At 66.5% G+C, this 111,951-nt stretch carries 104 protein-coding genes and 1 riboswitch (2 of these 105 running past the window's edge); of the genes, 44 read left to right on the top strand and 60 right to left on the bottom strand.

What is annotated here, in order from left to right; all coding sequences use genetic code 11:
- The 8 genes from AB1281_RS22930 to AB1281_RS22895 form a co-directional block, all read left to right on the top strand.
- Positions 1 to 389, top strand: the 3' portion of a protein-coding gene (locus tag AB1281_RS22930; protein ID WP_005415186.1) for an electron transfer flavoprotein subunit beta/FixA family protein. It extends 358 nt beyond the left edge of the window; 389 of the gene's 747 nt are visible here — the last part of the coding sequence; its start codon lies off the left edge, out of view; its stop codon occupies positions 387 to 389.
- Positions 389 to 1,327, top strand: a complete 939-nt coding sequence (locus AB1281_RS22925; RefSeq protein WP_430344769.1) for an electron transfer flavoprotein subunit alpha/FixB family protein — start codon at positions 389 to 391, stop codon at positions 1,325 to 1,327. Before AB1281_RS22930 ends, AB1281_RS22925 begins: the two co-directional genes overlap by 1 nt.
- Positions 1,328 to 1,521: 194 nt before the next feature.
- Positions 1,522 to 2,625 carry a DegT/DnrJ/EryC1/StrS family aminotransferase gene (locus AB1281_RS22920; RefSeq protein WP_430344768.1) on the top strand — a complete coding sequence of 368 codons (1,104 nt, stop codon included), beginning with the start codon at positions 1,522 to 1,524 and terminating at the stop codon, positions 2,623 to 2,625.
- Complete coding sequence (locus AB1281_RS22915; protein ID WP_430344767.1) at positions 2,610 to 3,566, top strand: glycosyltransferase family 2 protein; 957 nt, start codon at positions 2,610 to 2,612, stop codon at positions 3,564 to 3,566. Before AB1281_RS22920 ends, AB1281_RS22915 begins: the two co-directional genes overlap by 16 nt.
- Positions 3,566 to 4,498 carry a WxcM-like domain-containing protein gene (locus AB1281_RS22910; RefSeq protein ID WP_430344766.1) on the top strand — a complete coding sequence of 311 codons (933 nt, stop codon included), beginning with the start codon at positions 3,566 to 3,568 and terminating at the stop codon, positions 4,496 to 4,498. The genes AB1281_RS22915 and AB1281_RS22910 overlap by 1 nt, the downstream gene beginning before the upstream one ends.
- A 2-nt stretch (positions 4,499 to 4,500) precedes the next feature.
- Entirely contained in the window at positions 4,501 to 4,890 is a 390-nt protein-coding gene (locus AB1281_RS22905) for a GtrA family protein (protein ID WP_430344765.1), read from the top strand.
- Positions 4,891 to 4,985: 95 nt separating this feature from the next.
- Positions 4,986 to 5,513 (top strand): acyltransferase family protein, encoded by a 528-nt coding sequence (locus AB1281_RS22900; RefSeq protein WP_430344784.1) that lies wholly within the window; start codon positions 4,986 to 4,988, stop codon positions 5,511 to 5,513.
- A 30-nt stretch (positions 5,514 to 5,543) separates the two neighbouring features.
- The gene (locus AB1281_RS22895) at positions 5,544 to 5,885 is read left to right on the top strand and encodes a hypothetical protein (protein WP_430344764.1); all 342 of its coding nucleotides are present in this window, start codon (positions 5,544 to 5,546) and stop codon (positions 5,883 to 5,885) included.
- 6 nt (positions 5,886 to 5,891) lie between these two features.
- Here the strand turns inward: AB1281_RS22895 and AB1281_RS22890 are convergent, their stop codons facing one another.
- The 16 genes from AB1281_RS22890 to AB1281_RS22815 form a co-directional block, all read right to left on the bottom strand.
- Positions 5,892 to 7,415, bottom strand: a complete 1,524-nt coding sequence (locus AB1281_RS22890) for a glucosyltransferase domain-containing protein (RefSeq protein ID WP_430347141.1) — start codon at positions 7,413 to 7,415, stop codon at positions 5,892 to 5,894.
- Positions 7,416 to 7,513: 98 nt separating this feature from the next.
- Entirely contained in the window at positions 7,514 to 8,536 is a 1,023-nt protein-coding gene (gene galE, locus AB1281_RS22885; protein WP_430347140.1) for a UDP-glucose 4-epimerase GalE, read from the bottom strand.
- Positions 8,533 to 9,975 carry a glycosyltransferase gene (locus AB1281_RS22880; RefSeq protein ID WP_430347139.1) on the bottom strand — a complete coding sequence of 481 codons (1,443 nt, stop codon included), beginning with the start codon at positions 9,973 to 9,975 and terminating at the stop codon, positions 8,533 to 8,535. The genes galE and AB1281_RS22880 overlap by 4 nt, the downstream gene beginning before the upstream one ends.
- Positions 9,972 to 10,715, bottom strand: coding sequence for a glycosyltransferase (locus tag AB1281_RS22875; RefSeq protein WP_430347138.1), 744 nt, complete (start codon positions 10,713 to 10,715; stop codon positions 9,972 to 9,974). The genes AB1281_RS22880 and AB1281_RS22875 overlap by 4 nt, the downstream gene beginning before the upstream one ends.
- A 78-nt stretch (positions 10,716 to 10,793) precedes the next feature.
- Positions 10,794 to 11,483, bottom strand: a complete 690-nt coding sequence (locus AB1281_RS22870) for an NAD-dependent epimerase/dehydratase family protein (protein ID WP_430347137.1) — start codon at positions 11,481 to 11,483, stop codon at positions 10,794 to 10,796.
- Positions 11,480 to 12,889 carry a glycosyltransferase gene (locus tag AB1281_RS22865; RefSeq protein ID WP_430347136.1) on the bottom strand — a complete coding sequence of 470 codons (1,410 nt, stop codon included), beginning with the start codon at positions 12,887 to 12,889 and terminating at the stop codon, positions 11,480 to 11,482. Before AB1281_RS22865 ends, AB1281_RS22870 begins: the two co-directional genes overlap by 4 nt.
- Positions 12,886 to 13,617 (bottom strand): glycosyltransferase family 2 protein, encoded by a 732-nt coding sequence (locus AB1281_RS22860; RefSeq protein ID WP_430347135.1) that lies wholly within the window; start codon positions 13,615 to 13,617, stop codon positions 12,886 to 12,888. The genes AB1281_RS22865 and AB1281_RS22860 overlap by 4 nt, the downstream gene beginning before the upstream one ends.
- Positions 13,618 to 13,764: 147 nt before the next feature.
- Complete coding sequence (locus AB1281_RS22855) at positions 13,765 to 16,005, bottom strand: hypothetical protein (protein ID WP_430347134.1); 2,241 nt, start codon at positions 16,003 to 16,005, stop codon at positions 13,765 to 13,767.
- Between the two features lie 8 nt (positions 16,006 to 16,013).
- Entirely contained in the window at positions 16,014 to 17,816 is a 1,803-nt protein-coding gene (locus tag AB1281_RS22850; RefSeq protein WP_430347133.1) for a class I SAM-dependent methyltransferase, read from the bottom strand.
- A 17-nt stretch (positions 17,817 to 17,833) separates the two neighbouring features.
- Complete coding sequence (locus AB1281_RS22845) at positions 17,834 to 19,294, bottom strand: ABC transporter ATP-binding protein (RefSeq protein WP_430347132.1); 1,461 nt, start codon at positions 19,292 to 19,294, stop codon at positions 17,834 to 17,836.
- Complete coding sequence (locus AB1281_RS22840) at positions 19,242 to 20,021, bottom strand: ABC transporter permease (protein ID WP_430347131.1); 780 nt, start codon at positions 20,019 to 20,021, stop codon at positions 19,242 to 19,244. The genes AB1281_RS22845 and AB1281_RS22840 overlap by 53 nt, the downstream gene beginning before the upstream one ends.
- On the bottom strand, positions 20,021 to 21,205 hold the full coding sequence (locus AB1281_RS22835) for a cystathionine gamma-synthase (protein ID WP_430347130.1): 1,185 nt from the start codon (positions 21,203 to 21,205) through the stop codon (positions 20,021 to 20,023). Before AB1281_RS22835 ends, AB1281_RS22840 begins: the two co-directional genes overlap by 1 nt.
- Before the next feature lie 123 nt (positions 21,206 to 21,328).
- Entirely contained in the window at positions 21,329 to 22,699 is a 1,371-nt protein-coding gene (locus AB1281_RS22830) for a pyridoxal-phosphate dependent enzyme (RefSeq protein WP_014035882.1), read from the bottom strand.
- A 301-nt stretch (positions 22,700 to 23,000) separates the two neighbouring features.
- Positions 23,001 to 23,237, bottom strand: coding sequence for a YdcH family protein (locus AB1281_RS22825; RefSeq protein WP_005407964.1), 237 nt, complete (start codon positions 23,235 to 23,237; stop codon positions 23,001 to 23,003).
- A 324-nt stretch (positions 23,238 to 23,561) separates the two neighbouring features.
- Positions 23,562 to 24,446 carry an OmpA family protein gene (locus AB1281_RS22820; protein WP_080281838.1) on the bottom strand — a complete coding sequence of 295 codons (885 nt, stop codon included), beginning with the start codon at positions 24,444 to 24,446 and terminating at the stop codon, positions 23,562 to 23,564.
- Entirely contained in the window at positions 24,443 to 24,808 is a 366-nt protein-coding gene (locus AB1281_RS22815; protein ID WP_005415160.1) for a DUF4398 domain-containing protein, read from the bottom strand. Before AB1281_RS22815 ends, AB1281_RS22820 begins: the two co-directional genes overlap by 4 nt.
- 121 nt (positions 24,809 to 24,929) lie before the next feature.
- Here AB1281_RS22815 and AB1281_RS22810 point away from each other — a divergent pair, with 121 nt between their 5' ends.
- From AB1281_RS22810 to AB1281_RS22800, 3 genes are all read left to right on the top strand, one after another.
- Positions 24,930 to 26,057: a PilT/PilU family type 4a pilus ATPase gene (locus AB1281_RS22810; protein WP_014645840.1), complete on the top strand. Its 1,128-nt coding sequence runs from the start codon at positions 24,930 to 24,932 to the stop codon at positions 26,055 to 26,057.
- Between the two features lie 129 nt (positions 26,058 to 26,186).
- Positions 26,187 to 27,470, top strand: coding sequence for a putative DNA modification/repair radical SAM protein (locus AB1281_RS22805; protein WP_014035878.1), 1,284 nt, complete (start codon positions 26,187 to 26,189; stop codon positions 27,468 to 27,470).
- Complete coding sequence (locus AB1281_RS22800) at positions 27,451 to 28,911, top strand: UdgX family uracil-DNA binding protein (protein WP_430347129.1); 1,461 nt, start codon at positions 27,451 to 27,453, stop codon at positions 28,909 to 28,911. The genes AB1281_RS22805 and AB1281_RS22800 overlap by 20 nt, the downstream gene beginning before the upstream one ends.
- A 45-nt stretch (positions 28,912 to 28,956) precedes the next feature.
- Here the strand turns inward: AB1281_RS22800 and maiA are convergent, their stop codons facing one another.
- Both maiA and AB1281_RS22790 read right to left on the bottom strand, forming a co-directional pair.
- The gene (maiA, locus tag AB1281_RS22795) at positions 28,957 to 29,625 is read right to left on the bottom strand and encodes a maleylacetoacetate isomerase (RefSeq protein ID WP_430347128.1); all 669 of its coding nucleotides are present in this window, start codon (positions 29,623 to 29,625) and stop codon (positions 28,957 to 28,959) included.
- A gap of 14 nt (positions 29,626 to 29,639) precedes the next feature.
- Positions 29,640 to 30,629 (bottom strand): fumarylacetoacetate hydrolase family protein, encoded by a 990-nt coding sequence (locus AB1281_RS22790; protein ID WP_430347127.1) that lies wholly within the window; start codon positions 30,627 to 30,629, stop codon positions 29,640 to 29,642.
- A gap of 999 nt (positions 30,630 to 31,628) precedes the next feature.
- Here AB1281_RS22790 and AB1281_RS22785 point away from each other — a divergent pair.
- On the top strand, positions 31,629 to 33,044 hold the full coding sequence (locus AB1281_RS22785; RefSeq protein WP_046428694.1) for a DEAD/DEAH box helicase: 1,416 nt from the start codon (positions 31,629 to 31,631) through the stop codon (positions 33,042 to 33,044).
- 682 nt (positions 33,045 to 33,726) lie between these two features.
- Here AB1281_RS22785 and AB1281_RS22780 read toward each other — a convergent pair.
- Both AB1281_RS22780 and AB1281_RS22775 read right to left on the bottom strand, forming a co-directional pair.
- On the bottom strand, positions 33,727 to 36,321 hold the full coding sequence (locus AB1281_RS22780; RefSeq protein WP_430347126.1) for a M14 family zinc carboxypeptidase: 2,595 nt from the start codon (positions 36,319 to 36,321) through the stop codon (positions 33,727 to 33,729).
- Between the two features lie 74 nt (positions 36,322 to 36,395).
- Positions 36,396 to 39,035: a TonB-dependent receptor plug domain-containing protein gene (locus AB1281_RS22775; protein WP_430347125.1), complete on the bottom strand. Its 2,640-nt coding sequence runs from the start codon at positions 39,033 to 39,035 to the stop codon at positions 36,396 to 36,398.
- Between the two features lie 192 nt (positions 39,036 to 39,227).
- On the opposite strand from AB1281_RS22775, the gene queD reads away from it, so the two are divergent.
- Together queD and AB1281_RS22765 are read left to right on the top strand one after the other, a co-directional pair.
- Positions 39,228 to 39,590: a 6-carboxytetrahydropterin synthase QueD gene (gene queD / locus AB1281_RS22770; RefSeq protein ID WP_049444904.1), complete on the top strand. Its 363-nt coding sequence runs from the start codon at positions 39,228 to 39,230 to the stop codon at positions 39,588 to 39,590.
- Between the two features lie 116 nt (positions 39,591 to 39,706).
- Positions 39,707 to 40,054, top strand: coding sequence for a phasin family protein (locus tag AB1281_RS22765; protein ID WP_430347124.1), 348 nt, complete (start codon positions 39,707 to 39,709; stop codon positions 40,052 to 40,054).
- A 663-nt stretch (positions 40,055 to 40,717) separates the two neighbouring features.
- Here AB1281_RS22765 and asnB read toward each other — a convergent pair.
- Positions 40,718 to 42,619: an asparagine synthase (glutamine-hydrolyzing) gene (gene asnB / locus AB1281_RS22760; RefSeq protein WP_430347123.1), complete on the bottom strand. Its 1,902-nt coding sequence runs from the start codon at positions 42,617 to 42,619 to the stop codon at positions 40,718 to 40,720.
- A 349-nt stretch (positions 42,620 to 42,968) separates the two neighbouring features.
- Between asnB and AB1281_RS22755 the strand changes: the two genes are divergently transcribed.
- Both AB1281_RS22755 and AB1281_RS22750 read left to right on the top strand, forming a co-directional pair.
- Positions 42,969 to 43,658 carry a winged helix-turn-helix domain-containing protein gene (locus tag AB1281_RS22755; RefSeq protein ID WP_010484092.1) on the top strand — a complete coding sequence of 230 codons (690 nt, stop codon included), beginning with the start codon at positions 42,969 to 42,971 and terminating at the stop codon, positions 43,656 to 43,658.
- Positions 43,655 to 45,001 (top strand): ATP-binding protein, encoded by a 1,347-nt coding sequence (locus tag AB1281_RS22750; RefSeq protein WP_430347122.1) that lies wholly within the window; start codon positions 43,655 to 43,657, stop codon positions 44,999 to 45,001. The genes AB1281_RS22755 and AB1281_RS22750 overlap by 4 nt, the downstream gene beginning before the upstream one ends.
- Here the strand turns inward: AB1281_RS22750 and AB1281_RS22745 are convergent.
- Positions 44,998 to 46,467, bottom strand: coding sequence for a sensor histidine kinase (locus AB1281_RS22745; RefSeq protein ID WP_075675456.1), 1,470 nt, complete (start codon positions 46,465 to 46,467; stop codon positions 44,998 to 45,000). The genes AB1281_RS22750 and AB1281_RS22745 overlap by 4 nt on opposite strands.
- The gene (locus AB1281_RS22740; RefSeq protein ID WP_014645826.1) at positions 46,464 to 47,183 is read right to left on the bottom strand and encodes a response regulator transcription factor; all 720 of its coding nucleotides are present in this window, start codon (positions 47,181 to 47,183) and stop codon (positions 46,464 to 46,466) included. The genes AB1281_RS22745 and AB1281_RS22740 overlap by 4 nt, the downstream gene beginning before the upstream one ends.
- Positions 47,184 to 47,327: 144 nt before the next feature.
- Here AB1281_RS22740 and msrB (AB1281_RS22735) point away from each other — a divergent pair, with 144 nt between their 5' ends.
- The 6 genes from msrB (AB1281_RS22735) (at position 47,328) to AB1281_RS22710 (ending at position 52,559) form a co-directional block, all read left to right on the top strand.
- Positions 47,328 to 47,900 (top strand): peptide-methionine (R)-S-oxide reductase MsrB, encoded by a 573-nt coding sequence (msrB, locus tag AB1281_RS22735; RefSeq protein ID WP_014035865.1) that lies wholly within the window; start codon positions 47,328 to 47,330, stop codon positions 47,898 to 47,900.
- Between the two features lie 2 nt (positions 47,901 to 47,902).
- Entirely contained in the window at positions 47,903 to 49,672 is a 1,770-nt protein-coding gene (locus AB1281_RS22730; protein ID WP_430347121.1) for a cytochrome c biogenesis protein DipZ, read from the top strand.
- Positions 49,673 to 49,686: 14 nt separating this feature from the next.
- On the top strand, positions 49,687 to 50,424 hold the full coding sequence (gene msrA, locus AB1281_RS22725; protein WP_430347120.1) for a peptide-methionine (S)-S-oxide reductase MsrA: 738 nt from the start codon (positions 49,687 to 49,689) through the stop codon (positions 50,422 to 50,424).
- A 212-nt stretch (positions 50,425 to 50,636) separates the two neighbouring features.
- Positions 50,637 to 52,085, top strand: a complete 1,449-nt coding sequence (locus AB1281_RS22720) for a PLP-dependent aminotransferase family protein (protein ID WP_430347119.1) — start codon at positions 50,637 to 50,639, stop codon at positions 52,083 to 52,085.
- A gap of 39 nt (positions 52,086 to 52,124) precedes the next feature.
- Positions 52,125 to 52,322: a hypothetical protein gene (locus tag AB1281_RS22715; RefSeq protein WP_430347118.1), complete on the top strand. Its 198-nt coding sequence runs from the start codon at positions 52,125 to 52,127 to the stop codon at positions 52,320 to 52,322.
- 39 nt (positions 52,323 to 52,361) lie between these two features.
- Positions 52,362 to 52,559, top strand: a complete 198-nt coding sequence (locus tag AB1281_RS22710) for a hypothetical protein (RefSeq protein WP_430347237.1) — start codon at positions 52,362 to 52,364, stop codon at positions 52,557 to 52,559.
- Between the two features lie 75 nt (positions 52,560 to 52,634).
- Here AB1281_RS22710 and bioD read toward each other — a convergent pair whose 3' ends face one another.
- On the bottom strand, positions 52,635 to 53,318 hold the full coding sequence (gene bioD, locus AB1281_RS22705; RefSeq protein WP_430347117.1) for a dethiobiotin synthase: 684 nt from the start codon (positions 53,316 to 53,318) through the stop codon (positions 52,635 to 52,637).
- A gap of 68 nt (positions 53,319 to 53,386) precedes the next feature.
- Here bioD and AB1281_RS22700 point away from each other — a divergent pair, with 68 nt between their 5' ends.
- Together AB1281_RS22700 and AB1281_RS22695 are read left to right on the top strand one after the other, a co-directional pair.
- Positions 53,387 to 53,869, top strand: a complete 483-nt coding sequence (locus AB1281_RS22700; protein WP_430347116.1) for a GAF domain-containing protein — start codon at positions 53,387 to 53,389, stop codon at positions 53,867 to 53,869.
- Positions 53,866 to 54,228 carry a TfoX/Sxy family protein gene (locus AB1281_RS22695; RefSeq protein WP_014035860.1) on the top strand — a complete coding sequence of 121 codons (363 nt, stop codon included), beginning with the start codon at positions 53,866 to 53,868 and terminating at the stop codon, positions 54,226 to 54,228. The genes AB1281_RS22700 and AB1281_RS22695 overlap by 4 nt, the downstream gene beginning before the upstream one ends.
- A gap of 91 nt (positions 54,229 to 54,319) precedes the next feature.
- Here the strand turns inward: AB1281_RS22695 and AB1281_RS22690 are convergent, their stop codons facing one another.
- Positions 54,320 to 54,898: a histidine phosphatase family protein gene (locus AB1281_RS22690; RefSeq protein ID WP_032128728.1), complete on the bottom strand. Its 579-nt coding sequence runs from the start codon at positions 54,896 to 54,898 to the stop codon at positions 54,320 to 54,322.
- Between the two features lie 142 nt (positions 54,899 to 55,040).
- A riboswitch (cobalamin riboswitch) is annotated at positions 55,041 to 55,263 on the top strand.
- 115 nt (positions 55,264 to 55,378) lie between these two features.
- Between AB1281_RS22690 and btuB the strand changes: the two genes are divergently transcribed.
- Complete coding sequence (gene btuB, locus AB1281_RS22685) at positions 55,379 to 57,220, top strand: TonB-dependent vitamin B12 receptor (protein WP_430347115.1); 1,842 nt, start codon at positions 55,379 to 55,381, stop codon at positions 57,218 to 57,220.
- Positions 57,221 to 57,339: 119 nt separating this feature from the next.
- Here the strand turns inward: btuB and gph are convergent, their stop codons facing one another.
- The 3 genes from gph to AB1281_RS22670 form a co-directional block, all read right to left on the bottom strand.
- A complete protein-coding gene (gph, locus tag AB1281_RS22680) occupies positions 57,340 to 58,008 on the bottom strand; it encodes a phosphoglycolate phosphatase (RefSeq protein WP_430347114.1) in 669 nt (222 codons plus the stop codon).
- A gap of 76 nt (positions 58,009 to 58,084) precedes the next feature.
- Complete coding sequence (locus AB1281_RS22675) at positions 58,085 to 58,876, bottom strand: class I SAM-dependent methyltransferase (RefSeq protein WP_430347113.1); 792 nt, start codon at positions 58,874 to 58,876, stop codon at positions 58,085 to 58,087.
- Positions 58,873 to 59,802, bottom strand: coding sequence for a LysR family transcriptional regulator (locus AB1281_RS22670; protein WP_005415135.1), 930 nt, complete (start codon positions 59,800 to 59,802; stop codon positions 58,873 to 58,875). The genes AB1281_RS22675 and AB1281_RS22670 overlap by 4 nt, the downstream gene beginning before the upstream one ends.
- A gap of 108 nt (positions 59,803 to 59,910) precedes the next feature.
- On the opposite strand from AB1281_RS22670, the gene AB1281_RS22665 reads away from it, so the two are divergent.
- Together AB1281_RS22665 and AB1281_RS22660 are read left to right on the top strand one after the other, a co-directional pair.
- Positions 59,911 to 60,549 (top strand): NAD(P)-dependent oxidoreductase, encoded by a 639-nt coding sequence (locus AB1281_RS22665; protein WP_075675463.1) that lies wholly within the window; start codon positions 59,911 to 59,913, stop codon positions 60,547 to 60,549.
- Positions 60,550 to 60,640: 91 nt separating this feature from the next.
- Entirely contained in the window at positions 60,641 to 61,552 is a 912-nt protein-coding gene (locus tag AB1281_RS22660; protein ID WP_430347112.1) for an MBL fold metallo-hydrolase, read from the top strand.
- A gap of 285 nt (positions 61,553 to 61,837) precedes the next feature.
- On the opposite strand, the gene dinB is transcribed toward AB1281_RS22660, so the two are convergent.
- The gene (gene dinB, locus AB1281_RS22655; RefSeq protein ID WP_430347111.1) at positions 61,838 to 62,932 is read right to left on the bottom strand and encodes a DNA polymerase IV; all 1,095 of its coding nucleotides are present in this window, start codon (positions 62,930 to 62,932) and stop codon (positions 61,838 to 61,840) included.
- A gap of 190 nt (positions 62,933 to 63,122) precedes the next feature.
- On the opposite strand from dinB, the gene fabA reads away from it, so the two are divergent.
- Positions 63,123 to 63,638, top strand: coding sequence for a 3-hydroxyacyl-[acyl-carrier-protein] dehydratase FabA (gene fabA, locus AB1281_RS22650; protein ID WP_135966920.1), 516 nt, complete (start codon positions 63,123 to 63,125; stop codon positions 63,636 to 63,638).
- Positions 63,638 to 64,846 (top strand): beta-ketoacyl-ACP synthase I, encoded by a 1,209-nt coding sequence (gene fabB / locus AB1281_RS22645; protein ID WP_430347110.1) that lies wholly within the window; start codon positions 63,638 to 63,640, stop codon positions 64,844 to 64,846. The genes fabA and fabB overlap by 1 nt, the downstream gene beginning before the upstream one ends.
- Positions 64,847 to 64,882: 36 nt before the next feature.
- Here the strand turns inward: fabB and AB1281_RS22640 are convergent, their stop codons facing one another.
- The 3 genes from AB1281_RS22640 to AB1281_RS22630 are packed head-to-tail and all read right to left on the bottom strand — an operon-like array spanning position 64,883 to position 67,325.
- On the bottom strand, positions 64,883 to 65,566 hold the full coding sequence (locus AB1281_RS22640) for an HAD family hydrolase (protein WP_430347109.1): 684 nt from the start codon (positions 65,564 to 65,566) through the stop codon (positions 64,883 to 64,885).
- The gene (locus tag AB1281_RS22635) at positions 65,563 to 66,264 is read right to left on the bottom strand and encodes a pseudouridine synthase (RefSeq protein ID WP_075675469.1); all 702 of its coding nucleotides are present in this window, start codon (positions 66,262 to 66,264) and stop codon (positions 65,563 to 65,565) included. The genes AB1281_RS22640 and AB1281_RS22635 overlap by 4 nt, the downstream gene beginning before the upstream one ends.
- Positions 66,261 to 67,325: a class I SAM-dependent methyltransferase gene (locus tag AB1281_RS22630; protein ID WP_075675470.1), complete on the bottom strand. Its 1,065-nt coding sequence runs from the start codon at positions 67,323 to 67,325 to the stop codon at positions 66,261 to 66,263. The genes AB1281_RS22635 and AB1281_RS22630 overlap by 4 nt, the downstream gene beginning before the upstream one ends.
- A gap of 157 nt (positions 67,326 to 67,482) precedes the next feature.
- Here AB1281_RS22630 and AB1281_RS22625 point away from each other — a divergent pair, with 157 nt between their 5' ends.
- Positions 67,483 to 67,746 carry a hypothetical protein gene (locus tag AB1281_RS22625; RefSeq protein ID WP_005407925.1) on the top strand — a complete coding sequence of 88 codons (264 nt, stop codon included), beginning with the start codon at positions 67,483 to 67,485 and terminating at the stop codon, positions 67,744 to 67,746.
- 162 nt (positions 67,747 to 67,908) lie between these two features.
- Here the strand turns inward: AB1281_RS22625 and AB1281_RS22620 are convergent, their stop codons facing one another.
- Complete coding sequence (locus tag AB1281_RS22620) at positions 67,909 to 68,199, bottom strand: DUF3247 family protein (protein ID WP_430347108.1); 291 nt, start codon at positions 68,197 to 68,199, stop codon at positions 67,909 to 67,911.
- A 43-nt stretch (positions 68,200 to 68,242) separates the two neighbouring features.
- Positions 68,243 to 70,231 (bottom strand): PAS domain-containing hybrid sensor histidine kinase/response regulator, encoded by a 1,989-nt coding sequence (locus AB1281_RS22615; protein WP_430347107.1) that lies wholly within the window; start codon positions 70,229 to 70,231, stop codon positions 68,243 to 68,245.
- Positions 70,232 to 70,475: 244 nt separating this feature from the next.
- Here AB1281_RS22615 and AB1281_RS22610 point away from each other — a divergent pair, with 244 nt between their 5' ends.
- Entirely contained in the window at positions 70,476 to 71,042 is a 567-nt protein-coding gene (locus AB1281_RS22610) for a DUF3016 domain-containing protein (protein ID WP_075675473.1), read from the top strand.
- 102 nt (positions 71,043 to 71,144) lie between these two features.
- On the opposite strand, the gene alr is transcribed toward AB1281_RS22610, so the two are convergent.
- Together alr and AB1281_RS22600 are read right to left on the bottom strand one after the other, a co-directional pair.
- Positions 71,145 to 72,212: an alanine racemase gene (alr, locus tag AB1281_RS22605; RefSeq protein WP_430347106.1), complete on the bottom strand. Its 1,068-nt coding sequence runs from the start codon at positions 72,210 to 72,212 to the stop codon at positions 71,145 to 71,147.
- Positions 72,191 to 73,495 carry a D-amino acid dehydrogenase gene (locus AB1281_RS22600; RefSeq protein WP_014035841.1) on the bottom strand — a complete coding sequence of 435 codons (1,305 nt, stop codon included), beginning with the start codon at positions 73,493 to 73,495 and terminating at the stop codon, positions 72,191 to 72,193. Before AB1281_RS22600 ends, alr begins: the two co-directional genes overlap by 22 nt.
- Positions 73,496 to 73,644: 149 nt before the next feature.
- Between AB1281_RS22600 and AB1281_RS22595 the strand changes: the two genes are divergently transcribed.
- On the top strand, positions 73,645 to 74,124 hold the full coding sequence (locus tag AB1281_RS22595; RefSeq protein ID WP_004140558.1) for an Lrp/AsnC ligand binding domain-containing protein: 480 nt from the start codon (positions 73,645 to 73,647) through the stop codon (positions 74,122 to 74,124).
- Between the two features lie 103 nt (positions 74,125 to 74,227).
- Here the strand turns inward: AB1281_RS22595 and AB1281_RS22590 are convergent, their stop codons facing one another.
- Together AB1281_RS22590 and AB1281_RS22585 are read right to left on the bottom strand one after the other, a co-directional pair.
- A complete protein-coding gene (locus AB1281_RS22590) occupies positions 74,228 to 74,404 on the bottom strand; it encodes a hypothetical protein (RefSeq protein ID WP_049441350.1) in 177 nt (58 codons plus the stop codon).
- A gap of 144 nt (positions 74,405 to 74,548) precedes the next feature.
- Positions 74,549 to 74,923 carry a classical arabinogalactan protein 4 gene (locus tag AB1281_RS22585; protein ID WP_430347105.1) on the bottom strand — a complete coding sequence of 125 codons (375 nt, stop codon included), beginning with the start codon at positions 74,921 to 74,923 and terminating at the stop codon, positions 74,549 to 74,551.
- Between the two features lie 140 nt (positions 74,924 to 75,063).
- Here AB1281_RS22585 and msrB (AB1281_RS22580) point away from each other — a divergent pair, with 140 nt between their 5' ends.
- The 5 genes from msrB (AB1281_RS22580) to AB1281_RS22560 all read left to right on the top strand — a co-directional run bounded on the left by msrB (AB1281_RS22580) (position 75,064) and on the right by AB1281_RS22560 (position 78,294).
- Positions 75,064 to 75,531: a peptide-methionine (R)-S-oxide reductase MsrB gene (gene msrB / locus AB1281_RS22580; RefSeq protein ID WP_005415117.1), complete on the top strand. Its 468-nt coding sequence runs from the start codon at positions 75,064 to 75,066 to the stop codon at positions 75,529 to 75,531.
- Positions 75,532 to 75,622: 91 nt separating this feature from the next.
- Positions 75,623 to 76,477, top strand: a complete 855-nt coding sequence (motA, locus tag AB1281_RS22575; RefSeq protein WP_005407915.1) for a flagellar motor stator protein MotA — start codon at positions 75,623 to 75,625, stop codon at positions 76,475 to 76,477.
- 3 nt (positions 76,478 to 76,480) lie between these two features.
- Positions 76,481 to 77,419, top strand: coding sequence for a flagellar motor protein MotB (motB, locus tag AB1281_RS22570; protein WP_430347104.1), 939 nt, complete (start codon positions 76,481 to 76,483; stop codon positions 77,417 to 77,419).
- Between the two features lie 97 nt (positions 77,420 to 77,516).
- Entirely contained in the window at positions 77,517 to 78,005 is a 489-nt protein-coding gene (locus AB1281_RS22565) for a hypothetical protein (protein WP_430347103.1), read from the top strand.
- A gap of 13 nt (positions 78,006 to 78,018) precedes the next feature.
- Positions 78,019 to 78,294, top strand: a complete 276-nt coding sequence (locus AB1281_RS22560; protein ID WP_004153991.1) for a DUF4031 domain-containing protein — start codon at positions 78,019 to 78,021, stop codon at positions 78,292 to 78,294.
- 97 nt (positions 78,295 to 78,391) lie between these two features.
- On the opposite strand, the gene AB1281_RS22555 is transcribed toward AB1281_RS22560, so the two are convergent.
- Positions 78,392 to 78,934 (bottom strand): DUF6630 family protein, encoded by a 543-nt coding sequence (locus tag AB1281_RS22555; protein ID WP_014035834.1) that lies wholly within the window; start codon positions 78,932 to 78,934, stop codon positions 78,392 to 78,394.
- Positions 78,935 to 79,024: 90 nt separating this feature from the next.
- Between AB1281_RS22555 and AB1281_RS22550 the strand changes: the two genes are divergently transcribed.
- Positions 79,025 to 79,273 carry a DUF3297 family protein gene (locus tag AB1281_RS22550; RefSeq protein ID WP_012509930.1) on the top strand — a complete coding sequence of 83 codons (249 nt, stop codon included), beginning with the start codon at positions 79,025 to 79,027 and terminating at the stop codon, positions 79,271 to 79,273.
- A gap of 106 nt (positions 79,274 to 79,379) precedes the next feature.
- On the opposite strand, the gene AB1281_RS22545 is transcribed toward AB1281_RS22550, so the two are convergent.
- The 3 genes from AB1281_RS22545 to AB1281_RS22535 all read right to left on the bottom strand — a co-directional run bounded on the left by AB1281_RS22545 (position 79,380) and on the right by AB1281_RS22535 (position 82,377).
- On the bottom strand, positions 79,380 to 81,029 hold the full coding sequence (locus AB1281_RS22545; RefSeq protein ID WP_014035832.1) for a Na+/H+ antiporter: 1,650 nt from the start codon (positions 81,027 to 81,029) through the stop codon (positions 79,380 to 79,382).
- Positions 81,030 to 81,146: 117 nt separating this feature from the next.
- Positions 81,147 to 81,935, bottom strand: a complete 789-nt coding sequence (locus AB1281_RS22540; RefSeq protein ID WP_049424806.1) for a dioxygenase family protein — start codon at positions 81,933 to 81,935, stop codon at positions 81,147 to 81,149.
- A gap of 31 nt (positions 81,936 to 81,966) precedes the next feature.
- Positions 81,967 to 82,377 carry a DoxX family protein gene (locus AB1281_RS22535; protein WP_075675478.1) on the bottom strand — a complete coding sequence of 137 codons (411 nt, stop codon included), beginning with the start codon at positions 82,375 to 82,377 and terminating at the stop codon, positions 81,967 to 81,969.
- Between the two features lie 96 nt (positions 82,378 to 82,473).
- Here AB1281_RS22535 and AB1281_RS22530 point away from each other — a divergent pair, with 96 nt between their 5' ends.
- Positions 82,474 to 83,355, top strand: a complete 882-nt coding sequence (locus AB1281_RS22530) for a LysR family transcriptional regulator (RefSeq protein ID WP_014035829.1) — start codon at positions 82,474 to 82,476, stop codon at positions 83,353 to 83,355.
- 95 nt (positions 83,356 to 83,450) lie between these two features.
- On the opposite strand, the gene AB1281_RS22525 is transcribed toward AB1281_RS22530, so the two are convergent.
- The gene (locus AB1281_RS22525) at positions 83,451 to 86,513 is read right to left on the bottom strand and encodes a bifunctional diguanylate cyclase/phosphodiesterase (RefSeq protein WP_430347102.1); all 3,063 of its coding nucleotides are present in this window, start codon (positions 86,511 to 86,513) and stop codon (positions 83,451 to 83,453) included.
- Positions 86,514 to 86,689: 176 nt separating this feature from the next.
- Here AB1281_RS22525 and AB1281_RS22520 point away from each other — a divergent pair, with 176 nt between their 5' ends.
- Positions 86,690 to 88,801 (top strand): M13 family metallopeptidase, encoded by a 2,112-nt coding sequence (locus AB1281_RS22520; protein WP_430347101.1) that lies wholly within the window; start codon positions 86,690 to 86,692, stop codon positions 88,799 to 88,801.
- Positions 88,802 to 88,994: 193 nt separating this feature from the next.
- Here AB1281_RS22520 and AB1281_RS22515 read toward each other — a convergent pair whose 3' ends face one another.
- A complete protein-coding gene (locus AB1281_RS22515; protein ID WP_430347100.1) occupies positions 88,995 to 89,924 on the bottom strand; it encodes an oxygenase MpaB family protein in 930 nt (309 codons plus the stop codon).
- A 309-nt stretch (positions 89,925 to 90,233) separates the two neighbouring features.
- Here AB1281_RS22515 and AB1281_RS22510 point away from each other — a divergent pair, with 309 nt between their 5' ends.
- Positions 90,234 to 90,848, top strand: coding sequence for a hypothetical protein (locus AB1281_RS22510; RefSeq protein ID WP_014035825.1), 615 nt, complete (start codon positions 90,234 to 90,236; stop codon positions 90,846 to 90,848).
- Between the two features lie 39 nt (positions 90,849 to 90,887).
- On the opposite strand, the gene AB1281_RS22505 is transcribed toward AB1281_RS22510, so the two are convergent.
- From AB1281_RS22505 to AB1281_RS22445, 13 genes are all read right to left on the bottom strand, one after another.
- Positions 90,888 to 91,232, bottom strand: a complete 345-nt coding sequence (locus AB1281_RS22505; protein ID WP_014035824.1) for a hypothetical protein — start codon at positions 91,230 to 91,232, stop codon at positions 90,888 to 90,890.
- Between the two features lie 35 nt (positions 91,233 to 91,267).
- Positions 91,268 to 92,038, bottom strand: a complete 771-nt coding sequence (locus AB1281_RS22500; protein ID WP_430347099.1) for a LytR/AlgR family response regulator transcription factor — start codon at positions 92,036 to 92,038, stop codon at positions 91,268 to 91,270.
- Positions 92,028 to 93,287, bottom strand: coding sequence for a sensor histidine kinase (locus AB1281_RS22495; protein ID WP_164119093.1), 1,260 nt, complete (start codon positions 93,285 to 93,287; stop codon positions 92,028 to 92,030). The genes AB1281_RS22500 and AB1281_RS22495 overlap by 11 nt, the downstream gene beginning before the upstream one ends.
- A 188-nt stretch (positions 93,288 to 93,475) precedes the next feature.
- A complete protein-coding gene (locus AB1281_RS22490; protein ID WP_430347098.1) occupies positions 93,476 to 95,125 on the bottom strand; it encodes a M28 family metallopeptidase in 1,650 nt (549 codons plus the stop codon).
- 347 nt (positions 95,126 to 95,472) lie between these two features.
- Positions 95,473 to 97,125, bottom strand: coding sequence for a CsgG/HfaB family protein (locus AB1281_RS22485; RefSeq protein WP_430347097.1), 1,653 nt, complete (start codon positions 97,123 to 97,125; stop codon positions 95,473 to 95,475).
- Between the two features lie 16 nt (positions 97,126 to 97,141).
- Entirely contained in the window at positions 97,142 to 97,828 is a 687-nt protein-coding gene (locus tag AB1281_RS22480; RefSeq protein ID WP_014035819.1) for a hypothetical protein, read from the bottom strand.
- A gap of 98 nt (positions 97,829 to 97,926) precedes the next feature.
- The gene (locus AB1281_RS22475) at positions 97,927 to 99,027 is read right to left on the bottom strand and encodes a hypothetical protein (protein WP_014035818.1); all 1,101 of its coding nucleotides are present in this window, start codon (positions 99,025 to 99,027) and stop codon (positions 97,927 to 97,929) included.
- Entirely contained in the window at positions 99,018 to 100,214 is a 1,197-nt protein-coding gene (locus AB1281_RS22470; protein WP_075675486.1) for a hypothetical protein, read from the bottom strand. The genes AB1281_RS22475 and AB1281_RS22470 overlap by 10 nt, the downstream gene beginning before the upstream one ends.
- Positions 100,215 to 100,320: 106 nt before the next feature.
- Positions 100,321 to 101,583, bottom strand: a complete 1,263-nt coding sequence (locus AB1281_RS22465) for an RNA polymerase sigma factor (protein ID WP_430347096.1) — start codon at positions 101,581 to 101,583, stop codon at positions 100,321 to 100,323.
- A gap of 45 nt (positions 101,584 to 101,628) precedes the next feature.
- A complete protein-coding gene (locus AB1281_RS22460; protein WP_014645774.1) occupies positions 101,629 to 101,985 on the bottom strand; it encodes a DUF1428 domain-containing protein in 357 nt (118 codons plus the stop codon).
- A 23-nt stretch (positions 101,986 to 102,008) separates the two neighbouring features.
- Positions 102,009 to 102,419 carry a VOC family protein gene (locus AB1281_RS22455; RefSeq protein WP_049398323.1) on the bottom strand — a complete coding sequence of 137 codons (411 nt, stop codon included), beginning with the start codon at positions 102,417 to 102,419 and terminating at the stop codon, positions 102,009 to 102,011.
- Between the two features lie 34 nt (positions 102,420 to 102,453).
- On the bottom strand, positions 102,454 to 102,876 hold the full coding sequence (locus AB1281_RS22450) for a VOC family protein (RefSeq protein ID WP_014035813.1): 423 nt from the start codon (positions 102,874 to 102,876) through the stop codon (positions 102,454 to 102,456).
- A 67-nt stretch (positions 102,877 to 102,943) separates the two neighbouring features.
- Entirely contained in the window at positions 102,944 to 103,357 is a 414-nt protein-coding gene (locus tag AB1281_RS22445; protein ID WP_430347095.1) for a YciI family protein, read from the bottom strand.
- 707 nt (positions 103,358 to 104,064) lie between these two features.
- On the opposite strand from AB1281_RS22445, the gene AB1281_RS22440 reads away from it, so the two are divergent.
- Entirely contained in the window at positions 104,065 to 104,472 is a 408-nt protein-coding gene (locus AB1281_RS22440) for a YciI family protein (RefSeq protein WP_005412102.1), read from the top strand.
- Here AB1281_RS22440 and AB1281_RS22435 read toward each other — a convergent pair.
- Positions 104,450 to 106,531: an NHL repeat-containing protein gene (locus AB1281_RS22435; RefSeq protein WP_430347094.1), complete on the bottom strand. Its 2,082-nt coding sequence runs from the start codon at positions 106,529 to 106,531 to the stop codon at positions 104,450 to 104,452. The two genes, AB1281_RS22440 and AB1281_RS22435, sit on opposite strands and share 23 nt — an antisense overlap.
- A 160-nt stretch (positions 106,532 to 106,691) precedes the next feature.
- On the opposite strand from AB1281_RS22435, the gene AB1281_RS22430 reads away from it, so the two are divergent.
- Positions 106,692 to 108,212, top strand: coding sequence for a hypothetical protein (locus tag AB1281_RS22430; protein WP_430347093.1), 1,521 nt, complete (start codon positions 106,692 to 106,694; stop codon positions 108,210 to 108,212).
- 7 nt (positions 108,213 to 108,219) lie between these two features.
- Here the strand turns inward: AB1281_RS22430 and AB1281_RS22425 are convergent, their stop codons facing one another.
- Together AB1281_RS22425 and cycA are read right to left on the bottom strand one after the other, a co-directional pair.
- The gene (locus AB1281_RS22425) at positions 108,220 to 108,996 is read right to left on the bottom strand and encodes a lytic transglycosylase domain-containing protein (protein WP_101764844.1); all 777 of its coding nucleotides are present in this window, start codon (positions 108,994 to 108,996) and stop codon (positions 108,220 to 108,222) included.
- Between the two features lie 318 nt (positions 108,997 to 109,314).
- Positions 109,315 to 110,688: a D-serine/D-alanine/glycine transporter gene (gene cycA, locus AB1281_RS22420; protein WP_049444868.1), complete on the bottom strand. Its 1,374-nt coding sequence runs from the start codon at positions 110,686 to 110,688 to the stop codon at positions 109,315 to 109,317.
- Between the two features lie 230 nt (positions 110,689 to 110,918).
- Between cycA and AB1281_RS22415 the strand changes: the two genes are divergently transcribed.
- A protein-coding gene (locus AB1281_RS22415; protein WP_430347092.1) for an EAL domain-containing protein crosses the window boundary here: on the top strand, positions 110,919 to 111,951 show its 5' portion. Its footprint extends 584 nt past the window's final position; 1,033 of the gene's 1,617 nt are visible here — the first part of the coding sequence; its start codon is at positions 110,919 to 110,921; its stop codon lies beyond the right edge, outside the window.

Here is a 111,951-nt window from a genome sequence, read left to right as displayed (position 1 = left end):
TTGACGACGACGCCAACCAGACCGGCCAGATGCTGGCCACGCTGTGGGGCCGTCCGCAGGCGACCTTCGCCAGCAAGCTGGACATTGCCGACGGCAAGGCCACGGTGACCCGTGAAGTCGACGCCGGCCTGGAAACGCTGGAAGTCGATCTGCCGGCCGTGGTCACCACCGACCTGCGCCTGAACGAGCCGCGCTTCATCAAGCTGCCGGACATCATGAAGGCCAAGGCCAAGCCGCTGGAGACCCTGCAGCTGGCCGACCTCGGCGTTGAAGCCGCCGATACCTTCAAGACCACCCAATACGCCGCGCCGTCCAAGCGCAGCAAGGGTGTGATGGTCAAGGACGCGGCCGAACTGGTTGCCGCACTCAAGCAGAAGGGGTTGCTGTAATGAGCAGGATTCTCGTCATCGCCGAGCACCACGACGGCAAGCTCAACGCCGCCACCGCCAAGACCGTCAGCGCTGCTGCCGCCATCAGCGGTGCCAGCATCGACGTGCTGGTGCTGGCCGCCGATCCGGCCGCCGTGGCCGCCGAGGCCGCGAAGATTGCCGGCGTCGCCAAGGTCCTGACCGTGGCCAACGCCGCCAACGCGCAGGCCATCGCCCAGGTGCTGGCGCCGCAGATCGCACAGCTGGCCAAGGGTTACACCCACGTGTTCGGCCCGTCGACCACCTTCGGCAAGGACCTGATGCCGTGCGTGGCCGCCCTGCTCGGCGTCAACCAGGTCTCCGACCTGATGAGCGTTGAAGGCAGCCACACCTTCAAGCGCCCGATCTACGCCGGCAACGCGATCATCACCGTGGAAGCCCCGGCCGAGCAGATCGTGGTCGCCACCGTGCGTGCCGCCTCGTGGCCGGAAGCCGCCCAGGGCGGCAGCGCCGCCATCGAAGCAGCCAGCGTCGACGCTGCCCTGCCGACCCACACCCGCTTCGTCGGCCTCGCCGCCGGTGCCAGCGACCGCCCGGACCTGCAGAGCGCGAAGCGCGTGGTCTCCGGCGGCCGCGGCGTCGGTTCGGAAGAGAACTTCAAGGTCATCTTCCAGCTGGCCGACAAGCTCGGTGCCGCCGTCGGTGCCTCGCGCGCTGCGGTCGATGCCGGCTACGTGCCCAGCGACCTGCAGGTCGGCCAGACCGGCAAGATCATCGCGCCGGAACTGTATGTGGCCGTGGGTATCAGCGGTGCCATCCAGCACCTGACCGGCATCAAGGATGCCGGCACGATCGTCGCGATCAACAAGGACGGCGATGCGCCGATCTTCGAGATTGCCGATATCGGCCTAGTGGGGGATCTGTTTGCCATCCTGCCGGAGCTGGAAGCAGCTCTTTGATGTTGCACGGTTGCCATTCGCATTCGGATGGCAACCGACAAGAAATTGTCCCTTGCCTGCATTGGGGCCGCCGCGAAGAGTGAGTACAATTCCAGAGTCCTCGGCGATTGACCGGCTGGCAGAGGTCCGTTCAGTGCCCACCGCCTTCTGGATTCCCCAGACGATTCCTTCCATCCAACGCAGATCCAATCCCAATGCCGCCTGAAGCCATTCCAGTCAACTCCCTGTCACGTCATATCGAACCTTTGAAGGATGCACTCGCGGCGGCGGCGACCGAGGTGGTTGGCAGTGGCTATTTTGTCCTGGGCCCGAATGTCCGATCGTTCGAATCTGCCTTTGCCAGTTACTGCGGGGTGGATCACTGCATCAGCGTTGGCAACGGTACCGACGCGCTGGAACTGTCTCTGCGCGCCTTGGGCGTAACGGCACAGGACCAGGTTGCGGTAGTCGCCAATGCAGCGATGTACGGCACATCGGCAGTGCTGGCGTGTGGCGCGGAACCGGTCTTCATCGACATCGCTGAAGGCAGCGCGACCATGGATCCGGCGCTGCTGGAAGCTGCGCTGGTCGCTGGCGGCATCAAAGTCGTCATCGTCACCCACCTCTACGGCCAACTGGCAGATGTCGAAGCCATTTCGGCGCTGTGCAAAGCCCATGGCGTGGGCCTGCTGGAAGACTGCGCCCAAGCCCATGGCGCGCGCAACGCGAACGGTCTGGCAGGCTCGTTCGGCGATATCGCCAGCTTCAGCTTCTACCCGACCAAGAATCTCGGCGCACTGGGCGATGGCGGAGCCGTGGTTACCCACCGCGCCGACCTGGCCGAGCGCGTGCGCATGCTGCGTCAGTACGGCTGGACACAGAAGTACACCAACGGCTTGGCTGGCGGTCGCAACAGCCGGCTGGATGAAATGCAGGCGAGCATGCTGCTGCTGATGCTTCCGCATTTGGATCAGTGGAACGAGCGCCGCCGAGAGGTTGCGCAACGCTACAGTTCTGGCATCACCAATCCAAAGATTCGGGTCAACCAGAGCAGTGGCGCGTCCTATGTTGCGCACCTGTACGTCGTACGCAGTGAGGTACGGACTGCACTTCAGCAGCACCTTGCCAGCCTGGGCATCCAGACCGACATCCACTACCCGACTCCAGACCATCGTCAGCCCTGCCATGGCGGGCGCTACGCGGATCTGGAGCTACCTGTCACGGAGCGGGACTGCACTGAGGTGATTACGCTGCCCTGCTTCCCCGAACTGACCGACGTGGAAGTTGACCGCGTGATCGAAGCATGCAACAGCTTCTGAGTCCAACGCTGACGGTCGTTGTCCCGGTGTACGGCAACGAAGGATCCATCGCCAAGCTCATCGCTGCGCTGGCATCCATCAAAGCGAGCGCACAGGTACCATTCGAAGCGGTTTTCGTCGTCGACGGCAGCCCGGATCAAAGCTATGCGCGACTCCGTGAGCAACTGCCGACCGCCGGATTTGATTCGCAGCTGATTGCCTTGTCCAGAAATTTCGGTGCATTCTCGGCCATCCGAGTCGGGCTGGAGCATGCCAAGAGCTCCATCATTGCCGTGATGGCCGCCGATCTCCAAGAGCCTCCGGAACTGGTGCTTGATCTTTTCAAGGCGCTCGCGGTTGGTGACACGGATATCGCGATGGGGGTCAGAGAGTCGCGGGATGATCCCGGTCTCTCCAAGCTGGCATCGGAGGCATTCTGGGCACTGTATCGACGCTTTGTCATGCCCGACATTCCGAAGGGAGGCGTGGATATCTTCGCCGTCACCGATTCTATGCGTGACCGCCTGCTTCAGTTGAAGGAGAGCAACACGAGCCTGCTTGCCCAGCTGTTCTGGCTGGGGGGGCGACGCCAGTTCGTGCCCTACAGACGGCTTCGCCGTGAACACGGAAAGAGCGCCTGGACGCTCAAGAAGAAACTGCGCTACTTGTCCGATAGCGTCTTCTCGTTTACCGACCTTCCCATTCGATTGCTCATGGCTCTCGGTGTGCTGTCCCTGGGCGCAGGCGTTGGCCTTTCAATTCTTATTCTCGCTGCGAAGATCTCCGGCCTGGTTGCTGTGCCAGGCTACGCCGGGACGATGGTGGCCATCCTGTTCTTTGGTGCCTTGAACTCGTTGGGACTGGGCGTCGTGGGTGCTTATGCCTGGCGCACGTTCGAGAACACCAAGGCACGCCCTCTTTCCATTCTGCAATCTCTGGAAACCTTCACGGAGCTTGACTGATGAACTACTTCTGCCATCCCAATTCACTTTGTGAATCGGAGAGCATCGGCAAAGGCACCCGAATCTGGGCTTTTGCGCATGTCCTGCCCGGAGCCGTGATCGGTGAGGACTGCAATATCTGCGATGGCGTCTTCGTTGAAGGCAATGTCGTTGTCGGCGACCGCGTCACCGTTAAATGCGGCGTACAACTGTGGGACGGTGTAAGGCTGGCCAACGACGTATTCGTCGGCCCGAATGCGACCTTCACAAATGACCGGTTCCCCCGATCCCGCCAGCACCCCGAGGCATATCCGGAAACGTTCGTGGAGGCTGGCGCCTCCATCGGAGCAAATGCCACGATCCTGCCCGGCATTCGGATCGGCAGCGGCGCCATGGTCGGCGCTGGCGCAGTCATCACCCGCTCGGTACCTCCGAACGCGATCGTCGTGGGCAATCCTGCGCGAATCGTCGGGTATGTGACTGATAGCCGCGCACAGCATCCTGCACCGCAGGCAGCTACGGACGAAGCTAGAGTTAGTTCCGTCGCGGGCGTGAAGCTGCATAGGCTTCCTCGCTATCAGGACCTCCGAGGTGCACTTTCGGTCGGTGAGTTCTCGAAGGACCTGCCCTTCGAACCCAAGCGATACTTCCTTGTTTTCGATGTTCCCAGCCAGGAAACCCGTGGCGAACACGCGCATCGGATCTGCCATCAGTTCCTGATCTGCGTCAAGGGCAGCGTCCGGGTTCTCGCGGACGACGGCACGCGTCGTGATGAGTTCATCCTGGATTCGCCAAGCGTCGGCCTGCACCTTCCCCCCATGATCTGGGGTACGCAATACCAGTACTCCCCTGGCGCCGTTCTGCTGGTCTTTGCCTCCGAGAACTACGACGGCGATGAGTACATCAGGCAGTACGATGAATTCATCAAACTAACCGCTGTCGCAGCGAGCTGACATTGCACGCATTGCTTGCAACCATCGCCCGCTTCCTCGCGGGCGGTGCCCTCAACACCGGTAGCACGTTCGTGCTCTACTGGTTGTTGCTGCTTGTCATGGACTACCGCATTGCTTACGCGATCAGTTTCGCCTCCGGCATTCTGCTCAGCTATCTGATCAACACCCGGTTTGTCTTCCGTGCACAGCACAGCATGCGCAAGTTGCTGTTGTTTCCGCTGGTTTACCTTATCACCTACTTGGCGGGCGCGATCGTGCTGCACGCTGCGGTGTCTGGATTTGGCGTCAGCAAAACGATTGCGCCACTTCTCTCAATCTGCGCCACCCTGCCGCTGTCGTTCGTACTGACGAGACTTGTGCTTTCGACCAAGCGCGCTAAGCCTCGTGTCTAGCAGATGGATAGCCAACGTCTAAACAATCTGACTGCCGCCCGCTTTATTGCGGCACTGCTTGTTTACGTCCATCATTCGTCCGCCATGGCGTATGCATCCATGCCGAACGACTTCTTCCGGAACTTCGCGTCCAACCGGCCGCAGCTGTTTCGTTCTTCTTCGTTCTGAACGGCTTCGTGCTCGCCGCTTCGAATCTGGAAAAACACTCCGGGCTGGGCCTCGGTTCAACGGTTTCGTTCTATTGGAAGCGCAGCGCAAGAATTCTTCCACTCTGGCTGCTCGCGCCGGCTCCATTCATCGTCAAAGCCGCGCAGGAGGGTGATCCCCGACTGTGGTCTTACCTTGCGTTTACACAAGCCTGGAGTGGGAACGTCAACGTTTCGTTTGCGCTCTTGGCCGTGGCATGGACACTCTCGGTGGAACTCTTCTTCTACCTGTCCTTTCCATTCATTGCCGCTGTCGTGGCGCCATTTCGCAGCCGATGGCTGCGGCCAGTTCTTATCATTGGCGGGTTGCTCATACCAACTGTCGCGGCGCTGTACTACGAGCTCAAGCCAGAGTTGGCGGCACTTGCATCGTCGAACCCATGCAGTTCGCATCAGTGGCTTTACCGCTCATCATGAGGTTCCAAGAGAAGAGCCCTGATACGGGTCATGCCGTATGCGGCGATCTTCGTGATCGTTGTCGTGGCGCTCGCCCGTCTCGAGCAGTTCGGTGCAGGGATACGGTGGCACCTACCTATCCTCCTGGGCGAAGCTTCATTCGCCTTCTACCTGATACACCAGTACTACTTCAAACCTGTTCTTCAGCCGCCGCTGGTCGAAGCGTTTAGCCTTCAAGTAGCGCAGGTGACCGTACTGGTTGCCGCAGTCAGCGCAAGCATTGGCCTCCACCTGATGATCGAAGTGCCGGCTAGAACACTGATGCTACGCGCCCTGCGCATCGGGTCGACCGTGCCCAAGGCACGAACCGCCCAGGAATCTGCACGCACGTAAGCGGATTCAGAGACAGACGAGGGCGCTCCCATCCGCCTGAATTGACACGAACCCACGCTCAGGCCACACAGCTGCATTTGCACAAGCAGCAACGTCCTGCTCACCAGCCTGCCGGAAGTTCAGCTTGCGACCGGTGGAAAGGGTCATCCGCGCTGGGATCGCGCTGGATACGTAGAAAGCGGAGATGTTCATGTCCATCCATGTCGTGGCAAGGGATACACCATGCGTCCAACGCATCTTCGTATTCACCACCGCAACGGGTGTCTGCTCGCTGTACTCGTCAAGCGCCCTCAGGGACGCCATGATCTGCTCGGCCAGGAATGAATCAAAGGCATTCAACTGCCGCTGGTCATTGTGTACACGGTGACCTATCGCAATCGAAGAGATCAGCAAGAGCCCTGCCAGCAGGCTGACCGAGACACGGGTCGCGGTGTTCTTTGCATACAGGCAGAACCAGAAACACCCAGCGGCGAAGAGCGCCACGAGGCCACCCAGCACTCGAGGAACCGGCCACCAGGTCGCCCCCACCGCTACAACGCCCAAGCCAACCAGCGGCGCCATCAGCACCAGGACCAACGCCATTGGCGTTTCCCTGCGCCAGCTGCGCAAGAGCAGCCAGCACACAGCCACCCAGCCACCGATGGCCAACGCCCAGAACGCGGTACGGACGGAAGAAGCGGTCTGCACCAGAAGGGGATGGGTGAGCACCCACTTTGCAAGCTCCGCAATCTCATCGAGCCGGGTACCTAGCTGATCGAGAGGGATCATTTGACCACGCTGAACGACCTGCACACCAAGCATCGAGATGAAGAGCTTGTTGATGATTAGGTATAGAACGACGGCAAGTGCGATGATTGCAGTGGCTACTCCCGTAGGCAGATAGCGTCTCCAATGCGGGCCAGCGACACCTGGCCCTTCAACGCACGCCCTCACAAGCCCAACCAGCACCATGACCCCAACATAGTTAAGTACGAGCTGGTACATCGAAAGTGCAAGGATCAACAGCACACAACCCAACCACCACATACGCTGCGCGCGGACAGTGATGAACACTGCAGCAATCCCCAGCGCAATCGCCAACAGCGCAGAGAATGACGCCTCGGAGAACGTCAGTATTTCCGCCTGAAAGGGATGCAGCACCAACAGCAGCGCAGGAAGACAGACAGCAAAGGCTTTTGTCTCACGAGGCTTGTCGAACGCAGCGAAGAAGAGAGGAGCGGTGAAGGCGAAGCAAGCCAATCCGACACCTTGGAACAGGGTGGCGAACGTCTCGGGGTCTACACCCAGGCCCTGCATTGCCTGGAACAGCAGAAACTGTCCAAAGCGGCCTTGGCTTACAAACCTTTCCATCGGCGGCCAGCCGTCGAGGTTGGAGTAGGAGTCGATGGACAGGCCAGGCGCGATCAGGAAGGGCATACGCGCCAGAACGCAAGCCACGGTGACAGCAGCGCAGATCCACCATAGGCCGCGCAACAGTTCCGACAGCGGAACAGGATCCGTCTCGAACCGCGTGGCAAGAACATATCGCATTCACTACACCCCTGATCTATAACAACCAATGTGCAGGCATTGATCAGCAGCCTGCAAGCCTCGGGCAGCAGTATACAGATCTGGGTGGACTGTACTGGTCAGCCATCCAAAGCTCCGCTCGACAGGTTGCACTGCCAACGCCATGCATCCTCACAGATCTCTTTGAGCGAGCGGGTAGCCTGCCAATCAAGGAGCGTCTCGGCTCGCGATGGATCAGCCCAAGACTCAACGATATCTCCGGCACGTCGTTCAACGACTTCGTATGGGACGGGGTGACCGACAACATCACTGAACGCCTGGATCATCTCCAGTACCGAATAGGGTCGTCCTGTGCCCAGGTTAAGGGTCAGCGATCTTCCATCAGCGCCGTCCAGAACTTTCAACGCCGCCACGTGGGCGGTCGCCAGATCAACCACGTGAATGAAATCCCTCACTCCCGTACCGTCAGGGGTTGGGTAGTCCGCGCCAAACACCCGGACGTGCGACCTGAGGCCCGCCGCAGTCTGGGTGATATAGGGCGCAAGATTGTTGGGAAGTCCCGTTGGCAGCTCACCGATCAGGCCGCTCGGATGGGCGCCCACCGGATTGAAATACCGGAGCAGGACGGCCCTGAGCATACTGTCCGGAGCATCCACGCAATCACGAATGACCAATTCGGAAGCGAGTTTTGTGCGCCCATAAGGTGTTGGAGGCCGCAACGAAGCGGTCTCCGGGACAGGGCATTGTTCGGGCTCGCCATAGACGGTCGCCGAAGAGCTGAACACCAGTCTGCGGCAGCCAGCAGCGTCCATCGCTGACAGCAGCGAGATGGTCCCCTCAACGTTGACCCTGTAATACTCCAGTGGCATAGAGACGCTCTCGCCAACAGATTTCAGTGCTGCGAAATGGATCACAGCGTCTGGCCGGGTCTCGATCAGACAATTCGTCAGCGCCGAGCTTTCAAGGATGTCCAGTTCGGAGAATGGCACAGGCTTGCCGACCAGTCCCTCGATACGATCTATTACGCTGCGCTCACTGTTGCGGAAATTATCAACGACATGCACATCGTGGCCGCGCTCCAGCAGCTCAACAACCGTGTGTGAGCCGATATACCCAGCCCCGCCAGTAACCACAACCTTCACGTGACGCTCCCAACGCTATCGGATGACCCGACTGCGGCATGCTCAGCCCCCTGACACCCGGCCCGGAGATACGGACCCGCGGCCTGCAATCTGGAGGAGAACTCCCCCCACTGCCTGGTTCGGCGCAACATGTCCAACTGCCTTGAGACGCGAAGCTCTCTCTCCTGCGGCGACAAGCGCAATACTTCCAGCTGTGAAACGAATGCAGCGACGTCCTCGTAATCAGCGATGAGGGATTCCGGTTCAAGAAAATCCAGAATCCCCCCCACCGCAGGCGCACAGATGGGAAGCATGGAAGATGCAGCATCGAACAGGATCGTAGGCGTTCCCTCCCATGCACTGGTATGCAGGTAGGCGAAGTGATTTCCACCAACCACTGCTTCAAGTCGCTGGAACTCGCCGTGAAGCACAACATTCGGCAGCGCCTTGAGCCGCTCAATCGCCGCATTGCCCCCGGACATTACCTGTGTACCGAACACGTCGAACTCAACGTGCGGCATAGCTTCTGCAATCCCGGCCAACACATCCGGGCGTTTCTGGCGATCAAGGCGCCCCGCCCAGAGAACGCGCCGTGCACCATCTTCTGTCCTGGCTTTTGCACCGACAGGTGGTACCTTTCCGTCGTACGGGAATGGGAGGACTGTAAAGCTTCTCTGTGGAATTCCAAGATCTTCGTTCCAGATTCTCGGATACTGCGAGTTGTCACAGAAAATAGTATCGAAGACGGCATGACAATCGCGCAGGTAGTCGCGCGCATAGCCGACCGGCAACATTCTCTGGCTGTAGTCATCGCAGAACAACGAGGCGTAAAGGGCCGAATGCTGGCGCAACGCCACTCCATACTGGCGCACGACCTCCCACCCAACCCGCGAGTTGATAACATGGATAACGCGTGGTCGTTGCTGAACAAGCAATCGCACCAGTACTCGCGCCTGATCATCCAGGGACAGGCGCTCCACAATGTTTCCAAGCGAGACGTACACGGCCGACGCTGGCAAGCGCGATGCCCAAGGAGAATCCCCTGGCTCAGTGCCGAGGAGAAGCAGGCGATTTTCTTCCTTCGACTCCACTATCGCCTTTGCATGATAGAGAATTCCGCGATCGGCACCGCCCTGCTTGAGCCATGGAATCACCAGCACATGGGTGAAACACGCATCATTCAAAAGCGTGAGCAGCTCTGCATAGACCGCACCTGCGGCAGGCAACGATGGCACGGAGTAGAACTGATAGCGGTCCAGAACGTCCCCTGGAGGAACCAGATCCGGATCCAGGTACCCTATCTCGAAGATCTCGTCCTGCAACCATTTCGGCATAGTGGGAACGCTGGGGACGTCGATCGGGAGCACATCCCCCGCGCCCTCAGCAGAAGCACGCGGACTTGGCGTCACTGCATCAAGCACGCGCTTGACCTGTGCCCATGCGCGATGGATGGCACTCATGCCTTACCCTCCACGGCCCTTGGTTCAAAAAAAATTGTCTTTGGAACCACTGTTTTCATCGCATGGCTTGCCTGGTTCAAGGACCCCGAAACCTTCCGCCTGTAAAAATAGGCACTGTGCGGCGCAATTCCGTGCACAACGCCCCGCGCGATTGTCTCGCAGTTCCAATACCAATCCTCATATCCGAAGCCCGTGGTGCTGGGATAACACGCAACGTAGGGAATCTCTTCGAAAACCTTTCTGGTTGAAAAGGCCGCACTGATCCAAGGGTTGACCGAGAGCATTGACCTGGGATCGTAGTAAGGGCCTTCCTGGTCGGGCTGCCAATTGAATGCGTTGTACATCCCAAAGCTGAGCACTAGCTCTGGGTGCAAGATGAAGCGTCCTTCACGCCGGACTGCCTCCTGAAGATGGCGGGCAAAGTACTCCCGGGAAATCAGGTCGTCGCCATCGAGCGTACAGACATAGTCAGCGGTCGCATTGGCCACACCCACGTTGCGGGCAAGAGCCAGGTCGGCAACATTGGTCACGACAACACGTTCCGTTCCGTCCAGGCAAAAATGGTTCCTGACATAGCTGCTTGTTGTTACGTCAGCGTTGTCCAGCACAAGAACGAGCTGCACGTGCAACCCGGCCTGCCGCGCGACGTCACGGGAAAGCGCATATGAACGCAGCGCTGTGTGTGCAAGCAGACCTTCCTTGTGAAAGGTGACGATCGCACTCAAATGCGGCTTTGCCATCGGGAATTACCTAGAAATGTTCAAGAGGTGCGCGGCAAACGCCAATACATCCGGCGCCGGCTCATGGAGAGCCTGAAGCTAGGAGATGGAATAGTACTTGGCAATGACCCTTTTGTAATAGTTCCCGTCGAAGTCGATTCCAACTTCCCCGGCAGCCCGGCTGCAGTCGCTTGCATCAATTATGAATGGAGCCCCTTTATCGAGAAGGCCGTAGTTGCCGACCCTGCCCACCGACTCCTCCATGGCTTGCACGATGGACGGCATGGGGGTCGAGACCGGGTCAGCGAGCGAGACTATCCGGGGATATCTTTCATCGCTCCGAATGACATGGGTGGCCAGCGCGCAGACATCATCGACATCAATCAGATTACGCTCTGCATTCTTCCATACCTCGAAGTACTCCCCACTAGCGATCCGAGCACTTAGAAAGTTGGTCAGGGTCCCTGGGTTCCCGCCACGGCCGACTACCTGGGGCAAGCGCAGAACACGTCCGCGTGGATCCCCGATGACCAGGCTCTCCATCCGTCGTTTGTGGATAAGGTAAGGACTCTCGGTCTCGTTCGGGTTGCCTACGGCGCAACTGCCGAAGTACACGATCCTGCCAACATCCGCCGCCATTACGGATCGCACTAGAACTTCTTCACGCTCAAACTGTGCCGGGTCTACTTCCCTCGAATTCGATACGCCAGCGGCGAGAATGCACACATGCCTATCATCCTGCCAGAAGGGGGCAAACGCGGTAGCGACCATTCCGCGACCAATGATCATGCCCCAGCATTCCTGGCATAACCTTCGATCGAACTAATGGCGGCCCTGAAATCCACCCAGCTGCGTCCGCTTGAAAGGGCGCGATACTGGTTGGCCCTGCGAAGCCTCCGCAGTTGAGGCTCGGAAATCAGGGATCGCAGGCGCTGAACATGCGCACCCGCATCATCAGGGTCATCAACGAGCCAATCTCCTTCGATCAGATCTACGACGCCCCCTACGGCGGGCGCAACGACAGGCAAGCCAGCGGCTGCGGCGTCGAGCAGAATGGTGGGCAAGCCCTCCCACGACGACGTGAAAAGATAGGCCGCATGGTCTGATCGCACAATCTCCTCGAAACGAACGAAGGGGCCGTGCAAAGTTACGTTGCGCAGAGCACCCAACTGCGCCATGGCAGGATGTTGAGGACCAAGCACGGACACGCCGTGAACATCAAACAGTACGTCAGGCATCGCTTTGGCAATTGCAAGCAGCACATCAGGGCGCTTCTGTCGATCAAACCGTCCTGCCCACAGGATACGCGGGGACGCCGGGAGATCGAACGAATCTACCTTCTCCACAACTTCACGATCGTAAGGAAACTTCATCACGGTGAAAATGGCGCGCGGAACGCCAATCTCCCTGGACCACCGGTCTGGATACACAGAGTTGTCGCAGAACACCTGGGCCAGATGCGGATAGCAGGAGCGCAGGTACCGACGCGCGTACCCAACAGGAACCATGTTCTCGTCATAGTCGTCGCAGAACAATGACGCATACAGTCGCGAACGCTGCCGCAATGCAAGACCGAACATCTTGATCGATTCCCAAGCGGTTCGCGAGTTGATGTTGTGCACGACCTCTGGCTGCAACTGCACCAGCAAGCGGGTCATCAACTGTACTTGCCCCTCCATACCCATCGAACCTACGATCTTTCCGAATTCAACAACCTTCACACCTTCGGGTACGCGATGAGCCCAGGCGGATTCTCCTCCCTCGGTCAGCAGCACCAGAATATCGCCAGTTGGCATGCATTCTGCCCAGGCCTCGAGGTGATAAAGGGCACCGCGATCCGCCCCACCACGGACCAACCATGGCAGGATCATGACGTGGGTGTACGGACGCTCGCCCACCTCGGACAGGAGTTGACGATAGATTTCGCCGGGCTTGGTTGTGAAGGGAATGCCATAGTGCCGGTAGTGGTCCGGGGCGCCATGGTCGGACAGCAGCCCAGGCTCCACACTCGCCAGTGCAATCATTTCCTCTTGCAACCACGCCGGGATCTCGGGCTGCCCATGCGATATCACTGTGCCTACTCTTTCCAGCCTCCTCGAAAACCAGGCAAGAATACGCCCCAATTCCGCACGTGGATTGCGGATCATTTGACGAACGCTTACGCGGCGGACAAGGGCGAAGAAACGCCTGATCATCGCAGCCCTCCAAATCCAAAAAGGTCATTTGGGGGCATCACGACTCCTATGGAATTACTCACCGAATTTACGGATCCGGATTCCTTGATTCTGTAGAAATAAGCCGTATCAGGCACCACTCTATGTTCAAAGCCTGCAGCAGTAGTTGCACAGCTCCAGTGCCAGTCCTCGTACCCGAAGCCAGTCTGCACCGGGAAACATGCCACATAGGGGACCTCCGCGAACACTTCGCGACGCGCGAACACAGCGCTCACCCAAGGATTCACGGAAATCAGCATGTCTTTCGAGAATGGCATGGTGCTCTGATCAACCTGCCAACTGAAGAGATTCTTGGCGCCGAAGCTGATGACAATCTCAGAGTGAAGAATGACCCGTTCCCCCATGTTCCGCGCAAACTCCACGTGTTTCACCAGGTAATCACGACTTACCAGATCATCACCGTCAAGCGTGCACACATAGGTTCCACCAGCCTGCCGAATTCCCGCGTTCCGTGCGAGTGCAGCATCTCCCAATGAAAGCTCCAGAACGGTCTCATCGCCTTGCAGATCCGGATGAGATCGGATCTTGCTCACGGTCTCGGCATCAGCATTGTCCAGTACCAACACCATCTCGGTAGTGATGCCCGCGCGGACGGCTAGCTCCCTGGCGTGCAGGTAGCTTCTCAGTGACGCATGGGCGAGTATTCCTTCTCGATGAAAAGTTACGACCACACTCAAATCATGATTCATCGGACTGGCTTCCTACTAAGCTCCCAAGCAGCTGATTTCCGGGTCATCTGCATGGAAAAATCAACATCTAACTGCGCAACAAGGCACGTGCCGAATTCACGTTCGCAGCCTGGGTCAATGACAGCGGTCAACCTGGAAATCATCGCGTCATTTCCTCCCAAGCCGCGCGGCAAGAGCGCGCAGCACTGTGCGAACCAATGGCTTCACCGGAAGCCGATTGAGCGCATTCGCGAGCCGGAACATTTCCTCTGCGATAGACTCAGCCGGGAACCGATTCCGCGACTCCCCTGACATAATGGCACCGGTAGCCGCGCTGAGTTGCTGTGCCGCACCGATCAACTGTTGGTTGGCATTGATCAACTGTTGATGCTCCGCAAACAATCGATCGTATTCTGAATGCAGGGCATGCAGCTGTTGAGAAAGTGCTTCCTTCTCACCGACCGCATGCCGATGCGCCAATCGGAATGCAGCTCGTGCGCCTTCGTTCTCGATAGCCAGCGTCCGAGCTGTTGAGCCCAGCGTCTGGATCACGTGATCGCGGCGGGAAAGCTCGGCGTTCAGCTGATGGTACTGCCCGTCCAGCCAGTCCTTCGCCTCCTGCAGGTTGTCCTGCCAGATCTGCCGACGTTGTTGCTCGGTACGCGCTTCCAGCAACTGCAGACGCAAGGAGCGATTGCTCCACTGCCAGACCAGGCCAGGCCGAAGTGGCGTTTCGGCTGTCAGTCGCAACGCAGACGCCAGACAGCCTGCCTCATCCATGACCGCAGCAAATTCGGGCATGGCGAAGACCTCCGGTGCATTGCAGTCGCCGATGACGGCCGACCAATCCGGCTGTGAAGCGAGGCGTCGGGCTTCGTCCAAGCCACGCGCCCACGCTTGCCGGGCCGCAGGAAGAGCGCCCCGGCTGAAATGTATCCAGCCCAGCCGCACCGCAGCAGTGGTGGTCTTTGTACCTAGCAACGGGCTAAAGGCCAGGACGTCAAAAGCCAGAACCCGAGCATACAACTCGGCGGCCTGATGAAGATCACCAACGGCCTGATGCAAGGACGCGGCGGCGAACGCCAGCGAGACCTGCCACCGCAGTACGGTTGGGTTGGCGGCGGGCGCGTCAATATAAAGTCGAGCGGCGGCAAGCAGCTCGGCACGGCTACTGCCTTCCTGTGCCACCGGATCATAGAGCAGCACGCAGACGGCGGCACCATAGTCGGCCGAGTCTACCGGTGCTTCATGCATCACCTTGCGCGCTATCTGCCGCCGCAGCGTTGCCGATTCCAGCCGCAGACCAACCGCTACGATCAGGCGCACCACACTTGCATCGAGATAATCGCGCTGGAAGGCGATGAGGTTCGGCGCCTTCAGCGACGGGTCCTGCGCAATCCCTGGACCATCTACCTTTACCGCCATCAGCACCAATGCGTCGGCTATAGCGATGCTGTCGGAATCGATCTTGAGTTGGCCGGCAGCGTCGCGCGACACTTCGATGAACTGCTCCGGACCCGGAGGACGCGTCAGGCTCTGCCACCATGCACGGTCAATCACCAGACCTGATTGCTCCAGCAGCGCCAGCAGCGCCAGCAGATCCTGCTGCAACGGATTGCGGCCCGAGTAAAGCGGCACGGCGACCACCAAGCGGCCGCTACGGACCAGAGCGGCATGCGCGGCTTGCACCTTCTGTGACCAGGCGGTGCCGTCATGAGAGAGCCGGGTTACCACCATGTCGATCAGTCTAGGGATCAGCTGCCACTGAGTGCCGCCAAGCCACTCGACACCCGACTCGCCCTCTGGGTGGGGCTTATCGTCGACCACCCCTAACCAGCTACAGCGCGACTGCTGCAGAACGATACGCCACAGATCTCCCTCTGCCGCGTCCATTGCCAGCACTGCATCGCCGGGGCGTACCAGTGCCGCCGCCAAGCCATGGTAGCTGGCGCTCATCAGCGAGGCAGGGTCGGTCACGCTGACACCGGAGCGTGCGAAGACCCGAACGGTTACGTAGTCCGGAACGCCCGGCAAGGCGAATACTGCAGGGTGCTGCTGCCAGCCCAGATTGGCCGCCTGCGCAACCCACATCTCGGCGTCCTGCGCGGCGCCCACCGGTCCGACAATGACCACGGCAGCAGCGTACGGCGCCAGGAACCTGCTGCACTCCTCGCCGCTATCGGCCCAGGCGATGATCACTTCGGCCACTGCATCGCCGGACGTGACCGCATCAAACCGGGACACCTCACACCCGGCCGCCAACAGCGGCGTACCCAAGTGTGCTAACGCTTCACCAATGAGCTGCACGCGACTCGGACCCATCGCGCGCAGACAATAGGCGGCCAGATCAGCCGCGAACATCGGGGTCAGCAGCGAGGCCGAAGTGGTAGGCGGGGGAGAATCACTCATCGCTGGAGTCAAGCAGCGCCGTCGGAGGGTGTAGGTGGCGGGCTGAGACGCTGCACCTCGGCGGTCAACGCATGATATTGACCGTCGAGCCACAGGCGAGCCGCTTCAAGCTCAATGGTATAGCGTTCCAGTTCGGCGATACGCTGCATGTGCTCATGGAACTTGCCATCCAGCCACGCCTTGGCATCGATCAGCTGTTGCACGTCACGCACGCCCATATTGATCTGCTCGGCACCTTCGACTGGACCGGAGACCACGGCGCGGTCATCGAAATCGGCCAGCAATGCCGACTCCGCGCCCAGAACCCTGGCAAGAACAGTGGCATGCGCCTGCAGCTGCAACTGCAGCGCACCCGGACGCGTATCGATGTTGTCGGCCAGCTGGCGGTCCGCAAGATACAGCAAGCCAGCAGCATCGGGCTCGGTGGATCGCACGGACAGCGCTTCGCGCGCGCTGGTCTGCACGCGCTGCCAATGGGCACCCGCGACTTCGGCTGCGCCCTCACCAGCCGCGACGATGGCGGCTAGTGCATGCGCACGTGCACGCGACAACGGTTCGGCGGCGCTGAACTGCGCTTCCAGGTGCATCTGGACCTCGTTGCGGCGACCCTCGGACAAAAGCGCACGGACGCGCGCCAGCGGATCCTCTTCGGCTCGCTGCGGTGCGTTGGCTTTGCGCGCCAGCACCAGCAACCATTCACCGTCGCACGCTGGACCCGAGACCGGGTCAATCTCGAGCATCGAGCGCGCCGACAAGTGGCGCTTCTGGCCGCCACCGGCATCCTGCAACCACGCTTTTTCGATTACAAAGCCATGGCGCTGGAACTGCGCCACCAGACGCGGCCAATCGTACACATGAAAATGGAATGGATTGGGATCTTCGCCGGTTTCATCCGACCAGTCGTTGGGCACGCTGGCGTACACGCGCCCCCAAGGAGAGAGCACGCGATGCAGCTCGGCCAGCAGCAGATCCGGCTGAGGCAGGTGCTCCAGTGTCTCCACCGATACGGCAAAATCGGCCGACCCGTCAGCCATCCCGGAAAGATTCTGCGCATCGCCAACCACGAAGTTCATCGCGGTAGGCGACGCCGGAGCGAAATTGAGGTTGGCATAGTCCACCGCATATTCGCTGGCATCCAGACCCGTGAAAGAAGCGGCAAGACTATTGTGAGCCAGCTGGTAAGAACCGTAGCCTAGACCGCAGGCGACATCGATGACCCGGTCGCCCGCCTGGATGAATTGGGCGGCCTGGGCATAGCGCGTCATGTGCGCGTCGGAACGACGGCCCGGCTCACGGGTCATGTCGGTATGCAGGTCGCGCTCTTCCTCCAGCGCTTTTAGTGGATACACCGCAAGGGCCTGCCCGGGGACGCGCTCGAAGGCGATCATCAACATGCCGGTCACCCGGTCCAGCTCACCGTACGGGGCGACCCGCTCATTGAGCGGATGCTTGCGCCACTCGGCTTTGATGGCAGCGGCCTCCCACGTAGCGCGGTTGCCGGTGGCCGCCGCTTCGCCCGCAACGACGATACACACCGGCCCTGCAACGCCGGCCAGCAGGGGTTGCAGCCACTCGCCCGCCTGCGCGGCATCGGCCCGTTCCAGTACGACGATGGCAGCTGTGGCCGTGCATCCAGCGACATCTCCTTGAATGGCCACGCCAGCTTGGCGCAGCGCACGCAACAGCACCGGCGCGGGGTCCCCGAGCACCGCAACGGGCCCAGCAGGAAGCCAGGTCAGAAGGCGAGCCACCGCCACGCGTACGGCAGCGGGAGAAAGTGCGGAATGGGCAGCGGTCGGGTTCATATCCATTGCAGAGCTTTCCTGATTTATTCGACGTCAACAATCGCGGCATGCATGCGCAGGTCGCAGACACCACCAAAGGTGTATTCCTTCTGCCGCATTCCCACCTGGAAGAATGCGGCCTCGTCACGCCAATGCAGCATGCGCTGGGCACCGCCAAAACGCTCGAGCTCCTCGGAAACCGAAACCTGCACCTCGTAGAAATTGACACCCAGAGCGCAGTCGAATTCGAATCTCACCACGAACGGCTTATCGGCGGGGAACGTCGTCCCCCATACACCCGGTTGCTCACTGCCCTGCTCGGCCCATTGGCTGACATCCTGATTCAGGGTTCCCCATGAATAGAGCTTCACGCCTTCCTTGTTGCGCAGGCGGACATTGACGTTCAGTTTGTCCATGTCCCGCGTCGGTCGCGCGGTGACCTCGATGATCGCGCGTTCGCGCGGAAGGAAGTACGCACATTCGTTGCCGTCGGTGTCCAGCACCCGCACGTGTTCCACCACGCAGTCGAAGTCACCGAAGGACAGCTTGTCGCTGCGCACACCCAGCACAAGCGAACCGCCGTGCTCGGCAGGCTCAGCCACCGGGTCGGCGTCCGACTGTGCCTCGATGGTTTGCCTGGCGTGCTGCAGGTGCTGGGCACTGATGGAGGCGTAGTAGTCGCGCTCATCGTCGTGCAGCTGCTTGCGGTACTCCAGCACGACCTCCGAAGACGGGCCGGCCACGCGCACGGTGCCGTCACGAAGCAGGATGGCATGGTCCGTGAGCGTACGGATCGATTCCTGATCGTGCGACACCAGCAGCAGCGTGCAGCCGTTTGCACGCAGCGCCTCCATCTGCTGGAAACAGCGCTTCTGGAACAGCGCATCACCCACCGCCAAGGCCTCATCGACAATCAGGATGTCGGGCTCCACCTGGGTCTGCACTGCAAACGCCAGTCGCAGCATCATGCCGCTGGAGTAGGTCCGCACCGGCTGGTCGATGAAGTTGCCGATGTCGGCGAAGGCGGCGATGGCATCGAAGCGCTGCATCACCTCGCGCTCCGTCAGACCCAGGATCATGCCATTGAGAACGACGTTCTCACGCCCAGTGAAGTCTGGATTGAAGCCGCTGCCCAGTTCCAGCAGCGCGGCGATACGCCCATTGACCTGCGCCGAGCCGGTGGTGGGCGCCAGCGTGCCGGCGATGATCTGCAGCAGGGTCGACTTGCCTGAACCATTGCGTCCGATGATGCCCACCGCGTCACCGCGCTTCACCTTCAGACTGACGTCGCGCAGCGCCCAGAATTCGCGCCCGCGCTGACGAGAGGACCATTCCCCCTTGCCGGGTAGCACGCGGCCAAGCCGGGGCAGCAGCATCTGCAGCAGGCGATCCGACGGCTTGTCGAAAATATTGAATACCTTGCTGACATTCTCGATGTCGATAACCAGGTTGTCAGACGACATCGGCGAAAGCCCTCCGGGTCCGCTGGAACCACCAGTAGCCAAAGAAGTAGATGCCTATCGACCAGCCCACCGCCCAGCCGTAGTGACCCCAATCGGGCAACGTCCCCGTCACGATCAAAGCACGGGTCTGCTCAACATAGATTGCCAGCGGACTGAGGCGCATCCAGTTGCCGATTGCCTCCGGGAAGATGATCGATGGGTACAGCACCGGAGTGAGGTACTGCAGCACTCGGGCAAGCAATCCAGCGATCTGATCCACGTCACGGAAGAACACGCCCAGGGAGGCGAACAGGTAGGTCACGCCCATGGTCAGGGCCAGCAACGGCACGATCAGGAGCGGCAGCAGCACGACCTGCCAATGCAGCCCGAAGCTGCTGAACAGCAGGAACGCCACCAACGCCACCGTCGCCACGCCAGCGTTGTACAGGGAAGACAGCACCACCACCGGCGGCAGCACCTCCAGCGGGAACACCACCTTCTTCACCAGATTCGGATTACTGAGCACCGCAGTGGGCGCACGCGTAAGCGACTCAGCGAAGAAGTTGTAGACGATCAATCCGATGAACAGCAGGACAGCGTAGTCAACCTTGGTATGGGTTTCGATGCCTTTCCACTTCGCGCTGAAGATCGTGGAAAAAATGACCGTATAGATGGCCAGCATGATCAGCGGCACAAGCACGCCCCATAGCGCACCCAGCAGCGAATCCTTGTATTTCTTCTTGATGTCGCGGCCGGTCAGGCTCAGCATCAATTCGATGCGCCTGCCCATCATACGGTGGCCGCCTCCAGCGCCCTCTCCAGATCCACCTGCAGGTCCCCCAGATCCTCCACACCCACGCTCAGCCTTACCAGCGCGTCACTGATCCCCAGCTGTTCGCGGCGCGCGACCGGGATCGAGGCATGGGTCATAACCGCCGGGTGGTTGACCAGGCTTTCCACGCCGCCCAGCGACTCGGCCAGGGTGAACAGTTCGGTCTTCTCGCAGAAACGCTTGGCCGCTTCGAAACCGCCCTTGAGCACGATCGAGACGATGCCGCCGTAGCCGGCCATCTGCTTGCCGGCCAGCTCATGCTGCGGGTGCGAGGGCAGGCCCGGGTAGATCACCTTCTCCACCGCCGGGTGCTTTTCCAGCCATTGTGCCAAGGCCAGCGCGTTGGCGCAGTGCGCCTTCATGCGCAGCGGCAGGGTCTTCAGGCCACGCAGGGCCAGGAAGCTGTCGAACGGGCCCTGCACGCCACCCACCGAGTTCTGCAGGAAGGCCATCTGTTCGGCCAGTTCGGCGTTGTCACCGACTACGACCATGCCACCGACCATGTCCGAGTGGCCATTGAGGTATTTGGTGGCCGAATGCAGGACCAGGTCCGCACCCAGTTCCAGCGGACGCTGCAGCATCGGCGAGGCGAAGGTGTTGTCGACCACCACGATCAGGCCATGGCGCTTGGCGATGGCGGCGACCGCGGCGATGTCGACGATCTTCAGCATCGGGTTGGTCGGGGTCTCGATCCACACCATCTTCGTCTTCGACGTGATGGATGCCTCGAACGCGGCCAGATCGGTCAGGTCGACGAAGCAGAAATCCAGCCCGGCGGTGCGGCGACGCACGCGCTCGAACAGGCGGAAGCTGCCACCGTAGATGTCATCCATCGCCACCACGTGGCTGCCGGCGTCCAGCAGCTCGATCACGGTCGAGCTGGCCGCCATGCCCGAGGCGAAGGCGAAACCGCGGGTGCCGCCTTCCAGCGACGCCACGCAGCGCTCATAGGCAAAGCGGGTCGGGTTGTGGGTACGCGAGTACTCGAAGCCCTGGTGCTCGCCCGGGCTGGACTGGGCATAGGTCGAGGTGGCGTAGATCGGCGGCATCACCGCGCCGGTGCTGGGGTCGGGCGACTGGCCGCCGTGGATGGCCAGCGTGGCCAGGGCCAGCGCGCGGTCCGGGGAAGAAGCGTTGGACATGTCGTTTCCTGATTGGCGCCGATGACCGGCGCCGTCGAAGGAGCGGGAGTCTATCAGCGCGGCCTTAACAAGCTTTGACGCGGATAAACCGGGATTCAGCAGCGATCTGCGGCGATAAACGCCTTACTGAACGCGCCGGCGCAGGTAATTCAGCAGGTCGATGCGGGTGATCAGGCCGAGGAAGGCGTCGCCGTCCATCACGATCGCCACCTGGCCGCGGTCGAACACCGGCAGCAGGGCCTCGATCGGCGACTTCACGTCCAGCCGGTCCAGCTTGCTGACCATCGCGGTGGCGACGGTGTCACGGAAGCGCGCTTCATCGCCATAGACATGCAGCAGCACGTCGCTTTCGTCGACGATGCCGACCAGCTGCTCACCGTCCATCACCGGCAGCTGCGAGACGTCGTACAGCTTCATACGCTGGTAGGCGGTGGTCAGCAGGTCGTTCGGGCCGATCACCACGGTGTCGCGCTGGCCATACGGGCGCAGGATCAGGTCGCGCAGATCGCCGTGCTGCGGGCGCTGCAGGAAGCCGTTGTCCAGCATCCAGTAGTCGTTGTACATCTTCGACAGGTACTTGTTGCCGGTGTCCGGCACCAGCACCAGCACCTTCTTCGGCGTGGTCTGCTCGCGGCAGTACTTCAGGCCGGCGGCCAGCAGGGTGCCGGTGGACGAACCGCCCAGGATGCCTTCCTTGCCCAGCAGCTCGCGCGCGGTGTGGAAGCTCTCCGCGTCGCTGATGGCATAAGCCTTCTTGACGCGGCTGAAATCGGAGATCGACGGCAGGAAGTCCTCGCCGATGCCTTCCACCAGCCAGCTGCCCGACTTGTCGTTGAGATTGCCGTCGTTGATGTACTCGGCCAGGATCGAGCCGACCGGATCGGCCAGTACCAGTTCGGTCTTCGGCGACAGCTTGGCGAACGCGCGCGACAGGCCGGTCATGGTGCCGGAGCTGCCGCAGCCGAACACGATGGCGTCGAGGTCACCGCCCATCTGCTCGAGGATTTCCGGGCCGGTGCCGAACTCATGCGCGGCCGGGTTGTCCGGGTTGCCGAACTGGTTGATGAAGTAGGCCCCCGGGGTCTGCTCGGCGATGGTCTTGGCCAGGTCCTGGTAGTACTCGGGATGGCCCTTGGCGACATCCGAACGGGTCAGGCGCACTTCGGCGCCCATCGCCTTCAGGTTGAAGATCTTCTCGCGGCTCATCTTGTCGGGAACGACGAGAATCAGCTTGTAGCCCTTCTGCTGGGCCACCAGCGCCAGGCCCAGGCCGGTATTGCCGGCAGTGCCCTCGACCAGGGTCGCGCCCGGCTTCAGGTCACCCCGCTGCTCCGCCGCCTCGATCATCGACAGGCCGATGCGATCCTTGATCGATCCGCCCGGGTTGGCGCTCTCCAGCTTCAGGTAGAGCTCGCAGACGCCGGTGTCCAGGCGCTGGGCCTTGACGATCGGGGTCTGGCCGATGAGTTCGAGGACGGAAGAATGGATGGGCATTCGGAGGACTTTCGATTCGCGCCACGCAGGGCCGGACCGATGATTATCCGACGGATGGCGCTGAATGTCAGGTCGGTGCGGGCATGCCGCCCGCCTGCCCCATGAAGGGATGCGGGCGGCCCCGGATCGACGAGGAGACCGGTACCGCCCGCATCGGTGAGTTGTGCCTGCTGGCCAAGGCACCACCGCCTGTGGTGCCTTGGCGCGGCCGCCTCATCGGCGGTGCCGCGATGCCGGGGCAGGAGCGCCCGGCGGGGCCATCGATGGCCGGGTCACGCCGTTCCGGGCGCGACGGGGTGCGTCAAAGCGTGGGGGACGTCGTTGGGAGCGGTGTTTCGTACATTCGCAGAAGTCGTTGCTTGGCCAGCAGCTTCTCACGCTTCATGCGACCCAGGGTGACATCATCGATCGGGAGTACACCCAACTCCGCGTCCATGCACTTCTTGTTCAACTTGCGGTGCTGGTCATGGAGTGCCCTGAACTCCGGATCACGCGCGCGACGGGCGTCGATCTCGCTCTGGGGCTGATCTTCAAACATGATGGACCTCCTTCGACAGATACACGAACGCCCCGGCCGCAAGGCACGGGGCGTTGTTCATGGAGGAGCGCCGGTCGATGGCCACCTGGACGCCTGCAACGACCTGCGGCACTGGCCTGCGCACGTCGATCTGCTGCGGTTCGCGCCCTGATTGCATCGGCCCGGCCCTCCCATCGTCCGGTCCGCGGCATTGCGTCCCGGACGATTGACCCTACGCCTGCTCAAGGCGGGGTACAAGACCCCTGCGTCAAAAAGACCGAACCCCGCCGGGGCGGGGTTCAGGCTGAATGCTCATCACAACGAAAAACAAACAATATCAATGCATTACGGGGCGATGATGACCTCGGCCGAGCGCGCCCGGGTGGAGGCTGCCTTCTTGCCGCTGACCTGGATCCGGTTGCTGGCGACACCGGCTGCGACCAGGGCGTCGCGCAGCGCTTCGGCACGCTTCTGACCCACGCCATTGGCGTTGTCGTAGGCCTCGATGCGCAGGCGACCCTTCTTGCCGATGTTCAGGTACTCGGCCAGCGCCTTGGCCTGGTTGCGGGCCCCACCGGACAGGCTGGAGGCGCCTGCGGCGAACGCGTCGCCATTGAAGGTGAAGACTTCGCCACGACCATCGAACTTCGAGCCCGGCAGCTTCTGCCCGGACACCAGCTCGGCTTCCTCGCGGGCCAGCTTGGCGGCGTTCTGCTGGGCGGCGCTGAGGCGCTGCTGCTGCTTGCCGGCCACGCTGGTCAAGGCGTTCTCGGCGTCCTGGCGGGCCAGGGTTTCGGCCTCGGCCGCCTGGCGCAGGCGCTCCGCCTCCTCGGCCTGCATCTGCGCCTGCATGCGCAGCTGCTCGGCTTCCTGGCGGGCACGGGCGGCGTCGCGGCGGCTGGCCTCGATCAGCAGGTCACTGCGGGTGCGCTCCAGGCGGTCGACCTCGCGCGCGGCCATCGCGGTGCGCACGGCGGTCTCGGCAATCTCCACCCGGCGCTCGGCCAGATAGGTGGCCAGCTCCTGGTCGCGGCGCTTGGCCTTGTCCAGGGTGGCGATGGCCTGCTGGGCCTGCATGCGCTCGAAGGCGCCCAGCTCAGCGGTGTCGGGGTTGGCCTGGATGGCCATCAGGCGCTGGCTCAGCTGCGCCACCATCGGGTTGTCGGCGGCCACGGCCAGGGTCGGCAGCGCCAGCAGCGCGGCCAGGGTTGCGGCGGTCATCGGCTTCACCGGCGGTCCTCCCCGGTCGACAGCTGGCGTTGCAGCTGGTTGACCTCGTTGCGGCGCAGCTGCAGCTGCGCGGTGACGGTGGCTTCCTCGCTGCGGACGCGGGCCAGGTCGGCATCGGCGGCGGCGCGCAGGGCCATCGCCGGGGCGTTCTTGCGCTCGCGGCGGTCGCCGGCGGCGCGCTGGGCCTGCTCCAGCCCCTGCCGGGCCAGCCCGATCAGGTCCGGGGCGTACTGGTCGGCGTCGGCCTGGGTGGCCTTGTCGACCGCCTGCCGGGCCTGCGCCAGTTCCAGGGCAGCGTCCTGCGCCCAGGCGGGGGCAGACAGTGCGAATGCAAACGCCATCACATACAGGCCATGGCGCATTCGTGCGAAGCTAAGTCGTTTCATTGGGGAGGCCGTACCGGTTGTCGGTTCACGGCCATTGTCGTCAAGCCGACACCGTGCTGGCAACGGGCGTCGGCCGTTTCGTTGGGGAAAATTCGCAATGGATATCGGCTACTTCCTGAAGCTGATGACCGAAAAGAACGCTTCGGACATGTTTCTGACCACCGGGGCACCGGTCTACATCAAGATCGAGGGGAAGCTTTATCCGCTGGGCAACACCGGCCTGCCGCCGGGCATGGTCAAGAAAATCGCCTACTCGCTGATGGACGAAGGCCAGGTGCCGCAGTTCGAGCGCGAGCTGGAGCTCAACATGGCCATCGCCCTGCCCGATGCCGGGCGCTTCCGCGTCAACGTGTTCAAGCAGCGGGGCGAGGTCGGCATGGTCATCCGCGCCATCCGCAGCCGCATCCCGAGCATCGAGGAGCTGAACCTGCCGCAGGTGCTGAAGGACGTCATCATGACCCCGCGTGGGCTGGTGCTGGTGGTGGGGTCCACCGGTTCCGGCAAGTCCACCTCGCTGGCGTCGATGATCGACCACCGCAACAGCACCACCACCGGTCACATCCTCACCATCGAGGATCCGATCGAGTACCTGCACAAGCACAAGATGTCGATCGTCAACCAACGCGAGGTCGGGCTGGACACCCACGCCTTCCACAACGCGCTGAAGAACGCGATGCGTGAAGCGCCGGACGTGATCCTGATCGGCGAGATCCTGGATGCCGAGACGATGGAGGCGGCGATCGCTTTCGCCGAGACCGGCCACCTGTGCCTGGCCACCCTGCACTCCAACAACGCCGACCAGACCATCGAGCGCATCCTCAACTTCTTCCCGGAAAGCGCGCACAAGAACGTGCTGATGAACCTGGCGCTGAACCTGCGTGCGGTGATCAGCCAGCGCCTGGTGAAGAACAAGGAGGGCCGTCGCCTGCCGGCCACCGAGGTGCTGATCAACACGCCGATGATCCGCGACCTGCTGCGTCGCGGCCAGGTGCACGAGATCAAGGCCGCGATGGAAGGCTCGCTGGAAGAAGGCATGGAGAGCTTCGACCAGTGCCTGTTCCGGCTGGCCAAGGCCGGCATCATCGAGCAGGAGGAAGCGCTGCGCGCGGCCGACTCGCGCGATGGCCTGGCCCTGAAGTTCCGCCTGTCCGAAGGCAGCAGCGGCGAGCACGACCCGTACGCCGATTTCTCGGCGGGCGCACCCAGCATCACCCACGGCTTCTGACCGCACGAAAAAGGGGACGGAGGGAATTAAGTCGTATATGCACTTGCGACGTCGCTCCCTCCGCCTCCTCTTCTGAAGCGTTCAGAGGCGGTCTCATCCAATGAGACCCCTCATCCGTAGGTTTCCTCAATGGAAACCATCCGCAAGCTGGCCATTCTGGCCGATGCCGCCAAGTACGATGCCTCCTGCGCCTCCAGCGGCTCGGGCAAGCGCGATTCGCGCGCCAGTGGCGGTATCGGCAGCACCGAGGGCATGGGCATCTGCCACAGCTACACGCCCGATGGCCGCTGCGTTTCGTTGCTGAAGATCCTGCTGACCAACTTCTGCATCTACGACTGCGCCTATTGCGTGAACCGGGTTTCCAGCAACGTGCCCCGTGCACGTTTCAGCGTGGAGGAGGTGGTCACGCTCACCCTGGACTTCTACAAGCGCAACTACATCGAGGGCCTGTTCCTGTCCAGCGGCATCATCCGCAATGCGGACTACACCATGGAGCAGATGGTGGAAGTGGCCCGGCAGCTGCGCGAAGAACATCGCTACGCCGGCTACATCCACCTCAAGACCATTCCCGAGGCCTCGCCAGAACTGCTGGCCAGTGCCGGGCGCTATGCCGACCGCCTGTCCATCAACGTGGAACTGCCGACCGAAGCCGGCCTGAGCGCCTTGGCGCCGGAGAAGACGGTGCATTCGATCCGCGGGGCGATGGGCGAACTGCGCTGGCGCATCGAGGAAGCCAAGGAGGCACGCAAGGCCCCCGCCGCGGTGGCGCCGACGGCAAGCCGCGTCGCACGCCCGCGCCCTCCCCGTTTCGCCCCGGCCGGGCAGAGCACGCAGATGATCGTCGGCGCGGACGGGGCAAACGACCAGCAGATCCTGGCAAGCGCCGAGAGTCTGTACGGCAACTACCGCATGCGCCGGGTGTACTACTCCGCGTTCAGCCCGATTCCAGACGCCAGCCGGCAGCTGCCACTGCAGCCGCCGCCGCTGCAGCGCGAACACCGCCTTTACCAGGCTGACTGGCTGCTGCGCTTCTACGGGTACGGCGTGGATGAGATTACCGATACCACCCAGGACGGCATGCTCGATCTGGACATCGACCCGAAGATGGCCTGGGCGATCCGCCATCCCGAGCGCTTTCCCGTGGACCTCAACCGCGCACCGAAGGAAATGCTGCTTCGCGTACCCGGGCTGGGCGTGCGCAACGTCAAACGGCTGCTGATGGCGCGCCGCCACGGTCGCCTGCGGGTAGCCGATGTGGCACGCCTGAAGGCGCCGATGAGCAAACTGCTGCCGTTCGTGCAGCTGGCCGACCACCATCCGCGCAGGGCGCTGGACGATCCGGCGGCGCTGCGCGCGCAACTGGCCCCGCCCCCGCGACAGGGTTCGCTGTTCGATGCACCGTCCGCGGCCTGACACGCAGCGCTGGTCGCTGCGGGTGGATCCGCCATGGTCGCTGGAGGCCTGGCGCAACGGTGCGCGTGAAGCCCTGCTGCGCGACGTCGCGCCGGAGCAGCTGGACTGGCTGGAGGGCAGCGACGCATCACTGCTGGATGCACCCGCGGTCACCTCGGCGCCCGTGCAGGCCGATGCTGGCGCACCGAACGTACCGCGCGACTTCCTGGAGCTGGCGGCCACCTGCCTGTGTCATCGCGACGGGCAGCGCATGGCCCTCCTGTACCGGTTGCTGTGGCGCATCACCCATGGCGAACGCTCGGTGCTGTCAAACCCCGCCGATGCCGACGTACTGCGGGCGATGGCCATGGCCCAGGCGGTCCGCCGTGACACGCACAAGATGAAGGCATTCGTGCGCTTCCGCGAGGTGCATGGCCAGCCTGATGCGTTCATCGCCTGGTTCGAGCCACAGCACCACATTGTCGATCGGGTCGCGCCGTTCTTCGCGCGCCGCTTTACCGGCATGCACTGGGCGATCCTAACGCCTTCGCGCAGCGTCGCCTGGGATGGGCAGGCGCTTGCTTTCGGCCCCGGCGCACGGCGCGAGGATGCCCCGGCCGAGGACGCACGCGAGTCGCTGTGGCAGACCTACTACGCGAGCATCTTCAATCCGGCACGGCTCAACACACGGATGATGATGCAGGAGATGCCGGCAAAGTACTGGCGCCACCTGCCTGAGGCACAGTTGCTGCCACGCCTGGTAAGAGACGCGGCCGACCGCGTGCAGGAAATGCATGACCGTCCCGCGCAGGCACCGCAGCGCCGGATTCCCCGACAAGCGAACGCTGCGACATCGGCAACCGATGCCAGCAGCCTGGAGAATCTACGTGGACAGGCCAGTGCCTGCCGCCAGTGCCCGCTGTGGGAGCAGGCCACGCAGACGGTGTTCGGGCAGGGGCCAGCAGGGGCCGAAGTGATGCTGGTCGGAGAACAACCTGGCGACACCGAGGATCTGCGTGGACATCCGTTCGCAGGACCTGCCGGCCAGGTACTGGACCGCGCACTGGCGGAACTGGGAATCGATCGCGCCCAGCTGTACCTCACCAACGCGGTGAAGCACTTCCACCATGAACGGCGCGGCAAGGTGCGGCTGCACAAGCGACCGGAAAGCCGCCACATCCAGGCCTGCCGCCCCTGGTTGATCAGTGAGATCGCGCGCGTGCGGCCGCAGGTGATCGTGTGCCTCGGCGCGACAGCAGCAGCCTCGGTATTCGGTCGTGATTTCGACCTCTCACGCGACCGCGGACACTGGCACACCCTCGAGGATGGCACGCGCGGCTACGCCACGGTGCACCCGGCATGGGTGTTGCGGCAGACCAACGATGCGCGGCGCGAGGATGCCTACCGGCTGTTCCGCGATGACCTGGCCCGATTGCAGCAAAAAGGGGACGGAGGGGATTAAGTCGTAAGTGCATTTACGACTTAATCCCCTCCGTCCCCTCTACTTTCAGGCGGCGTCGGGCTGGTTTTCCGGGCGGGCGCGGTCGAAGGCGTCCACTGCCTGGCACGCCGCTTCGATACGGCGCAGGGTCGGGTACGGCGCCAGGTCCAGGCCGAAGCGATGCGCGTTGTACAGCTGTGGCAGCAGGCAGATATCGGCCAGGCCGGGACGGTCACCGTGGCAGAAAGTGCCGGTGTCCATGCTGTTGGCCAGCAGGGCTTCCATCGCAGCGAAGCCCTCGGCGATCCAATGCAGGGTCCATTGCGTGCGGGCATCGGCCGGCAGCTGCAGGGTGCGCTCCAGGTACTGCATCACCCGCAGGTTGTTGATCGGGTGGATGTCGCAGGCCACCAGCTGGGCCAGCGCCCGCACCCGCGCGCGGCCGGCGGCGTCGGCCGGCAGCAGCGGCACCTGCGGGAAGCGCTCATCCAGGTACTCAAGGATCGCCAGCGACTGGGTGAGCGCATGCCCGTCATGCAACAGGGTCGGCACCAGCTGCTGCGGATTGAGCGCGCGATAGGCGTCCAGGTGCTGTTCGCCGCCCTCGCGCACCAGATGGACCGGCCGCGCGTCCCAGGCCAGGCCCTTCAGCTCCAGGCCGATGCGCACGCGGTAGGCGGCGCTGGATCGCCAGTAGGTGTACAGCACGATGCCGTCGTCGACCGGGATCTCCATCGCCGCCTCCCTGCTCAGGGCCTGGTCGCCTGTTCGATGCGCTGCTCGATCGCACCGAAGATGCTGTTGCCGGCGGCATCGAGCATCTCGATGCGGACCACGTCACCGAACGACATGAACGGCGTGCTCGGCTTGCCATCGCGCAGGGTTTCGACCACGCGCTGCTCGGCGAAGCACGATGCGCCCTTGCTGGTGTCCTCGTTGGCAATGGTGCCCGAGCCGACGATGGTGCCGGCGCCAAGCGGACGGGTCTTGGCCGCATGCGCGACCAGCTGGGCGAAGTTGAACTGCATGTCCACGCCCGCTTCCGGTGCGCCGAACCACGTCCCGTTGATGTGGGTCAGCAACGGCAGGTGCACCTTGCTGTCCTGCCATGCGCCGCCCAGCTCATCGGGGGTGACGAACACCGGCGACAGCGCCGAACGCGGCTTGGACTGCAGGAAGCCGAAACCCTTGGCCAGCTCGCCCGGGATCAGGTTGCGCAGCGAGACATCGTTTACCAGGCCAACCAGCTGGATGTGGCCCGCCGCCTGTTCCGGGGTGGCCGCCATCGGCACATCGTCGGTGATCACCACGATCTCCGCTTCCAGGTCGATGCCGTAGTCCTCGCTGACCACCTTCACCGCGTCGCGCGGGCCATAGAAGCCGGCGCTGGTGGCCTGGTACATCAGCGGGTCGGTGTAGAAGCTCTCCGGCACCTCGGCGCCACGGGCGCGGCGCACGCGCTCGACATGCGGCAGGTAGGCGCTGCCATCGACGAACTCATAGGCACGCGGCATCGGTGCGGCCAGCGCCTGCGGATCGAGGTCGAACACGCCATCGGCGTCGCCGGCGTTGAGCGATTCGTACAGGGCGTTCAGGCGCGGTGCGATGTGGCTCCAGTCCTCCAGGGCCTGCTGCAGGGTGGCGGCAATGCCGGTGGCGCGCACGCCGTGGCGCAGGTCACGCGAGACGACGATCAGGGTGCCGTCGCGGCCGCCTTCCTTCAAAGAACCAAGCTTCATGGGTGGGTGTCCGGAGTCGTGGGCAAACAAGTTTCAAGTGTAATCAAATCTGCGGCGGCGCCAAGCTGCAGCGCGGCATCGGCCCACCCTACCGCAGGAGGGGGTTCGGCAGGGCTTGCAGCCCTGCACCCGCAGAGGCCAGGGCCACGGCAACGGCAACGTCAAAAGCGGCTCTGGCTTTCTGCTGGTTGGGCGGGGCGGTGTGGGCCGGCAGGACACGCCGTAAACCCCGCTCCGCGGTCCGGCCCAGCCGCTGGCGGCTGTGCGTTCGGGCGCTTGCGAAGCAGTGCTTCGCAAGCAAAGCGCCCTCACCCATGGGGGCTCGATGGCGCCATCCATGGCGCCAACGGTCCTACCCACCCACACCGCCCCACCCCCGACAGATCCCCGCGGCGGCTGTTGGTGGGTGCCGACCGTTGGTCGGCACATCTGTCAGATATCGAATGAAATTTTGGGGTCAGATCGTTTTCCTGCGGAAAACGATCTGACCCCAAAAGCATTTCCAACAGATCGCGGAAAACTGTCGAAGGCGGGGTGGGTCCGGTGGCAGGGGCGTGAGCCGCATGGATGCGGCGACCGAGCTTACATGGACGTACTTGCAGCGTCCCCTGCCACCGGACCCACCCCGCCATCCCTCAGGAAACCAGCTTTTGACGTTGACGCTGACGTTGCTCCGGCCTCTGCAGGTGCAGGGCGCAGCCCTGCAGAGAGCCCCCCTACCTGAACAGGCCTTTTTGCGTGAAGTCTCAAATATCGTTTAGACTTGAGGGGTCTGCAGCGGCCGTCCGTTTCCCTCCGGGATCGCCGGCGACCAGGGTCCGCCCTCTTCGCCCGCCCCCACTCCGACGCCGTTCGTCACGCATTCCAGCCTGCGCTTCGTGCCGGCTGCACCCAATTCTCGCAGCGCGGTTCACGGGAACGCTCCGAGTCAGCCGATCAGTTTGATCTGCCCCCGTCTGTCCGTTCGGACAGGCGTTTCTTGTACTTGGAGCAAACTCAATGTCTTTTGAATCGCTGGGCCTGGCGCCCTTCCTGCTGCGCGCGCTCGCCGAGCAGGGCTACGAAAACCCGACCCCGATCCAGCAGCAGGCGATCCCGCTGGCGCTGGCCGGTCGCGACCTGCTGGCCGGCGCACAGACCGGTACCGGCAAGACCGCTGCCTTCGGCCTGCCGCTGCTGCAGCACCTGGGCACCGCCTCGCAGGAAGTACGTGCCGGCCCGCGCAAGCCGCGTGCGCTGATCCTGGCCCCGACCCGCGAACTGGCTACCCAGGTGCATGACAGCCTGCGTGGCTACAGCAAGTACCTGCGCATCCCCAGCGCCTGCATCTACGGCGGCGTCGGCATGGGTAACCAGCTGGACATCCTGCGCCGTGGCGTGGACCTGCTGGTGGCCTGCCCGGGCCGCCTGATCGACCACCTTGAGCGTCGCAGCGTCGACCTGTCCGGCATCGAAGTGCTGATCCTGGACGAAGCCGACCGCATGCTCGACATGGGCTTCCTGCCGTCGATCAAGCGCATCCTGGCCAAGCTGCCGAAGCAGAACCGCCAGACCCTGCTGTTCTCGGCCACCTTCGAGGACAACATCCGCCAGCTGGCGCTGGAGTTCATGCGCAACCCGGAACAGATCCAGGTGACGCCGAAGAACACCGTGGCCGAGACCATCACCCACCGTGTGCACCCGGTCGATGCCGGCCGCAAGCGCGACCTGCTGCTGCACCTGCTGGCGCAGGACAGCCGCGAGCAGACCCTGGTGTTCGCCCGCACCAAGCACGGCAGCGACAAGCTGGCCACGTTCCTGGAAAAGTCGGGCATCAAGACCGCGGCGATCCACGGCAACAAGAGCCAGGGCCAGCGCCTGCGTGCGCTGGGTGACTTCAAGGCCGGCCGCGTGACCGTGCTGGTGGCCACCGACATCGCCGCGCGCGGCATCGACATCAACGAGCTGCCGAAGGTGATCAACTTCGACCTGCCGATGGTGGCCGAGGACTACGTGCACCGCATCGGCCGCACCGGCCGCAACGGCGCGACCGGCCAGGCGATTTCGCTGGTGGCGCAGGACGAAGTGAAGCTGCTGCGCGCGATCGTGCGCCTGCTGGGCCGCGACATGGACATCCGCGATGTGCCGGGCTTCGAGCTGCAGACGCCGATCCGCTGGGGCAACAGTGCGCCGGGCAAGGCCGAGCACGATACCGGCGAGCGCGCACCGCGCAAGAGCCACGCGCGCCGTCCGCACGGTGATGCACCGCGCCACGCGCATGCCGGCCCGAAGAAGGCCGGTGGTGGCCGTCGTGAGGGCGGTGGCAATGGCCAGCAGCGTGCAGGCGCCGGTCAGGGCCAGCGTCGTGGCGGAGGCGGCAATGGTGGCGGCCGTGGCCGCGGCCAGGGTGGCAACGGCGGCGGTCGCGCCGGCTGATCACAGCTGACAGCTGTTGTGCTTCCCGCCGCGCGGGAGGCTATCGGGGGACGGCGCTGACGCGCCGTCCTTTTTTGTTACTGGCTACCGGGTGATGAAGCATGCGGTGGCAGTACCGAGGGCGGATGAGCATGGGGACAGCGCAGAACACGCTGTAAATACGTCCATGTAAGCTCGATGGCGCCATCCATGGCGCCAACGGTTCTGCGCTGTCCCCATGCCCATCCGCTTCAAGCATTGCCTGCGCCTTCTTCTCCCGCCGGGTAGCCGGGCGAAGAAAGATCAAGATCAAGATCAAGTTCAAGAGCAAGTGCTGATGCTTTTGCTTTTGCTTTTGCCCTTGCTCCCGCCTTGGGTTTGATGCGTCCGCGCCCGCAGGAAACTGTCGTGGGAGGCAGGGGGCCTCAGCCAGGACCGTTGGCGCCATGGGCCCGAGGCATGCCTCGGGCGGGTTAGGCAGGACGCCCAACCCCGGCCTTGCCGTGTGCGCAGGACAGCGCACACGAGCAAGGCGCCATCGAGCCCCCAGGGGTGAGGGTGCTTTGCTTGCGAAGCACTGCTTCGCAAGCGCCCGAACGCACAGCCGCCAGCGGCTGGGCCGGACCGCGGAGCGGGGTTTACGGCGTGTCCTGGCTGAGGCCCCCTGCCTCCCAAACCCAGCAACAACTCGGCGCCAAACGCCTCAACCCCGCGCCTTACTCGGATTCACCAGATTCCCGAAGAAGATCGCGTTGATCAGCAACCGATCCGTCCCGTGCCAATACTTGCGATGCGCCGGATCATCGGCAAACAGCACCACGTTGCCCTGCCCCTGCGCCGACAGCAGCAGCCACGCGCTGCCCGCCACCCGCGTGCGATTGCGCTCGGACAGATAGCCATTCACCCGCGGCGGCGTGTCGATGCGTACCACCGTCGAGAACGGATTCGCACTCGGCTGCAGCGTCACCGTGTTTTCCTTGTTGATCGCCAGCTGCCGGCGTGGCACGCCAAACGCCAGCGGATGGCTGGTATCCACGTCGGCACTGAGGATGTTGCCGCTGACCCGCTCGATCGCGGCGATGTCGCGCTGGTCGCCGAACGCGCGACGGCTTTCGTCAGCAGCGTCTTCTTCCTTGCCGAGCTTCTCGCCGTCGGCCAGCTTCTGTTCGATCGCCCACTTCGAGGCACTGCCATAGGTCACCAGTGAACCACCGGCCTGCACCCAGCGCTTCAGTGCAGCCACCGCCGTGGCATCGATGCCTGTGTAGGTTCCACCGGACAGCACGATGGTGGTGTAACGATCCAGCGGTGCTTTGCCCAGCTGCTGTGGATCGAGCTTGCTGGCGGGCAACCGCAGCTGCTGGTCCAACAGGAACCAGGCCGAGCCGATCTCGGTGGCGGCCACGCCCTCGCCCATCACCAGCGCAACCGCAGGTTTGCGCAGCGCTTTGACGCCATCACTGCCGAGGTCGATGCCCTCGCGGCTGCGGCCGCTGGACAGCGCGTGCACCTGCACACCGGCAGCACGCGCGGCAGACGTGACTGCTTCAAGCAACGCTGTACCCCGCAGAGGTTGCCCGGCCACCGGAATCACCAGGCTGCCGGCGGCGAAGCTGACCTCGCCCTGCGTGGTCGCGGTGGTGAACGGCTGGAATGCCGCGCGTGCATTCACGCCCTTGTCCTGCAGCGCGGCCAACGCGCGTCCGGCGTTGTAGTCGCGCCAGTCGATCGCGTAGGCGAATCCGGCCTGGCCGCCCAGCACGGCGCTCTGCCCCGCCGGCAGCGCGGCCACGCGTGCGCCGCCGTCGATGCGACTGCGGCTGCCCGCAAAGGCCACGCCGTAGGCCGGTGCGATCGCGTAGCTGGTGCTGCCGTAGAACACATCGCCCTTGATCGGCGGCGTCTCGGCAAAGATCGAATGCACCAGGCGGAACTGCGCCTGCTGCACCGGCACCACGTAGGCGCTGCCGGCATCGAAGCGCTGGCCATCGACAGTGACATCACGATCCAGTGCGCGCACCTCGATGCGATGCAGCAGCAACAGTTCCAGCAGGCGGCGGGTCAGGGCCGGGTCATGCACATCACCGAACACGAAACTCTTCACCGGCTGCTGCGCGGCCTGCTTCAGTGCGCTCTGGAAGAACTGCTTCTGCAGGTCGAACAGGCCGCTGCGCTCGGTCACTGCGCCACGCACCGTGCCCAGCCCGGTAGCGACCTGGTTGCGGATGGTGAACGGGAAGGTCAGCAGGCCGTTCACCGATTCCTGCACGCGGCCGCGCGAGCTGGCCTGCTCGACGGTAACGCCGACCGCGCCATGGAAGTCCGGGTAGGTGGAGCCGTAGACCGGCGAGAAGTTGTCGAAGTTCTCGCCGGTGTAGTACAGCGAGCCCAGCGCATCCAACGCCTGCGCGTGGTACTTGGCCAGGGTTTTGTTGAATTCATACGACGCCGCTGGAATCAGCGGGCTGTGCATGCTCTTCGGCGACGGTTCGAAGTAGTAGGTGCTGTCCTTTCCCATCTCGTGGAAGTCGATCTGCACGTTCGGGTACCACTGGTGGAACACCTCCACCTTCGGCCGCGAGTCCTGCTGGGTCAGGGCCAGCCAGTCGCGGTTGAGATCGGTGAAGTAGTGGTTGGTGCGGCCCTGCGGGAATGGCTCGACGTGCTCCTTGTCGGCCGGGTCGGCCGAGGCCGGTTCGGAGGCCCAGGCGTTGTGCCAGTTGGCGGCACGATCGCGGCCATCCGGGTTCTGCGCCGGGTCGAACAGCACCACCGCCTGCTGCAGCCACTGCTGGGTTTCTGCGCTGCGGTTGGCCACCAGGTAGTAGGCGGTCAGCATCGCTGCCTCGGCACTGGAGGTCTCGTTGCCATGCACGCTGTAGCCCAGCCACACCACCACCGGGCTGTCGCCCGCCACGCTGCGCGGCTGTGCCGGATCGGCCAGGGTCGCGTGCTGCTGGCGGATCTGCTCCAGCCGCCCATGATTGCCCGCAGCAGTGACTGTGGCGATCAGCAACGGACGGCCTTCATAGCTGCGGCCGATCTCGCGCACGCTGATCTTGTCCGAGTGTCTGGCCAGCTCCTGGAAATACGCCACCAGCTGGTCGTGCCGGGTGTAACGGCTGCCGATCGGATAGCCGAGGAACTGCTCCGGCGTGGGCACGGCGGTATCGAACGCCGCTGCGTCGGCCACCTGCGGAAAGAAGTAGGCGCTCTGTGCCTGCACCGGCTGCGGTGGGGACAGTGCGGCGGCGACGGCAAGCAGCAACGGAAGAACGGCACGGCGATGCAAGGACACGGTGACTCCCCTGGAACACAACGGCAGACGGTCGCGCGGCCGGTCCGTGCAGGTGACCGGCCGCGGCGGATGGATCAGAAGCGGTAATCGAAGCCCAGCGTGAAGTAGCGGCCGCGCAGGTCGTACTGGCTGAAGTCGTACGGCGCGCGGATGCCCGGGAACGAGGCGTCGTACGGCGGCGTCTTGTCGGCCAGGTTCTGCACCTTGGCGTACACGGTCAGCTTGTCGATGCCGGTGTAGGCCAGGTACAGGTCGTACTGGCTGTAGCTGCCGACACGCTGCTGCACGGCCTTGGCGGCGGTGCTGGCTTCCTGGCGGTAGCCGCTGGTGTAGTACCAGGTGACCGCTGCGTTGAAGTCGCCGTACTTCCAGTCCAGCGTGGTGGTGGCCTTGTCCTTGGGCAGGGTCGCGCCGAGGTTGCTGCCGGCGTAGTCGACCAGCGGGCCGCCGACCACGGTCGGGCGACGGTAGTCGCGCACGTGGGTGTAGGCCGAGGACACGGTGAAGTCACCCAGCGCAGCGGTCGGGATGCGCTGGCGCAGTTCAACGTCGATGCCCGAGGTCTTCAGCTCGCTCAGGTTCTGGTAGCGGTTGTAGACCGCCTGCAGCTTGCCGCGCTCGTCGCGCTGCACGGCACCGGCCACGTTGTCGTTGACCAGGGTCTGGGTGTTGTTGGTGCCGACCAGGTTGTCGAGCTGGATGCGGTAGTAGTCCACGCTCAGGTTGGTGTTGGCCCACGGCGACAGCACCACGCCGAAGTTCACGCTCCTGGTGCGCTCGGGCTTCAGTTCGTTGTTGCCAACGGTGAAGAAGGTCGGGTTCTGGCGCGAGCCCGGTACGTCCGGATCACGCGGATCGACCACGCTGCCGTAGGCGATGCTGGTGCTGTTGGAGTTTTCCGACAGCGACGGTGCGCGGAAGCCCTTCGACGCCGAGGCACGCACCAGCAGGAAGTCGAGCGGCTGCCAGCGCAGGCCGATCTTCGGCGAGAACGCATCGCCGAAGTCGTCGTAGTGATCGGCACGCGCGGCCGCGGACAGCTCCAGGGTCGAGGCCAGCGGCACGTTCACTTCGGCGTAGGCGGCACTGACCTGGCGCTGGCCATGTACTTCGGCGATGGCCGGGCGCACCTGCAGGCCGGCATCGATCTGCCACGGGTTGTTGGAATCGAGCTTCTCGCGGCGCCACTCGGCACCGGCGGCGAAGCCGATCTCGCCGGCCCAGGTGTGGCCCAGGCTGCCGGAAATCTTCGCGTCGACGCCCTGCAGCTTGGACTCGGCCGGGCGCAGCGTGGCGATGTTGATCGAATCACGCACCGACTGCGGCGTGGCCGACGGGTCCAGCAGGTTGTAGCTGCCGGTGGCCAGTGCATCGGCCAGCGCCCAGCGGTTGGCGAAGCCACCGGACACACTCTCGCGCTCGCTGCTGCGCGCACCGAATGCGGCCACTTCCCAGTCCCAGTTGGCAGTGGTGCCGCGCAGGCCGAACACGCCGCGATAGGCGGTGGAGCGGTTGGTCTTGATCGTGCCGCCGAGGTCGAAGAAGGTGTATTCGATCGGGATCGCGCGGCCGTACGGGTTGTACGGATTGTTGGCCGGCAGCAGCGATGACACCGGCTCGGCCAGGCCGCTGTTCGCGTTCAGTGCGAAACGGCCACTTTCCAGGGTGAAGAACGGGCTGCTGCCGAACCACGCGGCGCTCTTGATCTGGCTGTACAGCACTTCGCCGAAGGCTTCGACATTGTCGTTCAGGCGGAAGGTGCCGTTGGCATAGGCCTGGTAGCGCTTGGTCGAGGGGATCAGCGTGGTGAACGGTGCCTGGTTGAAACCGCAGGTATCGCCGGCCAGGCCGTCGATCGGCGCGCTGGCGACGCGGGTGGTACCGGCCGGGCAGTTGCCGTTGGCGTCGAGCATCGGCACCGACACGCCGTTGACCAGATAGCGCGCGCCCTTGGCCGACCAGCCGTTCCAGCGGCCACCGGGCTTGTCGGTGTAGATGCCGCTCTTGGTCAGGTTGCGCTCGTCCTGGTCCAGGCGCTCGCGGTTGTAACCCTGCAGGCTGAAGAGGATGTTGTAGCCATCGGTGTCGAGATCACCGAGGCCGCCGACGAACTTCAGGTTCTGCTCGTGCAGGCCGCCCTGGTCGGCACCGCCGAAGCTGCCGCCGATCTCGGCGCCTTCGAAGTTCTGCCGGGTGATGATGTTGACCACGCCGGCCACGGCGTCGGAGCCGTACACCGCCGAGGCGCCGTCCTTGAGCACTTCGATGCGCTCGACCGCGACCAGCGGCAGCGCGTTGAGATCGACGAAGGTGTCGGACAGGCCACCGGCCGGGAAGCCGTAGTTGGCCAGGCGGCGGCCGTTGAGCAGCACCAGCGTGTTCTTCTGCGACAGGCCACGCAGGCCGATGCCGGCCGAGCCGGAGGCCCAACCGTTGTTGGTGGTTTCGTTGCTGGCGTTGCCGGTATTGGCCGAGATCGAACGCAGCACATCGGCCACGGTGGCCTTGCCGGTCTGTTCCAGCTGCTGGCGACCGATCACCTGCACCGGGTTGGAGGCTTCGGTATCGGTGCGCTTGATGTTGGAACCGGTGACGCGCACGGCGGCCAGGGTGCTGGCTTCGCCACTGGCGTCGGCGGAGGTTTCGGCGGCGGCGGACAAAGGCGCGGCCAGAGCGACGGCCAGGGCCGCCACGAGCAGGGTGTGCTTGGGCATGACGATGTGGGGGAGGTGGTAAGGGCGACGAAGTTCCGCAGTAGTCCATGCCTGGCCGGGGCCCGGCCAATAACATCTCTTCATACGGATATAAGAGAAACTATCATCTCTTCATCCGGATGGAAAGGCTTTCTTCACGAAAGCCCAACCTCCGCTCAGGCTGCCCGGCGGCCTGCGGCGTACAATCGCGGCATGGAAATCTTCAAAGTCTTCATGCTCGAGGCGGCGCACCGCCTCCCCAACGTGCCGCCGGGGCACAAGTGCGCGCGCCTGCACGGCCACTCGTTCCGGGTGGAACTGAAGGTCGAGGGCGAACCCGGCGCGCAGACCGGCTGGATCATGGACTTCGGTGACGTGAAGGCGGCCTTCCAGCCGATCTACGACCGCCTGGACCATCACTACCTCAATGACATTCCCGGCCTGGAGAACCCGACCAGCGAGAACCTGGCGGTGTGGATCTGGAACGAGCTCAAGCCGAGCCTGCCGGCGCTGAGCGAGATCACCGTGCACGAAACCTGCACGTCGGGGTGCCGTTACCGCGGCCCGGCGGCCTGATCAACCCATTGATCTGAAAGGTTTTCCAAAGGCGCCTTGGGCGCCTTTGTTATTTTTGTTGCATTGCCGCATCAAGGGCGTATGCTGCATTGCATCAAGCCACTCCCTGATGCCCCATGGCCGCCGCCTTCAGCGATCGCTTCAGTGATGCCACCCGCCAGCTCGCCGCCGCGGCAACGCGTGCGAACAGGTTGGCGTTGGAGAACGCGGAAAGCATGTTCGGCGTGCAGCTGAAGGTGATGGAGCGCAACCTGACCGCGACCGGCGGCTGGCTGGGTGAACTGGCCCGCGGCGAGGATGCGGCCGGGACGCTCTCCAAGGGCGCGCAGCTGTGGCAGGACAACCTGCAGCGGCTGGGCCAGGCCCAGCAGGACGTGGTCGGTCTCGGCCTGCAGGCCAGCAAGGCGTGGTCCGATCTGGTGCAGGGCTACAACGAATCAACGGCGGACGCGAACAACCACTGACGCGACGCAACGCTCATTGCGTGGGTCCCTCCCCCCACGCAATCCGGACCCGGCAGATCCCTCCCTCTGCCGGGTCTTTTTTTGCCTGGCGTTCGGATTCCAAAGCACTTCTTCGCCTGGACTCTCTGCGAGCTGAAGGGCCCCGCCGGGGTGGGCAGGGGCCTGGGCAAATGTCCCCCGGTGCCGGCCGTTGGCCGTCACCTCCTCCTTTACTTTGCCCAGACCCCTGCCCGCCCCGACGAGGCTCGGCTTACGGTGAGTAGAGCGCAGCGCTCGCGGCAGCCTCTCAATGAGGCGCCGACGAACTCCGAACGCAGAACACACCGCCACAAGCGCGTCTTCGTCTGGACTCTCCGCCCGCTGATGGGCCCCGCCGGGGCAGGCAGGGGCCTGGGCAAATGTCCCCCGGCGCCGGCCGGTGGCCGTCACCTCCTCCTTTACTTTGCCCAGACCCCTGCCCACCCCGACGAGGCTCGGCGTGCGGTGAGGAGAGCGCAACGCGCGCGGGCGACTTTCAACGAGGCGCCGACGAACTCCGAACGCAGGGCGGAGGCCCTTGCGTACGAAGTAAAGGGGGAGGTGACGGCCAACGGCCGGCGCCGGAGGACATTCGTAGGCAAGGGCCTCCGCCCTGCGCCACGCAGAACACACCGCGAAGGAACCTCAGCGCCCGCGACCACCGTGCCAGTGCTGGTGCCACGCCTGGAACATCAGCACGTTCCACAGGTGCGTGTGCCACTTGCGCTCGCCACGCAGGAACGCCTCCCAGATACCGCGCACGCGTGCCACATCGAAGCAGCCCTGGTTGCGCAGCAGCTGCGGGTCCAGCAGCGCCTCCGCCCAGTCGCGCAACGGACCGGCCAGCCAGCGCGCCATCGGCGGACCGAAACCGCGCTTGGGGCGATACACCAGCGGTTCCGGCAGGTAGCGCGCCAGCAGGTGCTTCAGAATCAGCTTGTGCTCGCCATCGTGGTACTTCAGATGCTGCGGCAGCCGCCAGGCCAAACGCACCACTTCCATGTCCAGCAGCGGCGCACGGGTTTCAACGCCCGCCGCCATGCCCGCGCGATCAACCTTGGCCAGGATGCCCTCGGCCAGGTCCATGCGGAAATCCAACAGCTGGATGCGCGCCTCGGCCGGCAGCGCCGTGTCCTGCTGCTGGAAGATCGTCACCGGCTCACGCGCACCCAGCACCACCTGCGCCGGTTGCCGCCAGCGGGTCACGCGCTGCAGGTAATGACCTTCCACATCGTTGGCAGCCACCTCAGCCACCAGTGCGCGCCAGCCACCGAGGCGGCCACGCTCGACGTTCATGCGGTTGCCGCTGCGCCGCGCCAGATCGCGTACCCAGTCCGGCAGGCCACCACACAGGCGCGCATTGCGCAGCGCGCGGCCATAGCTGGGGTGGCCGAAGAACAGTTCATCGCCACCGTCACCGGTCAGTGCAACCGGCTTGCGCGCCCCCAGCAGTTCACTGGCCAGCAGCGTCGGCAGCTGCGAGGCGTCGGCGAAGGGCTCGCACCAGACTTGCGGCAGGCGCTGCAGCAGGTCCAGGCCCTGGCGCGCGTCCATCCGGTGCAGGTGGTGCTGCACACCCAGGTGGCGCGCGACCTGCGACGCCCAGTCGCTCTCGTCATGCCCCGGATCGTCGAAGCCGACCGTCCACGCCTCGATCGGCAGGGTCGATTGTGCCTGCATCATCGCCGTCACCAGCGAGGAGTCGGTGCCGCCGGACAGGAACGCGCCGCACGCCAGGGGCGAGTGCATGCGTGAAGCGATGGCCTTCTGCAGTACCGCTTCGAGCTGGTCGGTGGCCTGTTCCAGGCTCGGCGCCGGCTGCAGCGGCTCCTGCAGTGCGCTCTGCATCGCGTCGCGTGCGCACCAGTAGCGCGTTCCCCCCTGCGCCGCCTGGCTGGAGCAACCCGCGGCATGGTCGCTGAGATCAATGCGCAGCATCGCGCCCGCCACCAGCTTGTGGATGCCACGGTAGATGGTGTGCGGCGCCGGCACATAGTCGTGGCGCAGCAGCAGGCTAAGCGCATCCTGGTCGATGCTCGGCGCGAAGCCGGCGAAGGCCTGCAGCGCCTTCAACTCGGAGGCGAACAGGAACTGGCCCTGGTACCAGCCGTAATACAGCGGTCGCTCGCCCACCGGATCGCGGGCCAGCCACAGCACGCGCGACTCGCGGTCCCAGACACTGAAGCCGAACGCGCCTTCGATACGGGACAGTGCCCGCTGCACGCCCCATTCGACGATCGCCTGCAGCAGCAGCCGCGCATCGCTGCAGCTGCGGGGCAGATCGCGCAGCTGCGCCTGCAGGTCGCCGCGGTTGTATAGGCGGCCGTCCAGGCACAGCACGTAGCGACCGCAGTCCGAGCTCAGCGGCTGCAACGGCGTATCGGTCGGCGCCCGGCAATGGCCCAGCGCGAGGCCGGCCTCGGCGTCGGTCCAGTAGCCGATGCGGCCACGCCCACGCTGCTGCAGGGCGCGCAGCATCGGGGCCAGCTGCTGTAGCAGCTGCTCGTCTTCGGCGGGCGGCAGCCAGGCCCCGACCACGCCGCTCATCGGAAGCCTCCGCACTGGCAGCGGCGGGACGGGTTCGGCAGGCAGGGGGCGGCGGGCGACATGGGGACGGCACGCGGAGCGGAGGAGACTCCATGCTCGGCCCCGGGCTGCGCGGCGTCAGTCGCTTTGCTGTCAGCGATCGTCACCAGCCGTATCACGAAGGTAACGTTTTGTAACAGCAACAGGCTATGCTGGACGCCAAGTTGTTGCCGGGACTGAGACCCGGCCCGTGCGCCAGCAACCCCGGCTGAATGGCGCCCGCCCCCGGGACCCGGGCGGCCCGAAGGCTGGGATAGCATCGCCGCGCTCGTGCCGTGGCGGTACGTTTGCGCCCACGGAGGCCTTGGAAATGCTGGATATCGTACTGGTCGAAGACGATGCCCGCCTGGGAACGATGGTCAGCGACTACCTGCAACGGCATGGCTACCAGGTGGCCCACGAGCGCAGCGGCGAGCGCGCAGTGGCCCGGATCCTGGCCGAGAAGCCGGCGCTGGTGCTGCTCGATGTCGGCCTGCCCGACCAGGATGGTTTCGAAGTGTGTCGGCAGATCCGACCCCATTATGACGGCATCATCTGCGTGCTGACCGCCCGCACCGACAACATCGACCAGGTGCTGGGCCTGGAACTGGGGGCCGACGATTACATCGGCAAACCCATCGAACCGCGGGTGCTGCTGGCCCGCCTGCGTGCCCACCTGCGCCGCCATCGCCGGGTCGAGCCGCGTGACGGCAGCCTGCGCTTCGGCGAGCTGAACATCGACCCGTCCACCCGCAACGTGCACCTGCAGGGCGGCCTGCTGGAGCTGACCACGGCCGAGTTCGACCTGCTGTTCCTGCTGGCCAGCAACGCCGGCCAGATCCTGGACCGCGATGCGCTGCTGCGCGGCCTGCGTGGCATCGCCTTCGACGGCCTGGACCGTTCGATCGATGCCCGCATCTCGCGCCTGCGCCGCAAGCTGGGCGACAACCCCGAGCAGCCGGAACGGATCAAGACCGTCCGTGGCCGCGGCTACCTGTTCAGCCGCTCGGCATGGGGATGAAGCGCACGCCCTCGGCGATGCGCGGCCACGCCTTCCACTTCCTGCGCTACGGCATCGGTTTCCTGGTCGCCCACCTGTTGTTGATCGTGCTGGGCCTGTGGGCCTGGGATGCTCTGCTGGAAGACCGCACGGAAGCCGGTCTTCAGGCCGAGATGCGCGGCACCCATGCGCTGCTGCAGCACCGCTTCGCCGAAACCCCGCGCGAGCAGTGGCCGGCACTGGCGCGCGAACTCGACGCCGATTTCGCCTACGCGCTGCGCATGGTGCCGCTGGCCGAGGCGGTGAAGGAGCTGCCGGCCAGCCAGCGCCCGCCGTTCAACAACGGCCGCGTGCAGATCGACCTGGAGCACATGCGCAGCCTGCAGCGGATCGGCGACAGCGACTACGCGGTGATGCTGGGCCCGTTGGATGAAGCGCTGCCGGACGAGGGCTGGCAGGACAGCGAAGTATCCGGCGTGGCGATCCTGCTGCTGATCCTGATGGTGGCGGTGGCACTGCCGATGTACGTGATGGTCTACCGGCTGTGGCGCGACGTTTCGCAGTTGGCCCAGGCCGCGCGGCAGATGCGCGACGGCCAGCTGGATACCCGCGCGCCGCGTGCCGGTACCGCGCTTGTGCGTCCGTTGGCCAACGCCTTCAACCACATGGCCGAGCAGCTGCAGCAGCTGCTGGAAAGCCAGCGCGTGCTGGCCCAGGCGGTGGCGCACGAGGTGCGCACGCCGTTGGCACGGATGCGTTTCGGCCTGGCCGACCTGGAAGACACCGCGCTCGACGATGTGCAGCGCGATGCGCTGGGCGGTCTGCGCACCGATGTCGATCGGCTGCAGCACCTGACCGATGCCGGCGTCGAATACGCCGCACTGGGCCGCTGCCATCAACTCACCCGCCAGCGCCTGCAGCTGGCGGCGCTGGTGCGCGGCGTGGTGGCCCAGTTCGCACCGTTGCCGATGCCGGTGCAGCAGGCGTTGTCACCCGTGGGCCTGGTCAACGTCAACCGGCACATGCTGGAACTGGCGCTGCGCAACCTGCTCGGCAATGCGCTGCGTTACGCGCGCCGGCAGATCCGCATCGCCAGCACGGTCAATGACGGCTGGCTGTGCGTGCAGGTGGAGGACGACGGCCCCGGCATCGCGCCGGAACTGCGCGGCCAGGTGCTGCAACCGTATGTGCGGCTGGACCCGGGCAGCCCCGGTTTCGGCCTCGGCCTGGCGCTGGTGCAGGTGGTGGCCGACAAGCATGGCGGCCATGTCGAGGTGACCGATTCGGAGCTGGGCGGCGCCTGCATCCGCCTGCACCTGCCGCTGGAAACCGGCGGTGTCGTGGAGGGCGACGCGGTCTGCTAGACCGCCGGTTCCGCGCGCGGTAGGGCAAACACGAACAGCGCGCCTCGTTCGCTGTCGCGCAGTTCGATACGGCGGCCATGCAACTGCACGATGCGCTGCACGATCAACAGGCCCAGTCCGCCGTTGTCGCCACGCCGCGCGCCGAGCGCGGCCGGTGCCTGGAACAGCTGGGTACGCAGCGCCGGCGCCACCCCGGGGCCATCATCGGCAACACTGACCTCCACGCTGTCGGGGGTCGCGCGCAGGCGCACCTCGATCTGGCCACCGTCGGGCGCATGCCGCAGCGCGTTGTCGAGCAGATTGGTCAGCACCCGCTCGACCAGGCCCAGGTCGGCGCGGACCAGCGGCAGGCCGGGTGGAAATGCCGCGTGCAGCTGCTGGCCGCGCGCCTGCGCCGCCAGTTCGAACTTCTGCAGCACGTCCTGCAGCAGCTCCGGCAGCGCGAACACTTCCCACTCCAGACGCACTTCGCCGTGCTCCAGCCGCGCCAGCTCGAACAGCGCGCGTGCCAGCCGGCCGACCTTGGCGCTCTGCGCCAGCGCAATGCCGAGATAGCGGCGGCGCTCGTCCGGTGACAGCGTGGCGTCCTTCAACGCCAGCGTTTCCAGGTAGCCGTGCAGCGACGACAACGGCGTGCGCAGGTCGTGCGAGATGTTGGCGACCAGCTCACGGCGCTGCAGGTCCTGCTGGCGCAGCTGCTGCCACTGCTCGCCCAGCCGCTGCGCCATCTGCGCGTGCGCATGTTCGAGGATCACCAGTTCGTCGCGCTCACCGGGGCGCAGCGGCTCCGGCGGCGGCAGTGGCGTGGGCGCATCGATGTCGAAGGCCTGGATCCGCCGGGTCAGCCGCCGCAACGGGCGCGTCACCCAGTAGAACGCCACCAGCCCGGCAAACAGGCCGAGGCCGCCGACCAGCACCACCGACCACAGCGTGGTGTTCCACTGGCTGCCGGCGGCAAGATCATCGGAGAGCATCTGCCGGTGCTCGCCGACCAGCACCACGTACACATAGCCAGCCGGCCGGCCCTGCACGATCAATGGTGCGGCGCTGAACACCTTGCGGCCGTCCGCGCTGCGCGGGTCATCGCCGAGGATCGGCAGTGGCGCACCCGACAGCAGGCGGCGCAGCGGTGCCACGTCCACCCGGTTGCGCACCAGATGGCCACTGGGCGCATCGTGACCGAGGATGCGGCCCTGGTCGTCCAGCAGGTAGACCTCGACGCTGGGATTGACCGCCATCAACTGGCCGAACAACGCGCGCACCGCGGCATCGCGCATGCCGCTGGTGTCCATCAGTTCGCTGCGCTGGGCGATGTGCTCGGCCAGGCCCAGCGACAGCCGCTGCACCACCTCCTGCTCATGGCGGGTATTGGCGCGCATCTGCAGCGCCAGCAGCGCCATGCAGCACATCAGCATCAGCGCGGCGGTCACCACCGCCAGCTTCTGCCACAGGTTGGGCTTGATCATGCCGCCGCCCCGGCCGGGTCGACCAGCTTGTAGCCGCGGCCCCACACCGTCAGCAACCGCCGTGGGTTGGCCGGGTCGGGTTCGATCTTGCTGCGCAGGCGGTTGATGTGGGTGTTGACCGTATGCTCGTAGCCATCGTGCTGGTAGCCCCAGACCTGGTTGAGCAGTTCCATGCGCGCGAACACCTGGTCCGGATGACGGGCGAAGAACAACAGCAGATCGAACTCGCGCGGGGTCAGCTCCAGCGTGTTGCCATCCACCGAGGCGGTGCGCGCGACCGGATCGAGCTGCAGCCCACCCAGCTCGATCGCGCCGGCATCGATGCGCGCGCTCTGCGCCATCGCCTCGGCGCGGCGCAGCAGCGCGCGCACCCGTGCCACCAGTTCCGGCATCGAAAAGGGTTTTGCCAGGTAATCGTCCGCGCCCAGTTCCAGGCCGACGATGCGCTGCGTTTCGCTGCCGCGCGCGCTGATGATGATGATCGGGACATACCGTGCCATCGCGCGTGCACGCTGGCACACCTGCAGCCCGTCCACGCCGGGCAGCATCACGTCCAGCACCAGCGCATCCCACGGGCCGTCCTGCTCGAGCAGGCGCAGGCCGGCATCGCCGCTGGCGGCATGGGCGACGTCGTAACCCTCATCGCCCAGATGCATGCGCAGCAGGTCGGCGATGTGGGCATCGTCTTCAACGATCAGCACGCGTTTGGTGGACATCGGCAGCTCGGGGCCAGTGGGGAGGCTGGCTGCATTGTGGCGCGGGACGGCCGCCGATACCTCACGAAAAATTGAATCCTGCGTGAGGATTCGTTGACCCGGGCGGGCGCAGCATGGCCCCGTCGCCCCTTCCCGGAGTCCGCCATGTCCCTCTCCCGCCGCCATCTGCTGGGCCTGGGCGGTGTTGCCACCGCCGCCGGGCTGCTCGGCCTGGGGGCCTGCAGCCGCGCCGCCCCGGCCGCCGCCGAAGCGCGTCCGTCGCGACAGTTCGAGGTCATGCACAGTGATGCCGAGTGGCGCCAGCGCCTGACCCCGGCGCAGTACGCGGTGCTGCGCCAGCAGGCCACCGAACGGCCGTGGAGCAGCCCGCTCAACAAGGAACACCGGCAGGGCACCTTCGCCTGCGCCGGCTGTGCACTGCCGCTGTTCTCCTCCTCCACCAAGTTCGAGAGTGGCACCGGCTGGCCCAGTTTCTGGGCGCCGCTGCACAACGCCATCGGCGAAGACCGCGACGTCACCTTCGGGATGCTGCGGGTGGAGGTGCATTGCCGCCGCTGCGGCGGCCATCTCGGCCATGTGTTCAACGATGGGCCACGCCCGACCGGGCTGCGCTACTGCATGAACGGTGCGGCGATGGTGTTCGTTCCCGGTGCCACTGATGGCACTGCCGACGGCTGGCGGGTACCGGTCGGTTCTTCCACTGCTTCCGGAGCCTGACCATGCTGCTGTTGCTGCTTGCCTATCTGGGGGGCGCGCTGACCCTGCTCAGCCCCTGCATCCTGCCGGTGCTGCCGTTCGTGTTCGCGCGTGCCGACCGTCCGTTCCTGCGCAGCACGCTACCGCTGCTGCTGGGCATGGCGCTCACCTTCACCGTGGTCGCCAGCCTGGCCGCGGTGGGCAGCCAATGGGTGGCGCAGGCCAACCAGGTCGGACGCTGGATCGCCCTGCTGCTGATGGCGCTGTTCGCGGTCGCCCTGCTCTGGCCACGGCTGGCCGACCACCTGCTGGCACCGTTCCAGCGCGTGGGTGCCCGCCTGAGCGCGCGCGCCGACGCGGCGGATGCCGCGGGGCACGGCGGCGCGTGGACCTCGCTGCTGATCGGCATCGCCACGGGCCTGCTGTGGGCACCGTGCGCCGGGCCGATCCTCGGCCTGGTGCTGACCGGCGCCGCCCTGCATGGCGCCAGCGTCGGCACCACTGCGCTGCTGCTGGCCTATGCACTGGGTGCGATCACCGCGCTGGCGCTGGCGGTGTGGATCGGCGGCCGGGTGTTCCGCGCGATGCAGGCGCGGCTCGGCCTCGGCGATGTCCTGCGCAAGGTGCTGGGTGTGGGCGCGCTGCTGGCCGTCGTGGCGATCGGCCTCGGCTGGGATACGGGCCTGCTGACCCGCTTGTCCACGGTCAGCACCGCGCGCATCGAGCAGAGCCTGCTGGACGCAGTACCCGGCGCGCAGCCGGCGGCACCGCCGATGATGATGATGGCCGGCGCCAATGCCGGTGCCGATGCACCGCTGCCGGTGGAGGGCACCCTGCCCGCGCTGGACGGTGCCACCGGCTGGCTCAACAGCCCGCCGCTGAGTGCACAGCAGCTGCGCGGCAAGGTGGTGCTGGTCGATTTCTGGACTTATTCCTGCATCAACTGCCTGCGCGCGATGCCGTTCGTGCACGAATGGGAGCGACGCTACCGCGACCACGGCCTGGTGGTCGTCGGCGTGCACACGCCGGAGTTCGCCTTCGAGCGCGACCCACGCAACGTGATGAAGGCGGTGCAGCAGCTGAAGGTCGAGTACCCGGTGGCCCTCGACAACCAGTACACGATCTGGCGCGCCTTCAACAACCGCTACTGGCCGGCGCAGTACTTCGTCGACGCGCAGGGCAACATCCGCGGCCACCAGTTCGGCGAGGGCAACTATGCGCGCTCGGAACAGATGATCCGTCGCCTGCTGACCGAAGCCGGGCAGACCAACCTGCCGCCACCGGCCGATCCCGCTGCCGCCGACCTGAAGGGCGTGGCCGTGCAGGCCGACATGGGCAACCTGCGTTCGCCGGAAACCTACCTGGGCCACGCCCGCGCCGAGCAGTTCGCCTCGCCCGGCGGGCAGCGCAGAGACACCGCGTTCGACTACACGCTACCGGCCGCCCTGGCGTTGAACCAATGGGGACTGTCCGGGCGCTGGACCGTCACCGACGAGGCCGCACAGCTGCACCAAGCCGGTGGCCGCATCGCCTTCCAGTTCCACGCACGCGACCTGCACCTGGTGCTGGCACCGAGCGAGGACGGCAGGCCAGTGCGCTTCCGCGTCTGGCTGGACGGCAAGCCGCTGCCCGCCGCCGATGCCGGCAGTGATGTCGGCACCGATGGCAGCGGCGTGGTCGACGAGCACCGCCTGTACCAGCTGGTCCGCCAGCGCGGCACGGTCGGCCCGCACCGCTTCGAGATCGAATTCCTCGATGCGGGCGTGCAGGCCTATGCCTTCACCTTCGGTTGAACCGGGAGGACACCATGAAACTCTCCTTTGAACAGGGCATCGCCGCCGGTGTCGCCGGATTGGTGGCTGCCGCATTGATCACCGGCGTGCTGCTGGTCGACCACAGCGCGGTCGCGGCACCGGTCGAGGCCAGCGCGCAGGTCAAGACGCTACCTGCGCCTAGCGGCGACGCCGCGTTCCGCGATGACGCCACCCATGCCAGCGTGGTGTTCGCCGGTGGTTGCTTCTGGGGCGTGCAGGGCGTGTTCCAGCACGTCAAGGGCGTGAGCAATGCGGTGTCCGGCTACATCGGTGGCAGCGCGGCCAACGCGCACTATGAGCGCGTCAGCGGTGGCCAGACCGGTCATGCCGAAGCCGTGAAGATCGACTACGACCCGCGCCAGGTCAGCTATGGCCAGCTGATGCAGGTGTTCTTCTCGGTAGTGCATGACCCGACCCAGCTCGATCGACAGGGGCCGGACCACGGCAGCCAGTACCGCTCGGCGATCTTCAGTGACGACGCACGCCAGCAGGCTGCCAGCCGCGCCTACATCGCCCAGCTCGGCCAGGCCGGCAGCTACCGCGCGCCGATCGTCACCCAGCTGGTCAGCGGCCAGCGCTTCTACCCGGCCGAGAGCTACCACCAGAACTACATGAGCAACTACCCGCAGGCGGCCTACATCCGCTACTACGACGCACCGAAGCTGGCCGCGCTGGGCAAGCAGTTCCCGGCGCTGTACCGGCGCGACGCGGCGCTGGTGCCGATGCGCTGACGCTCCGGGTGGTGCCGGCCGCTGGCCGGCAACCGCGCCGTTCCGGATCTGGGGATTGCCGGCCAGCGGCCGGCACTACCTGAAAAAAAAGACGCACGGCCATCCAGCCATGCGCTTGGGAAGTATCGGCCGTGCCCCGATCAGGCCCGGCCGACAACGACATGCTAGGCTCGCCATCATCATGGGTACAGCACCAGATGGCGGGAAATTCGATGGATACAGATGACCAGAGCGCGATGATCCCACCCCGCTACCAACGGCTGTCCGACGAACTGGCCGAGGCCATCCACGGCGGACGCCTCCCGGTCGGCAGCCGCCTGCCTTCGCTGCGGCAGATGGCCTTGCAGCGCAGGCTCAGCCTGAACACGGTGATTGCCGCCTATCGCCAACTGGAGGACGCCGGCCTGGTCATTCCGCGGCCCAAAGCCGGCTTCGAGGTGGCGCCGCGATTGTCGGTGCCGGAGCGTTCGCTGCGTGATACCCCGTCCGCACCCACCGCGCCGCTGCAGCAGGTGTTGATGGCTCGCGTGCTGGAGGCACAACGTCGCCCCGGTGTGATCGACCTGGCCTTCGCCGGTCCGCGCGGGCGCCAGTTCTATCCGGGCGCGCAGCTGGCCCGGCACACCGCGCAGGTGCTGCGCCACGGCCAGCAGACGGTGGAGACCTACGCGCGCCCCAACGGCTCGCCACGGCTGCTGGCGCAGATCGTGCGGCGTGGGCCACGCATGGGCCTGCATACCCACAGCGAACGCCTGCTGCTGACCCATGGTGCGATGGAGGCCCTGCAGCTGGCGCTGCGCGCGGTCACCCAGCCCGGTGATGCGGTGGGCATCGAGGCGCCGTCCTACTTCAACCTGTACCCCCTGCTGGCCAACCTCGGCCTGCAGGCCATCGAGCTGCCCACCCATCCGCAGCACGGCCTGGATGTGGATGCGCTGGATGCGCTGCTGGAACACACGCCGCTGGCCGCGCTGGTGGTGATGCCGACCGTGCACAACCCGCTGGGCTGCACCATGCCGACCGCCGCCAAGCAGCGCCTGGCCGAGCTGGTCAACGCACGGCAACTGCCGCTGATCGAGGATGCGGTGTACGCCGAGCTGCAGTTCTGCGAACCGCCGGCGCCGTTGCTGAAGGCCTTCGATCGCGACGGCTGGGTGATGGTGGTCGGAGGTTTCTCCAAGACACTGGCACCGGATTACCGCATCGGCTGGTTGGATGGCGGCCGCTTCGCCGAGCGCATCGCGCTGCTGAAATTCCAGTCCACCGGTGGCGAGCCGCAGCTGCTCGGCGATGCGGTGGCGGCGTATCTGGAAGCCGGCAGCTACGAGCATCACCTGCACCGCATGCGCCGGCTGTACCGCGAACAGGTGGGACGGCTGCGCCAGCTGGTGGCAGAACACTTCCCGATAGGCACCCGCGCCACCGAACCGCAGGGCGGCTTCCTGCTGTGGCTGGAACTGCCCGGCGTGGATACACGCGAGCTGTTCGAGCGTGCATTGCAGGAGGACATCGTGTTCATGCCCGGCCAGGTCTATTCACGTGGCGCGCGCTACCGCCACTGCCTGCGGCTGTCGTGCTGCCAGACGCTGGACGCACGCTTCGTCGGCGCAGTGGAGCGGCTGGGTGCGATCGCGCGGGAGCTGGCGGCTGCAGCACGGTAGTGCCGGCCGCTGGCCGGCAACCCCGGGATCGCCGGGTGGATGCAGTTGCCGGCCAGCGGCCGGCACTACCCAGGATCACTCAAGCAGGTGCACGCCCAGCGCCGCGTGTACTCGCGCGGCGCGTGCTACCGCCACTGCCTGCGGCTGTCGTGCTGCCAGACGCTGGATGCGCGCTTCATCGGCGCGGTGGAGCGGCTGGGTGCGATCGCGCGGGAGCTGGCGGCTGCAGCACGGTAGTGCCGGCCGCTGGTCGGCAACCTCGGGATCGCCGGGTGGATGCAGTTGCCGGCCAGCGGCCGGCACTACCCAGGATCACTCAAGCAGGTGCACGCCCAGCGCCGCGTGTACTCGCGCGGCGCGCGCTACCGCCACTGCCTGCGGCTGGCGTGCTGCCAGACGCTGGATGCGCGCTTCATCGGCGCGGTGGAGCGGCTGGGTGCGATCGCGCGGGAGCTGGCGGCTGCAGCACCGTAGTGCCGGCCGCTGGCCGGCAACCCCGGGATCGCCAGGTGGATGCAGTTGCCGGCCAGCGGCCGGCACTACCCAGGATCAATCGAGCAGATGCGCCGCCAGCGCTTCGCCTTTCGCACCCGGCAGATGCGGCAGCCGTCCCCAGCACGGCATCGGCAGGCGCTGCTGCAACGTCGCGATGTTCTCGTCCTGGCGCTGCATCGCCGGGTCGATGTGGTTGCCGATCCAGCCCAGGCACTCCACGCCACTGGCCTGCAGCGACTGCGCGGTCAGCCGAGCATGGTTGACGCAGCCCAGCCGCATGCCGACCACCAGCAGCACCGGCAGCCGCAGTGCACGTACCAGGTCCAGCTGGTCCAGCGTGGCCGAGACCGGCGCCAACCAGCCGCCAACGCCCTCCACCACCACGACATCGGCCTGCGCGCGCAATCGCGCGAACGCGGCCACGATCGGCGCCAGCTCCACCCGCACGCCATCCTCGGCAGCAGCCAGCTCCGGTGCCAGCGGCTGCCGCAGCGCGTACGGATTCAGGTCGGCATAGTCCGGCACCGGCCAGCTGGCGGCCTGCAGGGCCAGCGCATCTTCGTTGCGCAGGCCCTGCCCCAGGTCTTCGCTGCCGCTGGCCACCGGCTTCATGCCCACCGCGCGCAGGCCGCGCCGACGCAGCGCATGCAGCAGCGCGGTGCTGGCCGCGGTCTTGCCGATCTCGGTATCGGTGCCGGTAACGAACAGGGCGGGCGGCAGCGTAGCGGGCAATGGCATCGATGGGCTCCAACGGGACGACAGAGCGTGCATTATCGCCGGCCCGGCGTGCTTGCTAGACTGCGGGCATGTTCGCCAATGCCTCGCTTACCGGCAGCAAGCCGGAACAATACGCCCAGCTGCTGGAACAGGCCCGTGGCCTGGTCTACGCCGAGTCCGACCGCATCGCCAACGCGGCCAACCTCTCCGCACTGGTCTACCACGCCCTGCCCGACCTGAACTGGGTGGGCTTCTACCTGTACGACGGCAAGGAGCTGGTGGTCGGCCCGTTCCAGGGCCTGCCGGCCTGCGTGCGCATCCCGCTGGACAAGGGCGTGTGCGGTGCCGCCGCCAGCCAGCGGGTGACCCAGCGCGTGGACGACGTCGATGCCTTCCCCGGCCATATCGCCTGCGATTCGGCCTCGCGTTCGGAACTGGTGGTGCCGCTGCTGTGCGGCGATGAACTGATCGGCGTATTCGATATCGACAGCCCGAAGGTCGGCCGCTTCGACGCCGACGACCAGGCCGGCCTGGAAGCCATCGCCCGCGTGTTCGTCGAGGCACTTGGATGAGCGCGCCGAAGCTGCGCAACATCGGCCCCAAGAGTGCAGCCTGGCTGCGCCAGGTCGGCCTGCGCAGCCGCGAGGACCTGGTTGCGATCGGCGCGGTCGGCGCCTTCGTCAAGGTCAAGCGCGCGGGCTTCAAGCCCAGCCTGAACCTGTTGTACTCGCTGGAAGGCGCGCTGCTGGACTGCCACTGGCAGGAACTGAGTGAGCCGCAGCGTGAGGCGCTGGTGCAGGATTACGAAGCACGCATCGCCGCGCACCCTCTGAAGGCGGCCGGCCCCGCTTCGGGCCCGGTGCATGAGCAGCGTTTCGATGCCGACGATGACGCGGAAGACAGCGTGGCCGAGCACGCCGACGAGGATTGAGGCCTCCGCGTTCCTGGGCATGCCGGCCAGCGGCCGGCACTACCACTGTGATGCGGGATCGGTAGCGCCGGGCCATGCCCGGCGGGTGCGCTCAGGGCTGCTGCAGCTCCAGCAGCTCGCCCACCAGCCCGACCTCGCCGCGCTCCAGCCACACCCGCAGACGGGTGCCGTGGTCGATGCGCAATGCCCAGCACAGCGACATCGGCAGGCCACAGACCTGCGACAGCACCATGCGCAGCGGGCCGCCATGGCTGACCACCAGCGTCGGCACCGGGTCGTCATCATCGAGCAGGCGATCCAGCGCGCGCGCGATGCGCCGCTCGAAGTGGCCCCAGCTTTCGCCGTTCGGCGGCGGGAATGCATGCGGATCGGCATGGAAGGCCGCCAGTGCGTCCTCCGGCAGGTCAAACAGCGACTGCCCGTCCCAATCGCCGAAATCCAGCTCTTCCCATTCCTCGTCCGCTTCCACGTCCAGCCCACGCGGGGTGGCCAGGGCCATCGCCGTGTGCAGCGAGCGCAGCCGCGGCGAACTGATCACCCGCTCCCAGGGCTGCGCAGCGTAGGCGTCCACCAGTTCCTGCGGCAGGCGGGCCAGCTGCGGTGGATCGCTGCGGCCATCGAGGAACTCATCGCGACCGTTGCCGGCATGGCGGACCAGGTCGAGGATCATGCGTGCGTCCTGTACAGGCAACGCGGGAACAGCGGAAAACGGGCAGACATTGGCAACGGCACCACGGGATCGAGGGACCATTCTAAGGGCACAGCAAAGGCAGTCGAGCAGGCTCGACGCTACGGGCCGCCTGCGATGCCGTAGACTGCGCGCACTTCCAGGTGACCTGCGGCCACGGCCGGCAGGTTGAAACGGGAAGCCGGTGACGCGTGATTCCACGCCAGGCCGGCGCTGCCCCCGCAACGGTAAGCACGTCAGTTCCAGGCAACAACGCCACTGTGCCGCAGGCATGGGAAGGCGCCTGGACGGTGGCCTCGCGCCACCCGGCGGCAAGCCCGGAGACCGGCCCGGAAGCCTCAGGTCGCGATGCGGTGGGCATGGCGCTGGATGACCGCAGCCTGCGCTGCGGCGTCGGCGCATGCCTGCCTTCGCGGCTCCTCCCCTTCGCCACGCGGGCGTGCGTGGCACCTGGAGTCCCCCATGAAGCTGCAGTCCCGAATGCTGTCCCTGGCCGTGCTGGCCGCCCTGCCCGCGCTGGCCCAAGCCGCCGATGACACCACCGCGCTCGACCAGGTCCTGGTCACTGCCACCCGCACCCCGATCGCCCTGCAGGACAGCATCGCGCCGGCCCAGGTGATCGACCGCGCGCAGATCGAATCCAGCCAGGCCACCTCGCTGCAGGAGCTGCTGCGCGGCCGTGCCGGCATCAACCTGACCAATGCCGGCGGCCTCGGCAAGCAGAGCTCGCTGTTCCTGCGTGGCACCAACTCGGGCCACACCGTGGTGCTGATCGATGGCGTGCGCATCAACAGTGCCGACCTCGGCCTGGCCATGTACCAGGACCTGCCGCTGGCGCAGATCGAACGCGTGGAAATCGTGCGCGGCCCGCAGTCCAGCCTGTACGGCGCCGACGCCATCGGCGGCGTGATCCAGATCTTCACCCGCCGCAACCAGGGCGATTTTGCTCCGCACTTCCAGCTCGGTGGCGGCAGCAACGGCCTGCGCGAAGCCAGCGGCGGCATCGGTGGTGGCACCGAACGCGGCTGGTTCGGCGCCGACATCGCCTACCAGCATTCCGATGGCATCGATGCCTGCCGTGGCTCGGCGACGCTGTTCACCGGCTGCTTCGCCGACGAACCCGACCGCGACGGCTACCGCAACCTGTCCAAGAGCCTGCGTGGCGGCTACACCTTCAACGACCAGTGGAACGTGGAAGGCAGCGCGCTGCGCGCCGACGGCAAGAACCACTACGACGGCTATTACAACTACTCGGAAACCCGCCAGCAGGTGCTGGCCGGCAAGGTGCGCTACACCCCGTCCGAGCGCCTGGCGTTCACCGCCAACGTCGGCCGCAGCGACAACGAGTCGGACAACTTCGGCGACTTCGGCGCACGCGGCAGCGCGCAGACCCACCGCGACAGTGCCTCGCTGCAGGGTGACTTCACCTTGGCCGAAGGCCAGCTGCTGAGCACCGGCGTGGACTGGAGCGAAGACAACCTGGATGGCAGCAGCGCGGGCTACCTTGTCGACAGCCGCCGCAACACCGGTGTGTTCGTGCAGTACCAGGGCCGCTTCGGCCGCCACCAGCTGCAGGCCAGCGCACGCAACGACGACAACCAGCAGTTCGGCAACCACGCCACCGGCAGTCTCGGCTGGGCGATGCAGCTGGACCACGGCCTGCGCGTCAACGCCAGCTACGGCACCGCGTTCAAGGCGCCGACCTTCAGCGACCTGTACGACCCGTGGAGCGGCGTGCCGACGTTGAAGCCGGAGAAGTCCAAGAGCGCCAACCTCGGTGTTTCGCAGCAGGGCCAGGGCTGGCATTGGGGCCTGGACGTCTATGAGACCCGCATCGATGACCTGATCACCTACGACGCGGCAACCTTCAAGATGCAGCAGGTGGAGAAGGCACGCATCCGCGGTGCCGAGCTGACCGGTGGCGTGCTGCTGGCCGGCTTCGACATCAACGCGCAGCTGAGCTACACCGACCCGCGCAACCGCACCCACGGCAGCACCCAGTTCGACAACTGGCTGCCGCGCCGTGCACAGCAGACCGCACGCCTGGACGTCGACCGCCGCTTCGGCGATTTCCGCGCCGGCCTGACCGTGCAGGGTGCGGGCAAGCGCTATGACGATGCCGCCAACGCAGTGAAGGTTGGCGGCTACGGCACGCTGGACCTGCGCGCCGAGTACGCGCTGACGCCGGAGTGGTCGCTGCTGGCACGTGCCGCCAACGTGTTCGATCGCCGCTACGAGACGGTGGCGTGGTTCAACCAGCCCGGCCGCGAGTACCAGCTGAGCGTGCGTTACCAGCCGAAGTGAAAGCGCGCGCCGGGCATCGCCCGGCGCCGCCTGATGCCATCGACGCGTGGCGTCGATCTACTGTAGAGCCGAGCCCATGCTCGGCTCACGCAATGAAGCAGCCGAGCGTGGGCTCGGCTCTACACCGGAACGCCCGCGGCCAACCCCGGCAACTCACGCAGGTCGTCAATCACTGCCACGGCGTGCGCGGTGGCCAGGTCCAGGCCACGCGGATAGCCATAACGCACCAGTGCGATCGGCATGCCCGCATCTTCGGCGGCGCGGTAGTCGGTCAGCGAGTCACCCACCATCAGGCAGGCGTCGACCGGCAGCCCGAAGTGCGCAGCGATATGCCGCAGCGGCTCACCGCTGGGCTTGCGCTGCGGCAGCGAATCACCACCCAGCACCAACGCGAATGCATCACCGATGCCCAGGTGCTGCAGCAGCGGCGGCACCAGCGGCTCGGGCTTGTTGGTGCAAATCGCCAGATGAACAGCGCGTGCACGCAGCTGCGCCAGTGCCTCGGCCACGCCATCGAACAGGCGCGGGCTGCGCAGCAGGCACTCACGGTAGTGCACCATGAACACCGGCATCACTTCGGCCAGGTCGACCTCGCGACCGGCGGCATGCACGGCCTGCTCGACCAGGCGGCGCACACCATCGCCGATCCAGCCCAGCACCGTGGCTTCCGGCACGCGTGCCACACCGATGTCCTCCAGCGTGCGGTTCAGCGCTTCAGCGATATCAGCCGCGCTGTCGACCAGCGTGCCATCAAGGTCGAACACGACCAGCGGATAGGGATACGACAAGGGACGGCACCTAGGGAACGTGGGGCCGTCCATTGTACGCCGCCGCTTTTTCCGCAGATCCTCCCCCCGCTGCGCCTCAGCCGATCCTGCGCGCGCGGGTGGCGAGGAAGGTGGGTAGATAGCGGTCGATCAGGAAGCGCGGCTGCGGCTGCCAGTCTTCCATGAAGCGATCGATGACGAAGCCGGCATCCAGCTGCCCACCGATCAGTTCGGTCAGGCTGTGGCCGAAAGTCAGCGCATCGCCGCGGGCCAGCTTTGCCTCGCGCTCGGCCGGCGCCAGGTCTTCCAGGTCCGAATAGGGAATGGCGTACTGCGGCCGGATCAGACCCTGTGCATCCAGCTGCGGATCACGCGCACCGACGAACAGCACCGGGTTGTAGAAGCTCGCCATCAGCATCCCGTCGCGTGCCAGCACACGGCGGCATTCGGTCCACACCGGGCGCACGTCGGGCACGTACAGGTTGGAGATCGGATGGAACACCACGTCGAAACTGTCGTTGGCGAATACGTGCAGGTCGCGCATGTCACCCTGCACGGTGCGCAGCTGCAGGCCATCGCGCGCGGCGACCCGGCGGTCCTGTTCCAGCTGCCCATCGGACAGGTCGAACACGGTGACGTCGGCGCCGGCCGCCGCCAGCACCGGCGCCTGCTGGCCACCGCCCGAGGCCAGGCACAGGATGCGGCGGCCGCGCACATCGCCCAGCCAGTCCAGTGGCAGCGCGTGTGGGGTCAGATGCACCTGCCAGCGGCCTTCGCGCGCGGCGGCAATGGTTGAACTTTCCACCGGGCGCGACCATTCGCGCACTTCGCTGGCCTGGCGGTCCCAGGCAGCACGGTTGTGGTCGATCAAGGCCTGTCCATGGTTCATGTGTTCTCCTTGCCCGGTGGGCGCCAATCCAGATCCTGGAAGGCCGGGCTGGCGAAACACTCGGCCAGGTAGTCCAGGAATCGGCGCATGATAGCGGGCTGCTGGCGCCGTGATGCGTACACGGCATGAATGCCGAGTTCGTCCAGGCTGAATCCGGGCAGCAGTTCGATCAGCTCGCCACTGCGCAGCAGCGGCGCCACCTGGTAGGTCGGCAGCATGGCGATGCCGGCACCGGCGCGCACCGCCTCCAGCAGCAGCGAGGCCTCGTTGGCACTGATGTTGCCGCCTACCGCCACCGACAGCGAACGACCGTCGCGGTGCAGCTGCCACAGGCTCTTGCCGACGTAGTGGTGGGTCAGGCAGTTGTGCGCGGCCAGGTGCTCGGGAGCGGTCGGCGTGCCGCGTGCCTGCAGGTAGGACGGCGTCGCGCACAGCACCGAGCGGCAGGTGGCCAGCCGCCGTGCGATCAGGCTGGGGTCGATCTGGCGCGCGATACGCACCGCCAGGTCCACCCGCTCCTCCACCAGGTTCACCGTGCGGTCGACCAGCAGCAGCTCGATGCGTGCCGCCGGATGACGCGCAACAAAGCCGGCCACCGCCCGCGCCAGGTGACTCTGCCCGAACGAGACGCTGGCAGTCACGCGCAGCGTGCCGTGCGGCTCGGGATCATCGCTGGCCAGCTCGCCCTGCAGTTCTTCGCCGATCGCCAGCATCTGCCGGAAGCGCGCCAATGCCGCTTCGCCCGGACCGGTCAGGCTGACCCGGCGCGTGGTCCGGTGCAGCAGCCGTGCACCCAGCCAGCCCTCGACCTCGGCCAGGTAGCGGCTGACCATCGCCCGCGACATGTCCAGCACCTCGGCAGCGGCGGTGAGGCTGCCGCGCTCGGCCACCTCGACGAACACGGTCATGGCGGTCAATCGGTCCATATGCTCGATCCATGCAACAAACAAGCGCGTTATACGCTGTTTTTCGAGCGACTGCAGCGGCCTAGAGTGGCCCCATTCCCACCCCACACCGCCCCACGGAGTCCTGCCATGAAGATCGCCCTCGTTGGTTCCACCGGCAACATCGGCCGCCAGATCGCCCGCCACGCGCTGGCCCGCGGCCACGAACTCACCGTCATCGTGCGCAGCGCACAGGACCTTCCGGCTGAACTGGCCGGTGCCCACCCGGTGATCGCCTCGCTGGATGACCAGGACGCCCTGGTCGCCGCCATCACCGGCCACGACGTGCTGGCCAGTGCCTACGGCCCGCGCCCGGGCGATGACATCGGCCGCGTCGGCGAGGTCGCCGCGCAGCTGGCCGCCGCCGCACGCAAGGCTGGTGTGCCGCGCCTGGTCGTGGTCGGTGGCGCCGGCAGCCTGGAAGTCGCGCCCGGCGTGCAGCTGGTCGATACCCCCACCTTCCCGGACGCCTACAAGCCGTACGCACTGGCCCACCGTGAGGCATTCAACCGCCTGCAGGCGGTGGATGACCTGGACTGGACCTTCTTCTCGCCGGCCGCCGAGATCGGCCCGGGCGAAGAGCGCGGCCAGTACCGCGTGCAGCCCAAGGCCTTCCTGGCCGACGCCAGCGGCCACAGCCGCATCAGCTACGCCGACTACGGCGCGGCGTTCGTCGCCGAGCTGGAAGCGCACGCGTATCCGAAGCAGATCATCACCGCGGCGTATTGATCCACGTGCGTCCCTTGTAGCGCCGAGCCCGCGCCCGGCGCTACGCGAACCTGCAGCCGGGCATTGGCTCGGCTCTACACAAGGAATTCCGATGCGTACCGCTGCCCTGCTGCTTCCCCTCGCCCTGGCCGCCACCTTCACCAGTGCGCCGCTGCTGGCCGCGCCGGCCACCGCAGCGCCCGCCACGGCGACGAAATCCCAGCTGCACCTGCAGACCTTCCATCCCGGCCCGCAGGCGATGTTCTCGGTGTCCTCGGTGCTGATCGAAGGCCGCCACGACGCGATCCTGGTCAATGCGCAGTTTGGTGCCAGTGACGCGCGCAAGCTGGTCGAGCTGATCCGTGCCAACGGCAAGCAGCTGACCACGATCTACATCAGCCACGGCGATCCGGATTACTACTTCGGCCTGGCCACCGTGCAGGACGCGTTCCCGCAGGCACGCATCGTCGCCACCGCGCAGACCGTCGCCCACATCCAGCAGACCCAGGCCGGCAAGCTGGCCTACTGGGGACCGAAGATGGGTGCCGACGTGCCCGCGCGCATCGTGGTGCCGCAGGTGCTGGACGGCGATGCCCTGCAGCTGGAAGGCCAGCGCCTGCCGCTGATCGGCCTGGATGGGCCGACGCCGGACCGCACGGTGCTGTGGGTGCCGTCACTGCGCGCGATCGTCGGTGGCATTCCGGTGGTGGCGGGCGAGCACGTGTGGATGGCCGACACGCAGACCCCGAAGTCACATGCCGACTGGCTGCAGACCCTGCAGCGGCTGCAGGCGCTGAAGCCGAAGGTGGTGGTGCCGGGGCATTACGCGCCGGGTGCGGCACTGGATGCCAGTGCGCTGCGCTTCACCGCGGACTACATCCGCGCATTCGACGCCGAGACGGCAAAGGCCAAGGACAGTGCGGCGCTGGTGAAGGCGATGCAGGCGCGCTACCCGAAGCTGGCCGGCGTGGCGTCGCTGGAGCTGAGTGCGAAGGTGGCCAAGGGCGAGATGCAGTGGCCATGAGCCAGGGGGTTTTCTTTTGCAGGGCTGCGCCCTGCACCTGCTCAATGCCACGGCAACAGCCGAAGCAACAGCAACAGCTGGTTTCCTGAGGGTGGGCGGGGTGGGTCCGGTTGCGGGGGGCGCTGCAAGTACGTCCATGTAAGCTCGGTCGCCGCATCCATGCGGCTCACGCCCCCGCAACCGGACCCACCCCGCCTTCGACAGTTTCCCGCTATCTGTCGGAACCCGCTGCTATGGTGGGTGCCGACCGTTGGTCGGCACGGGGTCGGACCCCGTCTTTGACGATCAGATGGATGCGGAATCGTTCGGTTCGTGCTCGAACAACTCCCCCTGCACTACCGGCTCCTTTTCGCGGAAGCCGCCAAGGCCGACACCCACCAGCCGGTAGCGGGTCTCGGCCGGCAGGTCGACGCGGGCGCGCAGGGCCAGGGCGATGTCGCGCAGTTCTTCCATCGACTCGGGCGGGCGCTCGGGGGTGAAACTGCGGGTGAGGATGCGGAACTGCGCGGTCTTCAGTTTCAGCACCACGGTGTGGCCGACGCGCTCGGTCTTGCGCGTGGCATTCCAGGTCTTCTCCGCCAGCTGCACGATCGCCTCGCCCAGGTCTTCCAACGGCAGGTCCTCGGCGAAGGTGTCTTCCGAAGAGATCGACTGCACCTGCTGGTCCGGTTCCACCGGCCGCTCGTCGATGCCGCGTGCGCGGTTGTACAGGCTGCGGCCGAAACTGCCGAACGCCTCTTCCAGGTCGATCAGTGCCCACTGCCGCAGGTCGCCGCAGGTGACGATGCCACGCGCGGCCAGCTTGCCTTCCATCACCTTGCCGACGCCGGGCACGCGGTTCACCGGCAGTGGCAGCAGGAAGGCGTCCACCCGCTGCGGTGGAATCACGAACTGGCCGTCGGGCTTGCGCCAGTCCGAGGCGATCTTGGCCAGGAACTTGTTCGGTGCGATCCCGGCTGAAGCAGTCAGCCGGGTTTCCTCGCGGATCTGGGTGCGGATGGTACGGGCGATGTCGGTGGCCAGTTCGATGCCGCTCTTCGGCTCGGTCACGTCCAGGTACGCCTCGTCCAGCGACAACGGCTCGACCAGGTCGGTATGGCGCAGGAAGATCTCGCGCACCTGCTGTGACACCGCTTTGTAACGTGCGAAGTCCGGCGGTACGAAGATCGCATCCGGGCACAGCCGCTCGGCACGCACGGCCGGCATCGCCGAGCGCACGCCGAACACGCGTGCCTCGTACGACGCCGCGCACACCACCGAACGTGCACCACGCCATGCCACAACCACCGGCTTGCCGCGCAGTGACGGATCGTCGCGCTGCTCCACCGACGCGTAGAACGCGTCCATGTCGACGTGGATGATCTTGCGCAGTCGGGTCATGTCAGGTGGAAAGGGCGGGGGCGGGCCGAGCGGGCCACACGCCGAAGTATGGTCGTTGCACATCAACAGGATGCGCGTATTCCATTGAAAACACTACGGTTGCGTACGGTTGAAATGTTTGATCGGGGCAGTTTCCACGGGCATCCTCGAGCGCTTGTTTCCCGTTTCCCCGCTTCCAGGATTGTGCTTCATGACCCGTCTCCACGCGTTCAACCGCGAACAGCTGCTGGCCAGCGCACGCGGTGAACTGTTCGGCACCGCTGCCGGCCGTTTGCCCAACGACCCGATGCTGATGTTCGACCGCATCACCGACATCCACGAGGACGGCGGACCGCACGGCAAGGGCATGGTACGCGCCGAGCTGGATATCCGCCCGGACCTGTGGTTCTTCGGCTGCCACTTCATCGGCGACCCGGTGATGCCCGGCTGTCTGGGCCTGGATGCCATGTGGCAGCTGACCGGCTTCTTCCTGACCTGGCTGGGCGCCCCCGGCAAGGGCCGCGCACTGGGCTGCGGCGAGGTGAAGTTCACCGGCCAGGTCCTGCCGGAGGCCAAGCTGGTGCGCTACGAGATCGACATCAGCCGGGTCATCAACCGCAAGCTGGTGATGGCCCAGTCGGACGCCCGCATGTACGTGGATGATCGCGAAATCTACAGCGCGCGCGACCTGCGCGTCGGCCTGTTCACTGAAACCGGGAGCTTCTGATGCGTCGCGTCGTCATCACCGGCATGGGCATCACGTCCTGCCTCGGCAATGATCTGGATACCGTTTCGGCTGCGCTGCGCGAAGGGCGCTCGGGCATCACCGCCCTGGCCGACCACGCCGAAGCGGGCCTGCGCAGCCAGGTCGGCGGTCGCGTCGACCTCGATCTGGAGGCGCTGATCGACCGCAAGCAGAAGCGCTTCATGAGCGATGCGGCGGCCTTCGCCTACCTGTCCATGCGCGATGCCATCGCCGATGCCGGGCTCAGCCCCGAGCAGGTCAGCAACCTGCGTACCGGCCTGATCGCCGGTTCCGGTGGCGGCTCCAGCGAGTGGCAGATCGGTGCGGTCGACCTGCTGCGCGAACGTGGCGTGCGCAAGGTCGGCCCGTACATGGTGCCGCGCACGATGTGCTCGACGGTCTCGGCCTGCCTGGCCACGGCCTACCAGATCAAGGGCGTCAGCTACTCGCTGTCGGCCGCCTGCGCGACCTCGGCGCACTGCATCGGCGCCGCCGCGGACATGATCCGCCACGGTGCGCAGGACATCATGTTCGCCGGTGGTGGCGAAGACCTGCACTGGTCGATGAGCGTGATGTTCGACGCGATGGGCGCACTGTCGACCAGCTTCAACGAAACCCCGGCCAGCGCCTCGCGCCCGTACGACAAGGACCGCGACGGCTTCGTCATCGCCGGTGGCGGCGGCATGCTGGTGCTGGAGGATTACGACCACGCCGTAGCGCGCGGTGCGCACATCCATGCCGAGCTGATCGGCTATGGCGTCACCTCCGATGGCGCCGACATGGTCGCACCGTCCGGTGAAGGCGCGGTGCGCTGCATGAAGATGGCCCTGCAGGGCGTCGATCGCCCGCTGGACTACCTCAACACCCACGGCACCTCCACGCCGCTGGGCGACGTCACCGAGCTCAACGCGATCCGCGAAGTGTTCGGCGACGCGGTGCCGCCGCTGTCCTCGACCAAGGCGCTGTCCGGCCATTCACTGGGTGCGGCCAGCGTGCACGAAGCGATCTACTGCCTGCTGATGATGCGCGATGGCTTCGTCGCCGGTTCGGCCAACATCGGCGAGCTGGACCCGAAGGTGGTGGATTTCCCGATCCTGCGCGAGAGCCGCAAGCAGCAGCTGGACACGGTGATGTCCAACAGCTTCGGCTTCGGTGGCACCAACGCTGCGCTGGTGTTCGGGCGCGTGTGACTGGGCAGGTGTGCCGACCAACGGTCGGCACCCACCTTATTTCGGCAGCAGCGGCAACAGTAGCGCGTGCGCGTCCACCAGCGAGCCGACGATGCAGTGGCCCAGTGCGCGCAGCTCTTCATCCGGATGCACCAGGTCCGGCACCTGGATCACGGTCATGCCGGCCGCCAGTGCGGCCCGCGTGCCGGCCGGTGAGTCTTCCAGCGCCAGGCAGCGCTCGGGCACCTGGCCAAGCCGCTGCGCGGCCAGCAGGTAGATGTCCGGCGCCGGCTTCGGCCGCGCCACGTCACCACTGGTGATCACAGCATCGAAGTACGGCAGCAGGCCTGCGGCCGCCAGCTTGCGGTTGGCGCGCGGCTGCCGCGTGGTGGTCGCCACCGCACGCGGTACCGCGTGCGCCTTCAGCAGTTCCAGCAGCTCCAGGATGCCCGGCCGCAGCGGCAGCCCGGTCTGCGTGCGTGCTTCGTACAGCTCATGGCAACGTGCCGCCACTGCATCGATCACGCTGTCCTCGATGCCCTGCGCGCGCAGCAACGCATGCGTATCGCGGTCGCCGAGGCCGACCATGCGCAGGAACACCGCTTCCTCCAGGCCCAGCCCGAATTCGTCGGCGGCCTCGCTCCAGCAGGCCAGCGAGACCCGCTCGCTGTCGATCATCAGGCCGTCCATGTCGAAGATGACGGCGTCGGGGAGGAACGGCAGCGCAGCGATGGTGGTCATGGAGCGAACAGCGTGTCCAGGTCGGTGGAAGTGAGCTGCCGCCATTGCCCTTCGTCCAGCCCCTGCAGGTCCAGCCCGCCGACGCGGCTGCGGTGCAGGGCCTGCACGTGGTTGCCGGTGGCGGCGAACATGCGGCGTACCTGATGGTAGCGGCCCTCATGCAGTACCAGGCGCGCACGACGCGCCTCCAGCACTTCGAGTTCAGCCGGCAGCAGGGGGGTCTTCTCGGACTCCAGCATCAGCGTGCCGCTGGCGAACAGCGCCACTTCGTCGCCGCGCAGGTCGTCACTCAGTTCCACTTCGTAGACCTTCGGCAGCTTCGACTTCGGCGAGATGATCCGGTGCAGCAGGCCGCCATCGTCGGTCAGCAGCAACAGGCCGCTGGTCTCGCGGTCGAGGCGGCCCACGGTGGACAGCACCGGATCGCGGTCGCGGAAGCGCGGCGGCAGCAGGTCGTAGATCAGGCGGCCGGTGTCCTTGGTCGAACAGGTGTAGCCGGCGGGCTTGTGCAGCGCGATCGACAGCCCCACCGGCGGATCCAGCGGCTCGCCATCGACGCGGATCGCCTCGTGCGGCACCTGGTCATCGGCGTACAGCACTTCGCCGTCGGCGTCGGTGACGCGGCCTTCGCGGAACATCCACTGCACCTGCTTGCGGCTGCCATAGCCCAGGTTGGCGATGTGCTTGACCAGCTTCACTTGCCCTTCCCCTTCACTGCTTCAACCAGCTTGAAACCGTCGCGCTCGGCAACCACGCGCACCGCACCGAAGCTGTCGTTGAGGGTGTGCTCGTACGGCAGATGGCGGTTGGCCACCACGTACAGGCGCCCGCCGGGGCGCAGCGCCTGCGCGGCCACGGCGATGAAGCGCTGGCCGATGTCCGGGCGGTCGGCACGCGACGGCGTGTGGAACGGCGGGTTGCTGATGATGACGTCGTAGCCCGGCTCGATGCCGGCGGTGACGTCCTGCCACAGGAAGCGCAGCGGCAGCGCGCGCGGCGGCGGCGCCAGGTTCAGTTCGGCCAGGGCCAGCGCACGCTGCTCGGCCTCGTACAGGTCCAGCGCGGTGATCTTCGGGCAGCGTTCCAGCAGCTCGCGCGACAGATAGCCGTAGCCGGCGCCAAGGTCGGCGGCGCGGCCGGCCAGGTCGGCCGGCAGGTGCTCGGCCAGCAGCGCCGATGCCGGATCGATGCGGTCCCAGGCGAACACGCCCGGGCGGCTGAGGAAGCGGCCGCCCATGATCGGGCGCACCGCATCCAGCGCCGACCAGCGCTTGGCCAGGTCGGCGTCGTGCTGGCCCTGCAGCGGGGCGGTCCAGTACACGCGGCAGTGGTTCTTGGTCAGGCAGCCACCGAGGCCGGTCAACTGCTTGAGATCACCTTCACCGGAGCGCGCGCCTTCGTTGTTGGACTGGCAGGCAACGATACGGCCGCCTTCGGCAACCAGCGCCAGCGCGCGGGCGAACAGCGCACGGGCTTCTTCACGCTGGCGCGGTGGCAGCACCAGCACCAGCGGGTAACGTCCCTTGCCGGCCACATCGTCCAGCTGGCCGCTGACGGTCCAGCCGGCGGCCTGCTGCAGCGGCTGCGCGAACGGGGCGAAACTCTGTTCGCAGTGCACTTCGCGGTTGCCGGCCGCTTCGCGCAGCGGCCAGCCATCGCGGGCACGCAGGAAGGCCACCGGGCCCTCCGGCCAGCGCAGGGCGCCTTGGGAGAACGGCAGGAGCAGGGTCTGCAGGGGGGCGTCGTCGCTGGAGGCCATCGGCGCGGGTACTTCAAGCGTGAGGGCCGTCCATTGTACCGGCTTGGCCGGGCCCGCCCCGGCAGGCCGCTTTGCGAAACCCGAACGGGGCCTTGATCTGCCAGAAACATTGAAACGTTCAGGGTAGAGGCTCCCCCGGAAACCCAGGAGAACCTGCATGCGAGCCTTGTTCGTCGGTGGCGTGGTCGACAACAGTGAAATGGACCTGGAAGGCAGCCATCCGCCCGTGCATTACCCCGAGGACACCGGCGGCGGCCACTCGCGTTACCGGCTGCACCAGGTCGGCCACGGCGCCGATGGCAGCGTGGCCTATGCGGTATACGGCGCGCCGGACCTGGCCGATGACGAGGTGGCCCGGGTCGCTGAAGAACGCGCCTACGCGCGCCGGTTCGAGGCGACGCCGACGTTGTTCGAGCACTGAGCGCATCAGCCACGCATGGCGTGGCTCTACTGCAACCTCTGGTAGATCCACGCCATGCGCGGATGGCGTGAGGCCTGGCCGATGACGAGGTCATGCACATCCATGCGTGGCCCTCTTTCCAGTAGATCCACGCCATGCGTGGATGGAGTTGGCAGGTTGCCGTCAGACCCTGGGCGGCAACCTACGGATGCTGTCGATCTCGTCCAGCCACACGTGGTGCTGCTGCACCGGCGTGTCGTAGTCATCCAGCCGCAACTGGCCGTTGCTGCCTTCGTCGCCAGCCTCGTTGCGGTACTGCTGCACCGTCGGTTTCACCGCGACGGTGCCGAGCAGGCGGCGACCATCGTGCAGGGTCAGTTCCACCTGCGTTTCGCCTTCCAGCTGCGGCAGCAGGGCTTCCAGGCGCGCGATCTGCGCCGGATCGGTATGGATACGGGGAGCTATGCGGGACATCGGCGACCTCCTGCACGCAGGGTCGCCGATCGGCCGTGAATGCTCAGTGCAGCGCGCTGTCCGCGCGGGGTACCTGCACCTTGCGCACCGCAGCCACCAGCTGCGCCACCGAGTACGGCTTGGCCACGTGCTCCTGGAAGCCCGATGCCAGCGCACGGCGGCGGTCATCGGCACGCGCCAGCGCGGTCACGGCTACCGCCGGCAGGGTCATGGCATCCACGCCCATGTCCTCGCGCAGCGTGCGCACCAGGCCATAACCATCCATGCCCGGCATGCCGATGTCGGTCAGCATCACGTGGTACTGCAGATGGCCGGTGTCGGCCAGCAACGCCAGTGCCTCGCCGGCCGAACTGGCCGCGGACACGCTGGCGCCCTGCTCTTCCAGCATGCGCCGCAGGTACTCCAGCACTTCCGGCTGGTCTTCCACCGCCAGCACGTGCATGCCGCGCAGCGGATACGGCTCGACGATCACCGGCTCCAGGATCGGCCCGCTGATCACTTCGCGCAGCGGGCGCCGCTCGGCATCTGGAATGTGCTGCGGCAGGCGCACGGTGAACGTAGCGCCGTGGCCGTGGCCCTCGCTGGCGGCAGTGACCGTGCCGCCATGCAGTTCGACCAGCTGCTGCACGATCGCCAGGCCCAGGCCCAGGCCGCCATGGCGTCGGGTGGTGGTGCCATCGGCCTGGCGGAAGCGGCTGAACAGATGATTGAGGAATTCGGGCGCGATGCCATCACCGGTATCGCGCACGGTGATCTCCCAGTGGTTGCCGTCAGCCCGCAGCTGCAGATCGATGCGGCCTTCAGCCGGGGTGAACTTGATCGCGTTCGAGAGCAGGTTCCAGAACACCTGTTGCAGGCGCGTGGCATCGCCCAGCACCAGGCTCGGTTGTTCGGGCAGCTGCAGGTGCACGTCCAGCGCCTTGCCTTCGGCCACCAGCTCCTGCGCGCCGATGGCCTCGCCCAGCAGCGTACTCAGGTCCAGCACTTCCACCTCCAGCTGCACCTTGCCCAGCAGCATGCTGCTGAGGTCGAGCATGTCCGAGATCAGCCGCTTCTGCGCACCGGCGCTGTTGGCGATCACGTTCAGGCCCTTGTACAGCGGGCTGGTGTTGTCCACGCGCTGCAGCAGCAGTTCACTCCAGCCGAGAATGGTGGTCAATGGCGTACGCAGCTCATGCGACAGCGTGGCCAGGAACTCATCCTTCAGCCGCGCCATGTTTTCCGCAGCACTGCGCGCAGCGCGCTCGGACTGCAGCAGTTCCTCGCGTGCAAGTTCGATCTCGCGGCGTTCGGTCACGTCCGGGCTGCTGCCGGCCAGGCCGATGAAGCGCCCCATGCGCGAGAAGCGCGGACGGGCGTTCATCTCCAGCCAGCGCCACTGGCCATCGGCACGGCGCGCACGCACCAGCGCATGCATCGAGCGCTGCGCCTTCAGCGCTTCCTGCAGTTCGTACTCGAATACCGACGCATCGTCCGGATGCACCAGGCCACGCCAGACGTCTTCCGGCACACGCGTCTCGTCACCGCCGAAGAATTCGCTGAAAGCGCTGTTGACGAAGCGGGCATGGCCGCGCTCGTCGAGCACCCACACCGGCATCGGCAGGCCATCGGCCAGCGCACTGAAGCGGGCCTCGCTCTCGCCCAGCTCCACTTCCATCTGCTTGCGCGCGGTGATGTCGAAGAACAGGATGCCGACCTTGTCCTCGCCCGGCCGGCCCACGCGCACCGCGTCAACCGCGAACGAGCGGCCCAGCGCGCGCGCTTCCATCTCGAACTGGGCGGGGCGACCGCTGCGTGCGACCTCGCCGTAGATGCGGAACCAGTCTTCCTCGTGGTGCGGCTCCAGCAGGCTCATGCGCTGGCCGCGCGCGTCCTTCAGGCCGGTGTGGCGCTCGAAGGCGTCGTTGACCTCGATGAAACGATAGTCGACCGCACGGTCGCCCTCGAACAGCACCTGGATCACGCAGAAACCGGCGTTGATGCGCTCAAGCACGCCATGATGCAGGTCGGGTTCGGGCGCCGCCACCATCATCGGTGGGCGCTCCACGAGGGGCGGCAGTGTGGACAAGGGCGTCTGTGCAGGCCGGGTTGGAGGCACAGCATCTTCCAAAGGGCGTATTCACAGCGTCAAGCGCCGTCAGTCATGGTTGACGACGATGAATTGGCGGCAACCACTCTTGCGGATGTCGCAATCGGCCGTTGCGGCGACGGGAAAGCGGGATCACACTCGAGCTGTAAACCGCATCGTCCCCATCGAAGGGGCGCAGGAGACCGTCATGAACCGCTCATTGGCCACTGCCCTGCTGCTGGCAGGCGCCCTCATGGCGGGCAGCGCGAACGCCGCGCCGCGCGCCGTCACCGATCCGGATGCGCCCCGTGCGCTGCAGGCCAATGGCCCGGTCAGCGTGAAGTGGGACGATCCGGCCAAATTCACCGAAATCCGCCAGAGCACCAACCGTTTCGAGGCCGAACGCGGCAACTGGGTGCAGCAGCTGGCCAGCTACGTGCAGACCACGGCGGCCAAGCCGCTGCAGCCCGGGCAGACCCTGGACGTGACCCTGGTCGACATCAAGCGCGCCGGCGACTACGAGCCCTGGCACGGCCCGCGCGGCAGCGACATCCGGATCATGCGCGACATCTATCCGCCGCGGATCACGCTGCAGTACACGCTGAAGGACGCCAGTGGCCGCATCGTCGATGAGGGCGAAGCCAAGCTCAGCGATACCGGCTACCTGCACAACCTGGGGCTGAAGAGCGACAGCGACCCGCTGCGCTACGAGAAGCGCCTGATCGACGACTGGGTGAAGCGGCAGCTGACAACGCAGGCCACCGCTGCACGCTGATCCCGGGCGGCGCGACCCACCTGTAGGTGTCGACCTTGGTCGACACGCATTCAAAGCGCCGACCATGGTCGGCCGCTACCAGAGCCGAGCGTGGGCTCGGCGCTACACGTACACCTTCGCCACGCGCTTGACCGCGCAGGGCAGCTGGTAGGCGCTGACGCCACAGCGCGGCGCCAGTTCCGACAGCGTCGGCGCAGAACCCCACAGTTCCACCACGCTGCCGATGCCGGCCTGCGGATGCGAGGTCAGGTCCACGGTCAGCATGTCCATCGACACGCGGCCGATCAGGGCTCCGGGCTGACCATCGATCAGCACGGGCGTGCCATTCGGTGCGAACTGCGGATAGCCATCGGCATAGCCGAGCGCGACCACGCCCACGCGGGTGCGCGCCTTGGCCACGAAGCGGGCGCCATAGCCCACCGGCTCACCGGCCTCGATCCAGCGCTCGGCGATCACCTTGGACTGCATCGTCATCACCGGGCGCAGGCGCTCGGTCAACGCGGTGTTGTCCGGCAGCGGGTTGGCGCCGTACAGCATCAGGCCTGGGCGGACCCAGTCGCTGCGCACGTCCGGCCAGCCCAGCAGTGCCGGCGAGTTGCACACGCTGGTCTCGCCGTGCAGGCCGTCGATGGCCCGCGCGAAGGTCGCCGCCTGCTCGTGCGTGCGTTCGCTGTCCAGCTCGTCGGCGCGCGCCAGGTGGGTCATCAGCACGATGCGCTCGACCTGCGGCAGCGCCGACAGGCGTGCATGCGCCGCGCGGAAGCTGTCCACGTCCAGGCCGAGGCGATGCATGCCGCTGTCCAGCTTCAGCCACACCGTCAGCGGGCGCGGGCTGTCGAACGCGACCAGCGCTTCCAGCTGCCACGGCGAGCCCACCGCGAACCAGAAATCGTGTTCGGCCACCAGCGCCATGTCACTGGGCTCGAAGATGCCTTCCAGCAGCAGGATCGGCGCACGGATGCCGGCCTGGCGCAGTTCCAGCGCCTCTTCGATGGTGGCCACGCCGAAACCATCGGCCTCGCCTTCCAGCGCCTGCGCACAGCGCACCGCGCCATGGCCATAGGCATCGGCCTTGATGATCGCCAGGGCCTTGCCACCGCCCAGTTCACGGGCGAGCCGGTAGTTGCTGCGCAGGGCGCCCAGATCGATCAGCGCGCGGGCAGGACGCATGTGCGGTTCTCATGTTGCGGGGCGTGACCGTACTGGCCGTAGCGGAAAATATCCAGGCCTTCGGTGCTGATCTGCGGCTGGCGCGCGCTCATCAGGTCGGCCAGGTAGCGACCGGAGCCGCAGGCCATGGTCCAGCCCAGGGTGCCGTGGCCGGTATTGAGGTACAGGTTGCGGAACGGCGTGGCGCCGATCACCGGCGTGCCGTCTGGCGTGGCCGGGCGCAGGCCGGTCCAGAACTGCGCGCGCGACAGGTCGCCGCCCTTCGGGTAGAGGTCGCTGACCACCAGTTCCAGGGTCTCGCGGCGGCGCTGCGACAGCGACAGGTCGAAGCCGGCCACTTCGGCCATGCCACCGACACGGATGCGGTCGTCGAAGCGGGTCACCGCCACCTTGTAGCTCTCGTCGAGGATGGTCGAGGTCGGCGCCATCGCCGGGTCGGTGATCGGCAGGGTCAGCGAATAGCCCTTCAGCGGGTACACCGGCAGGCGCATGCCCAGCGGTGCCACCAGCGCCGGCGAATAGCTGCCCAGCGCGACCACGAAGCGGTCGGCGGTTTCCAGCTTGCCGTCGATGCGCACGCCGGTGATGCGGTCGCCATCGAACTCCAGGCCAGTGATGTCCTGGTCGAAGCGGAATTCGACGCCGGCATCCACGCACATCTGCGCCAGGCGGCGGGTGAACAGCTGGCAGTCGCCGGTCTGGTCACGCGGCAGGCGCAGCGCGCCGACCAGGCCATCGACATGGGCCAGGGCCGGTTCGGCCTGGATGATGCCGGCGCGGTCCAGTACCTCGTACGGCACGCCGTACTGGGCCAGGATCTCGATGTCCTGCGCCGAGGCATCCAGCTGCTGCTGGGTGCGGAACAGCTGGGTGGTGCCCAGGTCGCGGCCTTCGAACTCGATGCCGATCTGCGCGCGCAGCTCGTTCAGGCAGTCGCGGCTGTACTCGGACATGCGCACCATGCGCGCCTTGTTGATCGCGTAGCGCTCGTGGGTGCAGTTGCGCAGCATCTGCCACAGCCAGCGGTACTGGGCCAGGTCCATGCCCGGCTTGATCGCCAGCGGCGCGTGCTTCTCGAACAGCCAGCCGATGGCCTTCTTCGGCACGCCCGGGGCCGCCCACGGCGAGGTGTAGCCGAACGACAGCTGGCCGGCATTGGCGAAGCTGGTCTCCAGCGCCGGGCCGGGTTGGCGGTCGATGACCGTGACTTCAAACCCGGCCTGTCGCAGGTACCAGGCACTGGTGGTGCCGATCACGCCGCTGCCGAGAACTAGGACTCGCATGGGACTTCTCCAACCCGATCATTCCCTGCACTGGAGCGTGCCGGGACCATAATTGGGGAAGTATAGACAGCCAATACCAGTTGATTTGCCTGATTTGAAATCAACCGGCAGGATGTTCTCCTGCAATTCATTCCCCAAGGTTGACGGCGATGGCCACCCGTACCCGCGAACTGGACAAGATCGACCGCAAGATCCTGCGCATCCTGCAGGCCGAGGGCCGTATTTCCTTCACCGAACTGGGTGAGCGGGTCGGGCTGTCCACCACCCCGTGCACCGAGCGCGTGCGCCGGCTCGAGCGCGAAGCGGTGATCACCGGCTACCACGCCCACCTCGACCCGGCAGCGGTGAAGGCCAGCCTGCTGGTGTTCGTGGAGATCAGCCTGGCCTACAAGTCCGGTGACATCTTCGAGGAGTTCCGGCGCGCCGCCCTGAAGCTGCCCAACGTGCTGGAGTGCCATCTGGTGTCGGGCGACTTCGATTACCTGCTGAAGGCGCGGATCAGCGAGATGGCCTCCTACCGCAAGCTGCTCGGCAGCACCTTGCTGACACTGCCGCATGTGCGTGAGTCGAAGAGCTACATCGTGATGGAAGAGGTGAAGGAGACACTGAGCCTGCCGATTCCGGATTGAGACCGGAAAGGGTTGGGGTCGGAGCCCGCTGTGCGGGATCCGACCCCGGCCGGGGGGCTGCGAGGGGTCAGTTCACGCAACGCGGGCTCTGACCCCGATTCCGTCAGCGCTGCTGCGGGTGTTTCTGCGAACGCTGTTCCTGCTGCTTGCCACCCTTGTGCGGCTGCTGCGGCTCCATCTGCTGCTGCTGTTGCTGCTGCGGGTTGCGGCCCTGCGGTTCCTTGCCGGGATGACGGTTCTGCTGGTTTTTCATGATCGCGATCCAGTGGACGAAGGACATGCGGCGGCGGAATGCCGGCGCAGGGCCACGGTGGTCCCGGAACGGTTAATCGCAGGCGAAAAAGCAGTGATCGGCAGGACGTTGTTTTCGTGCGTTCAGGCCGTACAGCGTGTGGTGGCTGCCAACCTTGCCTGGCATCCGAGGTCAACGCTTGATCTGCTGCCCATCGCCGGCCGGCACGCTGTCGTAATAGCGGCCGGTGCGCGAATCGAACACGCGGTTCGGACCGGCCGGGCGCACACCGGGGACGATACGGCCATTGCGGTCGTACACCTTGTCGGCCGGCTTCGGCGCCGGGACGGGTGCGATCGGGGCCGGACCGGTGGATTTGATCGGTTGCGCCGGCTGCGGCGACGGCAACACCTGCGGCTGCGGGCGGGCGGCCTGCGGCGGCGGTACCACCGGCGCCGGTGCCACGGTGGTCGCACTGCGGGTGGCGGTGGGGTCGGCGGTAGGCACCTGGGCCAGCGCCAATGCGGGCAACAGGGCCATCAACAGCAGGGGAAGGGTCGGTCTCATGGCACGCTCCGGCGTGGATCACATTCACCTTGCGCCTGTACCTGTGTGCCGCCCATGAACGGCCGTCACACTTGCAAGCGCGCGCCGGCACCCCCACGTTTTCCGGCATCCCCAGGCCATCGACCCCACGGAGAGCCGGCATGACTGCCTTCGACCTGACGCCCCCCACCGCCACCCAGACCGAGGCGCTGATTGCCGGCCTCAGCAGCGAAGAGCGCCGCGTACTGCTGCAGCACGGCACCGAAGCGCCGTTCTGCGGGGTGTTCCTCGACAACAAGCGCGAGGGCGTCTACTGCTGCCGGCTGTGCGCGCTGCCGCTGTTCCGCTCCAGCACCAAGTTCGATTCCGGTACCGGCTGGCCCAGCTTCTTCGCCCCGTTCGACCCGGCGCACGTGCGCGAGATCCGCGATACCAGCCATGGCATGGTGCGCACCGAGATCACCTGCGCGCGCTGCGGCAGCCACCTGGGCCACGTGTTCCCGGACGGTCCGCCGCCCACCTACGAGCGCCACTGCCTGAACTCCGTCTCACTTTCGTTCACCGGCAATGGCGAGCCCTGGCCCGACCCGTTGCAGCGTGGCGGCGCCGAAAGCGGCGTGGCGGGCTGAAACACCCCGCTGACCGATTTCACAGAATTCCCTCTTCAGAAAACCGGGCGACGGGCCGACAAGGAGATATCCCCTCTCCTTGCGTCGCCCCATGCTCATCATCGTTGGATTCCTGGTCGTCATCATCAGCGTGATCGGGGGCTACCTCGGTGCCCACGGCCGCCTGGGTGCCCTCTGGCAGCCCTACGAACTGGTCATCATCGGCGGCGCCGCGCTCGGCGCCTTCCTGGTCGGCACCCCGGCCAAGACGGTCAAGCAGACCCTGCAGGCCATGGTCGGCGTGTTCAAGGGCCCGCGCTACAAGCAGCAGGACTACATCGATGTCCTCAGCCTGCTCTATGAACTGCTCAACAAGGCCCGCCGCGAAGGCTTCATGGCGCTGGAAGACCATGTGGAGCGGCCGGCCGAGAGCGCGCTGTTCGGCAACTACCCCAAGGTGCAGGCCGACCACCACCTGATCGACTTCATCACCGACTGCCTGCGCCTGATGATCGGCAGCAACATCGAGCCGCACGAGCTGGAGCCGCTGCTGGAACTGGAGCTGGAAAAGCACCATGCCGAGGCAATGGCACCGTCGCAGGTGCTGACCAAGGTCGCCGACGGACTGCCCGGTTTCGGCATCGTCGCGGCGGTGCTCGGCATCGTCATCACCATGGGCTCGATCGGCGGTGACATCGTCGAGGTCGGTGGCCACGTGGCCGGCGCGCTGGTCGGCACCTTCCTGGGCATCCTGCTGGGCTACGGCTTCGTCGGCCCGATGGCCGCCGCCATGGAAGCGCGCGCCGAGCAGGATAGCCGCATCTACGAATCGGTGAAGACCGCCCTGCTGGCCTGCCTGCGTGGCTACAACCCGAAGATCGCGCTGGAATTCGCCCGCAAGACGCTGCCGTCGAACGTGCGTCCGGCCTTCTCCGATTTCGAGCAGCACCTGAAGACGGTCAAGTAAGCCATGGCCGAGACCAAGCCCACCGTCATCGTCCGCCGGGTCAAGAAAGCCGGCCACGCCGCCCATCATGGCGGTTCGTGGAAGGTGGCCTATGCCGACTTCGTGACCGCGATGATGGCGTTCTTCCTGGTGCTGTGGCTGATGGCCACCACCAACAAGAACGACCGTGCGGCCATTTCCGAGTACTTCCGCAACCCCAGCCCGCTGAGCGGGCAGAACGCCACGCCGGCGCCCGGCATGGCCGGCCCGGGTGGCGCCAGCACCTCGATGATCAAGCTGGGTGGTGCCACCGACATCTCGCGGGGCAGCAGCAACGATCCCTTCCAGAACCAGAAGGAAGCGGTGCCGCAGCCGGTGGACCAGCAGCAGCGCGACAAGCAGCAGCTGGAAGCGCTGATGAAGGAACTGCAGGAAGCGATCAGCAGGAGCCAGGCACTGGAGCCGTTCAAGGACCAGCTGCTGCTGGACCTGACCCCGGAAGGCCTGCGCATCCAGATCGTGGACAAGCAGAACCGGCCGATGTTCGACCTCGGCAGCGCCACGCTGAAGCCCTATACGCAGCAGATCCTGCACGAGCTGGCCAACTACCTGAACCACGTGCCGAACCGGATCAGCCTGACCGGCCACACCGACATCACCGCCTATTCGGCCGCGCGCGGCTACGGCAACTGGGAACTGAGCGCCGATCGTGCCAACGCCGCACGGCGCGCACTGGTGGACGGTGGCCTGGAGGACAGCAAGATCACCCGCGTGGTCGGCCTGTCTTCGTCGGTGCTGTTCGACAAGGCCGACCCGCAGAACCCGATCAACCGCCGCATCAGCATCGTGGTGATGACCCAGGCCGCCGAAGCGGCCGCCCTGGCCGGTGCCGGCCCGCAGGTGGGATTGTCGGCCCCCGCCGCCGACCCGGACGTGCAGGCCGCGCAGGGGCCGGCGCGCTGAATCGGGGTCAGATCCCTTTCCACGGGAAAGGGATCTGACCCCACCTGCACGCGGCCGCTACAATGGTGGTCTTTCCGTTTCCAGGTGACCCCACCCCATGTCCCAGAACTCCAAGGCCAAGCGCGACAAGCGCAAGAAGCAGCAGGCCAAGCGCCCGTTCCTCCGCCTGAACGCCCAGCAGCAGGTGCAGAACCATGCCGTGCTGACCAACGAAGACGGCCAGGTGGTTGCGGCCATCGGCCTGCAGGGCCGTGAGTGGCTGCTGGCCATCGGCGGCCAGACCATGGGCAACGCCGAGAACCCGGTGCCGATGCTGGCCATGCTCAAGCACCTGGCCAACGTGCAGGAGAAGGAAGGCCGCAAGGTCAACCTGGAGTACTCCGAACTGCTGCAGAAGCTGCTGGACACCCTGGCCGCCGAATCCGAGCAGACCGCTGACGAGTACCTGGACAAGCTGGTCGCCGAGTTCGAAGGCGTCGACGCTGCAGAGGCCGAGGAAGGCGAAGCCGCCGAGGGCGACGTGGCCGAAGACGCCGCTGCCGAGGCCACCCCGGCCGCTGACAGCGACAGCAAGCCGCAGGCCTGAACCGGCCGCGGCGGTGACGGTCTACGTCGATGACGCGGTGCATCCCTGGCGCGGACAGCGCTGGGCGCACCTGATGGCCGACACCCTGGCCGAGCTGCACGCGATGGCGGCGCAGCTCGGCATTCCCCCGCGGGCCTTCCAGAACAAGGCCAGCGGCGCCCACTACGATGTCACTGCCGAGCTGCGCGCGCAGGCGATCGCGCTCGGTGCGCGGGCGATTTCCCGGCACGCCGACCGCGAGCTGGTCAAAGCAGTGATCGCCAACGCCAGGGCGCAATACCGGCCGTAGGCAGCCGTGGGTGGCTACCGCTTGCGCGCTGGGTGGGGCTATCACTTGCCAAGGTTGGCATCCCCCCATAGGCGGGCTCCGCACCCACCTGCCCTGCTCAGAACGGGTCGCTGCCCAGCCGGATTTCCACGTTCAGCAGCGAGCACAGCGCCAGCATCGCGTCGTCGTCGCGGGTCAGCGCCATCACGCCGGTGAAGCCGTCGCTGCCGGCATCCACGCTCCACAGCGTGTAGTTGTGCTCGCGCAGGCGGTCGAAGGCGGTGGACATCAGCTGCACGCCGTCCAGGTCTTCGGTGAAGTCCTCGTCGTCCAGGTCGCCGCCCCAGTCCAGCTGCAGGTTGAAGCGCGCCGACAGCTCGTTCACCGCCGACTGCAGCGATTCCAGGTCGTCACGCTCGACCTCGAAACCGGACTGCCAGGCAATGGCCGTGAACAGCGCCGGCAGCCAGTCGCTGTCCGCTTCCAGCGGCTGCCCGTCCTCGGCCAGGTGCTCGCGCCAGCGGTTGAACTGCTGCAGGGCCAGCTCTTCGTCGCCCGGGTTGATCAGCACCAGCAGGTTCCAGACCCGCGCCTCGAAGCCCTCCTCGTCGAAGTCGTGGATGTCTTCCTCGAAGTCGAAATAGTCGCTGTTGTCGGGCATGGCGGAACTTCCTCTGGGGCAGGCCGGCATTCTACGGTTTATCCTGTGCCGCTGAAGCCGGCCTTGGTGGCCGTCACTGTGAACGAAGCGATGAGCGATACCCCTCCCGACCACCTGGCGATCAACCCGGCCAGCCCCTTCCATGATGCGCAGGCGCTGGAGCGCGGCGTCGGCGTGCGTTTCAACGACGTCGAGCGCGACAACGTCGAGGAATACTCGGTCAGCGAAGGCTGGATCCGCGTGCAGGCCGGCAAGGCCCGCGACCGCCGCGGCAACCCGATGACCATCAAGGTCAAGGGCAAGGTCGAGGCGTATTTCCTGGAAACGAAGCCGGAATAAGTGGCTTTTGTAGAGTCGAGCCATGCTCGACTGCTTTCCGTTCCGGGTTCATGACGCCGGGGGCAAGAGCAGTCGAGCATGGCTCGACTCTACGGATGTACGCTGGTCATTCGCGCTTGCGCGATTCCAGCAGGTCCAGGTTGCGGATCAGGCGCCGCGAGATCTCGTCGGAGATCACCCCGCGCCGGGTCAGCCGGAACAGTTCCTCGCGCTCGGCATTCAGGCCCGCGCTGCGCAGCTGGCGGTAACCCAGTTCCATGCGCCGCACTTTCTCCGGGTCCACGTCGGGCCCGTCGTTGTCCTTCTCCAGGTGCCGCTGGTACAGCAGGCTCACCCGCGAGGCAGCATCGTTGTACAGCTGCACGTTCTCGGTGTTCTGGTTCATCACCAGCTGCTGGCGCATGCGTTCGACCCCGGCCAGCGCGGCCTTGGAGGACAGCTTGCGTGCCAGGTCCTCTTCCTTGCGCTCGCCCGAATCGGCTGGCAGCTGCAGGCCCTTCAGCAGCTGCGGCAGCGCCACGCTGGCGCCGATCAGCGAGAACAGGATCACCGCCGCGGCCAGGAAGATCACCAGGTCGCGCGCCGGGAACGCACTGCCATCGGGCAGGAACAGCGGCAGGGTCAACACACCGGCCAGGGTGATCGCGCCGCGCACGCCGGCCACCGAGGTCGCCACCACGATGCGCCAGTTCGGCGCCTCGCCCCGCTCCAGGCCGCGGCGGCGCGCGCGCAGCAGGTTCCAGCGCAGCGACAGCCATACCCACAACAGGCGCAAGGTGATCAACGCCAGATTGATCACCACCACGTACACCACCAGCCACCACGCACTCTGGTGGCCGGACTCGTTCATGGTGGTGGTTGCGCGTTCGACGATGCCCGGCAACTGCTCGCCGAGCAGCACGAACATGATGCCGTTGAAGCTGAACTGCAGCATGTTCCAGACCCCCGCACGCTGCACGCGCATGCTGCCGGAAACACGGCCGGTCAGCTCGACGTAGCTCATCGCGATACCGGCGGCGACTGCGGCGAGGATGCCCGAGGCATGGATTTCTTCGGCCAGCAGATAGGCCGCGAACGGGATCAGCAGGTTGACCAGCATCGCGGCACCCGGCTCTTCGCCGAAGCGGCGCCACAACCAGCGCTGGAACGTGGACACGCCGAGGGTGACCGCCACGCCCACGGCAAGGCCGGCCACCGCCACCCACAGGAAGGTCAGCGAGGCCGTTGCCAGCGAGAAGGAGCCGGTCATCACCGCCGCCACCGCGAAACGGAAGCAGACCAGGCCGGACGCATCGTTGAGCAGCGACTCGCCTTCCAGGATGTGCATCAGTCGCTTGGGGATCGGTGCCTTGGAGGCGATCGCCCCGACCGCCACCGGGTCGGTCGGCGACACGATGGCCGCCAGCGCGAAGCACACCGCCAGCGGCATCACCGGAATCATCCAGTGGATCAGCAGGCCGGCGCCGATCACGGTGAACACCACCAGGCCGAACGCCAGCTCGAGGATCGCGCCCTTGTCGCGGAACAGGCCCTGCTTGGGGATGCGCCAGCCATCGAGGAACAGCAGCGGCGGCAGGAACAGCAGGAAGAACACCTCCGGCTCCAGCGCATGGCCGCGGTTGAACACGCCGGCGATCACCGCGCCCAGGCCGATCTGCACCAGCGGCAGCGGCAACGAGAACGGGAGGACGCGAACCAGGTAGCCGCTGGCGACAACGGCCACCAGCATCGCCAGGACGACTTCAATGGTATGCATGCTTCTTCCAGGAAGCGGCGCGCGGGGAGGCTCGAGGGCCAGCGCCGGAAACCCGGAAAAAACTACCACATGCGGCCATGACCGCGACGGCCGGGGCCGTCGCGCGTCAGCCCCGGCTCATGCCCCGTCGAAGCGGTACAGATCCATGGCAAGGAAGCCGGCATCGATGCCGGCGTCGATGCGGCGTGCACCGAAGCCGCCCTCGCCGGCCGCGCCCATCGCGAAGAACAGCGGCAGCAGGTGCTCGTCGGTCGGGTGCGCGCGTTCGGCGAACGGCGCCTGCCGGCGGTAATCCAGCAGGGCCTGGCGGTCATCGGCGGCCAGGCGCTGCTCCACCCACTCGATGAAGGGCCGCACGTACGGCGCTTCCTTGCCGTCCTGGTAGTCGCCCCAGTCGTGCAGGTTGTGGGTGATGCTGCCCGAGCCGACCAGCAGCACGCCCTGCTCGCGCAGCGGTGCCAGCGCGCGGCCGAGCGCGAACTGGTGCTCGGGGCCGAGCATCGGCTGGATCGACACCGGCACCACCGGGATGTCGGCCTGCGGGCGCAGCAGCCGCAGCGGCACCCAGGCACCGTGGTCGAGGCCACGCTGCGGGTCGAGTGCCACCGGCAGGCCAGCGGCGGCGATGCGGCCGGCCACCTCTTCGGCCAGCGCCGGATCGCCCGGCGCCGGGTACTGCAGTTCGAACAGCGCGCGCGGGAAGCCGCCGAAGTCGTGGATGGTCGGTGGCTGCGGATGCGCGCCGACCAGCGGCTGCCGGCCCAGCCAGTGCGCCGAGGCCATCACGATGGCGCGCGGCGTCGGCAGGTCGCGCGCCAACTCGGCCAGGCGCACGCCGACCTGGCCCGGATGCAGGGCGGTCATCGGCGAACCATGGGAGATGTACAGCGAAGGCAGGCGGGACATGGAATTCTCCAGTTGCAGGGTCAGGCGGCGATCAGCGCGAACGCAGGGTCCACTTGCCGTCGCCGACCAGGAACAGCACCACCAGCGCCAGTGCCCAGAACGCCGGGTATTCCCAGCCACCACCGGCATTGGCGAAACCGAAGCCGTTGGCGCCATGCACGGTGACGATGGTGCCCAGCAGCAGCGGCACGCCGACCAGGCCCACCCAGCGGGCGTAGATGCCCAGCAGGAGCGCGACGGTGATCACCAGCTCGACGCCGATGGTGAGGTAGCCGAGCACGCCGGGCAGGCCCAGCGACTCGAAGAACGCCGCCGTACCGGCCGGGGTGAATACCAGCAGCTTGGTCAGCGCATGCACCAGGAACAGCACGCCCAGGGCCAGGCGCAGCAGGGTGGCGCCGTACGGGGCCAGCGGCGAAACAGGAGCGGTCGTGGTGTGCATGGGGAAACACCTTGAAGGGAGTGGGCACAGGTTATTGCGCCCCCGCGAGCCAATAAATACGATGGATTGACCGTATTTATTTCAAAAGGCGCAACAATGGACACCCTCGAGGCGATGCGCGTGTTCGTGGCGGTGGTCGAGCGCAACGGCTTCAGTGCCGCCGCCCAGGCCCTGGACATGTCCACCGCCGGCGTCACCCGCCAGGTCGCCGCGCTGGAAAAGCGCCTGTCCACCCGCCTGCTCCACCGCACCACGCGCCGGGTCAGCCCGACCAGTGCCGGCGCCGCCTACTACGCCCAGTGCGTGCGCCTGCTGGCCGAGTTCGACGCACTGGAGGCCAGCATCGGGGCGCAGGCGCTGGAGCCCTCCGGCACGTTGCGCATCAACGCACCGGTCAGCTGGGGCATCGCCCGCCTCGGCCCGTTGCTGGCCAGCTACCGCGAACGCTACCCGCAGGTGGAACTGGACCTGGCCCTGTCCGACCGCCTGGTGGACATGGTCGAGGAAGGCTACGACGTGGCCATCCGCATCACCCGCGAGCCCGGGCCGACGCTGATCGCGCGCCGCCTGGGCGAATCGCGGGTGAGCCTGTGCGCCGCGCCGGCCTACCTGGCCGCACGCGGTACGCCACAGACGCCGCAGGAGCTGCAGGCCCACGCCTGCCTGAGCTACAGCTACTGGGCCGCGGGTGACCATTGGCCGCTGCAGGGGCCGGGCGGCGAAGTAAAGGTCTCGGTGAGCAGCCTGCTGCACGCCAACAACGGCGACGTGCTGCGCGAAGCGGCGATCGCCGGCATGGGCGTGATCCTGCAGCCCGACTTCCTGCTGGAAGACGCACTGGCCGACGGCCGACTGGTGCGTGTACTGCCCGAGTGGGAGGCCTCGCCGATCGGCATCTTCGCGGTCTATACCAGCCGCAGCCACCTGGCACCGAAGGTGCGCAGTTTCATCGACCATCTGGTGGAAGCCGGGGTATAGCCGAGTCTGGCGCCTGCCGGTAGTGCCGGCCGCTGGCCGGCAATCCAACACATCCCGGTCCTGGGCGAATGCCGGCCAGCGGCCGGCACTACCACTTAGGCGGCCACTTCATCCAGCGCGTCGATGATCCGTTCCAGCGGCGCCGGCCGCCCCAACAGGTAGCCCTGCACCTGGTCGCAGCCGTGCGCAGCCAGCCAGTCCAGCTGCCCCGGCGTTTCCACGCCCTCGGCGATGATGGTCAGGCCCATGCTGTGGCCCAGTGACAGCAGCGCGCGGCAGATCGAGGCATTGCGCGGATTGGTTTCCACGTCGGCGACGAAGCTGCGGTCGATCTTCAGGATGTCCAGCGGCAGGTGCTGCAGGTACGACATGCTGGAATAACCGGTGCCGAAATCATCCAGCGACACGCTGATGCCCTGCTCGTGCAGGCGCTGCATGGTCTGCATCGCCTGCGCCGGCTTTCGCATCAGGCTGCTCTCGGTCAATTCCACGTGCAGCGCACCGCGGGCCAGGCCGAACTCCTGCTGGGCGCGGGTGAACTCGGCCACCAGGTCGCTGTTGAAGAACTGCACCGCCGATACATTCACCGCGATCGGCAGCTCACCCCAACCGGCCTCGACCAGTCGACGCTGCGCCTTCGCCGCCGCGCGGATCACCCAGCGGCCCAGCGCCAGGATCAGCCCGGTGTCCTCGCACAGCTGGATGAACTCGTTGGGCGGAATGAAGCTGCCGTCGGCCTGCGGCCAGCGCAGCAGGGCCTCCAGCGCAGCCGGGCTGCCATCGCTGGCATGCCGGATCGGCTGGAAATACAGCTGGAATTCGTTGTCGATGGCGGCGTGGATGCGCCCGGCCAGGCGCAGGCGATCGGCCAGGCGCGTGGTCACCGCCGCGTCGAACCAGACCACCACGTTGCCCTCGGCGCGCGCCGCGTGCGCGGCCTGTGCAGCCATGCCGATCACCTGCTCGGCGCTGTGGCCGTCACCGGCGATGTGCACGGCCACGCCGATGCGCGGCTCGAACTGGTGCAGCGAATCCTTGCCGCGCATCGGCGCAGACACGATCTGCAGCAGGTCGTCCAGCACGCGCTGGGTATCGTGCTCGGCACCGATGGCGAACACGAAGTCTTCCGCCGGCTGGAATGCCAGCGTGCCGCAGCGCGCACCCAGGCCACCGAGCCGGGTCGCCATCGACTGCAGCACCGCATCGCCGATCTCGCGGCCCAGCGTATCGGCCACCAGCTGCAGGCCGCGCAGCTGCACGAAGGCGATGGTGTAGCCCTCCTGCTGCTCGTCCAGCTGTTCGGTCAGGGCGCGCACGTTGAGCAGGCCGGTGGCCGGGTTGTGCCGCGCCTGGTAGGCCAGGTCACGCTCGTAGGCCAACCGTTCGCTGACATCCTCGGCCAGCACCAGGCACGCGGGCTGTCCGTCGAAATCGAGCCTGGACAGGTGGGCGCGCACTTCGAACACGCTGCCGTCCTTGCGCCGGTGCAGGCGCACGGTGGCGTCCTGAAGCTCGCCAACGCGGGCCTTGGCGATCGCACCTTTCACCTCATCCCAGCCTTCGCGCGGGCGGATGTCGAGGATGCTCATCGCCAGGAACTCGTCGCGGCTGTAGCCGTACTGGCGCACCGCCGCATCGTTGACCTCGATGAAGCGCAGCGTATCCGGGTCGAACACCCAGAACGGCGCCGGGTTGCGGTCGAACAACAGGCGGAAGCGGCGTTCCACCTCGCTCACCTGTTCGCGCGCCTGGTAGCGCTCGCTCAGGTCGGTCAGCGCACCGATCATGCGCCGCTCGCTGTCGGCCACTTCCACCCGCTGGCCACGCGCGCCCACCCAGCGCACCTCGCCCCCGGGCAGTACCAGGCGGAACACCTGGTCGAGCACGGCGCTGCCGGCGAAGGCCTGGTCAAAGGCCTGCTGCAGGCGCGCGGCATCATCGCGATGCACGCGTGCGAAGAAATCGGCAACCGGCAGGGCATCGGTCTGCACCCCGAAGATCTCGCGCGCCAGCGGTGACCAGCGCAGCAGTGCGGCATCCTCGTCCACGTACCAGGTACAGACGCGCCCGACCTGGTGTGCAAGGCGCAGCTCGGCGTGGCCTGCCTTCAGCTCCTCGGCCATCGCCTGCTGGCTGCGGGTGCTGCGGCGCACCGCGTACAGCAGCACCAGCAACACCGCGATGTAGGCCAGTACGATCGCCACCGACGCCTGCAGGTACGGCCACCACGGCGCCAGTACGTCTTCGTCGGCCAAGCCGACCTGCACCGCCAGCGGGCTGCGTTCCAGCGTGCTGATGGTGATGATGCGCGGCACGCCGTCGACGGCGCCGGGCAGGCTGCCCAGCTCGACCACCGCCTGCTTGCCGAGCAGGTCACGGCGCGGCAGATCGTAGCGGCGGCCCACCGTGCCGTGTGGATCGGGCACGCGGGCCAGCATGTAGCCCTCGGCGTCGCTGATCGAGACCAGTCCGTTGGGGCCGACATCGAGGCCGCCGACGATGCGCTGCAGTTCGCCACAGCGCAGCCGCGCCAGCAGCCAGCGGTCGCCGGCCATCGGCAGCGCCAGCGGAACCACCCAGCCGCCATCACTGGCCCGCTGCGGCGGGCCGATGTACAGCGCGCTGCCTTGGCCGCGGCGCTGCGGGTCGGTCCACAGCGGCAGGTTCAGGTCACCTTTGCCGGCCGTCAGGGCGCGGCCATAGCTGTCCAGCACCACGATGCTGTGCAGCTCGGCATGCCGGCGCAGCACGCCGCCGATGGAGGCATCAAGCAGCGCCGGCGCCTGTGCCGGCACGCTGCGGAACACTTCAACGGCATCGGCGGCGATGCCGGACATCGCCCGCTCCAGGTTGCGCAGCTCCAGCGCCAGCAGGCGCTCGCTGCCCACCGCCAGTGCACGGCTCTGGCGCTGTGCGGCCTCCAGGCGGCGGTGGTGGTCGTTGGCCAGCATGGTGGTCAACCCGGCCACCAGCAGAATGCCCAGCAACACCCCGCCCCAGGTAATGGCGCGCAGCGGCCGGGCCAACGCCCGTTTCAGCGCGGGCATCGGTTGATCTTCCTTGTGCAGTCGGCTGGCTTCATGCGCGAACGAATCCTCCACGTCCCCGACCTCAACGGCCGGCGGACGCCATTCTTGACGCCTGACCCCGTCCTGCATGGCCACCTCCCCGTGTCCGCGCAGGGCTCCAGGGTCCAGCATGCACCACCCCGGTGACGGCGTGAAGATCGCGTCTCCGCGTTCAGCCAGATCCTGCACAGGGCGGGCCGCCCAGGGGGGCGGCCAGTGGCGCTGGAGCGGATTAGACTTGGGGTTTTCCGCTGCAAGAGAAGTCCATGTCCAAGCTGCGCCGTCCCACCCTGGCGCTGGCCATCGTTGCCAGCCTGTCCCTGGCCGCCTGTGACCGCCCGGCCGACCCGGCCGCCGGTGCCACCGCGCCGGCCGATGCCGCACCCGCTGCGGCCAAGCCGATGCTGGGCAGTTTCGGCTTCGATGCCAGCGGCATGGACCGCAGCATCGCCGCCGGCGATGATTTCTTCGGCTTCGCCAACGGCACCTGGGTGAAGAACACCGAGATTCCGGCCGACCGTTCGCGCTTCGGCAGCTTCAACGTCATCGCCGAGAAGACCCTGGCCGATACCCGCGCGATCCTTGAAGGCGCCGCCGGCAACACCCAGGCCAGCGGTGACGACAAGCTGATCGGCGATTACTACGCCGCCTACATGGACGAAGCTGGCATCGAGCAGCACGGTCTTGCGCCGGTGCAGCCGCAGCTGAAGGCCATCGATGCGATCGCCGACAAGGCCGGGCTGGCCCGTGCCCTGGGTGGCGACCTGCGCGCCGACGTCGACCTGCTCAACGCCACCAACTTCTACACCGACCGCCTGTTCGGCCTGTGGGTGTCGGTGGACATGCTGCAGCCCGACCGCACCGCGCCGTACCTGGTGCAGGGCGGCCTGGGCATGCCCGATCGTGATTTCTACCTGGGCGATGGCCGCATGGCCGAACTGCGCAAGCAGTACCAGGCCTACATCGCGCAGATGCTGCAGCTGGCCGGCGTCGCCGACCCGGCCGGCAAGGCGCAGCGCATCCTGGCGCTGGAAACGAAGATCGCGCAGGCGCACGCCACCCAGGAAGAAACCAACGACGTGACCAAGGGTGCCAATCCGTGGACCCAGGCCGACTTCGCTGCGAAGGCACCGGGCATGGACTGGAACGCTTTCCTCGATGCGGCCGCGCTGGGCAACCAGCAGGACTTCATCGTGTGGCAGCCCAAGGCCGTGGCCGGCCTGTCCAGGCTGGTCGCCACCGAGCCGCTGGACGCCTGGAAGGACTACCTGGCCTTCCACGCGCTGGATCGCGCCGCCGCCTACCTGCCGAAGAAGTTCGCCGATGCCCGCTTCGCCTTCCACGGCACCGCGCTGAGCGGCACGCCGCAGCAGAGCGACCGCTGGAAGCGCGCGGTGGACGATGCCAACCATGCGGTCGGCGAAGCGATCGGCAAGCGCTACGTCGAGAAGCACTTCGACGCGAAGACCAAGGAGCGTGCGGACGAGATGGCGAAGAACATCATCGCCGCCTTCGCCAAGCGTATCGATGCACTGTCGTGGATGTCGCCGCAGACCAAGGCGCATGCCAAGGCCAAGGTCAACGGCCTGACCGTGGGCATGGGCTATCCGGAAAAGTGGCGCGACTACACCGGCCTTGAGATCCGCCGTGATGACCCGCTGGGCAATGCACAGCGCGCCGAGCTGTTCGAGTATCAGCGCAACATCGCCAAGCTGGGCAAGCCGGTCGACCACAGCGAGTGGGCGATGCTGCCGCAGACCATCAATGCGATGAACGTGCCGCTGGAAAACCGCCTGGTGTTCCCGGCTGCGATCCTGCAGCCGCCGTTCTTCGACGGTGCGGCCGACGACGCGGTGAACTACGGTGCGATCGGCGCGGTGATCGGCCACGAGATCAGCCACGGCTTCGACAACGCCGGCGCCCTGTTCGACGAGATCGGCAAGCTGCACAACTGGTGGACCGCCGAGGACCTGAAGCAGTTCAATGCTGCCGGTGATGCGCTGGCCGCGCAGTTCAGCAGCTACGAGCCGTTCCCCGGCGTGCACGTGAACGGCAAGCTGACCCTGGGCGAGAACATCGCCGACGTGGCTGGCCTGGGTACCGCCTACGATGCCTACCAGCTGTCGCTGCAGGGCAAGCCGGGCCAGACCCTGGAAGGCTTCACCCCAGACCAGCGCTTCTTCCTCGGCTTCGCCCAGGCGTGGCGCAGCAAGAGCCGCGAGCAGGCGCTGCGCAATTCGCTGCTGACCGATGTGCATGCACCGGGCCAGTTCCGCGCATTGACCGTGCGCAACATCGACGCCTGGTACCCGGCCTTCGAAGTAAAGGAAGGCCAGAAGCTGTACCTGGCCCCGGACAAGCGGGTCAAGGTGTGGTGATGTAACCGGAACGGGCGCCGCAAGGCGCCCGTTTCATTTCCGGGTAGCGGTCAACCTTGGTTGGCAGGCTTCAGGCATCCACGCATGGCGTGGATCTGCTGACCTTCCCGGACAGGTACGCATTGGTAGTAGTAGTTCCACGCCATGCGTGGATGAAGCCTTGCGCGCAACGCGTGCCAACCAAGGTTGGCACCTACCGGGCAACCGCAGGCCACTCGCGCAACACCACCACCGGCACGCCCATGCGCGCACAGGCGCGGCTGGCCAGGCCATCGGGCAGCGCGCGACGGAACAGTGGCGCCATGCCCTGCATCAGCTTCGCCGACGCCGACGCCTGCGCGCGCTGGCGCGCACTGCGTTCAAGCATGCCTTCGGCCCAGTCCGGCAGCAGTGCCGCGCCCGCACCCAGGAACACTTCGCGCGACAGCCCCGGCACCGGTACCGGCAGGCGCACCCCGGACAGTACCTCCAGCACCTCGCGCGAGCGCTCGTCGACGCGCAGCTCCGGCTGCCGCGCACAGAAGTACGCCGCCACTTCCGCTTCGCTGCGCGGCACGTCCACCGCGCCCAGCGCTTCGGCCACGCAGCGGTACTCGTCGTAGTAGCGGTCGGCGATGTGCGCCGGCACCTCGCGTCCGTAGCGCCGGAAGCCCTGCAGGAACCCGAACGCCTCGGTCACATGCACCCAGGTCAGCAGCTGCGGATCATCGGCGGCGTAGGGTTCGCCCTGCGCGGTCTGCCCGCGGATCTGCGCATGGATGCGGCGCACCTTGGCCACCAGCGCCTCCACCTCGCCGCTGGGCGCATAGCTGGTGCCGGCAACGAAGGCCGTGGTGCGGCGCAGGCGACCCACCAGGTCCTGGCGGAAATTGGAGTGGTCATAGACCCCGGCCAGCGCGCGCGGGTGCAGGGTCTGCAGCATCAGCGCGCAGAGGCCACCGGCGAGCATCGAGGGGAATTCGGCATGCAACCGCCAGGTCACGCTGTCCGGGCCGAACCAGCCCGGGTCGCCCTGCGGATGGTCGTAGTCGATGCCGCTCTGGCCACGCGGGAAGGCCTCCAGTACCCAGCGCCGGATCGGCGCGGTGACGGGGCGGGAGAGTCGCTGCAGCAGAGCCGGCATCGCAGGTCCAGGAAAGGCGGAAGAACGGCCGCAGGTTGCGCGGTCGCCCCCGATTCTGGGCGATCACGACGGCGGCGGCGAGTATCCGCGCTCAGCCACGGTTCCATGTGCAGCCGCAGCACGTTTCACCCTGCGACATCCTGTCGCAGGCTGCGACCACGATGCTGCGCCGCACCAAGATTCACCCATTCAGACAAAACCCTTACGCCGCTTGGCATTGCGCCCATTGCACGGCTCGCTGGAAGTGCTAGAACTGAACCCGCCACACCGTCCAACGCTGATCGACGCACGTTCCACAAGGAGCCAGCCATGATTGCTTTGTTCAAGGGTTTGGGACTACTGCTTCGCGACAACGAGCTCTACAGCAGCCCGTTCGAAAAACAGGTCGCGCACTGGCGCAGCCTCAGCGAGCAGCAGATCCGCGATGAAGTGGCTGTGCTGGCCCAGGCCAAGTGCCAATGGCTGATCGCCTCGATCGTCGGCTGGCAGGCGGCCTCGCTGCTGATCCTCGGCCTGATCACCAACTACCTGTGGCGCGACGATTACCACATCACCTTCACCCGCGTGGTCGTGGTGTTCGGTTCGTGGATCTCGATCCTGTTCGTGATCTGGTTCATGGCCAACATGTTCGACCGTACCGCCGGTTTCGAGCGCTGGATGAAGGCCTTCAACAGCCGCGCCCGCATCAGTTCCAAGGCTGACAGCGTCGAGCACGTGGCCGAGGCGCTGGACCTGGCCGAGCACTACCCGGAAGTGCTGGACTACAAGCAGGCGGTCACTGCCAAGCGCGAACTGCGCCATGAAGACATCCGCATCATGACCGAGATCGGGCGCATGAAGCAGCACTCCGAACTGGTCGGCCGCCTCAACCATGTGGGCGAGACCGAACACCACCATGACCTGACGCTGCAACCTGCCTACTGACCCTTCAGGGAAGCGGGGGGACCCACAATGCCACCGTGATCACTCACGGTGGCATTGTTCTATCGGGTCCTGGCTGACGCACTGGCGGAAGCCGTTGGGCAGGCCACGCATGGCCTCGGTCTTTCCCACTGCCACCGCGAACCGGCGCAGCGGCGGCGTGGCACACGCCGCGTCAGGGCTGCAGGCCGGATCAAGCACCAGGTAGTGGCAGGCGCCACTGCTGCTGGCAATGCACTGGAAGCGTGCCTCGCCATCGACGACGGTGCCCTTGCTGTACAGCGTATCCACGCCGTTGGCCTGGGTGCGGGTGATCGAGGTATTGCGGGATTTTTCGCAGCCGGCAAGCGCCAGCACGACGACGCACGCAATCAACAGTCGGGGCATGTTCGTTCCTCGGTGCAAGGGCGATGCTGCTGCGGCTACATGCCGCGGAACAGGCTCATGAACGGCTGGCTGACCACCAGTGTTTCCGTGCGCCGGCGCAGGCGCAGCACGCCGCGCCCGGTATCGTCGCGGCTCACCGCCGCCACCGCCTTCATGTTGACGATGGTGGAGCGATGGATCTGGCGGAAGTGCTGCGGATCGAGCACTTCCAGCAGCTCACGCAGCGGTGTGCGCAGCAGGCTTTCGCCGGCGGCGGTGACCACGGTGGTGTATTTGTTGTCGGCGCGGAAGTAGGCCACGTCTTCCAGCATGATCAGCTGCGTCTCGCGGCCGTTGCTGGCGGTGATCCAGGCAAGCGGCGGACGCTCCGCTGCGCCCTGCGATGGGCCCAGCCGCTGCAGCAGGCGCTCCAGCACGGCATCGTCCTGGCGCGTTGATGGCAGCCGCGACAGGATGCGCTCGCGGGTGGCCAGCAGGCGCTCGTCGCTGACCGGCTTCAACAGGTAATCCATCGCGCCCTGCTCGAACGCATCGATGGCGTACTGGTCGTAGGCGGTGACGAACACCACCTGGGTGCGCGGGCTCAGTTCGGACAGCGAGCGCGCGACCTCGATGCCGCTGATGCCGGGCATGCGGATGTCGAGGAAGGCGATGTCCGGCTGCTTCTCGGCCAGCTGCTCCAGCGCGCTGGCACCGTCCTCGCACTCGGCCACCAGTTTGAGGTCCGGCCACAGCCGGCCCAGCTGCTCCACCAGTGACTGCCGCAGCAGTTCTTCGTCTTCGGCGATCAGGGCTTCAAGCGGCATGGCTGCGCTCCTTGTGCGACTGCGGCAGGGTCATGGTCGCGGCCACGCCGCTGGGGAAGTTGGCGACGATCGCCACGCCGGCCTGCTCGCCGCAGGTCAGGCGCAGGCGTTCGCGCAGGTTCTTCAGGCCGATGCCGGTACCGCTGGTGCCCTGGCCGAAGCCGAGCCCATCGTCGGCCACGGTCACGGTCACGTGGTCATCGAAGCCGCGCGCCAGGATCCAGATCGTGCCACCGCCGGGCTTGGGTTCCAGGCCGTGCTTGATCGCGTTTTCCACCAGCGTCTGCAGTGCCATCGCCGGCAGGTGCACGCCGTGCAGTTCGTTCGGCACCTGCACTTCCACCGCCAGGCGTGCGCCCATGCGGATGCGCAGGATTTCCAGGTAGGCACGGGTGCGGTCCAGCTCCACGCCCAGCGTAGATACCGATTCGTCCACCTGCGGCAACGAGCTGCGCAGGTACTGGATGAGGTGGCCCAGCATCTGCTCGGCACGCGCCGGGTCAGTGCGGGTCAGCACCTGCGCATTGGCCAGCGTGTTGTAGAGGAAGTGCGGCTCCACCTGCGCGTGCAGCAGGTTCAAGCGCGCCACCGACAGCTCCTTTTCCACTTGGGTCTGTTCGGCGGCGGCCTGCTCGTCACGGCGCTGGTCGGCGACGCGGCGGCTGATCGCGCGGGTGACCGCTTCGGCGTTCTCGTAGTTGCTGCCTTCGTCCAGCGCCAGCAGGTCGGCCCACCAGCCGGCATCGGGTTCGAACAGCAGGGTGACGGTGCTGGTGCCCTGCCCCGGCGTGACCGTGGCCAGCACGCTGTTGCGCTTGATCGCCAGCCGCGCCGGCAGGTTCCAGCGCGACGGCTGGCGGCCGTTCCAGAGGTCGACGCGGCGAACATAGGCGCGCACCTGCAGGCTGCCGGCCGAGCTTTCCACATCCTCGACGCGCGGCAGTTCGGCGATTGCCGCTTCCACCACGGCGTAAGCCTGGCCGGCATCCATCGGCAGTTCCACCTGGCGGCGCTGGCGCCCGGACAAGGTGGTCGAATCCAGCCGTCCGGCGACCAGCCAGACCCGTCGTACATGGGTGATCGCGCTGCCCAGCGCGGAGATCATCAGGAACATCGCCAGCAGGCCGAAGACCCAGCCGGGGCCATCGTTCATGCCGCTGAAGATGCCGCTCCAGACCATGCCGGCGACAACCAGCGCGGCAGCCCAGGCCAGCAGGTGGCGGATCAGGAGAGAGAGGCTGGCGAACACGGCGGCGCCTTGGAGGAAGGGGGTGAGCCGAGCATAGGGCGGCCCGCCGGGCAAGCAAGCGGGCTGCGACGAAGGCCGGGAAAGTGGGGATGGAAGCCATTCTGGTAGAGCCGGCCGCTGGCCGGCTCCCCATGACCTCCGCAAGCATCACAAGGTTGCCGGCCAGCGGCCGGCACTACCGAGCGCCCTTACCTGCGCTGGTCGGCGCTGGCGTCACGCACGGCGCGGAACGACTCGTCCTTGCTCCAGTTCGGCCAGCTGCGCGAGTTGGCCAGCTGGTTGCCCAGCGTGTACAGCACTTCCAGGTCGCGGGCGGCACCGGCGAACACCCAGTCCGGCTGCCATTCGTCGCCCTGCTGGTGGTAGCGCTTGGCGGTGTAGTCCTCGGAGGCCTTCTTGCCTGCGGCCACGCCACCGTCCACCCAGTCCTGGCCGGCCGACCAGGACAGCGCCGGCACGCCACGCTTGGCGAACGGGAAGTGGTCGGAGCGGAAGAACAGGCCCGCTTCCGGCTTCGGGTCCGGCGTGTAGCGGATATCCCAGCCCTTGGCCACGTCCTTCAGCTGGTCCAGCAGCTCGAAGCGCGCGGCACCGTAGATGCCGAAGTCACGCGACGGGCCGAATGGCGCCATGCCATCCATGTTGATCACCGCCACGGTCTTTTCCAGCGGGTACAGCGGGTGGGTGGCGTAGTACTCCGAACCCAGCAGGCCCTTCTCCTCGGCGGTGACCGCCAGGAACAGCAGCGAGCGCTGCGGGCGCTTCTCCTTGGCGAAGCCACGGGCCAGTTCGATCAGCGAGGCAGTACCGCTGGCATTGTCCAGTGCGCCGTTGAAGATGCGGTCGCCACGTGCGTCCGGTTCACCCACGCCGATGTGGTCCCAGTGCGCGCTGTAGATGATCGTCTCGTCCGGGTGGCTGCTGCCCTCCAGGCGTGCGGCCACGTTGTGCGAGGTGATCACTTCGGTCTTCACCGCGTACTTCGCGTCCAGGCTGGCACCGGTCAGCGGCACCGGGGTGAAGTCGCGCTGCTGCGCCTTCTTCTTCAGCGCCTCGAAGTCCTGCCCGGCGGAGCGGAACAGCTCCACCGCCAGGTCGCGCTGGATCCAGCCTTCCAGCAGCGGATGGCTCTCGGCCGGGTTGTCGCGTACCACGTCGAACATGGTGTTGGTGTTGGAACCGGCCACGGTGGCCCAGCCATACGACGCCGGCGCGGTCTCGTGCACGATCAGCACGCCCAGCGCACCCTGGCGGGCGCCTTCCTCGTACTTGTAGGTCCAACGGCCGTAGTAGGTCATGCCCTTGCCGTCGAAATCACCCTGTCCGGTTTCGAAGTCCGGATCGTTGATCAGCACGACAGCGATCTTGCCCTTCAGGTCCACGCCCTTGAAGTCGTCCCAGTTGCGCTCCGGGGCCTTCACGCCGTAGCCGAGGAACACCAGCGGGGCCTTGCTGATGTCGACGTTGCTGGCGCCGTTCATGGCGGCACGCACGGCGATCTGCTTGCCCTGCTCCAGCGCAACGGTCTTGCCGCCCTGGTGCAGCGCCAGCTGCGGTGCGCCGACGATGTCGCCCTTGCGCAGCGGCACGGCCTGGGTCCACAGGCGCTTGCCGTCCTTGAGGTCGCCGCCCGGCTGCAGGCCGGCGTCGGCGAACTGCTTGCTGAGATAGGCGATGGTCTTCTCTTCGCCGGCGGTGGCCGGCGAGCGGCCTTCGTAGGCGTCGGAGGCCAGTTCCTTGACGTCGGCGGAGATCCGCGCGCCATCGAATTTCGGGGTGGCCGCCATCAGTGCGCTCGACACCGACAGGGCCAGCACGCCCAGTACCACTCGTTTCATTGCTCTCTCCAGCAGGGAAATCCTTCTGGAGTGTAAGGGGTTCGGCAGGGCTGCGCCCTGCACCCGCAGAAACAACGGCAACGGCCGAAGCAACAGCAAAAGCTGGTTTCCTGAGGGCAGGCGGGGTGGGTCCGGTTGCGGGGGACGCCGTAAATACGTCCATGTAGGCTCGGTCGCCGCATCCATGCGGCTCACGCCCCCGCAACCGGACTCACCCCGCCTTCGACAGGTTCCCGCTGCCGTTGGTAGGTGTCGACCTTGGTCGACACGGACGGAAACAAGAAGGGGTCAGATCCCTTTCCCTGCGGGAAAGGTCTCTGACCCCATCGGTGTGTTGCTTGAGCCTGTTACCAGTTCGGGTCTTCGGCCGGGGCCGCGGCGGCCTTGGGCTTCGGCTTGGCCGCCGGGCGCGCGGCGGCCGCCGGTGCTGCCGAGGCCGTTGCGCCAGCAGCGGCGGCAGCCGGCTTGCTGCCCAGCTTCTGGCGCAGTTCGATCTGGCCCGGACGGAAGCCGCCGCGCATCGCATCAACACCGTCTTCGATGGTGCCGTACGAGGTCTGTGCAGCGACGCGGTCGATGCGGATGGTGCAGCACGGGTGTTCACTGCGGCCCAGCGAGCGGCCGGTCTGCGGGTCCTTCAGTTCCTCGCCCAGGCGCACGGCCTGCCAGCGCTGGCCGGCCTGCAGGGTTTCGCCCCCCTGGCTCAGCACCACCTGGTCACCGTCCACCGACACCACCGACACCGGGAACAGCGTGGTGACGATGGTGGTACCGATCTGGCCGGACAGCGATTCCATCATCGCCGCGGCCATGTTGCGGCCGTTGACCACGCGCGGCAGGGTGCTCGGGCCGGTCGAGGCCAGCTGGTGATCGAAGCTGTCGGACATCACCACCTGGCCGGTGGTGGCGTTGATCAAACGCAGGGTGATGCGGCCGCCACCGGAGTACGAGGTCACCTGGCGATCAGACATGCGCAGGTTGCGCACGCTGCGCGGGTACTCGAAGCGTTCGATGGTCGGGATCAGGATCAGGTCGGTCGCCAGCTGCTGGCCGACGCGTGCGGTGTCCTGCAGGCGTACGTTGCCGCTGTTGATGTGGTCGATCTCGGCCTGCAGTTCGTCGCCGAACTCGCGATCCAGCACGATGAAGCGCTGGGTCTGGGTCAGTGTGTCGGACAGGCGCGCGCGGATCGCATCGGCCACTTCATCTGCACTCACGCGGCCATCGCCCACGGCATAGCTGCCGGACTTGGTGCGCGGCAGCGCGACCACGATCTTCGGCTTGCCCTGCTCGTCCGGTGCGCGGTACTGGGCAATCTGTGCACGTACGCGTACCTTCCAGTAGCTGCGCATGCTGCGATGGGTCACGTCGGAGTCGAACGAGCTGGCGCCACGCTTGGCATCAACGTTGACCTTCTCGTCGTAGCTTTCCCTGACGCTGGCCGAGCCGCCGGCACCCTTGGCGGTGGCTTCGCCGGAAGCGCTGGCGGACGCCGACCCCTTGAAGCTCCAGCCTTCATCGCTGGCGCGCACGCGGGCGATGGTTTCCTCGTCCAGCTGCCGCACTTCGTCCTGCGACAGGATTTCATAGCCCAGCACCGCGCCCTGCGAGCCGGCGATCATCTGCTGGGTGAACGCGTCGGCGCGGATATCGCCGACGTGTTCGTCATCCACATCCACATGCAGGCCTGCACGCAGGCTCTGCATCTGGCTGGCCACGCGTACGCCGTTGACCTGCGCCACCGCCGACTGCAACGCCGCCAGCACCGCCAGTTCCGGGGTGCTGCCGATGCCGTCGGCCTCGCGCGCGACCTGGGTGGTGCCGCCGAAATCCGGCGTGCCACGCAGGGGCGCTGCTTCCACTGGCGCATTGCTGGCCAGTGCACTGGTTGCCTTGTCCTTGGCGGGTGCGGGCGCTTCGGCCGGGGTGTCCTGCTTGCCACAGGCTGCAAGCAGCGCGGCAGCCAGGCCCAGGCCGATCAAACGGGAGGTCGTACGCATGGGGATTCGCCTCGGATCAGTTCATCTTGTCCAGCTGGCCCAGCATCGAGTCGGCGTTGGACGGCACCTTGACCTTGCTCTTCTTGGCGAAGGTCACGGCCGACTTGGTCGAACCGTACAGGCCCTGGATGAAGCCCGGCGATTCCTTGGCCACCCATGCACCAGCGGCCAGCTTGCGGCCGACGGTCGCCATCTGGGTCGCGCCCAGGTTCTTCATGCCGGCGGTGAAGTTGCTGGCTTCGCCACCCAGCTTCTGCGCTTCGGCCGCCGAGGACAGCAGCGAGACCAGGCCTTCGGCGTAGTGCTGCTTGGATTCAGCGTTCAGCTCCGGCTGCGCGGCCTGGCGCTCGTCGATCGCGGCCTGGGCGGCTTCGCTGACCGACACCGACTTCTTCATCGCATCGACACTGACCGAACCCGACGACAGCGCCTGGCGCTCGGCTTCCAGCAGCTGCACCTGCTCGGCCAGGCCGAAGGCACGGGCGAACGAGGTCTGGGCCTGCAGCGAGTGCGACTGCGAGCTGACGAAACGACGCACCAGTGCTTCCTGCGCAGCTTCGTTCGGCGCGGCGGCGCTGGAAGTGCTGCTGGAGGAGCCGGTAGAGGCGCCCGTCAGGTCCTTCAGCTTGCCCAGGCCGGCGTGGGCCGGCATCGACAGGGTGGCGGCCGCGATGGCCAGGACAAGAGCGGTATTGCGGATCATGTGAGAGTCCTTTGGGAGAGACGGCCGCGGTGCGGCACGTGGGGAATCGGTAACCCCGGGCGATGCCGAGCGAGCTCGGCACCCACCGGGGGGGCGGATCAGCGGACCGCCTTGACGTTCAGTTCGTTGATCATCTGCTGGGCGGCCTTTTCGGCAGCCAGCTGCAGGGCATTGGTACGGGCCACGGTTTCATTCGGGCCGGTACCGGAGAACTGCACCGGGCCGACCGACGACACGGTGCGCGGGAAACGACCGGTCACGTCCAGCACCTTGCCGGTGACAGTGACGAACACGCGGGTGTTGCCGCTGGCCGGATCGCGGTCACGCATGCCGACGTCGAGGGTGCCGACGGCGATGTACGGGATGTTGGCCGCACGGATGCCGTTGGCGGTGTCGCGCAGGGTGGCCGGGGCCAGGTCGTTGCCGGTGCTGAAGTCCTTGCGGATGCGCTCGATGCTGAGCAGGCCGCGCGACTCGCCTTCCACGTATTCGGCTTCAACCACTTCGTAGCCGGCGGCGCTGAAGGCACCGGTCATCGCGGTGTTGACCTCGGCGGCGTTGGCCACCTTCCAGGTGATGTTGTCGGCGCGGGCGGTGGTGCTGCCGCCGCTGGTGACCGACACCGAACCGTTCTGGTTGATGCTGCCGTTGGTGCTGACCGAGTTGCCGCGGAAGCTGTCGCCTTCACGGGTGTTCTCGCTGTAGCTGCTGCTGGCGTCGACGCGGCGGTATTCCTTGTCCTGGAACGACTGCACGGTGTCCTGCGAGCGCGCCATGAACAGGAAGGTCAGCAGCGAGCGCTGCGCAGCGGTGGCACCGGCCACGGCCGAACCGGCGTCCAGCTTGGTCTGCAGCAGGGTGGTGTTGATCTCGGCGCGGACGGTGACGCTGTAGGTCTTGGCCTTCTTGTCTTCGGTGTCCGACAACTGCACCGCGCTGAGCACGTAGCGGTCGATCTCGCCGATGAACTCGGCGCGGCGTGCTTCGAACAGGCGCAGCTTGGCTGCACCGGTTTCGGCGATGTACGCCTCCAGGGCATTGACCTTGGCCTTGTTCAGGGCCTGGGCGCGGGTGTCGGCACTCAGGCGCAGGCCGTAGCTGGCCGAGCCGGTACCGCGCGAACTCGCGGTCTGCGCAGCGACCGGCGAGGCCACCACCAGCGCGATGAGGATGAGCAGGATGGTACGCATCAACGACATGACTTGATCAACTCCTGGAGGGCTTGGGTCTGCTGCTGCAACGGGCGGCCGCCCGGCTTCTGTTCGTCCAGCCAGGCGCGCGAGTCGGCACGCTTGGCGGCGGCGCCGGCGAAGGCGTCGAAGCCGGCCAGCAGGGTTTCGTAGCTGGCCGACCACTGGTCGACCTGCCACTGCGTGACCGGCACCACCTTGGTGGCCCCCTTGCGCAGCGGCTGTTCGAAATAGACCTTGCCCGAGAACGGCTCGGTCACCTTGGCGGTGAAGAAGGCGCCGAACAGCATCGTCTTCATTGCCGGGGTTTCCTCGATCACACCGTTCTTCAGTGCATCGACCTGCAGGTTGATGACGTAGTCGGGTTCGGGAATCTTCAGCTGGTAGACCTTGCCGTCGGCAAAGCGGGCGGCCATCGCACCACCGATCGCCTGGCCCGAGGCCGGCGGCAGCAGGCCGACGCCGGTGTTGGACGACAGCGTCTTGGACAGCTCATGGGCCAGGGTGGCGCGCAGCGGCGCATCCCACTTCGGGTCGGGCAGCTTGGCGCGCACCGCGTCGGACAGGGTCACCCCACCCACCTGCAGGCGACGCATGGCGGCGTCGGGCAGCCGCGCCTGCGCCAGGCTGGCCGCCAGTACCTGCGACAGGCTGGTATCGGCGCCGCCGTACAGCAGATCGGCGACGATCGCGTCGATATCGTCGTTGTCCGGACGGTAGTCCTGCACGTCGATGCGCTGCAGGGTGAGCGGATAGGAGGCGATCACCTGGCGCTCGCGGAAGTCGAAGAACAGCGCCTGCAGCGCCACTTCCACCAGCACCTTGTACTGGTCGCCGATCGGTTCGACCGAGACCAGCTCGCGATCCAGCGCAGCGGCCAGCACGGTGGCGCTGGTGGTGCCGTCGAGCATCGCCACCGGCTGGTCGATCAGCTCCAGGTGCGCCGGTGCACGGCGCTTGAGCGACTGCGCCAGCGTCTGGTTCAGCGGGACCAGGCCACGCCGTTCCAGCACCGCATGCGCATGCGGCGTGGTCGCCTGCACGGCGGCAGCGTCAGCGGTATAGGCAAAACCGGCCCAATAGGCCTGCTGCGATTTGTCCGCGGCCTGCACGGCCATCGGCCATACGGCCAGGCACAGGGCACAGGCAAGCAGGCGCGCAAAAGCGCGCGATGCGCTCTTCGTCCTTGAATACATCCAACCGCTCCTCGGTCAATACGCACGGGTCGCGGACGCTCATGCGTCCGCTGGGCGCGAAACATAGCCGCTCACGGGCCCGCCGACAAGTGCTGCCTTTGTCGATTCACTCCGTGGGGGGCAGGCCCGCCCGTTGCCGCAGCAGTCCGCGCTCGGCCTGGTTCTGGCTGAGCCGGGCGGCTTCGGCAAATGCATCGCGCGCGTCCTGCTCCCGTCCCAGTGCCTGCAGCAGCTCGCCGCGCACCACCTGCAGCGGCGCGTAGTCGCGCAGGCGCGGATCGACCAGCAGTGGCTGCAGCTGCGCCCACGCGGCGAAGGCACCATCGCTGCGCAGGATCGCCACCACCCGGTTCAATGCCACCACCGGCGAAGGTTGCACCTGCAGCAGCTGTGTATAGAGCGCAGCAATGCGCGGCCAATCGGTGGCGTCAGCGCGACGCGCAGCCGCATGGCAGGCCGCGATGCGTGCCTGCAGCACATAGGGGTCCTGGTCGCCACCGATGGCCAGCGCGCGCGCCAGCACCTGCTGCCCGCGGTCGATCTGCAGCCAATCCCAACGCGCGCGGTTCTGCTGGTCCAGCAGCACCGGTGCCCCCTGCGCATCCACGCGCGCCGCTGCGCGCGAGGCCTGCAGTTCCATCAACGCCAGCAGGCCCAGCACCGGCGGCACCGGCAACCGGTGCGCCAGGATGCGGGCCAGCCGCAGTGCTTCCTCGCACAGCGCCGGGCGCATCCAGTCATCACCGGCACTGGCCGCATAGCCTTCGTTGAACACGAGATAGATCGCCTCCAGCACCGAGGCCAGGCGCTCCGGCATTGCCTCCGCGCGTGGCACTTCATAGGGCACCTGCTTCTGCGCCAGGGTGCGCTTGGCGCGCACGATGCGCTGGGCGATGGTCGGCTCCGGCTGCAGGAACGCACGCGCGATCTCGATGGTGGTCAGGCCACCGAGCAGGCGCAGGGTGAGTGCCACGCGCGCATCGGCCGGCAGCACGGGATGGCAGGCCACGAACATCAGCCGCAGCAGGTCATCGCCCAGGTCATCCTCCAACGCCTTGCTGTCATCGGGTGCTGGCAGCGCCGCCGGATGCAGTTCCTCGCCCCATTGCGCGTGCTGCTGCGCCACCCGCTGGTGCTGGCGCAGCACATCGATGGCACGGTTGCGCGCGGTGGTCATCAGCCAGGCTCCGGGGTTGTCCGGGATGCCCTGCTCCGGCCAACGCTCCAGCGCGGCCAGCCAGGTGTCCTGGGCCAGTTCCTCGGCACGGCCGACATCGCCACCGAGCAGCCGCGCCAGGCGCGCGATCAGCACTGGCGACTCCATCCGCCAGAGGGTTTCCAGACGCTGCGTCAGTGCGGGCTCGAGCATGCGCCGATCACAGCACGCACGCCCGGCCCGCACAAGCGCCGCAGCTCACGCTTCAACAATCGGCTTGAAGCCGCCCCAGAACATGCGCCGGGTATCGAACGGCATGTCCTTCGGGCCCAGCGACGCCAGCCGCGGGTCAGCCATCACCTTTGCATTGATGCGATCGCGTGCCGCGCGCGAGCGGAACACCACGAAGGCGACGATCACCGTTTCGCCCGGCTTCGCCTTGACCGCGCGCGGGAACGAGGTGCTCTTGCCCGGTTCCACATCGTCGGCCACGCATTCCATGTACTGCAGCGCGCCATGGTCCTTCCACACCGCGCCAGCCTTGCGGGCAAGGCGGCGGTAGGCCGCCACCTTGTCCTGCGGGCACGGCAGCACGTAAGCATCCACGTAAGCCATGAGGGTTCTCCCTGCGGCGGCCGTCAGCCCGGCTCGCCGTCCATGTGTGCGATTTCCCAGAGGTGCCCATCCAGGTCCTGGAAGCCGCGCTGGTACATGAAGCCGTAGTCGCGCGCGGGCTGCGGTTCGCTGGCGCCGGCCGCCAGTGCCTTGTCCACCATCACGTCCACCGCCTTGCGGCTGTCGGCCGACAGGCAGGTGATCACCTCGGTCTGGCTGCGTGCATCGGCGATCGTCTTGGTGGTGAACTGCTTGAAGAACGGCTGGGTCAGCAGCATCACGAAGATGCTCTCGCTGATCACCATGCAGGCCGCATCGTCATTGGTGAAGGTCGGGTTGAAGCTGTAGCCCAACGCGGCGAAGAAGGCCTTGGATGCGTTCAGATCCTGCACGGGCAGGTTGACGAAGATCATCTGCGGTTGCGGTGCACTCATCGGTGAAGCTCCTTGTGGATGAAAAGAAGAGGGATCAGGGCTGCTTCATGCAGTTGACCATCCACGGCTTGCCGTAGCGGTCGATCAGCATGCCCCAGCGGTGTGCCCAGAACGTTTCGGCGATCGGCATCTGCACCTGGCCACCCTCGGCCAGCGCGGCGAACACGCGTTCGGCTTCTTCGATGCTGTCGACGTCGACATTGATGGTGGTCGAGCCACCCTCGCCGCCGCCGGGGCCGTCGGCCGCCATCACGATGGCGTTGCCGATCTCCAGCTGGCTGTGCGCAACGTGGTCCAGGGTCTGCGCCGGCATCTCGTTGCAGCCGGGCATGCCATCGGACGGCGGCATGTCGCGGTACTTCATTTCCGAGGTGACCTGGCCACCGAGTGCCTTGGCGTAGAACGCCATCGCGTCGTGGGCCTGGCCGCTGAAGCCGAGGAAGGGAATCAGTCTCATGGCAATACTCCGTGGTGTGGTTCAGGGCGGTAGCGCCGGGTCGAGCTCGGCAGGGAGATGAATCGGATCAACCTTCCAGCTGTGCACGCAGACGCTGTTCCTGCTGCTGTAATTCGGGGGTGAAGGCTTCGCCGAAGTCTTCAGCGGAGATCAAGGGACGCAGTTCGAGGGTGCCACCACTGCCGAACGGCGCACGGCTGGCCCATTCAACCGCCTCGTCCAGCGAGCGCACCTCCCACAGCCAGAAGCCGGCGATCTGTTCGCTGGCGGGCCCGAACGGACCGGCCTCGACCTTGGGTGCCGCGCCGCCGAAGTGAATGCGGCGGCCGCGCTGGGTGGCGTGCAGGCCTTCACCGGCCAGCATGATGCCGGCGGCCACGAGTTGTTCGTTGAAGGCGCCCATTTCGGACAATTCCTGTTCACTGGGCATGCGGCCGGCTTCGGATTCGGCGTTGGCCTTCACGATCACCATCACTTTCATTGCGGTCTCCCGTGGGGACGCGTGGTGCGTGCCCTTCACTGGGTACAACGAACCAGGGGGCTGGGAATCGACACGTCCTTTGAAAATTATTTCTTCCGCGGAAAGCGCGCCTTCGGCGGGCGTCGGCGAACGGCGGAGCCCCTCCGTGGTGGGGTGGGTTGGTCGCTGAAAGCTGGGTTTCTGAGGATGGGCCGGGCGGGTGGGATTGGCGGGGACGCCGTGAACCCGTCCATGGGGGCTTAGCCGCGGCATCCATGCCGCGGATACCCCGCCAACCCCACCCGCCCGGCCCCAGACAGATCTCTGCGGCTGACCCACCACGGGAAGATCAAGAAAAAAGGCAGAAGCAAAGGCAACAACAACGGCGGTTGGCTGGCGGCCTCGGCTTTGCGAGCGAAGCGACCCGCTTTTGCTCTTGCTTGTGATTTTCTGTGGTGGACGCCGCAGGAACCTGTCCAGGGCCGGGTGGGTAGGCGGGGCGGGGGTGTCCGCGGCATGGATGCCGCGGCCAAGCCCCCATGGATGGGTTTACGGCGTCCCCCGACCCGCCTACCCACCCGGCCAAGCCCAAGAATCACGCTGTAGCTCCACCACGGAGGGGCTCCGCCGTTCGCCGATCCCCGCCGAAGGCGCGCCTCCCGCGCTGCAACATGCCCACGCGCCATCCTGCGCCATCATGGGCACCCCACCCCCGCCAGGACCGTGCCATGCAGCAGTACCTGCTTCTGATCTACATCGAGCCTGCGCTGCTGCAGGCGCTGCCTACCGAAGAATTCAACGCGCTGATGCGCGACTGCCTCGCCCACGCCGACAAACTTCAGGCCGAAGGCACGCTGCTGGCCGCGCAGAAGCTGCAGCCGGTCGACACCGCGCAGACCCTGCGCGTGCGCGATGGCCACAGCCGCGTGCTCGATGGCCCGTTCGCCGAAACCCGCGAACTGCTGGCCGGCTTCAACCTGATCGTCGCCCGCGACCGCGACGAAGCCATGCGCATCGCCCGCGACTTCCCCTGGGCACGCTTCGGCAGCATCGAGGTGCGGCCGCTGGAAGACATGGACGCCGAGCGCGAACGCTGCGGCGCCCCGGCTGCGGCTATGGCAGCAGCCGTACTCTGATCTCGCGCGGCCCGACGCCCTCGTTGCCGCTGTAGTCGCGCACGCTGGCGCGCACGATGTACTCGCCCGGCGGCAGCGCCGCCGGCTGCCAGCGCCCGGTTTCCATCAGGCCATCACGCACGGTGTTGGTGGCCAGATAGCGGAAACGGGTCACCGCGCTGCCATGCACGGTGATGCCGCTGTCCGGTGCGTAGGCCACGCGCACCGCTTCCTTCTGCGGCGGCATGCGGTTGAACACGATGTTCCAGCGCGGCTGCTCGTAACCCTGCAGCGGCTGTCCGCCGGCATCGAGGATCTGGTAGCCCACCTGGTACATGCCCAGGCGGCGACGCGGCAGGTTGTTGTCGACCTGGTCCCAGGCCTCGATCACGATCTGCACACCGCGGCCTTGGCGCGCCACCATCACTACGCCGTCGCTGCCCGCCGCCATCGGCTGGTCGTTGTCGTCCAGCAGCGCCACATCGGTGATGCGCGGCGCGAAGTGGTCGGCGTAGTTGTGGAAGCCCAGCGCCACCGCGTTGGTCTCGAAACCGCCCGTACCCACCGCCAGATGCACGTGCGCCTGGTTGTTGATGCTGCCCAGGCGGTCACCGACGTGGATGCGCATGCCGCGGCGCACGCGCATCCGCTCCAGCTTGCCCTGCTCGTCATACAGCGCCTGCCAGCGCGCATCGAATGGCTGGTCGCGCGGGGTGCGGCCGACCCGCATGTGGATGTACTTGAGACGGTCCACGGCCAGGCCCTCGGCCTGCTCGCCCAGGTTCCAGGCCGCCACCGGACTGCTGATCTTGCCGTCGGCGATCGCCAGCACGGTCTGGCCCACATCACCGCGTACATCGAAGCCGCCGTGCAGGTGGTGGCGGCTCTCGCCGCTGAAGTTGCCACGCACTTCGCCCAGCGTGCCGACCACTTCGTGCCAGCCCTCCTGCGGTGCCAGCGGCCAACGGCCCCCGGTCTTCGGCAACGCGGCATCGGCGGCCGGGCCGACCAATGCCGGCGCCGGCAGGTCGCCCACCGGCAACGGGCGCAGGCGGTGCAGGCGGTAGCTGGCGGCGTCGGCCACCAGCACGCTGCCATCGGCATCCATCGCCAGGCCACTGGGGCGGGCCAGGCGCGGCAGGCGACCGTTGCCGACCAGCGCGATCTGGTGGCCCTGCGGCGTCACCTGCACGATGCGGCCATCGAGGTCACCCACGTACAGCACGCCGTCGTGCGTGGTGGCCAGTGACAGCGGCCCATTGATCACGCCACCGGCGGCGACCACGGTGCTGACCGTGCCATCGGCCCCCACCCGGCGCACCGCGTTGTTGAACAGGTCGGCCACCAGCAGCGCACCGTGTGCATCGAAGGCCAGCGCCACCGGCGTATCGAAACGCGCGGCGGTACCCACGCCATCGGCGAAGCCGGGTCGATCGCCACCGGCCAGGGTGCGCACGCTGCCATCGGTGCCGATCACCCGGATGCGATCGTTGAACGTATCGGCCACGTAGACCTGGCCCTGCGCGTCCACCGCGATGCCCATCGGCGCATCGAACCGCGCCTGCGCGGCGGGGCCATCGGCATGGCCCTGTTCGCCACCGGCCAGCGTGGTCACCTGGCCATCGGTGCCGATGCGGCGGATCGCGTGGTTGCCGGTGTCGGCCACGTACAGGTTGCCCTGCGCATCAGCAGCAATGCCCGAGGGGGTATTGAAACTGGCCTGCAGTGCCGGGCCATCAACGCGCCCCTCGCCCTGCCCGGCCACGGTTTCAACACGTCCATCGGGCAGGCGGCGACGGATGCGGTTGTTGTCGCCGGCATCGGTGAAGTAGATGCTGCCATCGGCACTGCGCAGCAGCGCGTAGGGGTCGGCGAAACGTGCCTGCGCGGATCCACCGTCCCGGTCACCGGGATGGCCGTCGCCGGCCAACGGCTCGATCTGTGCGGTCCAGGCCAATGGCGTGGGCGCCGGGCCCGCCGGCTCGGCCAGCGTGTGCAGCGGCGCCTCCCACCAGGTCGCTGCCAATGCCACCGCCGTTGCAGACGCCACCCCTGCCACCATCCATTGCCACCGTGCCATCGTGCTGCGCTGCTCCTGCCTGAAGAGGCACCGACAATAGACGGTGAAGCTGCGATCCGCCACGGCCAATCGTACGGGGAAACAGCAGAGTTCCATGCGCCATGCTTGTTCTCACTGGCTGCAGCAGGTTCAATGCGGTTCCCACGGATGGAGATCCTCCATGCCCCGCATCATCCCCCTCGCCGCCCTGCTGCTGGCGACACTAGCGAGCACACCGGCCACCGCCTCGATCACGGTGGCCCCGCAGAAGCCCTCCGCCACCGCCGATGCGGTGCATGCGGCGTACGCCACACGCTGGGACGAAGCGATCCAGCAGGCGCGCAGCGGCAATACGCTGGGCGCACTGATCAGCATGGAGCGGCTGATGGAGGATCCGCTGCTGGACGACTTCGATGCCGAGCATCGTGGCCGCGCCGCGCAGGTGGCCGGCTGGACCGCGCTGATGCAGAAGAAGCCGGACCAGGCCCGCCGCTACCTGCAGCGGGCGCAGGAGGCCCTGCCGGAGGATGCCCAGGTCCTGCTCACCCAGGTGTCGGTGGAACTGTCGGACAACCAGCCGGCCGCAGCCACCACGTTCCTGGTGAAGGCACTGCAGCATGCCGACGCACCGCTGCCGGTCGATCACCACGCCATCAACTACCTGCAGTACCGCCTGCGTGACCAGCCACAGCAGCGCATGGACCTGCTGCAGGCGCTGTTCGACAACGGCTGGAAGAGTGGCGGGCTGGAACCCACCGGGCTGTGGCTGGCGCTGGCCACGCTGCAGGCCGACAACGGGCGTGGCGACGGCATCCCAGCCACGCTGGCGCGCATCGACAGCCCGGCCGAGATCATCCGCCTGCGCAGCGACAAGCGCTTCGACCGTTATGTCGATCGCGGCGATGCGCGCTTCGATCCGGTGCAGGCGGCACAGCGCCACCTCGATCAACTGCGCGTCTCCGGCCTGCTCGACCGCGCACTGGATGCGCGCATGGCCGAGTTCAGCACCACCCTGCTGATGCTGGACCGCAACGAGGAAGTGCTGTCGTTGACCGAGGGCATGGCCGGTGCGGCTCGCAACGGCGAATCACCTTCCGCCGCGGAAGCGGAATGGGTTGCCTGGCTGCTCAACAGCCGGCTCACCGCGCTGCGCCGGCTGGGCCGCACCGATGAGGCGCTGGCCACCGCAAAGCAGGCCGCACGCATCGGCGCGCTCGGCCCGGATGGTGTCGAGCACCAGATGAATGTCGGGTTCGTGTTCAGTTCGCTGGGCCGCATGCAGGACGCTGCGCAGGCCGTGAATGACATGCCGGGCCTCGCCGGCTACGGCAAGGCCGCGCAGGCGCTGCTGCAGTTTGCCGCCGCCCGCGAGCGTGGCGATGCCAAGGCGCGCGATGCGGCGCGCGCGGTGATCCTGGCCCAGCGCGATGACGCCCGCCTGTTCCATCGCGAAATGCTGCTGGAGGAAGGCAACCTGGACGGTGCCGCCGCCGTGCTGATCGAACAGCTGCGCTCGCCGGTGGAACGCGGTGAAACCCTGGCCAGCCTGCAGGACATGCGCACCTATCCGTCACTGCCGGGCGACGTACGCATCGATGCCGCCTGGCGCGCACTCAAGCAGCGTGCGGATGTACAGGCCGAGGTGGCACGCGTCGGCCGCATCGAGCGCTACGACCTGGTCAGCACCTCCACCTCGCGCTGAGTGCCTGCTAGCGCGCCGGCACCTCGGTACGGATGCCCATCGCTTCACGGTAGCGCGCGTACAGGGCCATCACCTTGTCCACGTAGGCCAGGGTTTCGGCATAGGGCGGTACGCCCTTGTAGCGGGTGACCGCACCGATGCCCGCGTTGTAGGCGGCCGCCGCCAACGGACGGTCGCCGTTGTAGCGGCGCAACAGCGCGCGCATGTAGCGCGCGCCACCCTCGATCGACTGCTGCGGCGAGAACGGATCGCTTACCCCGTATTCCAGCGCGGTATCGGGCATCAGCTGCATCACCCCCTGCGCGCCCTTGCTGGATACCGCCAGCGCATCGAAATTGCTTTCGGCGTGGGCGATCGCACGCAACCACGCATCATCGACGCCGGTGGCCTTGGCCGCGGCCTTGAACTGCCTGGCGTGCTGCGCCAGCTGCGGCTTGCCGACCTTGCCCAACCCTTCATGCGCCGGCTCGCCGGGCGGCGTGGCCACGGTGAACTTCAGGAACACCCGCGAGCCGGGCAGGTTGCGCGTGGAGTAGACCAGCGCCCCGTCCTGTTCGCGCTCGTACAGCACACCGCTGAACACGCCCATGTTGCCCCACAGGTTCGGGGTCTGGATGGCGTTGTCGTCGATCTCCCTGGCGGTGCAGCGCGAGCCGGGTTCCGGGGCGGTGGCCAGGCTGACGGTGTTGCCCTGCACGCAGCGATAGACGGTGCGCGCGGCGGCCAGCCCGGGCCACAGGCTGGGCAGCAGCAACAGCGCAAGCAGGAGGGGGCGACGGGACATGGCGGCCGGATGATCCGGCGGCGCCCGCTAATGTTGGGTGAATGGGGGTCGGCAGGGCTGCGCCCTGCACCTGCAGAGGCAACGTCAACATCCAGAGCAGCGCTGGGCAGTTGAGGGTTGGTCGGGTGGGTGTGGCCCGGCAGGACACGCCGTGAACCCATCCATGGGGGCTCGATGGCGCCATCCATGGCGCCAACGGTCCTGCCGCGCCACACCCACCCGCCCTGGACAGTCTCCTGCGACGAGCAGTAGATCCACGCCATGCGTGGATGAAACGTCCGGAGACAATGGATCAATCGATGGAACGGAAACGCCGGGCTACTTCGCAGCCCTCCGCCGCACCCAATACCCCACGCCCAGCAGCACGAACCACGCGGGGCTGGCGATCAGCGCCTGGCGGGTGTCGCCCTGCAGGCTCAGCAGCACCAGCACGCCGGCGAAGAACACCAGGCAGGCCCAGCACATCGCAACGCCGCCGGGCATCTTGAAGATCGACGCGGCATGGCGCTCCGGGTAGCGGCGGCGATAGGCCATGTAGGCCACCAGGATCAGCGACCAGACGAAGATGAACAGCACCGTCGCCAGCGTCGTCACCAGGGTGAAGGCGGTCACCAGGTTGGGAATCAGGTAGATCAGCAACGTGCCGCCCAGCAGGCACAGGCATGAGAACAGCAGGCCGCGGGCCGGCACTGCGGCGCGCGACAGCTTCGACAGCCCGCGCGGGGCGTGGCCCTCTTCGGCCAGGCCGTACAGCATGCGGCTGGTGGAGAAGATGCCGCTGTTGGCCGAGGACGTGGCCGAGGTCAGCACCACGAAGTTGATCAGGCTGGCGGCGGCGGGAATGCCGGCCAGCACGAACAGCTGCACGAACGGGCTCTTGTCCGGCACCACCTGGCGCCACGGGGTGACGGCCATGATCGCGATCAGCGCCAGCACGTAGAAGATGATGATGCGCACCGGGATCGAATTGATCGCCTTGGGCAGGTTGCGCTCGGGGTCGGCGGTTTCGGCGGCGGTGGTGCCCACCAGTTCGATGCCGACGAAGGCGAACACCGCAATCTGGAAACCGGCGAAGAAGCCGACCAGCCCCATCGGGAACATGCCACCGTCATTCCACAGGTTCGACAGCGAGGCGGTGTGGCCGCTGGGCGAGGTGAAGCCCCACGCCACCAGCCCGGCGCCGGTGATGATCAGCGCGCAGATCGCCACGATCTTGATCAGCGCGAACCAGAATTCCATTTCGCCGAACAGCTTCACCGTCACCAGGTTCAACGCCAGCAGCAGCATCACGCAGGCCAGCGCCGGTTTCCAGGCTTCAAGCCCGGGGAACCAGAACTGCGCATAGGCGGCGATCGCGATCACGTCGGCAATGGCGGTGACGATCCAGCAGAACCAGTACGTCCATCCACAGAAGAACCCGGCCCACGGACCGAGCAGGTCGGTGGAGAAATCGATGAAGGATTTGTACTGCAGGTTGGACAGCAGCAGCTCGCCCATCGCGCGCATCACGAAGAACAGCATCGCGCCGATGATCAGGTAGACGAAGACGATGGACGGGCCGGCCAGGCTGATGGTCTTGCCCGACCCCATGAACAGGCCGGTGCCGATGGCACCGCCGATGGCGATCAGTTGCAGGTGGCGGTTCGACAGGCTGCGGCGCAGGTGCTCGGGGGGCGTTGCGGGCTCGGTCATGGGCGCGGGCTAAGGGGCGGGCGAAGCATCCGACGGTAGTCCTCCACGGCGCCGAGCGCCAGCGCCAGATGGACCTATTGCGTCAAAGTCAGCCGCTTTCACCACAATGTGACCGAATACCGTATTGATCCCATTCCGCCCGGCCCGGCGCCATGCTCAGATAGCCGCACCTGCCCAAGGACCGGCCCGACCATGCGCCCTGCCCCGCCCGCCCCGCTGGAGCCCCGGCCATGAGCCGGCTGCGCGTCATCATCGGAGGCACCGCGCTGGCGCTGCTGGCCGCCGCCGTACCGATCGCGGTCATGGCCTACGCCACCTGGGACCGCGCGATCAGCGTCGAGCAGCAGCGCCTGCGCGACATCGCCGACCGCACCCTGCGCCGCTCCGACCTGTCCTACCAGGAAGCACTGGCGGCGCTGAAATCGGCCGAGGCCGGCGCCTACGTGCCCTGCAGTCCGGAGCACGTGCGGCGCATGCAGACGCTGGTGATGACCACCCCGTCGATCGACCAGATGGGCTACTTCGAAGGCGGCAAGCTGCGCTGCACCTCGTGGGGACCGTTCCTGTCCGACGTGGATCAACCCACGCCGGACCACGTCACCAGCGATGGCGCCGGCATTGCGGTGGATGTGCGCCCTGAAAACAGCGGGCGGCGCCAGGTGCTGGCGATCCTGTATGGGTCCTACGACGCACTGGTGGACCCGCGCCGCTTCGTCGATGTCATTGCCGACCCGAACGTGCGGCTGGCCTTGGCCAGCCCGGATGGACGCCTGCTGGCCCAGCAGCCCGGGCTGGATCCGGAGCTGTTGCAGGCGCTGCTGCGCGACCCCGGCGAAGGCCTGGATCACAGCACGCTGTACGCCACCTCGCGCAACGAGGAATGGCTGGCCATCGCCACGACGCCACGCACCGCGCTGGCCGCGGCGTTCCGCCAGCAGGCGTGGCTGTACGTGCCGGTGGGCCTGCTGCTGGCCGCCGCCGGGGCCGGCCTGGTGATCTGGCTGTCGCGGCGCCGCCTGTCGCTGCGCGGTGAACTGGCCACCGCCATCCGCCGCCGCGAGCTGTACCTGCATTACCAGCCGATCATCGAGCTCGACACCGGCATCTGCGTCGGCGCCGAGGCGCTGGTGCGCTGGCAACGCCCGGATGGCACCCAGGTGCGGCCCGACCTGTTCATTCCGCTGGCCGAAGAGGCCGGCATGATCGCCGACGTCACCGACCTGGTGATCGAGAACGTGGTGCGCGACATGCGCGAGCTGCTGG

The sequence above is a fragment of the Stenotrophomonas sp. NRRL B-14846 genome, from assembly GCF_050473585.1.
Lineage (GTDB): Bacteria > Pseudomonadota > Gammaproteobacteria > Xanthomonadales > Xanthomonadaceae > Stenotrophomonas.
The sequence above is the reverse complement of the archived record's forward strand: the minus strand, read 5'-3'. Positions and strand labels throughout refer to the sequence as shown.

Excerpts from the sequence above, each read along its gene's own strand:
- AB1281_RS22730 (WP_430347121.1), top strand. The coding sequence starts at position 47,903 with ATGCTGCTGTTGCTGCTTGCCTATCTGGGGGGCGCGCTGACCCTGCTC.
- msrB (WP_014035865.1), top strand. The coding sequence starts at position 47,328 with ATGTCCCTCTCCCGCCGCCATCTGCTGGGCCTGGGCGGTGTTGCCACC.
- AB1281_RS22810 (WP_014645840.1), top strand. The coding sequence starts at position 24,930 with ATGGATATCGGCTACTTCCTGAAGCTGATGACCGAAAAGAACGCTTCG.
- AB1281_RS22525 (WP_430347102.1), bottom strand. The coding sequence starts at position 86,513 with ATGCAGGACGGGGTCAGGCGTCAAGAATGGCGTCCGCCGGCCGTTGAG.
- AB1281_RS22695 (WP_014035860.1), top strand. The coding sequence starts at position 53,866 with ATGAGCGCGCCGAAGCTGCGCAACATCGGCCCCAAGAGTGCAGCCTGG.
- maiA (WP_430347128.1), bottom strand. The coding sequence starts at position 29,625 with ATGGAGATCCCGGTCGACGACGGCATCGTGCTGTACACCTACTGGCGA.
- btuB (WP_430347115.1), top strand. The coding sequence starts at position 55,379 with ATGAAGCTGCAGTCCCGAATGCTGTCCCTGGCCGTGCTGGCCGCCCTG.
- AB1281_RS22670 (WP_005415135.1), bottom strand. The coding sequence starts at position 59,802 with ATGGACCGATTGACCGCCATGACCGTGTTCGTCGAGGTGGCCGAGCGC.
- AB1281_RS22425 (WP_101764844.1), bottom strand. The coding sequence starts at position 108,996 with ATGTCCCGTCGCCCCCTCCTGCTTGCGCTGTTGCTGCTGCCCAGCCTG.
- AB1281_RS22860 (WP_430347135.1), bottom strand. The coding sequence starts at position 13,617 with ATGAATCATGATTTGAGTGTGGTCGTAACTTTTCATCGAGAAGGAATA.
- queD (WP_049444904.1), top strand. The coding sequence starts at position 39,228 with ATGGAAATCTTCAAAGTCTTCATGCTCGAGGCGGCGCACCGCCTCCCC.
- AB1281_RS22590 (WP_049441350.1), bottom strand. The coding sequence starts at position 74,404 with ATGTCCTTCGTCCACTGGATCGCGATCATGAAAAACCAGCAGAACCGT.
- AB1281_RS22915 (WP_430344767.1), top strand. The coding sequence starts at position 2,610 with ATGCAACAGCTTCTGAGTCCAACGCTGACGGTCGTTGTCCCGGTGTAC.
- fabB (WP_430347110.1), top strand. The coding sequence starts at position 63,638 with ATGCGTCGCGTCGTCATCACCGGCATGGGCATCACGTCCTGCCTCGGC.
- AB1281_RS22720 (WP_430347119.1), top strand. The coding sequence starts at position 50,637 with ATGGATACAGATGACCAGAGCGCGATGATCCCACCCCGCTACCAACGG.
- AB1281_RS22700 (WP_430347116.1), top strand. The coding sequence starts at position 53,387 with ATGTTCGCCAATGCCTCGCTTACCGGCAGCAAGCCGGAACAATACGCC.
- AB1281_RS22835 (WP_430347130.1), bottom strand. The coding sequence starts at position 21,205 with ATGTCCAACGCTTCTTCCCCGGACCGCGCGCTGGCCCTGGCCACGCTG.
- AB1281_RS22890 (WP_430347141.1), bottom strand. The coding sequence starts at position 7,415 with ATGCGATATGTTCTTGCCACGCGGTTCGAGACGGATCCTGTTCCGCTG.
- dinB (WP_430347111.1), bottom strand. The coding sequence starts at position 62,932 with ATGACCCGACTGCGCAAGATCATCCACGTCGACATGGACGCGTTCTAC.
- AB1281_RS22440 (WP_005412102.1), top strand. The coding sequence starts at position 104,065 with ATGCAGCAGTACCTGCTTCTGATCTACATCGAGCCTGCGCTGCTGCAG.
- AB1281_RS22895 (WP_430344764.1), top strand. The coding sequence starts at position 5,544 with ATGCCGTATGCGGCGATCTTCGTGATCGTTGTCGTGGCGCTCGCCCGT.
- AB1281_RS22855 (WP_430347134.1), bottom strand. The coding sequence starts at position 16,005 with ATGAGTGATTCTCCCCCGCCTACCACTTCGGCCTCGCTGCTGACCCCG.
- AB1281_RS22490 (WP_430347098.1), bottom strand. The coding sequence starts at position 95,125 with ATGAAACGAGTGGTACTGGGCGTGCTGGCCCTGTCGGTGTCGAGCGCA.
- AB1281_RS22480 (WP_014035819.1), bottom strand. The coding sequence starts at position 97,828 with ATGATCCGCAATACCGCTCTTGTCCTGGCCATCGCGGCCGCCACCCTG.
- msrB (WP_005415117.1), top strand. The coding sequence starts at position 75,064 with ATGACTGCCTTCGACCTGACGCCCCCCACCGCCACCCAGACCGAGGCG.
- AB1281_RS22620 (WP_430347108.1), bottom strand. The coding sequence starts at position 68,199 with ATGTCCCGCATAGCTCCCCGTATCCATACCGATCCGGCGCAGATCGCG.
- AB1281_RS22660 (WP_430347112.1), top strand. The coding sequence starts at position 60,641 with ATGCGTACCGCTGCCCTGCTGCTTCCCCTCGCCCTGGCCGCCACCTTC.
- AB1281_RS22515 (WP_430347100.1), bottom strand. The coding sequence starts at position 89,924 with ATGCCGGCTCTGCTGCAGCGACTCTCCCGCCCCGTCACCGCGCCGATC.
- AB1281_RS22585 (WP_430347105.1), bottom strand. The coding sequence starts at position 74,923 with ATGAGACCGACCCTTCCCCTGCTGTTGATGGCCCTGTTGCCCGCATTG.
- AB1281_RS22450 (WP_014035813.1), bottom strand. The coding sequence starts at position 102,876 with ATGAGACTGATTCCCTTCCTCGGCTTCAGCGGCCAGGCCCACGACGCG.
- alr (WP_430347106.1), bottom strand. The coding sequence starts at position 72,212 with ATGCGTCCTGCCCGCGCGCTGATCGATCTGGGCGCCCTGCGCAGCAAC.
- AB1281_RS22625 (WP_005407925.1), top strand. The coding sequence starts at position 67,483 with ATGCGAGCCTTGTTCGTCGGTGGCGTGGTCGACAACAGTGAAATGGAC.
- AB1281_RS22640 (WP_430347109.1), bottom strand. The coding sequence starts at position 65,566 with ATGACCACCATCGCTGCGCTGCCGTTCCTCCCCGACGCCGTCATCTTC.
- AB1281_RS22540 (WP_049424806.1), bottom strand. The coding sequence starts at position 81,935 with ATGTCCCGCCTGCCTTCGCTGTACATCTCCCATGGTTCGCCGATGACC.
- AB1281_RS22920 (WP_430344768.1), top strand. The coding sequence starts at position 1,522 with ATGCCGCCTGAAGCCATTCCAGTCAACTCCCTGTCACGTCATATCGAA.
- AB1281_RS22520 (WP_430347101.1), top strand. The coding sequence starts at position 86,690 with ATGTCCAAGCTGCGCCGTCCCACCCTGGCGCTGGCCATCGTTGCCAGC.
- AB1281_RS22630 (WP_075675470.1), bottom strand. The coding sequence starts at position 67,325 with ATGGCCTCCAGCGACGACGCCCCCCTGCAGACCCTGCTCCTGCCGTTC.
- AB1281_RS22800 (WP_430347129.1), top strand. The coding sequence starts at position 27,451 with ATGCACCGTCCGCGGCCTGACACGCAGCGCTGGTCGCTGCGGGTGGAT.
- AB1281_RS22745 (WP_075675456.1), bottom strand. The coding sequence starts at position 46,467 with ATGATCAAGCCCAACCTGTGGCAGAAGCTGGCGGTGGTGACCGCCGCG.
- AB1281_RS22865 (WP_430347136.1), bottom strand. The coding sequence starts at position 12,889 with ATGATCAGGCGTTTCTTCGCCCTTGTCCGCCGCGTAAGCGTTCGTCAA.
- AB1281_RS22500 (WP_430347099.1), bottom strand. The coding sequence starts at position 92,038 with ATGCCGCTTGAAGCCCTGATCGCCGAAGACGAAGAACTGCTGCGGCAG.
- motB (WP_430347104.1), top strand. The coding sequence starts at position 76,481 with ATGGCCGAGACCAAGCCCACCGTCATCGTCCGCCGGGTCAAGAAAGCC.
- AB1281_RS22665 (WP_075675463.1), top strand. The coding sequence starts at position 59,911 with ATGAAGATCGCCCTCGTTGGTTCCACCGGCAACATCGGCCGCCAGATC.
- AB1281_RS22530 (WP_014035829.1), top strand. The coding sequence starts at position 82,474 with ATGGACACCCTCGAGGCGATGCGCGTGTTCGTGGCGGTGGTCGAGCGC.
- AB1281_RS22600 (WP_014035841.1), bottom strand. The coding sequence starts at position 73,495 with ATGCGAGTCCTAGTTCTCGGCAGCGGCGTGATCGGCACCACCAGTGCC.
- AB1281_RS22475 (WP_014035818.1), bottom strand. The coding sequence starts at position 99,027 with ATGTCGTTGATGCGTACCATCCTGCTCATCCTCATCGCGCTGGTGGTG.
- AB1281_RS22510 (WP_014035825.1), top strand. The coding sequence starts at position 90,234 with ATGATTGCTTTGTTCAAGGGTTTGGGACTACTGCTTCGCGACAACGAG.
- AB1281_RS22675 (WP_430347113.1), bottom strand. The coding sequence starts at position 58,876 with ATGAACCATGGACAGGCCTTGATCGACCACAACCGTGCTGCCTGGGAC.
- AB1281_RS22455 (WP_049398323.1), bottom strand. The coding sequence starts at position 102,419 with ATGAGTGCACCGCAACCGCAGATGATCTTCGTCAACCTGCCCGTGCAG.
- AB1281_RS22755 (WP_010484092.1), top strand. The coding sequence starts at position 42,969 with ATGCTGGATATCGTACTGGTCGAAGACGATGCCCGCCTGGGAACGATG.
- cycA (WP_049444868.1), bottom strand. The coding sequence starts at position 110,688 with ATGACCGAGCCCGCAACGCCCCCCGAGCACCTGCGCCGCAGCCTGTCG.
- AB1281_RS22825 (WP_005407964.1), bottom strand. The coding sequence starts at position 23,237 with ATGTTTGAAGATCAGCCCCAGAGCGAGATCGACGCCCGTCGCGCGCGT.
- msrA (WP_430347120.1), top strand. The coding sequence starts at position 49,687 with ATGAAACTCTCCTTTGAACAGGGCATCGCCGCCGGTGTCGCCGGATTG.
- AB1281_RS22445 (WP_430347095.1), bottom strand. The coding sequence starts at position 103,357 with ATGAAAGTGATGGTGATCGTGAAGGCCAACGCCGAATCCGAAGCCGGC.
- AB1281_RS22740 (WP_014645826.1), bottom strand. The coding sequence starts at position 47,183 with ATGTCCACCAAACGCGTGCTGATCGTTGAAGACGATGCCCACATCGCC.
- bioD (WP_430347117.1), bottom strand. The coding sequence starts at position 53,318 with ATGCCATTGCCCGCTACGCTGCCGCCCGCCCTGTTCGTTACCGGCACC.
- AB1281_RS22710 (WP_430347237.1), top strand. The coding sequence starts at position 52,362 with ATGCAGTTGCCGGCCAGCGGCCGGCACTACCCAGGATCACTCAAGCAG.
- AB1281_RS22595 (WP_004140558.1), top strand. The coding sequence starts at position 73,645 with ATGGCCACCCGTACCCGCGAACTGGACAAGATCGACCGCAAGATCCTG.
- AB1281_RS22610 (WP_075675473.1), top strand. The coding sequence starts at position 70,476 with ATGAACCGCTCATTGGCCACTGCCCTGCTGCTGGCAGGCGCCCTCATG.
- AB1281_RS22910 (WP_430344766.1), top strand. The coding sequence starts at position 3,566 with ATGAACTACTTCTGCCATCCCAATTCACTTTGTGAATCGGAGAGCATC.
- AB1281_RS22535 (WP_075675478.1), bottom strand. The coding sequence starts at position 82,377 with ATGCACACCACGACCGCTCCTGTTTCGCCGCTGGCCCCGTACGGCGCC.
- AB1281_RS22815 (WP_005415160.1), bottom strand. The coding sequence starts at position 24,808 with ATGCGCCATGGCCTGTATGTGATGGCGTTTGCATTCGCACTGTCTGCC.
- AB1281_RS22565 (WP_430347103.1), top strand. The coding sequence starts at position 77,517 with ATGTCCCAGAACTCCAAGGCCAAGCGCGACAAGCGCAAGAAGCAGCAG.
- AB1281_RS22430 (WP_430347093.1), top strand. The coding sequence starts at position 106,692 with ATGCCCCGCATCATCCCCCTCGCCGCCCTGCTGCTGGCGACACTAGCG.
- AB1281_RS22880 (WP_430347139.1), bottom strand. The coding sequence starts at position 9,975 with ATGAGTGCCATCCATCGCGCATGGGCACAGGTCAAGCGCGTGCTTGAT.
- asnB (WP_430347123.1), bottom strand. The coding sequence starts at position 42,619 with ATGAGCGGCGTGGTCGGGGCCTGGCTGCCGCCCGCCGAAGACGAGCAG.
- AB1281_RS22925 (WP_430344769.1), top strand. The coding sequence starts at position 389 with ATGAGCAGGATTCTCGTCATCGCCGAGCACCACGACGGCAAGCTCAAC.
- AB1281_RS22485 (WP_430347097.1), bottom strand. The coding sequence starts at position 97,125 with ATGCGTACGACCTCCCGTTTGATCGGCCTGGGCCTGGCTGCCGCGCTG.
- fabA (WP_135966920.1), top strand. The coding sequence starts at position 63,123 with ATGACCCGTCTCCACGCGTTCAACCGCGAACAGCTGCTGGCCAGCGCA.
- AB1281_RS22785 (WP_046428694.1), top strand. The coding sequence starts at position 31,629 with ATGTCTTTTGAATCGCTGGGCCTGGCGCCCTTCCTGCTGCGCGCGCTC.
- AB1281_RS22765 (WP_430347124.1), top strand. The coding sequence starts at position 39,707 with ATGGCCGCCGCCTTCAGCGATCGCTTCAGTGATGCCACCCGCCAGCTC.
- AB1281_RS22545 (WP_014035832.1), bottom strand. The coding sequence starts at position 81,029 with ATGCATACCATTGAAGTCGTCCTGGCGATGCTGGTGGCCGTTGTCGCC.
- AB1281_RS22840 (WP_430347131.1), bottom strand. The coding sequence starts at position 20,021 with ATGGGCAGGCGCATCGAATTGATGCTGAGCCTGACCGGCCGCGACATC.
- AB1281_RS22615 (WP_430347107.1), bottom strand. The coding sequence starts at position 70,231 with ATGATGGTGGCGGCGCCCGAACCCGACCTGCATCATGGCGTGCTTGAG.
- AB1281_RS22850 (WP_430347133.1), bottom strand. The coding sequence starts at position 17,816 with ATGGATATGAACCCGACCGCTGCCCATTCCGCACTTTCTCCCGCTGCC.
- AB1281_RS22805 (WP_014035878.1), top strand. The coding sequence starts at position 26,187 with ATGGAAACCATCCGCAAGCTGGCCATTCTGGCCGATGCCGCCAAGTAC.
- motA (WP_005407915.1), top strand. The coding sequence starts at position 75,623 with ATGCTCATCATCGTTGGATTCCTGGTCGTCATCATCAGCGTGATCGGG.
- AB1281_RS22775 (WP_430347125.1), bottom strand. The coding sequence starts at position 39,035 with ATGCCCAAGCACACCCTGCTCGTGGCGGCCCTGGCCGTCGCTCTGGCC.
- AB1281_RS22555 (WP_014035834.1), bottom strand. The coding sequence starts at position 78,934 with ATGCCCGACAACAGCGACTATTTCGACTTCGAGGAAGACATCCACGAC.
- AB1281_RS22465 (WP_430347096.1), bottom strand. The coding sequence starts at position 101,583 with ATGCTCGAGCCCGCACTGACGCAGCGTCTGGAAACCCTCTGGCGGATG.
- AB1281_RS22470 (WP_075675486.1), bottom strand. The coding sequence starts at position 100,214 with ATGTATTCAAGGACGAAGAGCGCATCGCGCGCTTTTGCGCGCCTGCTT.
- AB1281_RS22460 (WP_014645774.1), bottom strand. The coding sequence starts at position 101,985 with ATGGCTTACGTGGATGCTTACGTGCTGCCGTGCCCGCAGGACAAGGTG.
- AB1281_RS22690 (WP_032128728.1), bottom strand. The coding sequence starts at position 54,898 with ATGATCCTCGACCTGGTCCGCCATGCCGGCAACGGTCGCGATGAGTTC.
- AB1281_RS22505 (WP_014035824.1), bottom strand. The coding sequence starts at position 91,232 with ATGCCCCGACTGTTGATTGCGTGCGTCGTCGTGCTGGCGCTTGCCGGC.
- AB1281_RS22550 (WP_012509930.1), top strand. The coding sequence starts at position 79,025 with ATGAGCGATACCCCTCCCGACCACCTGGCGATCAACCCGGCCAGCCCC.
- AB1281_RS22750 (WP_430347122.1), top strand. The coding sequence starts at position 43,655 with ATGAAGCGCACGCCCTCGGCGATGCGCGGCCACGCCTTCCACTTCCTG.
- AB1281_RS22435 (WP_430347094.1), bottom strand. The coding sequence starts at position 106,531 with ATGGCACGGTGGCAATGGATGGTGGCAGGGGTGGCGTCTGCAACGGCG.
- AB1281_RS22830 (WP_014035882.1), bottom strand. The coding sequence starts at position 22,699 with ATGCCCATCCATTCTTCCGTCCTCGAACTCATCGGCCAGACCCCGATC.
- AB1281_RS22875 (WP_430347138.1), bottom strand. The coding sequence starts at position 10,715 with ATGGCAAAGCCGCATTTGAGTGCGATCGTCACCTTTCACAAGGAAGGT.
- AB1281_RS22870 (WP_430347137.1), bottom strand. The coding sequence starts at position 11,483 with ATGATCATTGGTCGCGGAATGGTCGCTACCGCGTTTGCCCCCTTCTGG.
- AB1281_RS22715 (WP_430347118.1), top strand. The coding sequence starts at position 52,125 with ATGCAGTTGCCGGCCAGCGGCCGGCACTACCCAGGATCACTCAAGCAG.
- AB1281_RS22790 (WP_430347127.1), bottom strand. The coding sequence starts at position 30,629 with ATGAAGCTTGGTTCTTTGAAGGAAGGCGGCCGCGACGGCACCCTGATC.